This window comes from Stenotrophomonas sp. BIO128-Bstrain, from assembly GCF_030128875.1.
Classification (GTDB): domain Bacteria; phylum Pseudomonadota; class Gammaproteobacteria; order Xanthomonadales; family Xanthomonadaceae; genus Stenotrophomonas; species Stenotrophomonas bentonitica_A.
This window is the reverse complement of record NZ_CP124620.1, coordinates 4,238,177-4,353,519: the sequence shown is the minus strand read 5'-3', so window position 1 is coordinate 4,353,519 and position 115,343 is coordinate 4,238,177. Positions and strand designations below refer to the sequence as shown.

The 115,343-nt window shown below is 67.6% G+C and carries 91 protein-coding genes, 1 pseudogene and 2 riboswitches (2 of these 94 running past the window's edge); of the genes and pseudogenes, 50 read left to right on the top strand and 42 right to left on the bottom strand.

What is annotated here, in order from left to right:
- On the bottom strand, positions 1-854 hold the 5' portion of the coding sequence (gene fmt, locus POS15_RS19780) for a methionyl-tRNA formyltransferase (protein ID WP_284128728.1). 70 nt of this gene lie to the left of the window's left edge; 854 of the gene's 924 nt are visible here — the first part of the coding sequence; the start codon lies at positions 852-854; its stop codon lies beyond the left edge, outside the window.
- A gap of 99 nt (positions 855-953) precedes the next feature.
- The gene (gene def / locus POS15_RS19775; RefSeq protein WP_019183586.1) at positions 954-1,466 is read right to left on the bottom strand and encodes a peptide deformylase; all 513 of its coding nucleotides are present in this window, start codon (positions 1,464-1,466) and stop codon (positions 954-956) included.
- A gap of 126 nt (positions 1,467-1,592) precedes the next feature.
- Here def and POS15_RS19770 point away from each other — a divergent pair, with 126 nt between their 5' ends.
- From POS15_RS19770 to POS15_RS19730, 9 genes are all read left to right on the top strand, one after another.
- Complete coding sequence (locus POS15_RS19770; RefSeq protein WP_019183585.1) at positions 1,593-2,723, top strand: LysM peptidoglycan-binding domain-containing protein; 1,131 nt, start codon at positions 1,593-1,595, stop codon at positions 2,721-2,723.
- A 74-nt stretch (positions 2,724-2,797) separates the two neighbouring features.
- Positions 2,798-3,937, top strand: a complete 1,140-nt coding sequence (gene dprA / locus POS15_RS19765; protein ID WP_102788577.1) for a DNA-processing protein DprA — start codon at positions 2,798-2,800, stop codon at positions 3,935-3,937.
- Between the two features lie 42 nt (positions 3,938-3,979).
- Positions 3,980-4,453 carry a DUF494 family protein gene (locus tag POS15_RS19760; protein ID WP_019183583.1) on the top strand — a complete coding sequence of 158 codons (474 nt, stop codon included), beginning with the start codon at positions 3,980-3,982 and terminating at the stop codon, positions 4,451-4,453.
- 38 nt (positions 4,454-4,491) lie between these two features.
- Entirely contained in the window at positions 4,492-5,238 is a 747-nt protein-coding gene (locus tag POS15_RS19755) for a pilin (protein WP_102788578.1), read from the top strand.
- Between the two features lie 45 nt (positions 5,239-5,283).
- Positions 5,284-6,192 (top strand): RDD family protein, encoded by a 909-nt coding sequence (locus tag POS15_RS19750; protein ID WP_070472108.1) that lies wholly within the window; start codon positions 5,284-5,286, stop codon positions 6,190-6,192.
- A 194-nt stretch (positions 6,193-6,386) separates the two neighbouring features.
- Complete coding sequence (locus POS15_RS19745; protein WP_046272835.1) at positions 6,387-8,885, top strand: DNA topoisomerase I; 2,499 nt, start codon at positions 6,387-6,389, stop codon at positions 8,883-8,885.
- 102 nt (positions 8,886-8,987) lie between these two features.
- Positions 8,988-9,548 carry a Sua5/YciO/YrdC/YwlC family protein gene (locus tag POS15_RS19740; RefSeq protein ID WP_102788580.1) on the top strand — a complete coding sequence of 187 codons (561 nt, stop codon included), beginning with the start codon at positions 8,988-8,990 and terminating at the stop codon, positions 9,546-9,548.
- A 43-nt stretch (positions 9,549-9,591) separates the two neighbouring features.
- Positions 9,592-10,395, top strand: coding sequence for a DUF4124 domain-containing protein (locus tag POS15_RS19735; protein WP_070472111.1), 804 nt, complete (start codon positions 9,592-9,594; stop codon positions 10,393-10,395).
- A 25-nt stretch (positions 10,396-10,420) separates the two neighbouring features.
- The gene (locus POS15_RS19730) at positions 10,421-11,074 is read left to right on the top strand and encodes a DUF4124 domain-containing protein (protein WP_284128727.1); all 654 of its coding nucleotides are present in this window, start codon (positions 10,421-10,423) and stop codon (positions 11,072-11,074) included.
- 112 nt (positions 11,075-11,186) lie between these two features.
- Here the strand turns inward: POS15_RS19730 and POS15_RS19725 are convergent, their stop codons facing one another.
- Positions 11,187-11,963: an SDR family oxidoreductase gene (locus POS15_RS19725; RefSeq protein ID WP_019183576.1), complete on the bottom strand. Its 777-nt coding sequence runs from the start codon at positions 11,961-11,963 to the stop codon at positions 11,187-11,189.
- 154 nt (positions 11,964-12,117) lie between these two features.
- Here POS15_RS19725 and POS15_RS19720 point away from each other — a divergent pair, with 154 nt between their 5' ends.
- The gene (locus POS15_RS19720; protein WP_019183575.1) at positions 12,118-12,354 is read left to right on the top strand and encodes a hypothetical protein; all 237 of its coding nucleotides are present in this window, start codon (positions 12,118-12,120) and stop codon (positions 12,352-12,354) included.
- 73 nt (positions 12,355-12,427) lie between these two features.
- On the opposite strand, the gene sppA is transcribed toward POS15_RS19720, so the two are convergent.
- From sppA to POS15_RS19700, 4 genes are all read right to left on the bottom strand, one after another.
- A complete protein-coding gene (gene sppA / locus POS15_RS19715) occupies positions 12,428-14,335 on the bottom strand; it encodes a signal peptide peptidase SppA (RefSeq protein WP_284128726.1) in 1,908 nt (635 codons plus the stop codon).
- A gap of 75 nt (positions 14,336-14,410) precedes the next feature.
- Positions 14,411-15,775, bottom strand: coding sequence for an MATE family efflux transporter (locus POS15_RS19710; protein ID WP_019183573.1), 1,365 nt, complete (start codon positions 15,773-15,775; stop codon positions 14,411-14,413).
- Between the two features lie 119 nt (positions 15,776-15,894).
- Positions 15,895-16,458, bottom strand: a complete 564-nt coding sequence (locus POS15_RS19705) for a DUF3106 domain-containing protein (RefSeq protein WP_070472118.1) — start codon at positions 16,456-16,458, stop codon at positions 15,895-15,897.
- Entirely contained in the window at positions 16,451-17,455 is a 1,005-nt protein-coding gene (locus POS15_RS19700) for a hypothetical protein (RefSeq protein ID WP_102788584.1), read from the bottom strand. Before POS15_RS19700 ends, POS15_RS19705 begins: the two co-directional genes overlap by 8 nt.
- A 437-nt stretch (positions 17,456-17,892) precedes the next feature.
- Here POS15_RS19700 and POS15_RS19695 point away from each other — a divergent pair, with 437 nt between their 5' ends.
- Entirely contained in the window at positions 17,893-20,073 is a 2,181-nt protein-coding gene (locus tag POS15_RS19695; protein WP_102788736.1) for a primosomal protein N', read from the top strand.
- 61 nt (positions 20,074-20,134) lie between these two features.
- On the opposite strand, the gene POS15_RS19690 is transcribed toward POS15_RS19695, so the two are convergent.
- Together POS15_RS19690 and POS15_RS19685 are read right to left on the bottom strand one after the other, a co-directional pair.
- The gene (locus tag POS15_RS19690) at positions 20,135-20,755 is read right to left on the bottom strand and encodes a glutathione S-transferase (protein WP_070472123.1); all 621 of its coding nucleotides are present in this window, start codon (positions 20,753-20,755) and stop codon (positions 20,135-20,137) included.
- Between the two features lie 74 nt (positions 20,756-20,829).
- On the bottom strand, positions 20,830-21,591 hold the full coding sequence (locus POS15_RS19685) for an NYN domain-containing protein (RefSeq protein WP_102788585.1): 762 nt from the start codon (positions 21,589-21,591) through the stop codon (positions 20,830-20,832).
- A gap of 162 nt (positions 21,592-21,753) precedes the next feature.
- Between POS15_RS19685 and POS15_RS19680 the strand changes: the two genes are divergently transcribed.
- On the top strand, positions 21,754-23,046 hold the full coding sequence (locus POS15_RS19680) for an NAD(P)/FAD-dependent oxidoreductase (protein WP_102788586.1): 1,293 nt from the start codon (positions 21,754-21,756) through the stop codon (positions 23,044-23,046).
- On the opposite strand, the gene POS15_RS19675 is transcribed toward POS15_RS19680, so the two are convergent.
- Complete coding sequence (locus tag POS15_RS19675; RefSeq protein ID WP_070472132.1) at positions 23,047-23,391, bottom strand: ribonuclease E inhibitor RraB; 345 nt, start codon at positions 23,389-23,391, stop codon at positions 23,047-23,049.
- A gap of 86 nt (positions 23,392-23,477) precedes the next feature.
- Complete coding sequence (locus POS15_RS19670) at positions 23,478-23,747, bottom strand: GIY-YIG nuclease family protein (protein ID WP_070426048.1); 270 nt, start codon at positions 23,745-23,747, stop codon at positions 23,478-23,480.
- Between the two features lie 44 nt (positions 23,748-23,791).
- Positions 23,792-23,874, top strand: a riboswitch (glycine riboswitch).
- A 20-nt stretch (positions 23,875-23,894) separates the two neighbouring features.
- A riboswitch (glycine riboswitch) is annotated at positions 23,895-23,986 on the top strand.
- A 94-nt stretch (positions 23,987-24,080) separates the two neighbouring features.
- Here POS15_RS19670 and POS15_RS19665 point away from each other — a divergent pair.
- From POS15_RS19665 to POS15_RS19650, 4 genes are all read left to right on the top strand, one after another.
- Positions 24,081-24,698, top strand: coding sequence for a trimeric intracellular cation channel family protein (locus POS15_RS19665; RefSeq protein WP_070472135.1), 618 nt, complete (start codon positions 24,081-24,083; stop codon positions 24,696-24,698).
- Between the two features lie 203 nt (positions 24,699-24,901).
- Entirely contained in the window at positions 24,902-26,068 is a 1,167-nt protein-coding gene (locus POS15_RS19660) for an MdtA/MuxA family multidrug efflux RND transporter periplasmic adaptor subunit (protein ID WP_284128725.1), read from the top strand.
- The gene (locus POS15_RS19655; protein WP_284128724.1) at positions 26,065-29,172 is read left to right on the top strand and encodes an MdtB/MuxB family multidrug efflux RND transporter permease subunit; all 3,108 of its coding nucleotides are present in this window, start codon (positions 26,065-26,067) and stop codon (positions 29,170-29,172) included. The genes POS15_RS19660 and POS15_RS19655 overlap by 4 nt, the downstream gene beginning before the upstream one ends.
- A complete protein-coding gene (locus POS15_RS19650; RefSeq protein WP_284128723.1) occupies positions 29,169-32,234 on the top strand; it encodes an efflux RND transporter permease subunit in 3,066 nt (1,021 codons plus the stop codon). Before POS15_RS19655 ends, POS15_RS19650 begins: the two co-directional genes overlap by 4 nt.
- Positions 32,235-32,249: 15 nt before the next feature.
- Here the strand turns inward: POS15_RS19650 and POS15_RS19645 are convergent, their stop codons facing one another.
- From POS15_RS19645 to POS15_RS19620, 6 genes are all read right to left on the bottom strand, one after another.
- Positions 32,250-32,726, bottom strand: coding sequence for a GNAT family N-acetyltransferase (locus POS15_RS19645; RefSeq protein WP_284128722.1), 477 nt, complete (start codon positions 32,724-32,726; stop codon positions 32,250-32,252).
- Positions 32,727-32,729: 3 nt separating this feature from the next.
- Positions 32,730-32,999, bottom strand: a complete 270-nt coding sequence (locus POS15_RS19640) for a DUF1778 domain-containing protein (protein ID WP_070426052.1) — start codon at positions 32,997-32,999, stop codon at positions 32,730-32,732.
- Positions 33,000-33,178: 179 nt separating this feature from the next.
- Positions 33,179-34,252 carry a 3-deoxy-7-phosphoheptulonate synthase AroG gene (gene aroG / locus POS15_RS19635; RefSeq protein ID WP_070472152.1) on the bottom strand — a complete coding sequence of 358 codons (1,074 nt, stop codon included), beginning with the start codon at positions 34,250-34,252 and terminating at the stop codon, positions 33,179-33,181.
- Between the two features lie 272 nt (positions 34,253-34,524).
- Positions 34,525-34,872: a DUF6616 family protein gene (locus POS15_RS19630; protein WP_019183559.1), complete on the bottom strand. Its 348-nt coding sequence runs from the start codon at positions 34,870-34,872 to the stop codon at positions 34,525-34,527.
- 14 nt (positions 34,873-34,886) lie between these two features.
- Positions 34,887-35,627 (bottom strand): DNA alkylation repair protein, encoded by a 741-nt coding sequence (locus POS15_RS19625; protein ID WP_070472155.1) that lies wholly within the window; start codon positions 35,625-35,627, stop codon positions 34,887-34,889.
- A complete protein-coding gene (locus POS15_RS19620; RefSeq protein ID WP_070472158.1) occupies positions 35,624-36,118 on the bottom strand; it encodes a MarR family transcriptional regulator in 495 nt (164 codons plus the stop codon). Before POS15_RS19620 ends, POS15_RS19625 begins: the two co-directional genes overlap by 4 nt.
- Before the next feature lie 131 nt (positions 36,119-36,249).
- Here POS15_RS19620 and POS15_RS19615 point away from each other — a divergent pair, with 131 nt between their 5' ends.
- Complete coding sequence (locus POS15_RS19615) at positions 36,250-36,534, top strand: hypothetical protein (protein ID WP_102788593.1); 285 nt, start codon at positions 36,250-36,252, stop codon at positions 36,532-36,534.
- A gap of 41 nt (positions 36,535-36,575) precedes the next feature.
- Here POS15_RS19615 and POS15_RS19610 read toward each other — a convergent pair whose 3' ends face one another.
- Positions 36,576-37,625: an LLM class oxidoreductase gene (locus POS15_RS19610; RefSeq protein WP_217628704.1), complete on the bottom strand. Its 1,050-nt coding sequence runs from the start codon at positions 37,623-37,625 to the stop codon at positions 36,576-36,578.
- Between the two features lie 16 nt (positions 37,626-37,641).
- Positions 37,642-38,277: a glutathione S-transferase family protein gene (locus tag POS15_RS19605; RefSeq protein WP_284128721.1), complete on the bottom strand. Its 636-nt coding sequence runs from the start codon at positions 38,275-38,277 to the stop codon at positions 37,642-37,644.
- 220 nt (positions 38,278-38,497) lie between these two features.
- Between POS15_RS19605 and POS15_RS19600 the strand changes: the two genes are divergently transcribed.
- On the top strand, positions 38,498-39,397 hold the full coding sequence (locus POS15_RS19600; RefSeq protein WP_284128720.1) for a LysR substrate-binding domain-containing protein: 900 nt from the start codon (positions 38,498-38,500) through the stop codon (positions 39,395-39,397).
- Between the two features lie 131 nt (positions 39,398-39,528).
- On the opposite strand, the gene groL is transcribed toward POS15_RS19600, so the two are convergent.
- Together groL and POS15_RS19590 are read right to left on the bottom strand one after the other, a co-directional pair.
- Positions 39,529-41,178: a chaperonin GroEL gene (gene groL, locus POS15_RS19595; protein ID WP_019183552.1), complete on the bottom strand. Its 1,650-nt coding sequence runs from the start codon at positions 41,176-41,178 to the stop codon at positions 39,529-39,531.
- 91 nt (positions 41,179-41,269) lie between these two features.
- Positions 41,270-41,557: a co-chaperone GroES gene (locus POS15_RS19590; RefSeq protein WP_019183551.1), complete on the bottom strand. Its 288-nt coding sequence runs from the start codon at positions 41,555-41,557 to the stop codon at positions 41,270-41,272.
- A gap of 293 nt (positions 41,558-41,850) precedes the next feature.
- On the opposite strand from POS15_RS19590, the gene POS15_RS19585 reads away from it, so the two are divergent.
- The 5 genes and pseudogenes from POS15_RS19585 to POS15_RS19565 all read left to right on the top strand — a co-directional run bounded on the left by POS15_RS19585 (position 41,851) and on the right by POS15_RS19565 (position 49,626).
- Positions 41,851-43,638, top strand: coding sequence for an endonuclease (locus POS15_RS19585; RefSeq protein WP_284128719.1), 1,788 nt, complete (start codon positions 41,851-41,853; stop codon positions 43,636-43,638).
- A 72-nt stretch (positions 43,639-43,710) separates the two neighbouring features.
- Complete coding sequence (cutA, locus tag POS15_RS19580; protein WP_019183549.1) at positions 43,711-44,049, top strand: divalent-cation tolerance protein CutA; 339 nt, start codon at positions 43,711-43,713, stop codon at positions 44,047-44,049.
- Complete coding sequence (locus POS15_RS19575; RefSeq protein WP_019183548.1) at positions 44,049-46,409, top strand: protein-disulfide reductase DsbD domain-containing protein; 2,361 nt, start codon at positions 44,049-44,051, stop codon at positions 46,407-46,409. The genes cutA and POS15_RS19575 overlap by 1 nt, the downstream gene beginning before the upstream one ends.
- Positions 46,406-46,966, top strand: coding sequence for a TlpA disulfide reductase family protein (locus POS15_RS19570; protein ID WP_284128718.1), 561 nt, complete (start codon positions 46,406-46,408; stop codon positions 46,964-46,966). Before POS15_RS19575 ends, POS15_RS19570 begins: the two co-directional genes overlap by 4 nt.
- 145 nt (positions 46,967-47,111) lie before the next feature.
- A pseudogene (locus POS15_RS19565) lies at positions 47,112-49,626 on the top strand (sulfite reductase flavoprotein subunit alpha).
- Between the two features lie 15 nt (positions 49,627-49,641).
- Here the strand turns inward: POS15_RS19565 and POS15_RS19560 are convergent.
- Both POS15_RS19560 and POS15_RS19555 read right to left on the bottom strand, forming a co-directional pair.
- Positions 49,642-52,275 carry an excinuclease ABC subunit UvrA gene (locus POS15_RS19560; RefSeq protein ID WP_284128717.1) on the bottom strand — a complete coding sequence of 878 codons (2,634 nt, stop codon included), beginning with the start codon at positions 52,273-52,275 and terminating at the stop codon, positions 49,642-49,644.
- Positions 52,276-52,347: 72 nt separating this feature from the next.
- Entirely contained in the window at positions 52,348-54,909 is a 2,562-nt protein-coding gene (locus POS15_RS19555) for a methyl-accepting chemotaxis protein (RefSeq protein WP_284128716.1), read from the bottom strand.
- A 309-nt stretch (positions 54,910-55,218) separates the two neighbouring features.
- Here POS15_RS19555 and POS15_RS19550 point away from each other — a divergent pair, with 309 nt between their 5' ends.
- The 3 genes from POS15_RS19550 to POS15_RS19540 all read left to right on the top strand — a co-directional run bounded on the left by POS15_RS19550 (position 55,219) and on the right by POS15_RS19540 (position 56,225).
- Complete coding sequence (locus tag POS15_RS19550; protein ID WP_019183543.1) at positions 55,219-55,362, top strand: hypothetical protein; 144 nt, start codon at positions 55,219-55,221, stop codon at positions 55,360-55,362.
- Entirely contained in the window at positions 55,359-55,556 is a 198-nt protein-coding gene (locus tag POS15_RS19545) for a hypothetical protein (protein WP_070426068.1), read from the top strand. The genes POS15_RS19550 and POS15_RS19545 overlap by 4 nt, the downstream gene beginning before the upstream one ends.
- Positions 55,557-55,751: 195 nt before the next feature.
- A complete protein-coding gene (locus POS15_RS19540) occupies positions 55,752-56,225 on the top strand; it encodes a nuclear transport factor 2 family protein (protein ID WP_284128715.1) in 474 nt (157 codons plus the stop codon).
- 147 nt (positions 56,226-56,372) lie between these two features.
- Here the strand turns inward: POS15_RS19540 and POS15_RS19535 are convergent, their stop codons facing one another.
- Positions 56,373-56,753: a helix-turn-helix domain-containing protein gene (locus tag POS15_RS19535; RefSeq protein WP_070472191.1), complete on the bottom strand. Its 381-nt coding sequence runs from the start codon at positions 56,751-56,753 to the stop codon at positions 56,373-56,375.
- Between the two features lie 83 nt (positions 56,754-56,836).
- On the opposite strand from POS15_RS19535, the gene POS15_RS19530 reads away from it, so the two are divergent.
- The 6 genes from POS15_RS19530 to accC all read left to right on the top strand — a co-directional run bounded on the left by POS15_RS19530 (position 56,837) and on the right by accC (position 63,801).
- The gene (locus tag POS15_RS19530) at positions 56,837-57,904 is read left to right on the top strand and encodes an SDR family oxidoreductase (RefSeq protein WP_284129671.1); all 1,068 of its coding nucleotides are present in this window, start codon (positions 56,837-56,839) and stop codon (positions 57,902-57,904) included.
- A 169-nt stretch (positions 57,905-58,073) separates the two neighbouring features.
- Positions 58,074-60,869 carry a PAS domain-containing protein gene (locus POS15_RS19525; RefSeq protein ID WP_284128714.1) on the top strand — a complete coding sequence of 932 codons (2,796 nt, stop codon included), beginning with the start codon at positions 58,074-58,076 and terminating at the stop codon, positions 60,867-60,869.
- 139 nt (positions 60,870-61,008) lie between these two features.
- Positions 61,009-61,458, top strand: a complete 450-nt coding sequence (gene aroQ / locus POS15_RS19520) for a type II 3-dehydroquinate dehydratase (RefSeq protein ID WP_284128713.1) — start codon at positions 61,009-61,011, stop codon at positions 61,456-61,458.
- Positions 61,458-61,880, top strand: a complete 423-nt coding sequence (locus POS15_RS19515; protein ID WP_070426076.1) for a lysozyme inhibitor LprI family protein — start codon at positions 61,458-61,460, stop codon at positions 61,878-61,880. Before aroQ ends, POS15_RS19515 begins: the two co-directional genes overlap by 1 nt.
- Positions 61,881-61,934: 54 nt before the next feature.
- Positions 61,935-62,423 (top strand): acetyl-CoA carboxylase biotin carboxyl carrier protein, encoded by a 489-nt coding sequence (gene accB / locus POS15_RS19510; RefSeq protein WP_019183531.1) that lies wholly within the window; start codon positions 61,935-61,937, stop codon positions 62,421-62,423.
- Between the two features lie 10 nt (positions 62,424-62,433).
- Positions 62,434-63,801 carry an acetyl-CoA carboxylase biotin carboxylase subunit gene (gene accC, locus POS15_RS19505; RefSeq protein ID WP_019183530.1) on the top strand — a complete coding sequence of 456 codons (1,368 nt, stop codon included), beginning with the start codon at positions 62,434-62,436 and terminating at the stop codon, positions 63,799-63,801.
- Between the two features lie 172 nt (positions 63,802-63,973).
- On the opposite strand, the gene POS15_RS19500 is transcribed toward accC, so the two are convergent.
- Both POS15_RS19500 and POS15_RS19495 read right to left on the bottom strand, forming a co-directional pair.
- Entirely contained in the window at positions 63,974-64,348 is a 375-nt protein-coding gene (locus POS15_RS19500) for a hypothetical protein (RefSeq protein WP_284128712.1), read from the bottom strand.
- Positions 64,345-65,307: a hypothetical protein gene (locus POS15_RS19495; protein ID WP_019183528.1), complete on the bottom strand. Its 963-nt coding sequence runs from the start codon at positions 65,305-65,307 to the stop codon at positions 64,345-64,347. Before POS15_RS19495 ends, POS15_RS19500 begins: the two co-directional genes overlap by 4 nt.
- Positions 65,308-65,494: 187 nt before the next feature.
- Between POS15_RS19495 and prmA the strand changes: the two genes are divergently transcribed.
- From prmA to purD, 6 genes are all read left to right on the top strand, one after another.
- Positions 65,495-66,415 (top strand): 50S ribosomal protein L11 methyltransferase, encoded by a 921-nt coding sequence (gene prmA, locus POS15_RS19490; RefSeq protein ID WP_284128711.1) that lies wholly within the window; start codon positions 65,495-65,497, stop codon positions 66,413-66,415.
- A 30-nt stretch (positions 66,416-66,445) separates the two neighbouring features.
- Positions 66,446-67,363: a DUF3426 domain-containing protein gene (locus POS15_RS19485; RefSeq protein ID WP_284128710.1), complete on the top strand. Its 918-nt coding sequence runs from the start codon at positions 66,446-66,448 to the stop codon at positions 67,361-67,363.
- 113 nt (positions 67,364-67,476) lie between these two features.
- Entirely contained in the window at positions 67,477-67,752 is a 276-nt protein-coding gene (gene fis, locus POS15_RS19480; RefSeq protein ID WP_026069829.1) for a DNA-binding transcriptional regulator Fis, read from the top strand.
- Between the two features lie 175 nt (positions 67,753-67,927).
- Complete coding sequence (purH, locus tag POS15_RS19475) at positions 67,928-69,511, top strand: bifunctional phosphoribosylaminoimidazolecarboxamide formyltransferase/IMP cyclohydrolase (RefSeq protein WP_284128709.1); 1,584 nt, start codon at positions 67,928-67,930, stop codon at positions 69,509-69,511.
- 17 nt (positions 69,512-69,528) lie between these two features.
- Entirely contained in the window at positions 69,529-70,467 is a 939-nt protein-coding gene (locus tag POS15_RS19470) for a hypothetical protein (protein WP_284128708.1), read from the top strand.
- 93 nt (positions 70,468-70,560) lie between these two features.
- On the top strand, positions 70,561-71,847 hold the full coding sequence (gene purD / locus POS15_RS19465) for a phosphoribosylamine--glycine ligase (protein ID WP_284128707.1): 1,287 nt from the start codon (positions 70,561-70,563) through the stop codon (positions 71,845-71,847).
- A gap of 222 nt (positions 71,848-72,069) precedes the next feature.
- On the opposite strand, the gene rpoH is transcribed toward purD, so the two are convergent.
- The 6 genes from rpoH to rhlB all read right to left on the bottom strand — a co-directional run bounded on the left by rpoH (position 72,070) and on the right by rhlB (position 78,375).
- Positions 72,070-72,945 carry an RNA polymerase sigma factor RpoH gene (rpoH, locus tag POS15_RS19460; protein ID WP_019183519.1) on the bottom strand — a complete coding sequence of 292 codons (876 nt, stop codon included), beginning with the start codon at positions 72,943-72,945 and terminating at the stop codon, positions 72,070-72,072.
- 413 nt (positions 72,946-73,358) lie between these two features.
- Positions 73,359-74,078, bottom strand: coding sequence for a uracil-DNA glycosylase (gene ung, locus POS15_RS19455; protein ID WP_284128706.1), 720 nt, complete (start codon positions 74,076-74,078; stop codon positions 73,359-73,361).
- Positions 74,075-74,917 (bottom strand): response regulator, encoded by an 843-nt coding sequence (locus POS15_RS19450; protein ID WP_284128705.1) that lies wholly within the window; start codon positions 74,915-74,917, stop codon positions 74,075-74,077. The genes ung and POS15_RS19450 overlap by 4 nt, the downstream gene beginning before the upstream one ends.
- A 7-nt stretch (positions 74,918-74,924) precedes the next feature.
- Positions 74,925-75,875 (bottom strand): permease-like cell division protein FtsX, encoded by a 951-nt coding sequence (gene ftsX / locus POS15_RS19445; protein ID WP_284128704.1) that lies wholly within the window; start codon positions 75,873-75,875, stop codon positions 74,925-74,927.
- Positions 75,872-76,558, bottom strand: a complete 687-nt coding sequence (ftsE, locus tag POS15_RS19440; RefSeq protein WP_019183511.1) for a cell division ATP-binding protein FtsE — start codon at positions 76,556-76,558, stop codon at positions 75,872-75,874. Before ftsE ends, ftsX begins: the two co-directional genes overlap by 4 nt.
- 104 nt (positions 76,559-76,662) lie before the next feature.
- Positions 76,663-78,375, bottom strand: a complete 1,713-nt coding sequence (rhlB, locus tag POS15_RS19435; protein ID WP_102788611.1) for an ATP-dependent RNA helicase RhlB — start codon at positions 78,373-78,375, stop codon at positions 76,663-76,665.
- 558 nt (positions 78,376-78,933) lie between these two features.
- Here rhlB and trxA point away from each other — a divergent pair.
- Both trxA and rho read left to right on the top strand, forming a co-directional pair.
- A complete protein-coding gene (gene trxA, locus POS15_RS19430; protein ID WP_019183509.1) occupies positions 78,934-79,263 on the top strand; it encodes a thioredoxin TrxA in 330 nt (109 codons plus the stop codon).
- Positions 79,264-79,485: 222 nt separating this feature from the next.
- The gene (rho, locus tag POS15_RS19425) at positions 79,486-81,300 is read left to right on the top strand and encodes a transcription termination factor Rho (RefSeq protein ID WP_284128703.1); all 1,815 of its coding nucleotides are present in this window, start codon (positions 79,486-79,488) and stop codon (positions 81,298-81,300) included.
- A gap of 177 nt (positions 81,301-81,477) precedes the next feature.
- Here the strand turns inward: rho and POS15_RS19420 are convergent, their stop codons facing one another.
- The gene (locus POS15_RS19420; RefSeq protein ID WP_102788612.1) at positions 81,478-84,009 is read right to left on the bottom strand and encodes a glycoside hydrolase family 3 protein; all 2,532 of its coding nucleotides are present in this window, start codon (positions 84,007-84,009) and stop codon (positions 81,478-81,480) included.
- Positions 84,010-84,351: 342 nt separating this feature from the next.
- Here POS15_RS19420 and POS15_RS19415 point away from each other — a divergent pair, with 342 nt between their 5' ends.
- Entirely contained in the window at positions 84,352-85,359 is a 1,008-nt protein-coding gene (locus POS15_RS19415; protein WP_046273075.1) for a LacI family DNA-binding transcriptional regulator, read from the top strand.
- A gap of 9 nt (positions 85,360-85,368) precedes the next feature.
- Here the strand turns inward: POS15_RS19415 and POS15_RS19410 are convergent, their stop codons facing one another.
- Complete coding sequence (locus tag POS15_RS19410) at positions 85,369-86,646, bottom strand: sugar MFS transporter (protein WP_046273074.1); 1,278 nt, start codon at positions 86,644-86,646, stop codon at positions 85,369-85,371.
- Positions 86,647-87,067: 421 nt separating this feature from the next.
- Between POS15_RS19410 and POS15_RS19405 the strand changes: the two genes are divergently transcribed.
- The 3 genes from POS15_RS19405 (at position 87,068) to POS15_RS19395 (ending at position 93,010) form a co-directional block, all read left to right on the top strand.
- A complete protein-coding gene (locus tag POS15_RS19405; protein ID WP_019183504.1) occupies positions 87,068-90,079 on the top strand; it encodes a TonB-dependent receptor in 3,012 nt (1,003 codons plus the stop codon).
- 111 nt (positions 90,080-90,190) lie between these two features.
- Entirely contained in the window at positions 90,191-91,207 is a 1,017-nt protein-coding gene (locus tag POS15_RS19400) for a cupin-like domain-containing protein (RefSeq protein ID WP_284128702.1), read from the top strand.
- A 216-nt stretch (positions 91,208-91,423) separates the two neighbouring features.
- Positions 91,424-93,010, top strand: coding sequence for a sensor domain-containing diguanylate cyclase (locus POS15_RS19395; RefSeq protein WP_070472249.1), 1,587 nt, complete (start codon positions 91,424-91,426; stop codon positions 93,008-93,010).
- Between the two features lie 36 nt (positions 93,011-93,046).
- Here POS15_RS19395 and POS15_RS19390 read toward each other — a convergent pair whose 3' ends face one another.
- Together POS15_RS19390 and aceK are read right to left on the bottom strand one after the other, a co-directional pair.
- Positions 93,047-93,922 (bottom strand): energy transducer TonB, encoded by an 876-nt coding sequence (locus POS15_RS19390; RefSeq protein ID WP_284128701.1) that lies wholly within the window; start codon positions 93,920-93,922, stop codon positions 93,047-93,049.
- 57 nt (positions 93,923-93,979) lie between these two features.
- Positions 93,980-95,692 (bottom strand): bifunctional isocitrate dehydrogenase kinase/phosphatase, encoded by a 1,713-nt coding sequence (gene aceK, locus POS15_RS19385; RefSeq protein ID WP_284128700.1) that lies wholly within the window; start codon positions 95,690-95,692, stop codon positions 93,980-93,982.
- A 460-nt stretch (positions 95,693-96,152) separates the two neighbouring features.
- On the opposite strand from aceK, the gene POS15_RS19380 reads away from it, so the two are divergent.
- Complete coding sequence (locus POS15_RS19380; RefSeq protein ID WP_284128699.1) at positions 96,153-96,773, top strand: hypothetical protein; 621 nt, start codon at positions 96,153-96,155, stop codon at positions 96,771-96,773.
- Positions 96,774-96,864: 91 nt separating this feature from the next.
- Here POS15_RS19380 and POS15_RS19375 read toward each other — a convergent pair whose 3' ends face one another.
- The 6 genes from POS15_RS19375 to POS15_RS19350 all read right to left on the bottom strand — a co-directional run bounded on the left by POS15_RS19375 (position 96,865) and on the right by POS15_RS19350 (position 103,586).
- The gene (locus tag POS15_RS19375) at positions 96,865-99,090 is read right to left on the bottom strand and encodes an NADP-dependent isocitrate dehydrogenase (protein WP_284128698.1); all 2,226 of its coding nucleotides are present in this window, start codon (positions 99,088-99,090) and stop codon (positions 96,865-96,867) included.
- Positions 99,091-99,359: 269 nt separating this feature from the next.
- A complete protein-coding gene (locus POS15_RS19370; protein ID WP_284128697.1) occupies positions 99,360-99,788 on the bottom strand; it encodes a hypothetical protein in 429 nt (142 codons plus the stop codon).
- A 455-nt stretch (positions 99,789-100,243) separates the two neighbouring features.
- Positions 100,244-100,747, bottom strand: a complete 504-nt coding sequence (locus tag POS15_RS19365; RefSeq protein ID WP_019183498.1) for a hypothetical protein — start codon at positions 100,745-100,747, stop codon at positions 100,244-100,246.
- Between the two features lie 39 nt (positions 100,748-100,786).
- Complete coding sequence (locus tag POS15_RS19360) at positions 100,787-101,080, bottom strand: LysM peptidoglycan-binding domain-containing protein (protein WP_070426094.1); 294 nt, start codon at positions 101,078-101,080, stop codon at positions 100,787-100,789.
- A gap of 185 nt (positions 101,081-101,265) precedes the next feature.
- Positions 101,266-102,084, bottom strand: coding sequence for an NADPH-dependent 7-cyano-7-deazaguanine reductase QueF (gene queF, locus POS15_RS19355; protein ID WP_284128696.1), 819 nt, complete (start codon positions 102,082-102,084; stop codon positions 101,266-101,268).
- Between the two features lie 170 nt (positions 102,085-102,254).
- Positions 102,255-103,586, bottom strand: coding sequence for a M20 family metallopeptidase (locus POS15_RS19350; RefSeq protein WP_284128695.1), 1,332 nt, complete (start codon positions 103,584-103,586; stop codon positions 102,255-102,257).
- 231 nt (positions 103,587-103,817) lie between these two features.
- On the opposite strand from POS15_RS19350, the gene POS15_RS19345 reads away from it, so the two are divergent.
- The 5 genes from POS15_RS19345 to yccS all read left to right on the top strand — a co-directional run.
- Positions 103,818-105,056 carry an efflux RND transporter periplasmic adaptor subunit gene (locus POS15_RS19345; protein WP_284128694.1) on the top strand — a complete coding sequence of 413 codons (1,239 nt, stop codon included), beginning with the start codon at positions 103,818-103,820 and terminating at the stop codon, positions 105,054-105,056.
- Between the two features lie 88 nt (positions 105,057-105,144).
- A complete protein-coding gene (locus POS15_RS19340; protein ID WP_019183493.1) occupies positions 105,145-108,384 on the top strand; it encodes an efflux RND transporter permease subunit in 3,240 nt (1,079 codons plus the stop codon).
- A 34-nt stretch (positions 108,385-108,418) separates the two neighbouring features.
- Positions 108,419-111,544 (top strand): efflux RND transporter permease subunit, encoded by a 3,126-nt coding sequence (locus POS15_RS19335; RefSeq protein ID WP_019183492.1) that lies wholly within the window; start codon positions 108,419-108,421, stop codon positions 111,542-111,544.
- Positions 111,545-111,787: 243 nt separating this feature from the next.
- Positions 111,788-113,857: a TonB-dependent receptor gene (locus tag POS15_RS19330; RefSeq protein WP_284128693.1), complete on the top strand. Its 2,070-nt coding sequence runs from the start codon at positions 111,788-111,790 to the stop codon at positions 113,855-113,857.
- A gap of 183 nt (positions 113,858-114,040) precedes the next feature.
- Positions 114,041-115,343 carry the 5' portion of a YccS family putative transporter gene (gene yccS, locus POS15_RS19325; protein ID WP_284128692.1) on the top strand. 875 nt of this gene lie beyond the right edge of the window, so 1,303 of the gene's 2,178 nt are visible here — the first part of the coding sequence; its start codon is at positions 114,041-114,043; the stop codon falls past the right edge of the window.

Genomic DNA, 115,343 nt, shown 5'->3' with positions numbered 1-115,343 from the left:
CGCTGCAGCACGCGCAGGCGCAGCGCACCCTGGCCGCAGGCGATGTCGATGCCCTCGCGCGAGGCCGCCAGCAACGTACCCGGGGCCTTGCCCTGGTTGTCATCCAGCGCGATCGCACCATGGATGCGTACACGCTCGCCGACCAGCATCGCCTCGGCGACCGGCCACGGATTGAACGCACGCACGGTGCGCGCCAGCGCGTCGGCGTCCTGCGCCCAGTCCAGACGGGCTTCGGCCTTGTCGAGCTTGTGCGCATAGGTCACGCCAGCCTCGGGCTGCGGCTGGGCGATCGGCTTGATGCCCGCGCGCAGCAGGCCCAGGCCGTCGGAGAGCACCTGCGCGCCCAGCTCGGCCAGGCGGTCGTGCAACTGGCCGCCGGTATCGTTGGCACCGATCGCGATGTGCTGCTTGAGCAGCACCGGGCCGGTATCCAGTCCCGCCTCCATCTGCATCAGGCACACGCCGGTCTCGGCGTCGCCCGCCTGGATCGCACGCTGGATCGGCGCGGCACCGCGCCAGCGCGGCAGCAGCGAGGCGTGCACGTTCCAGCACCCGTGGGTCGGGATGGTCAGCACCGCCTTGGGCAGGATCAGCCCGTAGGCCACCACGACCATCAGGTCCGGCGCCAGATCGCGCAGCTGCTGCTGCGCTTCGGGGGTCTTCAGGCTTTCCGGCTGGAACACCGGGATGCCGCGCGCGATCGCTTCGAGCTTGACCGGCGACGGTGCCAAGCCACGGCCACGGCCGGCCGGGCGATCGGGCTGCGTGTACACCGCGACCACTTCATGGTGGCGGGCGGCAGCACGCAGCGAGGACACGGCGAACGCCGGCGTACCGGCAAAGACAATCTTCATGGCGACCCCACTAACAGAACGTAAAACGGCGCCGATGTCCGGCGCCGCGCGACAGCACACGTCGCGCGGTCAACCCGCGCGGCGGTCGCTGCAATCACCTCAGGCAACGTGCTTGCGCTGCTTGGCCAGCTTCTTGCGCACCATCTCGCGCTTGAGCGGGGAGAGGTAATCAATGAACAGCTTGCCATCCAGGTGGTCCATCTCGTGCTGCACGCACACGGCAAGCACGCCGTCGGTGGTCAGTTCCTGGGCCACGCCATGGCGGTCCAGGTAACGCACGGTGATCTGGTTGGCGCGGGTGACGTCGGCAAAGATGCCCGGCACGGACAGGCAGCCTTCCTGGTAGACCTGGCCGCCTTCGTTGGCGACGATTTCAGGATTGATGAACACCATCGGGGTGTCCTTCTCCTCACTGACATCGATCACCATGAAGCGCTTGTGCACGTCCACCTGGCTGGCGGCCAGGCCGATGCCCGGGGCGTCGTACATGGTCTGGAACATGTCGTCGATCAGGGTCTGGAACGCCGGCGTGGTCACGTCGGCGGCATCGATCAACGCAGCCTTGGTACGCAGGCGCGGATCGGGAAATTCGAGAATGGGCAGGAGGGCCATGGCAAATACCGGTAGGGGGCGCCGGTCGAAGCGGCGTACAGGGCGATTCTATCGCCAACGCTTGCCCCGCGCCCCGGTTTCTGGACTATAGTGCGCGAACCTGTTGGGGAATCAGGCACCACATCTATGTTTGAACGAACTCGTACGGTCGTCGCCGTGGCGATGCTGACCGTTGCTACCTATGCTACCGCAGTGGAAATGAATGGCGGGCACCCGGATACCTATGTCGTGCGCAAAGGGGACACGCTGTGGGATATCTCGGCGCGCTTCCTGCAGAAGCCCTGGCTATGGCCGGAGATCTGGCAGGCCAACCCGCAGGTCAAGAATCCACACCTGATCTACCCGGGTGACGTGCTCAGCCTGGCCTATCTGGACCGCGTCGTGGCCCAGCCCGGCCCGCGCCAGGAGGCCCCGATCAACGGCGTACCGCTGGAGCAGGTCGAGCCGTTCCTGAAGCAGCTGAGCGTGGTCGACGAGGTCAAGTCGCTGCCGTATGTGGTCAACCTGGAAGACAACCGCCTGCGTGCCACCACCGGGCAGACCGCCTATGTGCGGGGCCTGGAGAACGCCCAGGTCGGCCAGCGCTACGCGGTGGTCCGCCCGACCGTGCAGTACGCCCTGCCCAAGCCGACCGAAGACCTGAACGCCCGCGGCGACACCACGCCCGGCAGCGGCAATGTCTGGAAAGCCTTCATCGTGCCCAGCAAGCGCCACCAGACGCTGGGCTACGAACTGGCCCAGATCAACGTCGGCACGGTGAGCCGCGTGCAGAGCGGCGATGTCGAGGTGACCTCGCTGGTGCTGCAGGGCCAGGTCGACGGCCGCGAAGTGCGCGCCGGTGATCGCCTGGTGCCGGTCGAAGCCCGCCCGTACGATCTGCAGTTCGTGCCGCACGTGCCCGCCCCGCAGACCGCCGATCTGGATGTGCGCGTCCTGGCGGTGGCCGACACCTTCACCTCGGGCGGTCCGCGCGATGTGATCGCGATCTCCGCCGGCAGCGCCAACGGGGTCGACAACGGCACCGTGTTCTCGCTGTGGCGCCAGGGCCGTCACGTCGCCCACCGGATGGACTACCCGAACTCGTCGCGGATGGACGATTCGCTGACCAGCGGTGCCGGCCGGGTCACCCTGCCGGACGAGTACGCCGCCCACGCGATGGTGTTCCGCACCTTCGAGAACGTCAGCTACGCGCTGGTGATGGAAGGCGTGAAGCCGGTCCACGTCGGCTATTCGGCACTGCATCCCGATAAGCAGTAAGCGCGGCGGAATCCTACCCTGCCCTCCGACGGCGCCCTAGGGCGCCGTCGTCGTTTGCGCCTCAGGGTAAGCGGATGCCCATCTGCTGCCCTGCCTCCTCCACCGCCCTGCTCACCGTCGTCCTCGCCGGAGGCGCCCTGCCGCCCCGCCTGCGCCTGCTGCGCCAGTTCCCGGACGCGGCCGCGGCGCTGCGCGCCGGTCCGGGCGCCTGGCGCGCCGCCGGATGCAGCCCCGCGCAACGCGCCCGCTTGGCCTTGCCGGACGAAGGCTACCTGGCCCACGGCCTGGCCTGGCTGGCAGACGAACGCCACCACCTGCTGGCCCTCACCGATCCCGATTACCCGGCGCTGCTGGCCCAGATCGAGGAACCGCCCGTGGCGTTGTTCGTGGACGGAGACCCGACGCGCCTGTGGCATCCGGCGGTGGCGGTGGTCGGCAGCCGCTCGCCCTCCCCCGGCGGCCGCGAGCACGCGCACGCCTTCGCCACCGCGCTGGCCGGCGATGGCTGGTCGATCATCAGCGGCCTGGCGACCGGGGTCGATGCCCAGGCCCATGAGGGCGCCCTGCAGGTCGCCCGGGGCATGACCGTGGCCGTGGTGGCCACCGGTCTGGACCAGACCTACCCGCCCCGGCATGCCGCCCTGCATGAACGGATTGCCGCCACCGGCGCGGTGGTCAGCGAATACGCGCCCGGGATGCCGGCGAGCCAGGCGCACTTCCCCGCACGCAACCGCATCATCGCCGGCCTCAGCCTGGGCACCCTGGTCATCGAGGCCGCCCAGCGCTCGGGGGCCCTGATCACGGCCCGCTGCGCCGCCGAGGCGGGCCGCGAGGTGTTCGCCCTGCCCGGCTCGATCCGCAACCCACGGGCCCGCGGCTGCCACCGGCTGATCCGGCAGGGTGCGGCGCTGGTCGAGGAGCCGGCGGAGGTGACCGCCGGCCTGACCGCCCTGGCCCAGACCCTGGCCGGGGCCTTGCGAACCCGATTGGACGCCCCCACTGAACAGGCACGACCGGCGCCCGAGCGCGCCCCTTCCTACACCGACCCGGACTACCAGTGCTTGTGGAAAGCCCTGGATCACGACCCAACGGGTATGGATTCACTGATCCAGCGCAGCGGATTGACGGCGGCCCAGCTGTCGGCCATGCTGCTGGTCATGGAACTGGATGGAAAGGTAATGGCCGCCCATGGTCGCTACTGTCGAAAACCCTAGTTTCTTCACCTCCACAGCGTCGTTGACGCAGGCCGAGGGGCAATGAAAGAGAGCATTCTGGATGTCCTGCTGTACCTGTTCGAACACTATTTCAGCGAAGACGCGGACCTCATCCGCGACCGCGACTCCCTCCAGAACGGCCTGATCCAGGCCGGCTTCAGCCCCACCGAGATCAACAAAGCCTTCGATTGGCTGGACGCGCTCGCCGAGCAGCGCCCGGCCGTCGTGCTGGGCCGTGTCAACGGCCCGGTGCGGATCTTCCATGGCCCCGAGCTGGACAAGCTGGACGTGGAAAGCCGCGGTTTCCTGATGTTCCTGGAGCAGCACGGGATTCTCGACGCCAGCCAGCGCGAGCTGGTACTGGACCGTGCGATGGCGCTGGACCAGGACGAGCTGGACCTGGACGACCTCAAGTGGGTCGTGCTGATGGTGCTGTTCAACCAGCCCGGGGCAGAGGCTGCCTACGCCTGGATGGAAACCCAGATGTTCGTGGACGAGCCGGAACCGCTTCACTGACCTTACACTGAGCGCCTTGCGCATTCAGGAGCGGGCCGGTGGACCAGTGGTTCTTTGCAGAAGGAAACAGTCAGCAGCGCGGTCCGCTGCCTGCTGACGAGCTGATCGCGCTTTACCGTTCCAGCCGCATCGGGCGCGATACGCTGGTCTGGCGCGACGGCATGGTCCAGTGGCAGCCGCTGGAAACCGTGGCGGCCGAGATCGGCCTGGACATCGCCCCCGCCGTCGAGGTGGTGGCAGAGCCGGTTCCCGGCCCCGCCGTGCCACCGGCGCTGCCCGCCGCGCCCGGCGTTCCCGTCACCCCCGTGTCCCCCGCCAACCCCGCCGCCGTTCCCCCACCCCGCAAGGGATTGAGCGGGTGCGCGATCGTGGGCATCGTTGCGGCCGTGATCGTGGTGCTGGTGCTGATCGTCGGCGCGGTCCTCGCCTCGTTTGCGCTGCCCGCCTATCGGGACTATGTGGCGCGGGCCAAAACCAGTGAAGCACTGGTGACGCTGGCCCCGGTCAAGCTCGCGGTGGCCGGGTTCCACAGCGCACATGGCCGCTGCCCGGTCAACGATGACGAGGGCTTCCAGCCGGCCGAAGGCTATGCCGACGGTGCCATCAGCACCGTGCGGATCGGCCGTTTCAACAACGGCCACTGCGGCGTGGAAGCCCAGCTCACCGTGCCCGGCAACGCCGCGCTGGATGGGAAGCTGCTGTGGTTGGACTACAACGGCGCCGATCATTGGGAATGCAGCGGCGAGCCCGATGACAAGTACCTGCCGCAGGAATGCCGCGGCTGATAACGGACACACGTCCATGGATGCACCCAACAGGGGATTGAAGCAATGACTGAGTGGTATTTCGCCGATGGCCAGGACCGACAGGGTCCGTTGAGCGCAGACGACATGCGCCAGCGCTTCCAGCGCGGTGACATCACCCTGGCCACGCTGGTGTGGCGGGAAGGGTTCGCGCAGTGGGCGCCCCTGTCCGAGGCCGTCGATGAGCTGCAGCTGCAGAACCTGGCCGCTGCGGCCAGCGACCTCGGCAGCGGCATCGACCTGCGCGGGGATTACACCGCCATCGACAACGGCACCGCCCCGCTGCCCGGCACCGGCGGCGGCACGTACTCGCCGTACACCGCGCCGGCCGCGGCCACCGGCTACGCCAACGCCGCGGTGGTCAACGGCCAGGACGTGGTCTATGCCGGGTTCTGGAAACGCTACGCCGCCTACTTCATCGATTACATCCTGCTCACCGTGGTCACCCTGCCGCTGAGCATGATCATCAACCTGACGGGTGCCGGCTCGGGCAACGAAAGCGTGCAGGTCGCGCTGACCCTGGTGGTGATGCTGCTCAGCATGGTCATCAGCATCGGCTACTACGCCGGCTTCCACGCCTCGCGCGGCGGCGCCACGCTGGGCAAGATGGCCGTCGGCATCAAGGTCGTGCGCGGCAACGGCGAGCGGATCAGCTTCCTGCGCGCGTTCTGCCGCTACCTGGCGACCATCGTCAGCAGCCTGATCCTGATGATCGGTTTCATCATGGCGGCCTTCACCGAGCGCAAGCAGGCCCTGCACGACATGATGTGCGACACCCTGGTGGTCGACAAGTGGGCCTTCACCGAGCATCCCGAGCTGCAGCAGCGCGGCCTGGGCACGGTCACCATCGTGATCCTGGTGCTCGCCGCGCTGGCCATGGTGGCCCTGTTCGGCGTGATGATCGCCATGATCGGCGTGATCGCATCGATGTCCTGATCCGGGCAATCCTCACACCAGGCCGCTTGACATGAGCCGGCCCGGCGTGATTCCACTAATAGGCAGAAAGCTGAACGCCCGGCCCACCCCCGGGCGTTCGGTTTATGTATATCGCCCGCGCCGCTTCACTAATGCGGCCATTTGCTCCACCCTAGCGGCCCTCCCCGGGGCCCTGCCCATAGAATCCTGACGCCATGCCCAAGCACCTGCTCATCGTCGAATCGCCCGCCAAGGCCAAGACGATCAACAAATACCTCGGCAAGGACTTCACCGTCCTGGCCTCGTATGGGCATGTGCGCGACCTGGTGCCCAAGGAAGGTGCGGTCGACCCCGACAACAACTTCGCGATGCGCTACGACCTCATCGAGAAGAACGAAAAGCACGTCGATGCCATCGTCAAGGCCGCCAAGGGCGCCGACGACATCTTCCTGGCGACCGATCCGGATCGCGAGGGGGAAGCGATCAGCTGGCACATCGCTGAAATCCTGCGCGAGCGCGGCTTGGTCAAGGACAAGCCGATGCAGCGCGTGGTCTTCACCGAGATCACCCCGCGCGCCATCAAGGAAGCGATGGGCCACCCGCGCGAGATCGCCGGCGACCTGGTCGATGCGCAGCAGGCACGCCGCGCGCTGGACTATCTGGTCGGCTTCAACCTCTCCCCGGTGCTGTGGCGCAAGGTGCAGCGCGGCCTGTCCGCCGGCCGCGTGCAGAGCCCGGCGCTGCGCATGATCGTCGAGCGCGAAGAAGAGATCGAAGCCTTCATCGCCCGCGAGTACTGGAGCATCGACGCGCTGTGCGCGCATCCTTCGCAGCACTTCAATGCGCGCCTGATCAAGCTGGACGGCCAGAAGTTCGAACAGTTCACCGTGACCGACGGCGACACCGCCGAGGCCGCGCGCATGCGCATCCAGCAGGCCGCCCAGGGCGCCCTGCACGTCACCGACGTGGTCAGCAAGGAGCGCAAGCGCCGCCCGGCCCCGCCGTTCACCACCTCCACGCTGCAGCAGGAGGCCTCGCGCAAGCTCGGCTTCACCACGCGCAAGACCATGCAGGTCGCGCAGAAGCTGTATGAAGGCGTGGCGATCGGTGAGGAAGAAGGCACGGTCGGCCTGATCTCGTACATGCGTACCGACTCGGTGAACCTCTCCCAGGACGCGCTGGCCGAGATCCGCGACGTGATCGCGCGCGACTTCGGCATCGCCTCGCTGCCGGACCAGCCCAACACCTACCAGACCAAATCCAAGAACGCCCAGGAAGCGCACGAAGCCGTGCGTCCGACCTCGGCGCTGCGCACCCCTGCCCAGGTGGCACGCTTCCTCACCGACGACGAGCGCAAGCTGTACGAGCTGATCTGGAAGCGGGCCGTGGCCTGCCAGATGATCCCGGCCACGCTCAACACCGTGAGCGTGGACCTGTCGGCCGGCAGCGAGCACGTGTTCCGCGCCAGCGGCACCACCGTGGTCGTGCCCGGCTTCCTGGCCGTGTACGAGGAAGGCAAGGACAACAAGAGTGCAGAGGACGACGATGAAGGCCGCAAGCTGCCCGCGATGAAGCCCGGCGACCGCGTGCCACTCGAGCGCATCCTGGCCGAACAGCACTTCACCCAGCCGCCGCCGCGCTTCACCGAAGCGGCGCTGGTCAAGGCGCTCGAAGAATATGGCATCGGCCGCCCGTCGACCTACGCCTCGATCATCCAGACCCTGCTGTTCCGCAAGTACGTGGAGATGGAAGGCCGCAGCTTCCGCCCGTCCGACGTGGGCCGCGCGGTCTCCAAGTTCCTCTCCAGCCACTTCACCCAGTACGTGGATTACGACTTCACCGCCAAGCTCGAAGATGAGCTCGATGCGGTGTCGCGTGGCGAGGAAGACTGGATCCCGCTGATGGCGCGCTTCTGGGAACCGTTCCACAAGCTGGTCGGCGAGAAGAACGAATCGGTCGACCGCGCCGAGGCCAGTGGCGCGCGCGAGCTCGGCACCGACCCCAAGACCGGCAAGCCGGTCAGCGTGCGCCTGGGCCGCTTCGGGCCCTACGCGGCGATCGGCAGTACCGCCGAAGATGCCGAGGACAAGCCGAAGTTCGCCTCGCTGCGCCCCGGCCAGTCGATGCACACCATCTCCCTGGAAGACGCGCTGGAGCTGTTCCTGATGCCGCGTGCGCTCGGCCAGGACAAGGATGAGGACGTCAGCGTCGGCATCGGTCGCTTCGGTCCGTTCGCCAAGCGCGGCAGCACCTATGCCTCGCTGAAGAAGGAAGACGACCCGTACACGATCGACCTGGCCCGCGCCGTGTTCCTGATCGAAGAGAAGGAAGAGATCGCGCGCAACCGGATCATCAAGGAATTCGAGGGCAGCGAGATCCAGGTGCTGAACGGTCGCTTCGGCCCGTACATCAGCGACGGCAAGATGAACGGCAAGATCCCGAAGGATCGCGAGCCGGCCTCGCTGACCCTGGCCGAGGTGCAGAAGCTGATGGAAGAAACCGGCAAGCCGGTGCGCAAGGGCTTCGGCAAAAAGGCCGCCAAGAAGGTCGTGGCCAAGAAGGCACCGGCCAAGAAAGCCGCTGCCGGTGAAGCGACCAAGAAGACCGCCACCAAGAAGGCGGTGAAGAAGGTCGCCAAGAAGGCCACGGCGAAGAAGGCGACCAAGAAGGTGGCCAAGAAAGCCGTGAAGAAGGCGGTCAAAAAGGCCTCCTGACCCCCTGGTGCAGGTCACGTCACGTGAACCTGCCTGTGGCCGGGTTGACCCCTCCCGCCACGGCGGGAGGATAATGCGGGCCATGCATCCGGCCTGCCTGCCATGAACGAACTCACTGTGGACACTGCCCTGCCCGTGCTGCGCGCTGGCGGGGTGATCGCCTATCCCACCGAAGCGGTCTGGGGCCTGGGCTGCGACCCCGCGCACGAGGCGGCCGTAATGAAGCTGCTGCAGCTCAAGCAGCGGCCGGTCGAAAAAGGCATGATCCTCGTCGCCGCCGATCCGGCCCAGCTGGAAGGGTGGGTGCGGATGGACGTCCTGCCCCTGGAGCGCCAAAGCGCGGTGCTGGCCAGCTGGCCCGGCGCCAATACCTGGATCCTGCCCGCCGGCGTTCGCGCGCCGCGCTGGATCACCGGCGAACACAGCGGCATCGCCGTACGGATCAGCGCCCACCCGCTGGTCGCCGCGCTCTGCCGTGCCTGGGGCGGGCCGCTGGTCTCCACCAGTGCCAACCTTGCCGGCGAGCCGCCGGCACGCACGCGTGCCGAGCTGGACCCGCGCCTGCTGGCCCTGCTCGATGGCCTGATCGATGGCCAGACCGGTGGCCTGGCACAGCCCACGCCGATCCGCGATGCGCTCAGCGGCCAGGTGTTGCGCAGCTGAGCCGCCTTTTGCGCGCAGGCAGGCAAACCCGCACACTGGCTGCATGATCCTGCGCCCTGCCCTGTGGTTGGCCCTGCTCGCACTGGTGGGCCCTGTGCTGCCCGCTGCGGCGCAGAACGACAACGTACGCATCTATCGCTGCGTTGGCAGCAACGGCGCCGTCTCGCTGCAGGATGCCCCGTGCCGCGAGGGCCGACAGCAGGTCCGCGACCTGCAGCGCCCACGCGACCCGGCCCCGCAGGTCGTTCGCAGCGACCGCGCGCCCGAGCCGACGCCTGCGCCGCGCGCGCCCGAGCGCGAGGTGCGGTATGTGCACGTGCAGCCGCCGCAGCCGATGTACGAATGCACCACCAGCGAGGGCGACAGCTACGTCAGCGACAGCAATGAAGGCAATCCGCGCTGGGTGCCGATCTGGACCGAGGCCTATCTGCCGTATCCGCCTGGCCCGAGGCCGCCCTCGGGCAGCCATCCACCCTCACGGCCGTTGCCACCGATCATGCCGATGGGCAGCGGCTCGGTGCGCAGCAGTGGAGGCTCGCTCTCCGTCAGTGGCGGCGGCTCACGGGTCGGCGGCAGCATCAACATCGGTGGTGGCAGCTCGCAGTGGGAAGGCGGTGGCTATCCGTACCCGGGCGTGGGGAACAGCGTGGTGGTACCGGCCGGCAACGTGCTGGTGCGCGATGAATGTCATGCCCTGCCCGCGCAGGAGGTCTGCTCGCGGTTGAAAGACCGGCGCTGGGACCTGATCCGCCGCTACAACAGTGCGCTGCAGAGCGAGCGAGACGCGCTGACCCGCGAGCAGCGCGGGATCGATGCGCGCCTGGACCAGGATTGCGGCGGCCACTGAGCGCGCTGCGCTCTACACTGATGCGATGAAACGACGGTTCCTGCTGCCCCTGCTGTTCGTTTCCTTGCCCGCTGCGGCAGACGAGGCGGTGTTCTTCCGCTGCACCGATGCAGGCGGCAACCTCACCATCCAGAGCGTGGCCTGTCCCGCCGGCAGCGAACAGCGCATCCAGCGGATCAGCGCGCCGGTGCGTGGCGCCGCCGTGGCCGAGGCAGCGCCGTCCGTGCCCACCACCGCGCACACCATGCCACCGCTGCCGCAGGCGGGCGATGAGGACAGTGGCCTGCTCGACAGTGCAGCCCTGCGCCCGCAACCGCCGCCGGCCGAGCACGACGCTGCAGGGCCGCCCAAGCCGCCGCTGCCGGACATCTACCAATGCATCTCCGCAGAAGGTGTTCGTTACCTGCATGAGCGCGAACCGGCCCCGTCACGGTGCGAATCGCTGGCCCTGACCGGGCTGGGTGGCAGCCAGGCACCAGGCAATGCGGCCAGCTGCGAAGTGGTCCGCGATGCCTGCGAGCCGGTGGCCGAGGCGCAGCGCTGCAGCAGCTGGCAGCAGCGCTTCCGCGACGCGCGCGGCCGCGAGCGCTTTGCTGCGCCGGAGAATCAGGCCGCTGCAACCGCCGAACGCGCGCGCCTGGAAGCGGTGCTGGCCGACAGCGATTGCCCGGTCCCGTGACCCGGTTTGCCCGCGTCGTGACTGGATTGACCGTGCGCCATGACCGCGTGCTGCCGCGCACCCTGTGAGCTGCCACGCACTGTGTGATCGGTAGTGCCGGCCGCTGGCCGGCTCAGAACCCGTAGCGCAGGAACCCGCCATCCACCGCGATGCACTCACCGGTGACGTAGCTGGAGGCCGGCAGGCACAGGAAGCCGACGGCGGCAGCGACTTCTTCCGGCTCGCCGATGCGCCGCATCGGGGTGCGGTCGATCACCTGCTCGTAGTAATCCGGATCCGACAACGGCCCTGAGGTCCGCCGGGTGCGGATGTACCACGGCGCCACCGCGTTGACGCGGATGCCGTCCTCGGCCCACTCCACGGCCAGGTTGCGGGTCATCTGGTGCATGGCGGCCTTGGTCATACCGTACACCGCGCCGCTGCGTACGTGGGTCAGGCCGGAGACGCTGCCGACGTTGACGATGGCCGAAGCCGCATGCCGCGCCAGCAGCGGGTGCGCGTAGCGCGACAGCTCGAAGGCCGAGAACAGGTTGGTCTCGAAGATCCCGCGCCATTCGTCCTCGGTGTATTCGGTGGCCGGCTTGCTGATGTTGCCGCCGGCGTTGTTGACCAGGATGTGCAGCCCATCGCTGTGGTCTTCTACCCAGTCCAGGATCTCGCGGCGGTCTTCGTCATCGGAGACGTCGGCGGCCAGGCCGTGGATCTCACGGTCCGGGAAGGCATCGGCGAGCTCGTCGCGCGCCATCTCCAGCGCATCGGCATCACGGCCCACGATCAGCAGGTCCGCACCGAAGCCCAGCAGTTCGCGCGCGATCGCCAAGCCGATGCCGGCGCTGGCGCCGGTGATCAATGCGGTCTGTCCATCCAGTCGCCAACGTTGCGCGCTCACGTGCCTCTCCTGCGGTAATCCATGGAATGCGGCACCGGTCGTGCTGCCCGGATAGGATAACGCGCGATGGCCGGCACGCCGGGCGCAATCACGCGCGGGGCGCGAGGCGGTGGGACACTGGTCCTCTGCCACCGGCTCACCGAGGGAGGTTGCCATGACGATCCGTACTGCCCTGCCGCTGCTCGCGATGCTCGCGCTGAGCGCCTGCAACCGGCCGGTGCCCCCGGCACCGGACACCCCGCCGGAACCACAGGCGACCGCACTGCGCGATGCGATCCACGATCCGATCGACCGCGCCAAGGGCGTGGGCGATACGTTGCAGAAGACCGCCGACGCTCAAGCCGCCGAGGTGGACCGCGCTACCGGCGATGCGCCACCGCCCAGCCCCTGACCCCATCGGCCGGATGGCAGAACGCCCGGCACAGGCCGGGCGTTCGGGTGTCACACAGTACCGCTGAGGCCGCTTACAGACCGCAGAAGCAGTACACCAGCGTCTTGACCGGCGCGGCGTTGTTGCGCGGGTCGCGTGCGGCGTCTTCGACGAAGCGCAGCTGGGTGTCCAGCTCCGGCATCGAACGGGCCAGCATCAGACGGGCCATGCCCGACTCGCCCAGCATCCAGGCACCGGCATGGCTGCCGGCGAAGCCGCTGAGGAACTGCGCGAACGGCGTGGCCGCCTTCTCGATGTAACGCACGCGGAACTTGCCGGCCTCACCAAGCTTGGCGCGGCTGGCGGCATCCGCCACCGCGGCCTTCAGGCCACCGAAGTCATCGACCAGGCCACGTTCCTTGGCCTGCGCACCGCTCCACACACGACCGCGGGCGACTTCATCAACCGCTTCCACCGGCTTGTTGCGCGCGGCGGCGACCTTGCCGGTGAAATCGGCGTAGCCCTTGTTGATCACCGACTGGATGACCTGGCCCACGGCCGGGTCCATCGGGCGGGTGATGTCGAACGCACCGGCGAAGCGGGTGGTGCCCACGCCATCGGTATGCACGCCGATCTTGTCCAGCGAGCGGGCCACGTTCGGGATCATCCCGAAGATGCCGATCGAACCGGTGATCGTGGAGGGGTCAGCGTAGATGCGATCGGCGTTCATGCTGATCCAGTAACCGCCCGAGGCAGCCAGGTCGCCCATCGAGACCACCACCGGCTTGCCGGCTTCCTTCAGCGCGACCACTTCGCGGCGGATCTGTTCGGAGGCGAACACTTCACCACCCGGCGAGCTCACGCGCAGCACCACGGCCTTCACGTCCTTGTCGTCGCGCGCTTCGCGCAGCAGCGCCGAGGTCGACTCGCCACCGATGCGGCCGGCCGGCAGATCGCCACCGGAGATTTCACCGGACGCCACGATCACCGCCACCTGCGGACGCGAATCCACCGGCGAGCGACGGCCGTCCAGCACGCTCAGGTAGGCGTCGAGATTGACGTTGCGGTAGCCACCGTCGGCGTCATCGTCGGCGATGCCGCGCTCGGTCAGCAGGGTGTCCACTTCCTCGCGCGTCTTCAGACCGTCCACCAGCTTCTGCTGCAGGGCGAACTTGGCCAGGTCGCCACCGGCGGCAGCGATCCCTTCGGGCATGGTGTCGATGCCGGCGGCCAGCTGTGCCGGATCGAGCTTGCGTGCCTTGGCGATGTCGGACAGGTAGCGCTGCCACACATCGTTCATCCAGAACAGGTCGGCTTCCTTGGCCTGCGGCGATGCGGCGTCCAGCACGTACGGCTCGGCGGCCGACTTGTACTCGCCCACCTTGAACAGGTGCACGTCCACGCCCAGCTTGTCCTGCAGGCCGGTGCGGAAGTACTGGCGGTAGCGGCCCAGGCCCTCGAGCACCACGCCGCCCATCGGGTCCAGGTAGACCTCATCGGCCTGCGAAGCCAGCAGGTACTGCGACTGGCTCATGTTCTCGCTGAAAGCCACCACCTGCTTGCCGGCGGCGCGCAGCTCCTGCAGCGCAACGGTCACTTCGCGCATCGAGGCGAAGCCGCTCGGCTGCAGCTTGTCCAGCTCCAGCACCACACGCTCGATCTTCTTGTCGGTCTTGGCCGCCTCCAGCGCGCGGATCAGATCACGCAGCTGGATTTCTTCGGCGCCCTTGTCACCGACGGCCTTGCCCAGCGCGCGGCTGACCGGATCAGCGCTGAACTGCTCGACCAGCCGACCTTCCGGCGCGATGACCAGCGTGGTGCGGTCCTGCAGCGACGCCTTCGAGGTCGCGCTCTTGCCCATCGCGACGATGAACAGGATCAGGATCAGGAACAGCAGGCCGAAGAACACCAGGTTGAGGATGAGCCGGCGGGTAAAGTTCATCACATCCCACAGCCCGATGAAGAAGCTGGCGACGGGATTGCGACGCGCGGGTTGGTTCATGGGGGTAACTCCAGAGTGGCTTCTTGCCGTGGTGCCAGAATAGCCGTTGCCGGGCGCGCCGGCATCGGACACAAGTCAGGGGGTCGAAGGGAGACCGGCGCGGGCGCTGCTCACGCGCAGGCGCCAGCCCATCAGGATCGCGGCGGCGGTCAGGCCCAGGATGAGGCCCAGCCACATGCCCTGCGGGCCCATGCCCAGGCCGAGCCCCAGCCCGGCGCCAAGCGGCATGCCCAGGCCCCAGTACGAGAACATGGCGATGAACATCGGCACGCGGGTGTCCTTCAGCCCGCGCAATGCGCCGGCCGAGAGCACCTGGATGCCATCCGGGAACTGGAACGCCGCCGCGTACAGCAACAGCGTCGAGGCCAGTGCGGCCACGCCCATGTCGGCCGTGTAGACGCCGACGATGGCGTCATGGCCAAACAGCAGCACCAGCGCGGACAACGTCTGCGTGCCGAGGATGATCACGAGCCCGGCGATCGCCGCGCGGCGCACGCCCAGCCCGTTGCCGCTGCCGACCGCATGGCCGACCCGTACCGTGGTGGCCTCGGCCACGCCCATCGGGATCATGAAGCACAGCTGCGCGACGTTGATGGCGATCTGGTGCGAGGCGGCTTCGGTGGCGCCGAGACGACCGATCAGCAGCGCGGTGACGATGAACAACCCACCTTCCATCAGCACGGTGATGCCGATCGGCAGGCCGGTCCGCAGCAGGTCCCAGATCGCCGACCAGCGCGGCGCTTCGAGATGCGAAAACAGCTGCAGGTGGGCGAAACGCTTGGTCTTCCACAGATAACCGGCAAAGCACAGCGCCTGCAGCCACATCATGATCGCCGAGGCCATGCCCAGGCCTTCGGCGCCCAGCTCGGGGAAGCCGAGCTTGCCGTAACACAGCACATAGCCCAGCGGCGCGAGCACCAGCAGGCCGCCAAAGCCGAGCAGCATCGTCGGCAGCGTCCAGTGCATGCCTTCGCTGAGGTAGCGCATGCAGAAGTACAGGGTCAGCGCCGGCCCGCCCCAGCGCACCGCGTGCAGGAACGCGGTTGCGCCCGGCACGATGTCCGGCGCGATGCCGAACGCGGGAAGCAGCGGCGGCACCACCGTGAGGAAGGTGAACATGATCAGGCCCAGGCCGAGCGCCAGCCACAGGGCCTGGCGGAACAGCGGGCCGATCTCGCGCTCGCGGCCGGCGCCATGCAGCTGCGACACCGAAGCGGTCAGCGAAATCAGCGTGCCGATCGGGATCAGCATCGGCAGCCACAGCAGCGCCGTACCGATGGTGACGGCGGCGAGCGTGTGGGTGCCGTGGTGACCGGCGATCACGTTGTCGACGAAGGAAATCAGGCCGGTGGAGACGTGGCCCAGAACCAGCGGCAGCGCGAGCAGACCGGTGGCGCGCACTTCCCGGGAGAGGCGCGGCGTGGAGGAAGCGGTAGACATGGGAGTCACAGACGGCAACTACGGTCGCGCGCGGAGGGCACAGGCACCGGGTTGCGGCCCGCCATCTTACGCGCGCGGCCGGGGAAAAGCCGCGCTTTCAGGTAAACGGGCCGAAGCCGTCAGTGGCCCACGTTCTCGCGCAGCCAGCTGTCCCGTGCGGCCGGCGCCACGCCAAGGAATTCGGCGCGCACGCGGTCGCGGTCCTGCGGTGGAGTGCGCTGGGCGACCAGGGTCAGCTGGGTGAGCTGGGAGGGCGTGAGCTGGCGCAGCACCGCCAGCGCGGTGGGGCGCTGCTCGGCCGGCAGATACCCGAACAGGCCCTGCAGCTTGGTGAACTCATGCCCGAGCTGTGGGCCAAGCAGCCAGCCGTCGCGGAAGCGCTGGTCCTGTTCGGCGAAGCGCTGGCGAAGCGCCTGCTGCTGGGCCGGCGGCAGGGCCGCCACGCGCGCCGCCGCGGCGCGGACACGGGCACGCTCGCTTTCGGTCATGGCCTGCCAGGCGGCATAGCGGCTGCGCAGCTCGCGCAGCTGGGCCGGATCCAGCGCCGCAGGCGTGGCCGGGATCGCCGGGGCGGTGGCACTGGCAGGCGCGGGCACCGCCAGCGGCACTTCGACCCGGTTGGGGGCGGCGATGGCCGCACTGGACAGCCCAAGGGCGATCAGCAGGAAGGCAGGCTTACTCATCGGCGGCAGCCGTCTCCAGGCCGGCGGTGGCGGGTTCGGGGCGGCTCGGCTGGGCCTGCGATTCGTCGACCGGGACCGGGCCGCCGGCGGCGAACCAGGCGTACAGATCGGCATCGCGGGCGGTCGGCAGATCCGGATCGGCCAGCATCGCCGCATCGCTGGCGGCGTACGGCGAGGCAGCCGGGGCCACGCTCGGCAGATCGTCAGCCGGGAGCGCTTCAACCTTCACCGGGCCCGCATCGGCAACCGCGCCTTCGGGGGTATCCATCACGGGGTCGCCAGCCTGGCGGGCGTGTTTCCACCAGGTGGCACCGCCCAGCAGCACGCCGACGGTCACGGCCACGATCAGCACGCCCTTCCATGGGAAACGGCGGCCGCGTTGGCGCCTGACCGGGCGGCGCTGGGCGGGGGCATCGGACTTGGCCGGGGTGCGCCAGGACGCTGCGTCCGATGGCTGGCTGGCCGGGGCGGCCACGGGTTGCTGCAGCCGCTGCAGACGGCTGGCGGGCAGATCCCGGATGCGCAGCTGGACCTGCTCGGCCAGGGCGCGCCAGCCAGCGGCATCGGGATTGCCATGGGCATCGCGCGGGCAGGCATCGGCCAGGGCGTGCTGGTAGTCGGCCATCGGCAGATCCAGGACCTGTGCGGCAGCGGCTTCATCCAGCCCACCGCCGATCCGCAGCACGAACGCCAGCCGTGCCGGCGGGGCCAGCCCGGCCAGATGCGCCAGCGGCGCCGGCCACTGGCCTGCGGCCGGGTCCCGCAACGGTGCGCGGTGCACCAGCAGCGACCAGAACCGCTCTGGCCACTGGGCCATGGGCAGGTCGCTGGCGATCCCGGCAAAGGCGCGCATGACCGCGACCAGGGCCTGCTCGGCCACGGTCGGGTCGCCGCACTGCAGCTCGGCCACGACCAGGGCCCGGCGTTCAACGCCACGAAGAAATGCCGACAGCGCGCCGGCTGCGGTAGAGGAAACAGGGGCGGGCGCAGCCGTCATAGCAACTCCATCATTGTGGGGAAATGATAGCGATTGCGTCACTGCTGCGGCGCGCAGATGTTCATTTCCTGTGAGCGGCCACGGTCTGCAAAGCGTTCTGGTGGAAAAGGTTGTGCACAGCACCACGAAAAACCGGGGTAGAACCGCAGGTGAGGCCCACGTCAAGTCTGTTTCAACTTTGTTTCACAGCTATCTTGTTGTTTTTATTGATCATTGTTTCTTGGCTATTTTTTGACCAACCTAAGGAGAACATCGGAAGTTCCTGACGCAAGGCGGTCACATACGCAATGGCACACAGACTTATCCACAGAAGATGTGGATAAGCCTGAATCTCCAATCAAGTCGGATATTTAGGTGGGATTTATGATTCGGCGCGCACCTGGTTGAGACGGTGAATGGGCGTGATCCGGGTCCACCTGCCCCGCTACACTGGCCCGATGACCTCCTCGTCTTCGACCCTGCGCGTCGCCCTGCCGGTGCCGCTGCCGCAACTGTTCGACTACGCCCCGCCGCCCGGGCCGGTCCCGGACCCGGGAATGACCGGGCAACGGGTACGGGTGCCGTTCGGCTCCCGCGAGCTGGTGGGGGTGGTGGCCGGGATCGGCCAGGTGGAGGATCCCGGCAGCCTGCGCGCGGCGATCGAGTGGATCGACACCACGCCGCTGCTGACCGGCGAGCTGTGGCGCTCGCTGCAGTGGCTGGCGCGCTACACCCATGCGCCGCTGGGCGAGGTGATCAGCACGGGCCTGCCCGGCCCGCTGCGACGCGGTGAAGCAGTGCCGGACACCCATCAGTGGGGCTGGCAGCTCACCGACGCCGGGCACGACCCGCAGCCGAAGTTGCGCAACGGCACGCGCCCGCAGCGATTGGCCGAGTGCCTGGCCGAGGGTGTGGTGAACGAAGACCGCCTGGATACGTTGATGGACGACTGGCGCAGCGCCGCCCGCTCGCTGGCCAAGCGCGGGCTGGTTGAACGGATCGCGCTGGCCCATTCGCCGGCCGTGGCCTCGCCCGCGGGCGGCCCCGCGCCCAACGCCGAACAGGCCGACGCGATCGCCGCGATCACCGCCGCCGACGGCTTTGCCGCCTACCTGCTGGATGGCGTCACCGGCAGTGGCAAGACCGAGGTCTACCTGCAGGCGATCGTGGCGTGCCTTGCGCGTGGCAAGCAGGCGCTGGTGCTGGTGCCGGAGATCGGGCTGACCCCACAGACGCTGTCGCGCTTCCGCAACCGCCTGGGCATACCGGTGCATGTGCTGCACTCGGGCCTGAACGACAACGAGCGTGCCCGCGTGTGGGCGGCTGCCGCGCGGGGTGAAGCGCAGGTCATCGTCGGCACGCGCTCGGCGGTGTTCACCCCGCTGCCGAATGCGGGCCTGATCGTGATCGACGAAGAGCACGACGGCAGCTACAAGCAACAGGACGGCATCCGCTACCACGCGCGGGATTTCGCGCTGGTGCGCGCCAAGGCACTGGACGTGGCGGTGGTGCTCGGCAGTGCCACGCCGTCGCTGGAATCGCTGCACAACGCGCATGCCGGCCGTTACACCCACCTGCGCCTGAAGCAGCGCGCCGGCGCCGCGCGCCCGCCGGTGGTGCGCGTGCTCGATGTGCGCAAACGACCGTTGCGCGATGGGCTCTCGCCGGAAGTACTGGCCGGCATCACCCAGCATCTGCAGGCCGGGCACCAGGTGCTGGTGTTCAAGAACCGCCGCGGTTATGCGCCCGTGCTGCTCTGCCATGACTGTGGCTGGACCGCGCCGTGCCAGCGCTGCGATGCGCCGATGACCGTGCATGCCGGTGGCCGGCGCCTGCAATGCCACCATTGTGGTGCGCGCCAGTCCGCGCCGCTGGCGTGCCCGGACTGCGGCAGCCTGGCGCTGCAGCCGCAGGGCATCGGTACCGAACGGCTGGAAGAACATCTGGTCGAGGCCTTCCCGGAGTTCCCGGTGATCCGCATCGACCGCGGCACCACCGGCAAGCGCGATGCGCTGGAAACCCAGCTGGCCTTGCTGGGCGATCGCGCGGGGATTCTGGTCGGCACGCAGATCCTGGCCAAGGGTCACGACCTGCCGAAGCTGACCCTGGTGGTAGTGGTCGGCATCGATGAAGGTCTGTTCTCGGCCGACTTCCGCGCCAGTGAAAAGCTCGCCCAGCAGTTGATCCAGGTCGCCGGCCGCGCCGGGCGTGCGGTGGATGCCGGCGAGGTCTGGCTGCAGACCCACCACCCGGGGCATCCCCTGCTGGAGACGCTGGTCAACGGCGGCTACCACGCCTTTGCCGATGCGGAGCTTCAGCAGCGCGAGGCGGCCGGTTTCCCGCCGTTCGCGCACCTGGCGCTGCTGCGTGCCGAAGCGCAGCAGGTGGAGCATGCCAACGCGATGCTCAGTGCGGTGCGCGCGTTGATTCCCGACGATGCCGCGGTGGAACGCTACGGCCCGATGCCGGCACCGATGCCCCGCCGCGCCGGCTACCAGCGCACCCAGCTGCTGCTGTCCTCACCCGCGCGACGCCCACTGCATGGCGTGCTGGACCAGGTGACGCCGCAGATCTCCGCGCTGCCGCAGGCTCGCAGGGTGCGCTGGTCGCTGGATGTGGATCCGATGGATCTGTACTAGGCCGGCATGTGCTGACCGTTTGTCGGCACGAGGTAGTGCCGGCCGCTGGCCGGCACCCCGATCAGGTCAACGCCGTCATGACCCCACGCTGGTACGCCGGCCGCTGCTTCAGCCGTTCGTACCAGGCGGCCAGATGCGGCAGGTCCGGCCGCTGGATCGGCATCTCGAACCAGGCATAGATGAAGGCGCCCAGCGGGATATCGCCCATCGCGAACTGCTCACCGGACAGATACGGCTGCCGCGACAAGGCCTCATCGGCCATGGCCAGCAACTCGCCCGAGCGCACCAGTGCGGCAGCGATGCGCGCCTCATCCCGATCAGCGGGCGCGGTCCGCAACGTGCCCCAGAACAGATCGCGGAACACGCCGGCGAAGGTCGAGGTGGTCCAGTCCATCCACTTCTCCGACTGCGCGCGCGCCACCACGTCCTCCGGGTACAGCGTGCCCAGCGCGTAGCGCGCGCAGAGATAGCGCACGATCGTGTTGGATTCCCACAGCGGCAGGCCCTGGTCCTCGATCACCGGCACCAGCCCGTTCGGATTCATCGCGCGGTACGCCGGCGACTGCGTGCCACCGAATGCACCGCCGACTTCGATCGACTCGTAGGGCGCACCGATCTCCTCGGCACACCACAGCACTTTGCGCACGTTGCTGGAATTGCGACGGCCCCAGATTTTCAGCATGATCGGACTCTCGTATCGGGCGATGCGCGGCACGGGGCGCGCGGTGCGGATACGATACGCCCAACGGCGGGCTGTTACTTCGTCGCCTTCGCCGCACTCTTCTTCGGCAGCGCGCGCACATACGTCGATTTGCCGTCCTTCTTCATCTCGAACAGGCCGGTCGCGGCCAGCAGATCGCTGAGTTTGCCGTACCCGTAATTGCGCGAATCGAAGGAGGCCTGGTTGCCGATCTGGCTGCCGACCGGGCCCAGGTGTGACCAGCCATCCTCGGCTTCGGCCGAGGTCACCGCGCGGCGCAGCATCTGCACCAGGCGGGTGTCGTTGCGCAGCTCCGGGCCGCTCTTGCGCGGGCGGGTTTCCTCGTTGTCCTGCTCCACTTCCTGATCGGCCGCATGCGGCTGACCCAGGGCTTCGATGTAGGTGAACTTAGAGCAGGCGTTGACGAACGGCTCGGGCGTTTTCTTTTCGCCGAAGCCGTACACCTTCACCCCGTCGGTCAGCAGGCGCATCACCAGCGGGGTGAAATCCGCGTCGCTGGAGACGATCGCAAAACCGTCCAGATTGCGGGCGTACAGCATGTCCATCGCGTCGATCACCATGGCCATGTCCGAGGCGTTCTTGCCGCGGCTGTAGGCGAACTGCTGGATCGGGCGGATCGCGTATTCGTGCAGCACCGATTCCCACCCTTTCAAGCGCGGACTCTTCCAGTTGCCGTAGGCGCGGCGGACATTGGCCACGCCATAGCGGGCGACTTCGGCCAGCACCGCATCGATCTTGGACGAGGGCGCGTTGTCGGCATCGATTAACAGGGCGATGCGCTTTTCCGGTTCGGACATCTCGGTCTCCTGGGCGGGATCGGATCGGCCATCGGGCAAGTGCGATGGCCCCTGAACCCAGTATCGGCCATCGACGTGAACATCGCGCTTCACGTGCGACCATGGGCCGCATCACGAGACGACCTGCGCCGCCCCCCGCCGGCGCCCGCCAAGGAGTGAAGCATGACCCGCGATCCCACGCCCCACCTGCTCATCATCGGTGGCGGTTTTGCCGGCCTCTGGGCCACCCGTGCCCTCGCCTCGGCGCACGTGCGCATCACCCTGGTGGACCGTCGCAACCACCATCTGTTCCAGCCGCTGCTCTACCAGGTGGCCACCGCCGGCCTGTCCGCGCCGGATATCGCCGCACCGCTGCGCCACATCCTCGGCGACCAGCGCAACGTTGAAGTGCGGCTGGGCGAAGTGACCGACATCGACAAGGCAGCGCGCACCGCGACGCTGGCCGATGGCACGCAGATTACGTACGACACCCTGATGCTGTGCACCGGCGCCACCCATGCGTATTTCGGCCACGACGAATGGGCCGCCGATGCGCCGGGCCTGAAGACGCTGGACGATGCCATCGCGCTGCGCCGCAAGCTGCTGCTCGCCTTCGAGCGTGCCGAGGCCGAACCCGATCCCGCGCGCAAAGCGGCGTGGCTGAGTTTCGCCGTGGTCGGTGGGGGCCCCACCGGCGTGGAACTGGCCGGCACCCTGGCCGAGATCGCGCGGCACACGCTGCGCAATGAGTTCCGCCATATCGATCCCGCCTCGGCCAAGGTCCGCCTGGTCGAAGCCGGCCCGCGCGTGCTGTCGACCTTCCCCGAGGTGCTCTCGCTCAAGGCACGGCGGCAGCTGGAAAAGCTGGGCGTGGAAGTGCTCACCGGCACCCCCGTCAGCGACATCACTGCCGAAGGCTTCCAGCTCGGCGAGCGCTTCGTCGAGGCCCGCACCGTGGTCTGGGCCGCCGGTGTCGCCGCCTCACCGCTGGCACGTACGTTGGACGTGCCACTGGACCGCGCCGGCCGCGTGCCGGTGCAGCCTGACCTCACCCTGGAGGGCCACCCGGAGATCTTCGTTGCCGGTGACCTGGCGGCACTGACCCAGGCCGACGGCAAGCCGGTGCCCGGCGTCGCGCCGGCGGCCAAGCAGATGGGCAAGCACGTGGCCACCACCGTCCAGGCACGCCTGGCCGGCAAGCCCGCGCCGGGTGCGTTCAAATACCAGGACTTCGGCAACCTGGCGACCATCGGCCGCATGGCGGCGATCGTCCACCTCGGCCGGCTGCAGCTCTCCGGCGTGCTGGCCTGGTGGTTCTGGCTGGCCGCGCACGTGTTCTTCCTGATCGGCTTCCGCAACCGCGTGGTGGTGCTGTTGAACTGGGCGGTGGCGTACTGGAGCTACCAGCGCAGCGCACGGATCATCTTCGGTGATGCACAGGACGATCGCCGGCCGAAACGACCGCCCACGCCCTGATCATCCCTGCGACAGACATCCCCAGCCATCCACCTGGCCGCTGTAGGAGACCGCCTCGCTGGCCAGCAGACCTTCGAAGCCGGCGATGTTCTGGTGGGTCGGCAGCATCAGCGGATGCACCACCACCTGCCAGGGGTAGTCGTCGTTGCCCTCGTAGGCGGCGAAGGACACCTTCTGGTCGTTCTTGAGCAGGTGCACGGCGAAGGCGATCGCCACATCCTGGGTCGGAAAGATCAGCGCGAAATCCACCTCGCGCGGAATCGACAGATCGTCGCCATCCTGCAGCATGTTCCAGAGCACATCGCCATTCTCATCTTCCGGGTACAACGACAGATCGCGGGACATGGCACTCCAGGGCTTGGGCAAGCGGATCAACGAACGAGGGTCGATGGTATGCCGCCAACGAAGACCCGAACAACCAGCACGCGGGGCTACATGGGATCGGGCAGCGCCAACCACGCCAGCTTGCGCTCGCGCGGTTGCCGCTTGAGCTGCCACTCGGCCTTCGACGCCGCGGCCCGGTCCGGGTAGGCGCGCATCGCCAGCACTCTCACCGGTGGGTGGGCACGGGTGTATTTGGCCCCTTTGCCGGCGAGGTGGGCCTGGAAGCGCGCCTCCACGTCGTTGCTGATGCCGGCGTAATAGCTGCCGTTGCGGCATTCAAGCAGGTACAGGTACCAGAGGGCGGGTTCAGCGGGCATACCGGGATTATCCCCCGGCGCGGGCCCGGCGGCTGCTAGAATCCGCCCCGGATGCAGGAGAGAGGCGCCGCGCTGGCGCCCGCCGAAGGCGCAGGCTCCCATAATCGCTCAGGCCGGTGGCTCGATACGCCACCAACCATGCATCCGACACGCCGATCTGGAGAGAGGTCTTCAATGACCCGCCGAAGGGGCACGTGGCCTTGGCCACCGAACTCTCAGGCAAAAGGACAGCGGGAGCGGCAACGGAATCCCACCCCCACGACAGTGCAGCGGCGCTGGCGTGATGCGTGTGCGTTTCCGTCCCCGCCTGACGTGTTTTCCGGAGCCACCCCCATGCTGCTCTCCCTGATCTACCTCATCGCCATCTCGGCCGAAGCCATGACCGGCGCGCTGTCGGCCGGCCGCCGCCGCATGGACCTGTTCGGCGTGGTCATCATCGCCTGCGTCACCGCGCTCGGCGGCGGCTCACTGCGCGACATCGTGCTCGGGCATTACCCGCTGGGCTGGGTGAAGCACCCGGAGTACCTGGGCTTCACCATCTGCGCGGCACTGATCGCGACCTGGGTGGCGCGCTGGATGCACCACTTCCGGCGTACCTTCCTGGTGCTCGATGGCCTGGGCCTGATCGCGTTCACCCTGATCGGTTGCGCGGTCGCACGCGAGAGCGGGCACACCGTGCCGATCATCCTGATCGCCGGCATGCTGACCGGTGCGTTCGGTGGCGTGCTGCGCGACGTGCTGTGCAACGAGGTGCCGCTGATCTTCCAGAAAGAACTGTATGCCGTGATCACCCTGCTCACCGGCGCGGCCTACCTGACCCTGCTGGAACTCGGCGTGTCGCTCAACGCGGCCACGCTGTGGTGCCTGGGCGGCGGCTTCCTGTTCCGCCTGCTGGCGATCCACTTCAAATGGGAAATGCCGAAGTTCGTGTACCGCGACGAGGTACATTGACGCACGCGCAGGCATGACCAAGGTCACGGGAGCTTGAGCGGCCTGGCCCTGTATCATGGCGCTCCCGTTCCAATCGAACGGCATCCAGCCACGCGGCGGTGTTCCACCCGCTGCCCCGCCAGACACCCTCTCCCCCGTTGACCTGCCGCACTCGGCCGGTCCCCATGGACGCACTGCTCCGGTGGAGGGTGCGCAGGATGCGTATGTCCGCTTCAACGCCCGCCTCGTCTCGCCGTCGTTTCGCCAAACCGCTGTTGATCGCTGCCGCCGTCGGCCTGGCCGCGATCGCCGCAGGGAAGCTGCTCTCGCCCGCGCCTGCCGCCAGCCCCGCCGGTGGCCCACAGCCGACCCCGGTGCGCGTGGCCACTGCGACGCAGGAAGACCTGGTGGTGCGCCTGAAGGCGCTCGGCACGGTGACCCCGCTGCATACGGTGAGCCTGCGCAGCCGCGTGGATGGCGAACTGCTGCGGCTGGCGTTCTCGGAAGGCCAGCACGTCAAGGCCGGCGAGCTGCTGGCCGAGATCGACCCGCGCCCGTTCCAGGTACAGCTGTCGCGTGCGCTGGGCACCCAGCAGCAGAACCTGGCCGAGCTGGACAACGCCGAGAGCCAGCTCAGGCGCTTCACCGAACTGCAGACCAAGCACTTCGTCTCCGCGCAGGACCTGAGTGATCAGCAGAGCAAGGTGCGCCAGCTGCAGGGCCGTCGCCAGACCGACCAGGCGGCCGTGGATGAAGCGCGCCTGCAGCTGCAGTACACCCGCATTACCGCGCCGGTGGCCGGACGCATGGGCCTGCGCAATGTGGATGTCGGCAACCTGGTGCGCAGTGGCGATACCGAACCGCTGGCCACGATCACCCAGACCACGCCGATCAGCGTGCTGTTCACCGTGCCCGAGCCGGACCTGCCGGCGGTGGTCGCCGCCGCCCGTGCCAATCCACAGCTTACCGTGGAAGCCTGGGACCGCGAGGAGCGCACCGCGCTGGGCGACGGCGTGCTCTCCAGCCTGGACAATCGCATCGATACCGCCACCGGCACGCTCAAGCTGCGCGCGCAGTTCGCCAACGCCGATGAGTCGTTGTTCCCCAACCAGTTCGTCAACGTGCGCCTGCAGGTCAGCAGCAGCGATTCGGTGGTGATCCCCAATGCCGCCGTGCAGTTCGGCAGCAAGGGCAGCTACGTCTACGTGATCGCGGCCGATGCCACCTCGCACCTGCGCAACGTGGTGCTCGGCCCGGCCGATGGCGAACGGGTTTCGATGCGCGAAGGGCTCAAGGCCGGCGAGCGCGTGGTGGTGGAAGGCATCGACGGCCTGCGCGAAGGCGCCAAGGTCGAGGTGGTGGAGCAGGACCCGCCGCGGACCGGCGCATGAACCTCTCGCGCCCCTTCATCGAGCGCCCGGTCGCGACCACGCTGCTGATGGTGGCGCTGCTGCTGTCCGGCGTGATGGCCTACCGCCTGCTGCCGGTCGCGGCACTGCCGCAGGTCGATTACCCGATCATCCAGATCACCACGCTGTATCCCGGTGCCAGCCCGGATGTCACCACCAGCGCGGTCACTGCACCGCTGGAACGGCAGCTGGGGCAGATCCCCGGCCTGAAGCAGATGTCCTCGACCAGTTCGGGCGGCGCTTCGGTCATCACGCTGCAGTTCTCGCTGGAGGTCGCGCTCGGCGTGGCCGAGCAGGAAGTGCAGGCCGCGATCAACGCCGCCGACAGCTTCCTGCCCGATGACCTGCCGGTGCCGCCGGTGTACCGCAAGGTCAACCCGGCCGATACCCCGATCCTGACCCTGGCGGTGACCTCGCAGGGGCTGTCGCTGCCGCAGGTGCACGATCTGGTCGATACCCGCATGGCGCAGCGGCTCTCGCAGCTGCCTGGGGTCGGGCTGGTCAGCCTCGCTGGTGGGCAGCGCCCGGCGGTGCGCATCCAGGTCAATCCTTCGGCGCTGGCCGCCAACGGCCTGAGCATGGCCAGCATCCGCACCGCGATCGGCACGGCCAACGTCAACATGCCCAAGGGCAGCTTCGACGGACCGACCCGCGCGATCATGCTCGATGCCAACGATCAGATGCGCTCGGTGGCCGAGTATCGCGCCCTGATCCTGGCCTGGAAGGACGGCGCACCGCTGCGCCTGGGCGACGTGGCCACCATCGAGGATGGCGCCGAGAACCGCCAGCTGGCCGCGTGGTCGGGCACCACCCCGGCGGTGCTGATCAACATCCAGCGTCAGGCCGGCGCGAACGTGATCGCCGTGGTCGACCAGGTGCGTGCGCTGCTGCCGCAGCTGCAGGCCTCGCTGCCGGCCGGGGTGGATGTGACCATCCTGAGCGATCGCACCGAATCGATCCGCGCGTCCATCCGCGGCGTGCAGCACGAGCTGCTCATCGCGATCGCGCTGGTGGTGATGGTCACCTTCGTGTTCCTGCGCAACATCCCGGCCACGATCATTCCCAGCATCGCGGTCCCGCTGTCGCTGGTGGGCACCTTCGGGGTGATGCTGCTGGCCGGCTTCTCGCTCAACAATCTCACCCTGATGGCGCTGACCATCGCCACCGGCTTCGTGGTGGACGATGCGATTGTCATGCTGGAGAACATCGCCCGCCACCTGGAGCGCGGTGCCACGCCGATGCAGGCAGCACTGAAGGGCGCCAGGCAGATCGGCTTCACCCTGATCTCGCTGACGCTGTCGTTGATCGCGGTGTTGATCCCGCTGCTGTTCATGGCCGATGTGGTCGGCAAGCTGTTCCACGAGTTTGCGATCACGCTCGCGGTGGCGATCGGCATCTCGCTGCTGGTCTCGCTGACGCTGACGCCGATGATGTGCGCGCGCCTGCTCAAGGCCGGTCATGCCACCCGCCGCGATGCGGATGGGCAGGAATCGGCGCAGCAGGGTGACCCGTTCGATCGCGTCGTGGCGGTCTACGATCGCCAGCTGCACTGGGTGCTGCAGCGCCAGCCGCTGATGCTGGCCGCCACCGTCGCCACCCTCGTACTGACGGCACTGCTGTACGTGTGGGTGCCCAAAGGCTTCTTCCCGGTGCAGGATGCCGGGCTGATCCAGGGCATCAGCGAGGCGCCACAGTCGATCTCCTTCCAGGCGATGGCGCAGCGCCAGCAGGCGTTGTCGGCGGCGTTGCTGGAGGATGAGGACGTGGCCAGCCTGTCCTCGTTCATCGGCGTGGACGGCAACAACGCCACGCTCAACAGCGGGCGCCTGCTGATCGAATTGAAACCGCACGCACAGCGCGCTGCCGATGCGCAGGCGATCATCGCGCGGCTGCAGCAGCGCGTGGCGCATGTCCCGGGCATCAGGCTGTACCTGCAGCCGGTGCAGGAGCTGGGCATCGAAGACCGGATCAGCCGGACCCAGTACCAGTTCACCCTGACCAGCCCGGATATCGCGCAGCTGGAGACGTGGACGCCGCGCCTGCTCGAGCATCTGCAGCAGGCACCGGCACTGGCCGACGTCGCCAGCGATCTGCAGAACCAAGGGCTGCAGGCACACGTGGTGATCGACCGGGTCGCCGCCGCGCGCCTGGGGATCAGCGTGGAGACCATCGCCGATGCGCTGTACGACGCGTTCGGGCAGCGCCAGATCTCGACCATCTTCACCCAGGCCAACCAGTACCGCGTGGTGCTGGAAGCGCGCCCGGACGTGGCCTTCGGCCCGGATGCGATCGCACGCCTGCACGTCACCGGTCCGGACGGACGGCAGGTGCCGCTGGGCGGCATCGCACGGATCGAACAGCGCCCCGCGCAGCTGCTGATCAACCATGTCGGCCAGTTCCCGGCGGTGACGTTCTCCTTCAACCTCGCCCCGGAGGCATCGCTGGGCGAAGCGGTGGAGGCGATCGAAGGTGCACGCGCCGCGATCGGGCTGCCGGCCAGCGTCGAACTGCGCCTGCAGGGCGCGGCCGATGCGTTCCGCGCGTCGCTGTCGAGCACCTTGTGGCTGGTGCTGGCCGCGGTGGTGGTGATGTACCTGGTGCTGGGCGTGCTCTATGAGAGCTTCATCCATCCGATCACCATCCTCTCCACCCTGCCCTCGGCCACGGTGGGTGCGTTGCTGGCGTTGCTGGTCAGCGGGCGCAGCCTGGACCTGATCGCGGTGATCGGCATCGTGCTGCTGATCGGGCTGGTCAAGAAGAACGCGATCATGATGATCGACTTCGCGCTGGAGGCCGAGCGCGAGCACGGCATGGCGCCGCGCCAGGCGATCCACCAGGCCGCGCTGCTGCGCTTCCGGCCGATCCTGATGACCACGCTGGCCGCGCTGTTCGGCGCGATCCCGCTGATGTTCGCCAGTGGCTCGGGCGCGGAGCTGCGCCAGCCGCTGGGCCTGGTGATGGTCGGTGGGCTGATCGTCAGCCAGGTGCTGACCCTGTTCACCACGCCGGTGATCTACCTGTTCTTCGACCGCTTCCGCCAGCGCCCGGCGCCGGTGACCGACGGGGCTGACGAGGCGCTGGCGTGAGTCCGCTGTCGCGGGCGATCGGCTGGTTCGTCCGGCATCCCGTCGCCACCGTGCTGCTCGCGGTCGCGGTGGTGCTGGCCGGCCTGCTCGGGCTGCGCCTGCTGCCGGTCGCGCCGTTGCCGCAGGTCGACTACCCGGCCATCAACGTCAGTGCCAGCCTGCCGGGCGCGAGTCCGGAATCGATGGCGGCCAACGTCGCCACGCCGCTGGAGCGTGCCCTGGGCACCATCCCGGGATTGACCGGGATCGACTCGGCCAGCACCCAGGGCTCGACCCAGGTCGAGCTCAAGTTCGCGCTCGGCCGCAACGTGGACGATGCCGCGCGCGACGTGCAGGCGGCGATCAATGCCGCGCGCGCGCAGCTGCCCAGCGGCATGCCGGGCATGCCCCAGTACCGCAAGGTGAATCCCTCGCAGGCGCCGATCATGGCGCTGGCGCTGAGCTCGGACAGCCTCGCGCCGGGCCAGATCTACGACGTGGCCTCCACCGTGATCGCACAGAAGCTGGCGCAGATTCCCGGCGTCGGCGAGGTGCAGGTGGGCGGCAGCTCACTGCCCGCGGTGCGCGTCTCGCTGGATCCCAATGCACTCAACCATCACCGCATCGCGCTGGACGACATCGCCGCGGCGATCCGCAATGCCAACGCACTCAAGCCACTGGGCACCGTCGCCAGCCAGGCCCAGCAGTGGCAGCTGGAAGCGACGCTGCAGCTGCGCACCGCCGCCGAGTACCGCCGCCTGATCGTGGCGATGCGCGATGGCCGCCCGGTGTACCTGGAGGACGTGGCCGGGATCAGCGAAGGGGTTGAAGACCGCTACGCCAGCGGCTTCCACAACGAGCGCCCGGCGGTGCTGCTGATCGTCAGCCGCCAGCCGGAGGCCAACATCATCGAGACCGTCGACGCCATCCAGGCACAGATGGACACGCTGCAGGCGCTGCTGCCGGCCAACATCGACATGCAGGTGGTGATGGACCGTTCGCCGGTGATCCGCGCCACCCTGCGCGAGGCCGAGCTGACGTTGCTGCTGGCGATCGCCCTGGTGGTGCTGGTGGTGCTGGCCTTCCTCGGCCACTGGCGCGCGGCGCTGGTGCCGACCGTTGCCATCCCGGTCTCGCTGCTGGGCGCGCTGGCGATCATCGCCCTGCTCGGGTTCTCGCTCAACACGCTCTCGCTGATGGCGCTGATCGTGGCCGCGGTGCTGGTGGTGGACGATGCCATCGTGGTGCTGGAGAACATCGCCCGCCATCGCGAAGAAGGCGCCTCACCGATGACCGCCGCGCTGCGGGGCGCGGGGGAAGTCGGTGCCACGCTGCTGTCGATGAACATCGCGCTGGCCGTGGTGTTCATCTCGATCCTGTTCCTGGATGACTTCGTCGAGAAGCTGTTCCGCGAGTTCTCGCTGACCCTGGTGGCGGCGATGGGTGTCTCGCTGCTGGTTTCGCTGAGCCTGACCCCGATGCTGTGCGCGCGCCTGCTCGGGCAGGCACGGCCCGGCCCCGGCAATGGCCTGCAGCGCGCCGGCACCGCGCTGTTCGAGCGTCTGCGCGGCGCCTATGTGGGCAGCCTGCAGACAATGCTGCGCTGGCTCGCGCTGCCGCTGCTGCTGTTCGCCGGTGTGATCGCACTGAACGTGTGGCTGTTCCAACAGGTGCCCAAGGGCATCGTGCCCAAGCAGGACACCGCGCAGCTGCGTGGCTTCGCGCGCGGCGACGACGGCCTCTCGTTCCAGGTGATGCAGCCCAAGATCGAGGCCTACCGCAAGCTGCTGCTGGCCGACCCGGCGATCAGCGACATCATCGGGTACATCGGCGGCCGCAGCGGGGTCAACAACGCCTTCATCATGATCAAGATGAAGCCGCTGGCCGAGCGCAAGGTCTCCAGCCAGCAGGTGATCGACCGCCTGCGCGCCAACATGCCGAAGATTCCGGGCGGCGGCATGTTCCTGTGGGTGGACCAGGACATCAAGCTGGAAGGCAGCGGCGACAGCGGCCAGTACGAGTTCCAGCTGCTCTCCGGCGAGCTGGAACCGCTGCGGCAGTGGACGCCCAGGGTGGCCGATGCGCTGCGCGCCCTGCCCGAGCTGGTCGACGTGGAATCCAAGGGCGATGAAGGCATGCGGCAGGTGGTGCTCGACATCGACCGCGATGCCGCCGCCCGCCTGGGCGTGGACATGCGCATGATCGCTTCCGTGCTCAACAATGCCTTCAGCCAACGCCAGGTTGCCACGCTGTACGACACGCTCAACCAGTACCGCGTGGTGATGGAGCTGGACCCGCGCTACACCCAGGATCCTTCCACGCTGGAGCAGATCCATGTGATCGGCAAGGACGGCCAGCGCCTGCCGTTGTCGTCCATCGCGCGGTGGGAGTACGGCATGGCGCCGGACCGGATCTATCACAGCCAGCAGTTCGCCTCGGTCTGGATCGAGTTCGCGCTGGCGCCCGGCGTCACTCTGGACCAGGCGGTGAAAGCGGTGGACCAGGCCATGGCCAGGATCATGCTGCCCACCCATGTGCAGGCGCGGCTCAGCGGCGAGGCCGGTGGCTTCGAGAAACTGCGCGAGCGCCAGCTGTGGCTGATCCTCGGCGCGATGCTGGCGGTGTATCTGGTGCTGGGCGTGCTGTACGAAAGTTTCGTGCAGCCGCTGGCGATCCTCTCCACCCTGCCCTCGGCCGGCGTAGGCGCGTTGCTGGCGCTGATGGCCTTCGGCAACGAGCTGAACCTGATCTCGCTGCTCGGCCTGTTCCTGCTGGTGGGCGTGGTGATGAAGAACACCATCCTGATCATCGACTTCGCGCTGTCGGCCGAACGCGAGCGCGGCCTGTCGTCCTACGAGGCGATCTGCGAGGCGGCACGACTGCGGTTCCGCCCGATCCTGATGACCAGCGTGGCCGCGTTGCTGGGCACGTTGCCGCTGATGCTGGCCACCGGCGAAGGCTGGGAGATGCGCCAGCCGTTGGGCATTGCCATTGTCGGTGGCCTGCTGGTCAGCCAGTGGCTGACCCTGTACACCACGCCGGCGATCTATCTGGCGTCGGCGAAGCTGCGGCGCGCCGCGTGATCATCAACGGGCGCGCTATGCAACAGGCAACATCATCGTCCTGCCATCCATCGGCGACGCGATGAAGCCATGCTTGAGATAGAACGCTTTGGCAGTGTCGTCGAACGCATGACACAACAAGGCGCGCGCGCCGATGTGCCCGCAGACCTGCATCGTGCGTTGCACAGCGTCTTTCAGCAGTCCCGCGCCGACACCCTGGCCGACCCAGTCGGCATGGACGGCCAACCTGCACAGCACGATGACCGGAATGGGGTGCGGCATGTTCCGGCGAAGGCGACCGGGAACCAGCTGGTGCGAAACGCCGCCGGCAGCGAGCGCGTAATAGCCCACCACATTGTGTTGCGCATCACATACAACAAAACACCGCAATGCCCCCGATGCCTGGTTCTGGTGGGCACGCTCCATCAACCACGAGGTCAGCTCCGCCGCGCTGCATCGAAACTGCTCCAACCGATGCGCTTGAGCCAGCGCATGCGGCACAGACAACCGCAACGCTCAGCGCTCCCAGGGTGCAGGCGTGCTCAACAGTTTCCTGATGGCCGCGTTGTTTTCCAGCGGTGCATCCAGCAACGCATTAAAGCGTCGCAGCTGCTGAGGATCCAGGGAGAACTGTGTCTGGTCCGCGAGTACCTCCCGCGCCTTCTCACAGGCAGCATCCAGAATGAACTCGGTTCGGCTCACCCCGGTAACCTCAACGGCGCGGTCGATCAGCGCCTGCTTGTCGGCGGGCGCCCGGAAGTTGATGACTTTGCTGGCGAGGGCCACGGGAGGCGCTCCGGAGGTCTGTGCATACAATGTACACACAACTGGATGATCGCTCAACGGCTCCCCCCTCTTCTCAGATCGTAAGGCAAGGGTAATCCGTTGGCTCTCCATGGAAAATCGGGAGTTTCCCCGGAAAACCGTAGGCCTGAGCGCCCCGCGAATGGGGGCGCCTCCACCCGTTACGCCGCCTCGCTGATCCGCGCCGCCCGCCGTGCCCGCACTGCCTCGGCAAGGCTCTCCAGCACCGCCAGCGAGCTGTCCCAGCCGATGCAGCCATCGGTGATGCTCTGGCCGTAGGTCAGCGGCTGGCCGTCCACCAGGTCCTGCCGGCCGGCCACCAGATGACTCTCCACCATGACGCCGACGATGCGCTCTTCGCCATTGGCCAGCTGCGCGTTGATGTCGGCGATGACCTTGGGCTGGTTCTCCGGATTCTTGCTGCTGTTGGCGTGGCTGGCATCGATCATGATGCGTGCGGCCAGGTGCGACTTGGCCAGCGTCTGGCTGGTCGCTTCCACGTGGTCGGCATCGTAGTTCGGCGTCTTGCCGCCGCGCAGGATCACGTGACAGTCCGGGTTGCCGGCGGTGGCCACGATGGCGGTGCCGCCTTCCTTGGTCACCGACAGGAAGTGATGCGGGTTGGAGGCCGCACCAATCGCATCGGCAGCGATCTTGATGTTGCCGTCGGTGCCGTTCTTGAACCCGACCGGGCACGACAATCCCGATGCCAGTTCGCGATGCACCTGGCTTTCGGTGGTCCGCGCGCCGATCGCGCCCCAGGCGACCAGGTCGGCGATGTACTGCGGCGAGATCACGTCGAGGAATTCAACGCCGGCCGGCAGGCCGAGCTTGTTGATGTCGCGCAGCAGACCGCGCGCCACGCGCAGGCCCTTGTTGATGTTGAAGCTGCCGTCCAGGTCCGGATCGTTGATCAGGCCCTTCCAGCCCACCGTGGTGCGGGGCTTCTCGAAGTACACGCGCATGACGATTTCCAGCTCGTCGGCGTAGGCATCGCGCAGCGGCTTGAGGCGCTGAGCGTATTCGATGGCGGCCACCGGGTCATGGATCGAGCACGGGCCGATCACTACCGCCAGGCGGTCATCGCGGCCGTGCAGGATCTCGTGCAGGGCCGTGCGCGAGGCGCTGACCGTATCGGAGGCTTCATCGTCGCAGGGCAGCATGGCCAGCAGCTGGGCCGGCGGGGTCAACGGTTCGATCTTGCGGATGCGCAGGTCATCGGTGTGCGGGGGCATGGGGGAAAACTCCTTGGAAGTGGGGGTCCCCAGCGCGGCGGCAACAAAAAAGCCGCCAGGTGCGCTGGCGGCTTTCGGGAATGCGTCTGAAGGTTTCTTCAGGGTGAGCGCATGCCTTCCTCCGCCGGTGGCTTCGGAAAGTAATACCAAAAGTAGGAATTGGCGGGGCGTGCGTTCATTGGGGAGTATTGATAACACAGGGGTTTGGAGGTGCCAACTGTTTCATTCGCAACTGCGGCATCGGTTCAGGCCCCTCCCCGCGAGCGGTGCGCTCACCCCCGCGGCAACGCCGCCAGCTCGGCCAGGTGCTGCTGCAGCGTGCCTGCTGCCCCCACCGCGTGCGTCGTGGTGAAGTACTCGTGCCACCCGGTAGCGCCGATCGCGGCCAGCAAGGCATCGGCATCGAGCCGTTCGGCGCACTGCCACACCGCATAGAACTGCTCGGCCGTGGTGTGCGGAACGTCCTGTTCGATGCGGCCCATCGCCACCGGCGTGATGCGGGCCGGATCCACGTGCTGCATGCCGGCGCCGATGCGGGCGAAGAACGCCCCGCGCGACACCGGGTCCAGCGCGGTCCAGGCGGGGGTGGCGGTGTAGAGCTCGATCAACATGTGCGACATGGCATTCCTTGAGGTCAGAGCGAGCGCAGTGCGCGCTTGCGGATATAGGTGTTGGCCGGATCATCGGCGTGGTGCTGCTGCCATTCGCTGCACAGCGCGCGGACCCAGTCAGGCTGGCTTTTGCCCGCATCGTTCAGCCAGTTGCCGACCGAATCCTGCACGTAGCGCGAGGCATCGCAGCACAGCGCCTGCAGCAGCGGCAGGGCGTGCTGTGGTTCCTGCTTGAACAGCGCGATGTGGGCTGCCCAAACACCCCGCGGTCGCAGCGCTTCGCAGGCGAAGCGGCGCACGTTGGGCGAGGCGTCGGTGGTCCAGCCGTGCACGTGCGTGAGCACCCGCAGCGGTTCGGACACGATATGCGGACGCACGGCCAGCCACGCCCACTCGCGCACGCCGAAGTGTGCGTCATCGGCCAGCGCGCGCAGCGCATCCAGCTTGTGCTCCAGTGACAACCCCGGGTCGCTACCAATCAGATAGCAGGCCCAGCCACGTACCGTGTCACTGGCATGGCGCGACCACCGCGCGTGATCGCCGTGTCCGTGCACGCGCAGCAGCGTGGCGGCGCCCTGCATGCGCAGGGTGATGCCGCGCTTGGCAGCGTTGCGCATCGGGGTGATCGCCGACGCGGGCAAATCAGGGGCGACATTGGCCATCAGCTTGGCGAAATCGACGGCCAGCACTTCGGTCAGATGCGTGGCTTCGGCTTCACCGCGATCCAGCTGTCCGCGTCGCTCGCGGGTGACGGGCGGTTTCATGCGGCACGTCCTGCGTCAGTGCGCGACCACACGCGTTGCAACAGCGTGCTAAGCGTGCGCCGTTCCCTGGGGCTGATGTCGGCGAACAGCGAGGCGATCCAGTCGGTCTGCTGGTCGAACAGTTGCGCAGCGAGTGCCTGACCCGCCGGGGTCAGCCGTACATGGATGCGGCGTTTGTCATCCGGATCACTGTGGCGGCTCACCAGGTGTTCGCGCTCCAGGCCATCCAGCAGGCCGGTAACGGTGGCACGGGTGACGCCGGCGCGCTCGGCCAATTGGTGGGGCGACAAGGCCGTATCCGCACCGCGCAGCAGGAACAGGAGCACGAAACGCCCTTCGCTCAGGCCCAGCGGTGCCAGACGACTCGCGCAGTCCTGGTCGATCGCGCTGGCCAGCGACAGCACCTGGAAACACAGCGCCAATTCCCCCGTATCCGGCTGGCCACGTCGCGCCAGTTCGGTCAGGAAAGCCTGGTGTTTGATTTCCAGCATGCAGGCGGATCCGGAATAGTACGGCGGCTAATTATACCGCTCCTGCGACTTGTCTGACACCCCGCCGCGCTTTTACCTCGCCCCGATGACAGGCGAAGATCCGGGCCAGGATCAACCACAAGGATGCGTAGATGACCCCTTCCCAAGCTGACGCGATCGCCGAGGCCATCCTGCGGCCGGACGACAAGCGCGAGGCCGTCCAGCAACGTCAGCGTGCGCAGGCGCAGCACCTGGCGCGGCAACGCGTTGCCGCCGCCGTCAGCCTGGTCGGCATGGCGCTCGGCGCGGCGGCAGCGATATGGCTGCCCATGGCGTACGCGCAGGGAATGTTGGTGGGCGGCGCACTGTCCTTCCTGCTTGCGCATCTCGGCCTCGCTTGGCGCGAGCGTCGGCGCGCGGGGCGTTCTCCGGCCTGACACATGCCGCGCCGCCCCGCATGGCGGAGCGGAGGGCATGCCTACCAGCGCGTGCCAGCCGGCAGCGCCCCGTCATGCGAAGGAAACAACGGCAGTACGTACTCGGCCAGTTCCTGCAGCACCTCGCCCGCCGGGCGCTGCGAGAACTGGATGCCCAGCGCAGCATGGTTCACGCCGGCACGCTGCCACTCGCCCAGCAGATCGATCAATCCGTTGCGGCCGGTTCTCAGCGTGTAGCCGCTATTGAGCGGCGTGCGGGGATGGTTCGGGTCCTCGACCAGATCCAGCCATTCGTTGGTGACATGCGGGCGGAAGCCACCGTCGGGGATGAGACGGCGCCATGCCTGGATCTTGTCGGCCAGGCGCCGCGGTCCGCCCGCGTGATGGGTTGCCTCGGGATAGGTCAGCCAACCATCGGCATGCTGCCCGACCCAGTCCAGTGTCTGGCGCGAGGTGCCGGTCACCAGCAGGGGAATCGCCCCGGCCACCGGCTTGGGCAACAGCTCTACGCCCTGCAGCGCGCCCAGTGGCGAGTCGATATGCAAGGGACCGTGCTGCATCAGCTGCCTGACGTACAGCACCGAATCGGCGAAGCGGTGGCCGCGGTCGGCATGCTCCAGACCGTACGCGGGGAACTCGACCGGACGATCGCCGGAGGCGATGCCCAGCACCAGGCGCCCACCGGACAGCTGGTCGATGGTGGTGGCCGACTTGGCCAGATCGATCGGGTGGCGCAGCGAGAAGATCGCACTGCCTGTGGCCAGCGCCAGCCGCTTCGTGCGTGCCGCCAGGAAGGCCAGATAGGTAAACGGATCGAACACCTGCCCGGCATCGCCGAACAGAGGATCGAACAGCGGCACATCGCGCACCCAGGCCGCAGCGAAGCCGTCACGGTCGAGCTGGCTCACCAGATCCGCCTGCCCGGCCAGCACCTGCATGTCGCCTTGATAGAAGCGCAGGGGCAGGAACACACCCAGCGTCAGCGCCCCCTCGCGGAACATGCGCTGGTAACCGGCATGGCGGGCGAACGTCGGTGCGGATGCGCCGGTCAGTGGCGCCTGCATCGGGGTGATATCAGTCAACAGGGTCATCGTGGTCGTTCCTGGGTCAGGGGCCGGTGGCCGGTTCGGGGAGCAGCACCCCACGCTGTACGGCGGGCCGCTGCGACATGCGCGCGTGCCACGCACTCAGGTGCGGGTAGGCGCTGAAATCGAAGCCGATGAGCCGGGCGATATGGGTCCAGCCATAGCCGGCGATATCGGCGATGGAGTACGCCTCGCCTGCCAGCCATGAGCGGCCTGTGAGGCGCTGGTCCAGGGTGGCGAAGAACTCGGCGCTCAGGCGCCGGTAGCGTTCGATGGCGGGTGCGTAGGGCGCGTCGGCGAACATCTCGAAGTGCACGCGCTGCCCAAGGATCGGCCCGACGCTGGCCGAGTGGAACATCAACCAGGTGATGGCCTCCGAGCGCGAGCGTGGCGCGTCGGGCAACAGCCGTCCGCTCTGCTCGGCCAGATACAGCAGGATGGCGGCGGATTCGAACACCGTGACACCGGTTGCCTCGTCGACCAGCACCGGAATGCGGCCGTGTGGATGCAGCCGAAGGAAATCGGGATGGCGGTGCTCACCGGCGTCGATGCGCACGTGATGCAGCACGTAAGGGATGCCGAGCTCTTCCAGCGCGATGGTGATCTTGAAGCCGTTGGGCGAGCTGTCGGTGTACAGGTGCAGCGACGCTGGGGACATGCGGGTCTCCTTGGCAGGGGATGGATGGCGGAGGGAGGTCACGTCACGTCACGACGCCACGCCGCGATGGCAGCGCATGCCGGCTGCGGGCGCATTGGTGGAGTTCATGCAATGCAGCTGGACTAAACCGTCGTGAATCAACATGATCACGATGCTACGCAGTCCGTTGCCTGCTGTAGAACGATTTATCGTGCTTGCTCAAGAGAGAAAATCTAACGTCATGGGCGCTGTCCTTCCCCTCCTCGCGCTGCGCGCCTTCGTCGAAACCGGACGACATGGCAGCCTCAAGGCGGCCGCCGCGGTCATGGGCGTCACCCCGGGTGCGATCAGCCAGCAGCTCAAGCTGTTGCAGGCGCGCACCGGCGTGGAGCTCTTCACCCGCACGCGGCACGGCGTCGCCCTCACCGCCGCCGGCGCGCAGGTGCACCCTGCGCTGCTGCGTGCGTTCGATCAGATCCAGGACGGCATGGCGACGCTGGACGCCATCCATGCGCGGCAGACGCTGACGATCAGCACCGTGCCCAGCTTTGCCGCCGCCTGGCTGGTGCCGCGGCTGGGCCGCTTCACCGCGCGGCATCCGGAGATCGAGGTGCGCGTGGAAGCCTCGTCGGCCTTGGCGGATCTGCGCCGCGATCGCATCGACATCGCGATCCGCCACGGTCTCGGCGAGTATCCCGGGCTGGTCTCGCGCCCGCTGGCGGCACCGGTGCTGTTGCCGGTGGCCTGCCCGACGCTGCTCGCCGAGGGACCGCCGATCCACTCCCCCGTGGACTGCCTGCAGTACCCGCTGCTGCAGGATTCCGATCGCAGTGACTGGTCGCTATGGTTCCGCGCGCTTGGTCTGCCCGCCGATCCGCGCATCGAGCGTGGCCCGGCCTTCGATGATGACGTGCTGCTGATCCGCGCGGCGGAAGCGGGCCAGGGCATCGCGCTGGTGCGCGATCTGTATGTGGACGCCGAAGTGGCCAGCGGTCGGCTGGCGGTGGTGCTGGATCAGCCCTGGCCGACGCGGTTTGCGTACTACGCCGTCACCCTGCCCGGCGCCGAGGAGACACCGTCCATCGCAGCCTTCCTGGGTTGGCTGCAGGACGAGGTCGAGGCCCCCACCAGCGCGCTGTGAGTCGGTACTCCGCGCACAAAAAAACCCCGCGTTCCGGCGGGGTTTTTCGTACTGCCGTGGCGGATGGTGGTACCGACCAACGGTGGGTACCTACCGCTCCGATGTGTGCCGACCGAGGGCCGGCAGCGACATCAGAAGTCCATGCCGCCCATGCCACCCATACCGCCCATGCCGCCGCCGGCTGCGCCAGCGCCGTCATCCTTCTTCGGGGCTTCGGCAACCATGGCTTCGGTGGTGATCATCAGGCCAGCGATCGAGGCCGCGTTCTGCAGCGCCGAACGGGTCACCTTGGTCGGGTCCAGGATGCCGAATTCCAGCATGTCGCCGAACTCGCCGGTGGCGGCGTTGTAGCCGAAGCTGCCGGTGCCTTCCTTGACCTTGTTGACGATCACGGACGGCTCTTCGCCGGCGTTGGCCACGATTTCGCGCAGCGGGGCTTCCATCGCGCGCAGGGCGATCTGGATGCCGTGGTTCTGGTCTTCGTTGGCACCCTTCAGGCCGCTCAGCGCGGTGACCGCACGGACCAGGGCAACGCCGCCGCCCGGGACCACGCCTTCTTCAACGGCTGCACGGGTCGCGTGCAGGGCGTCGTCGACGCGATCCTTCTTTTCCTTCATTTCGATCTCGGTCGAGGCACCGACCTTGATCACGGCAACGCCGCCGGCCAGCTTGGCCACGCGTTCCTGCAGCTTTTCACGGTCGTAATCGGACGAGGTGTCTTCGATCTGGGTCTTGATCTGGGTGACACGCGCTTCGATGTTGGCCTTCTCGCCGGCGCCATCGATGATCGTGGTGTTTTCCTTGGATACCTGCACCTTCTTGGCGCGGCCCAGGTCCTTGATCGTCGCCTTTTCCAGCGACAGACCGATTTCCTCGGAGATCACGGTGCCGCCGGTCAGCACGGCCATGTCTTCCAGCATCGCCTTGCGACGATCGCCGAAGCCCGGTGCCTTGACGGCCACGACCTTGACGATGCCACGGATGGTGTTGACCACCAGGGTCGCCAGCGCTTCGCCTTCGATGTCTTCGGCGATGATCAGCAGCGGCTTGCCGGCCTTGGCGACGCCTTCCAGCACGGGCAGCAGGTCGCGCACGTTGGAGATCTTCTTGTCGTGCAGCAGCACGTACGGATCATCCAGGTCAGCGGTCTGCGACTGCTGGTTGTTGATGAAGTACGGGGACAGGTAGCCACGGTCGAACTGCATGCCTTCGACGACGTCCAGCTCGTTGTCCAGGCCCGAGCCTTCTTCAACGGTGATGACGCCTTCCTTGGTCACGCGGCGCATCGCTTCGGCGATGATGTTGCCGATCGACTCGTCCGAGTTGGCCGAGATCGTGCCGACCTGGGCAATGGCCTTGTCGTCAGCGGTCGGCTTGGAGATGTTCTTCAGCTCGGCGACGGCGGCGATCACGGCCTTGTCGATACCGCGCTTGAGGTCCATCGGGTTCATGCCGGCAGCAACGGCCTTGGCGCCTTCGCGGATCAGGGCCTGGGCCAGCACGGTGGCGGTGGTGGTGCCGTCGCCGGCGTCATCGTTGGTGCGCGACGCGACTTCCTTCACCATCTGCGCGCCCATGTTCTCGAACTTGTCAGCCAGTTCGATTTCCTTGGCGACGGAGACGCCGTCCTTGGTGATGGTCGGCGCGCCGAAGCTCTTTTCGAGCACGACGTTGCGGCCCTTCGGGCCCAGGGTAGCCTTGACGGCATTGGCGAGAACGTTGACGCCGCGAACCATGCGGGCGCGGGCGTCTTCACCGAAACGAATATCTTTGGCAGCCATTGCGATTACCTTTTTATGTAGAGCCGGGCCATGCCCGGCTGCTTGAACGGGAGGAAGTGCGGAAGCGCCGGCACGGGGCCGGCCGCATCACTCAGCCGACGATGGCGAGGATGTCGTCTTCGCGCAGGACCTTGAACTCGACGCCTTCGGACTTGTAGCTGCTGCCGGCGTACTGGCCGTAGATGACCTTGTCACCGACCTTCAGCGACGGCGCGCGCACGCTGCCGTTGTCCAGGGGCTTGCCCGGGCCGACGGCCACGACTTCACCCTTGGTCGACTTTTCCTTGGCGGAATCCGGAATCACGATGCCGCCGGACGAGATTTCGTCGGCTTCGATCGGCTTGACTACGACGCGGTCATGAAGCGGCTTGATGCTCATGTGAGACCCTTTTAAGTTGTTGATTGGTCTAGGAAAGTCTGGCGATGTTAGCACTCGCACAGGGCGACTGCCAGCCACGCTCACGAAAAAACCCGACGGTGCGGGACAGAGCAGAGATGGTGCTGGCCCCTGCCCTTTCAAGGGCAGCCGATCGGATTTTTTTGCCGGCCGGTCGTCGGACGTGAATGTTTGACGCAGTTCTCAGTGCGAAAGGTCGAATCCGACAGGGTGGCGGATGTGTCATCTGGATTGCGTAGATTCGAGCGGCACTGACCAATCACAAGGAGCCGTAGATGAGGTTGCTGACGCCGCTGTCCCTGGCCTGCCTGCTGGTACTGGCCACCAGCCCGGCCCGGGCCGATGTATTCATCAATGAACTGCATTACGACGACAGCACCCCGGCCGGGGATGTCGGCGAGGCGATCGAGGTGGTCGCCACCGCCGGTGAGGACCTGTCCGGCTACCGGCTCTACCTCTACAACGGCAGCAATCCCTCGGCCGCCGCGGTCTACGCCAATAACGCGGTCCCGGCCGGCACCGCCAGCTGCGGCAGCGCGCGGCTGGCCACGGTCAGCTACCCGACCAACGGCCTCCAGAACGGGCCCAACGATGGCATCGCCCTGGTCGATGCCAGCGGCAAGGTGGTCCAGTTCCTCAGCTACGAGGGCACCATCACCGCGGCCGGGGGACCCGCGGCGGGCCTGACCAGCCAGAACCTCCCGGTCAGCGAGACCAACAGCACCGCCCCGGGCACCTCCCTGCAGCTGACCGGCACCGGCAGCCAGTACGCGCATTTCACCTGGGCCGAATCGGCCGGGCAGACCTTCGGCGCCTGCAACCACGGCCAGAGCTTCAGCGGCGGCGGCGGCCCGACCGGCCCGAATACCGCGCCCTCGGTCACGGCGACCACCCCCGAACAGGGCGCCAGCACGTTCCCGGCCGCGGCCGACCTGGGCGTCACCTTCAGTGAGCCGGTCACCCTCTCCAGCGGCGCGTTCGCGCTGAGCTGCGGCCAGTCCGGCACGGTCGCGCTGAGCCATCCGACCACCGGTACCCGCTTCACGCTGGCCACCCACACCGCGCTGGTGGCGGGGGAAGCCTGCCGCTTCGATATCCGCGCCACCCGCGTGAAGGATGCCCAGGGCGCGCGCCCGGCCGCCGATACCCGCATCGCGTTCACCGTGGCCACCGCCACCACGCCCGACCCGGGCAATCCGGGCAACCCCGGCGAGTACTACGCGAAGGTGAACACCTCCAGCCCCAGCCAGCTGCGCTGCTCGCTGCACGAGACCATCAAGGGGCACACCGCGTATCCGTACAGCGGCTCGGGCACCAGCACCTGGACGATCCTGGAGATCGCCGACGAAGATCCCAACAACAGCGGCAACATCCTCGATGCCTACCGCAACCGCAGCTACACCAAGGTCAGCGGGCGCGCCGGCACCGGCAGTGGGCTGACCTACAACCGCGAGCACACCTGGCCCAACTCACTGGGCTTTGCCAGCACCAACGGCGACAAGGGCCTGCCCTACGCGCCGTATACCGACACCCACATGCTGTACCTGACCGATGCGCAGTGGAATGCGGACCGCGGCAACAAGCCCTATGCCAAATGCGACAGCAACTGCGGTGAGCGTGCGACCGAATCCAACAACGGGTCCGGCGGCGGCAGCGGCGGCTACCCGGGCACCTCCAACTGGGTGCGCACGCCCGATGGCAATGGCGGCTCGTTCGAAGTGTGGGGCCATCGCAAGGGCGATATGGCGCGTGCGGTGATGTACATGGCGATCCGTTATGAAGGCGGTAAAGATGCGAAAACCGGCCAGTCCGAGCCCGATCTGGAGCTGACCGACGACCGCAGCAAGATCGTCAAAACGTCGGCCTCGCCGGCCTACATGGGCCTGCTCTCGACCCTGATCGACTGGCACCTTGCCGACCCGCCGGACGCGGCAGAACGCGCTCGCAACGAGGTGATCTTCAGTTTCCAGGGCAACCGCAATCCGTTCATCGACCACCCCGAATGGGCCACCCCGGCCCTGTTCACCTCGGCCAGGCCGGCCACCTGCCAGCTGGCCAACTGAGCCCGGCCGACCGGCGCCCCCTCGTGGCGCCGGTCGGACCATTGGCCTCCAGCGGTCCTATACTCGGCGGTCATGTCGATTGCCGATCCCGTCTTCCTGCTGTTCACCACTTGCCCCGACGTGGCCTGCGCCACGCGGCTGGCACATGCGCTGGTGGACGAACGCCTGGCCGCGTGCGTGACGCGCCTGGACGGGGCGCACTCGACCTACCGTTGGCAGGGCGAGGTCACCGAGGACCACGAGGTCCAACTGTTGATCAAGACCACCGGCAGCCGCCTGGATGCCGCGATCGCGCGCGTGCAGGCCCTGCATCCGTATGAACTCCCCGAGTGCATCGCGGTCGAAACCCGCGCCGGCCTGCCGGCGTACCTGGATTGGATTCGGGCGCAGACCCGTGAGGAAAGTGATTGATGACGCTGTTTCGTCGTGTTGCCGCGCTGTGCGCGTTGCTCGTGGTCTCCCTGCCGGCCTGGGCCGTCAGTGAAAAAGACCTGCTCCCGGTCGATGAGGCCTTCGGGCTTACTGCGCAGGCGCGTGACCGCGATCGCGTGGAGATCAGCTGGAAGATCGCCCCGGGCTATTACCTGTACCGCCACCGCACCACGGTCAAGGCCGAGGCCGGCTTCGATGCCGAGGCGCTGCAGCTGCCGGCCGGCAAGAAGCACCACGATGACTTCTTCGGCGAGGTGGAAACCTACCGCGAGCGCCTGACCGGTGTCCTGCCCGGCAAGGCCGCCGACGGCGCCGACACCGTCACGCTGGAAGTGCGCTACCAGGGCTGCGCCGATGCTGGCGTGTGCTACCCGCCGCAGAAGCGCACGCTGCAGGTGAAACTGCCGGGCGGTGGCAGCGGCGCGGCCAGCACCGCCCCGGCTGCCGCCAGCGCTGCCGCCTCCCCGTTCAACAACCCGCTGGCCGGCAACAGCGGCACCGGCCTGCGCCTGCCCGGCACCAGCACCACCCAGGCGCTGCCGCTGCCCTCCGAGCGCGCGTTCGGCTTCGATGCGATCGTCGGCGATGGCAATACCGTGCTGCTGCGTTTCACCCCGGCGCCGGGCTACTACCTATATCGCGACCGCACCTCGCTGGCGCTCGAAGGTGCCCCGGGCATCCGCGCGGACAAGCCCACGTGGCCGGCTGCCAAATCGCACCGCGATGAACACTTCGGCGATGTCGCCGTGTATTTCGACCAGATCGATGTGCCGCTGCCCCTGCGCCGCAGCACCGCCGGTGCGACCGACGCCACGCTGGTGATCACCTTCCAGGGCTGCCAGACCGATGGCATCTGCTACCCGCCGATGACGCGCCGGGTGAAGCTGGCGCTGCCGGCCGGCACGATCAACGCCAAGGCCGATGAGGTCGCGCAGAAGACCGAGGTCATCGCCCCCCTGCCCAATCGCGACAAGCGCGACCAGGCCCGCAGCGACGCCGGCAGCCAGCCGATGCTGATCCGCCCGAACGAACCGGCGCTGGCCGTGCCCGGCGATACCGCCACCCCGCCCGATGCCAGTGCCGACAACGCGCAGCGCACCCCGCCGCCGGTGGCACCGGCCGCCGCACCCGGCAACCTGCTGGTGCTGCTGCTGTTCGCCGTCGCCGGTGGCCTGATCCTCAACCTGATGCCGTGCGTGCTGCCGATCCTGTCGCTGAAGGTGCTGGGCGTGGCGCAGAGTGGCGAGAGCCGCCAGCGCGCGCGCAGCCATGCGCTCTGGTACACCGCCGGCGTGCTGGTGGCGTTCGCTGCCATTGGCGCCCTGGTGATCGCGCTGCGGGCGGCCGGCCAGGCCGCGGGATGGGGCTTCCAGTTGCAGCACCCGTGGTTCATCGCCGCGCTGGTGTACCTGATGTTCGCCGTGGGCCTGAGCCTGTCGGGCGTGTTCACCCTCGGCGGCAGCCTGGGTGGCATGGGCCAGTCGCTGGCCTCGCGCAGCGGTCCGGTCGGCGATTTCTTCACCGGCGTGCTCGCCTGCGTGGTGGCCAGCCCGTGCGTGGCTCCGTTCATGGGGCCGGCCCTGGCCTACGCCTTCGCGGCACCCGGCCTGCAGGCGATGCTGGTGTTCCTGGCGCTCGGCCTGGGCCTGGCGCTGCCATTCCTGCTGATCGGCTTCGTGCCCTCGCTGGCGCGCCGCCTGCCGCGCCCCGGTGCGTGGATGGAAACCCTCAAGCTGGTGCTGGCCTTCCCGATGTACGGCACCGCGATCTGGCTGCTGTGGGTGCTGGGCAAGCAGCGCGGCGTGGACGCCATGGCGCTGGTGCTGGGCGGCCTGGTGATCCTGTCGCTGGCCCTGTGGTGGTTCGAGCGCAGCCGCTGGCGCAGCCAGCGCGTGGGCGGCCTGCTGGCCCTGCTGTTGGTGCTCGGCGCGCTGTACCCGATCTGGGGCGTGACCCGCCTGGATCCGCCGGCCAAGGCCGCACAGTCGGCCAGCGACAACGTGGTGGAGTACTCGCCGCAGATGCTGGACCGCCTGCGCCAGGACAACCGCGTGGTGTTCGTCAACATGACCGCCGACTGGTGCGTGACCTGCAAGGCCAACGAGCGCGCGGTGCTGGGCACCGACGCCTTCCGCGATACGTTGCGGCGGACCAACGCGGTCTACATGCGCGGCGACTACACCAATGTCGACCCGCAGATCACCGCCTTCCTGGATGAGCACAAGGCCGTCGGCGTGCCGCTGTACGTGGTCTACGGCCCGGGCGCCCCGCCGACCGTGCTGCCGACCGTGCTGACCCAGGCGCTGGTCGAAGAAGCGCTGCTGCGGACCGCGCGATGAGCCTGCGGCCACCACGGCGGACGGTCGTGGTGGCCGTGATCGCGGCCGTGCTGGGCATCGGCGTCGGCGTCTGGTTCGCCGGGCATGACGAGCGCCCGGCCACTGCCCCGCCACCGCCACGGCCGGCGGTGGTCGCGGCCCAACCGGGGGATCCGATGCCGGCGATCACCCTGCCGGACCTCCAAGGGAAACCGCAGGACCTGGCCAGCTTCCACGGGCGTCCGCTGCTGATCAATGTCTGGGCCAGCTGGTGCGGCCCCTGCGTGGAGGAAATGCCCGGGCTGACCGCCTTTGCCGATGCCCAGGGCGCTACGGGCGTGCAGGTGCTCGGGCTGGCGCTGGATACGCCCGAGGGCGTGCGCGATTTCCTGACCCGCGTCCCGGTCGCCTATCCGATCGTGCTCGATACCCCCGGGCCGGCCGATGCGAGCGTGCGCTTGGGCAATGCGCAGGGGCTGCTGCCGTACTCCGTGCTGATCGACGCGCAGGGGCGCATCGTGAAACAGAAGCTGGGGCCGTTTGCGGCCGGCGAAATCGAGGCCTGGGCAACGCCCTGACGCGCTTGGGCGAAGTGGCTGTTTGATCGGGGGGCCGTACGGGCCTGACCTGGGCTATTGACCGCCTCCGGCCTGCACCCAACAATGACGAGATCCATTCTCATCCACCGCCGGGCGCGCTTCGCCTTGCCGCCGGACCGCCCCCATGTTGAAGACCATCATTTTCCAGCTGCACTGGCTGCTGGGCATTACCGCCGGCACCGTGTTGGCGGTGATGGGCCTGAGCGGGGCCACGCTGGCCTTTGAAGACGAGATCATGCGCGCGGCCAACCCGGCCCTGGCGCAGGTGGTGCAGCGGCACGCGGCGGGCGAGCAGCCACTGGCCCTGACAGAGCTGCTGCCACGGCTGCAGCAGGACATGCCACAGCCGCTGCAGCGGCTGCGCGTGGACGCCACCGGGCAGCGCCTGTCGGTGGCGCGTTTCGAAGGCGGCCAGGCGAATTGGCGCTATTTCGATCCGTACACCGGCACCGTGCTCACCGGGCTGAAGGGGCTGGCCTTCTTCGCCTTCGTCGAGGATCTGCATCGCCACCTGGTCAGCGGTGAGCGCGGCAGCCTGATCACCGGTAGCTGCGCGATCGCGCTGGTGTTCTTCTGCCTGTCCGGCCTGTACCTGCGCTGGCCGCGGCGCTGGTGGCACTGGCGCACCTGGCTGGCGGTGGAGTGGGCACGCAGCGGGCGCAGTTTCCTGTGGAGCCTGCACTCGGTGGTCGGCACCTGGGTGCTGCTGGTCTACCTGATAATCGCGCTGACCGGGCTGTGGTGGTCGTTCGACTGGTACCGCAAGGGCGCAACCGCATTGCTTGGCGGCCCAACCGTCGAGCAGACCGCGCCGCGCACCCGTGGCGGCCCACTGGACCTGCACAAGGTGCAGACCACGCTGTACGCCTTGGAAGGCGTGCGGCGCGGGTACATCGACCTTCGTTTCCCGGCCAAGCCAGGCCGTGCGCTCACCAGCCGCGTGCAGGGAAGCAACACCGCGCACGACCGCGCGCAGGACATCCTCCAGCTCGATCCGTCCACGGGTGCCCTGCTCTCCTACGAGCCTTACCGCAGCAAGAACGTTGGCGGCAAGATCATCGTCAGTGTGTTCGCGCTGCACTCGGGCAGCTTCTTCGGGCTACCGGGTCGGATCATCGTGATGCTCTCCAGCCTGGGCATGCTGGTGTTCTTCATCACCGGCTGGATGCTGTACCTGGACCGCCGCCGCAAGAAACGCGACGTGCGCGCCTCGCGCCTGCCGCTGGCAACGGCCGTCGGCACCGGGCAGCCGTGGCTGGTGGCATTCGCCAGCCAGAGTGGCTTTGCCGAACAGCTGGCCTGGCGCACGGCTGCACAGCTGCAGGCGGCCGGCCTGCCGGTGCACGTCCGCCCGCTGTCGCAGGTGGATGCCGCAGTCCTGGCAGACACGGAGACCGCGTTGTTCGTCATCAGTACCTTCGGCGATGGCGAAGCACCGGACGCCGCGCGTGCCTTCGAGCGACGCGTACTGGCGCACGCCGCTGCGCTGCAGGGAATGAGGTATGCCGTGCTCGGGCTCGGCGATCGCGAGTACGGCCGCTTCTGTGGTTTCTCGCGCCAGGTGGATGGCTGGCTGGCGGCGCAGGGCGCGCAGCGGCTGTTCGCCAGCATCGAGGTGGATCGCACCGATGCGGTGCCACTGGCGCAGTGGCAGCAGCAGCTGGCCCTGCTGACCGGCGTTGAGGACCACACGCCGCTGCCGGCGCCGGTCGCGCTGCAGCCGTGGGCACTCGGTGCGCGAACCGTGCTCAATCCGGGCAGCGCCGCCCGGGCGATCTGGCAGGTGGCACTGCACCCGCCGGCCCACGCGCACTGGCAGGCCGGTGACATCCTGGAGATGGCGCCCCGCCACGCGCGTGCCCACGTGCTGGCGGCACTGGCCCGCAACGGCCTGGATCCGCAGGCACCGGTGACGGTCGATGGACGGATCACGACGCTGCTCGAAGCGGCTGCCGCGCGCGTGCTGCCGGAGGCTGTGGAGCCACGTGATCCCGCCGCCGCAGCCGATGCCGCGCTGGCTGGCGCGGCTGCCGGCGCTGCCCCATCGCGAGTACTCGATCGCCTCGGTACCGGCCGATGGGGCCGTGCAGCTGGTGATCCGCCTGACCGCGCTGCCCGACGGCCGCCATGGGCTGGGCTCTGGCTGGCTGTGCGTGCATGCCACCGAGGCGGAGAGCATCGCGGCCCGGGTACGTCGCAACACCGGCTTCCATCGCCATCCCGAGCATGCCCCGATGCTGCTGATCGGCAACGGCACCGGTATCGCCGGCCTGCGCAGCCTGCTGCGCGAAGCGGACACACAGGGCGACCGCGGGCACTGGCTGGTGTTCGGCGAGCGCACCCGCGCGCACGATTTCCTCTATCGCGAGGAGATCGAGGCCTGGCAGGCGAAGGGCCATCTGAGCCGCGTGGACCTGGCGTTCTCGCGCGATGCCGAGGGTGGCGGCTATGTGCAGGATCGTCTGCGCGCCGCACCGGAGGCACTGCGCGCATGGGTGGATCTGGGTGGCAGCATCTATGTGTGCGGCTCGCTGCACGGCATGGCCGAAGGCGTCGATGCGGTGCTGCGCGAGGTACTGGGCAACGATCCGGTCGATGCCCCGCTCAACGACGGACGCTACCGTCGCGATGTGTACTGAGCAACGCCCGGCCGCTCAGGGGAACCAGCGGCGCAGATAGCGCGCCGTCGCCCCCTGCCTGGCCCGGCTGACCTGTGCCGGCGTGCCCTCGGCCACGATCCGTCCGCCCTCTTCGCCAGCCCCCGGCCCCACGTCGATCACCCAGTCCGCATCGGCCACCACGCGCAGGTCGTGCTCGACGACCATCACCGTGTTGCCGGCATCCACCAGACCGTGCAGCTGCGCCATCAGCTTGTCCACGTCGGCCGGATGCAGGCCGGTGGTCGGCTCGTCCAGCACGTACAGGCTGCTGCCGTGCTGGCTGCGCTGCAGCTCGGTGGCCAGCTTGATCCGCTGCGCTTCGCCGCCGGACAGCTCGGTGGCGGGCTGGCCCAGGCGCAGATAGCCCAGCCCGATATCCCGCAGCAGCTGCAGCGGCCGCTGCACCGGTGGCTCGTCGGCGAAGAACGCCAACGCCTCCTCCACCGTCATCGCCAGCACCTGCGCGATGTTGCGCCCGTTCCACTGCACCTCCAGCGTCTTGGCGTTGTAACGCTGCCCGTGGCAGGTAGGGCACGGCGCATAGACGCTGGGCATGAACAGCAGTTCGACGTGGACGAAGCCCTCGCCTTCGCAGGTCTCGCAGCGGCCGGCGGCGACGTTGAAGGAGAAGCGGCCGACGCTGTAGCGCCGCGCCTTGGCCGAGCGTGTACCGGCGAACAGCCGGCGCACATGATCGAACAGGCCGGTATAGGTCGCCAGATTCGAGCGCGGCGTGCGCCCGATCGGCTTCTGATCCACATTGACCAGGCGCTTGATCGCCTTGGCCCCGTTCAAGCGGCCACGCGTGCGTTCGATGCGGCTGGGCTGCGGCAACTCGCTGTCGGTTTCCTCGGTCAGCGGCTCCTGGCCCAGGTGTTCGCCCACCAGCTCCACCAGTGCCTGGCTGACCAGACTGGACTTGCCCGAGCCGGAGACGCCGGTGACTGCGGTGAACGCACCAAGCGGAAAGCGCGCCTCCACGCCATGCAGATTGTTGCGGTGGACGCCCTGCAGGCCCAGCCAGCCGGACGGCGCGCGCGGCGTGCGGCGCGTGCCGGTGGCGTCCTGGAACAGATACGGCGCAGTGACCGAGGCTTTGACCGTGCGCAGGCCGTCCGGCGGCCCGCTGTAGAGCACCTGGCCGCCATGCTGCCCTGCGCCGGGGCCGACATCCACCAGCCAGTCCGCGCGGCGCAGCATCTCCAGATCATGCTCGACCACGAACAAGGTATTGCCGCCGGCCTTGAGCTGGGCCAGCGCGTCGTACAGGGCCTCGCCATCGGCCGGATGCAGGCCGGCGGTGGGTTCATCCAGCACGTACACCACGCCGAACAGGCTGGAACGGATCTGCGTCGCCAGGCGCAGGCGCTGCAGTTCGCCCGGCGACAGCGTCGGGGTCGCGCGGTCCATCGACAGATAACCCAGGCCCAGCGACTGCAGCGTGCCGATCCGCTCGACCAGATCGTGCGCGATGCGCTGTGCCGCGATGCGTTTCTCTTCGGACAGATCCGGCGTGCGGCGTACGTCGCTGCCGCCGGCATGCGCATTGCCACCGGCGGCGACGCGCTTGGCGGTGGCCTGCCGGCCTGCGCTGCGGCTGCGTGTGGCCGTAGCGGCCGGTGCATCGAAGTGGCCTTCGGCCGCAGGACGCAGCGCCTGCGCCATCGCACTGAGCGGCAGCTGCGACAGCGTGCCGATGTCCATGCCGGCGAATGTCACCGACAGCGCCTCGCGCTTCAACCGGCGGCCATCACAGACCGGGCACTGGGCGCCGATCATGTAGCGGGCCACGCGCTTTTTCATCATCGCGCTCTGCGTGGTCGCAAAGGTGTGCAGCACATAGCGGCGCGCACCGCTGAAGGTGCCCATGTAGCTGGGTTCTTCCTTGCGCCGCAGCGCGGCGCGGGTTTCGGCCGGGGTGAAGCCGGCGTAGACCGGCACCACCGGTTGTTCCTCGGTGAACAGGATCCAGTCACGCTGTTTCTTGGGCAGATCGCGCCAGGGAACATCCACGTCGTAGCCCAGCGTGACCAGGATGTCGCGCTGGTTCTGCCCGTGCCACGCCGGCGGCCACGCGGCGATGGCGCGCTCGCGGATGCTCAGCGACGGATCGGGCACCATCGATTGCTCGGTCACCTCATACACGTAGCCCAGGCCGTGGCAGTTCGGGCAGGCGCCCTGCGGCGTGTTCGGCGAGAAGTCTTCGGCGTACAGCATGGGTTGCCTGGCCGGATAGGTACCGGCGCGCGAGTACAGCATCCGCAGCAGACTCGACAACGTGGTCACGCTGCCGACGCTGGAGCGCACGCTGGCGGTGCCGCGCTGCTGCTGCAGGGCCACGGCCGGTGGCAGCCCTTCGATCGCATCCACATCCGGCACGCCGACCTGGTCGATCAGCCGGCGCGCATACGGCGACAGTGATTCCAGGTAGCGGCGCTGTGCCTCGGCGTAGAGCGTGCCGAACGCCAGCGACGACTTGCCCGAGCCGGAGATGCCGGAGAACACCACCAGCGCATCGCGCGGGATCTCGACATCCACGTTCTTCAGGTTGTGTTCGCGTGCACCCCGGACGCGCACGAAGGCATCCGGGGCAGTGGGAGGCGACGGCCGGCGCGTGGATTTCTTCATACGTGGACAATAGCGAACCACAGCGCCGGCTCACCGCCGGTGAAGAACGGTGAGCGCGGCCTTGACGCAGCCTCAGGCCGTCGCCCGCACACGCGCCGGCGGCGGTGGCGTCACGACGAAGGCATCCACCGCTTCGCCCAGCAGCGAGGCCTGGCGGTCCAGGGCGCGCGCCGAGGCCGAAGCCTCTTCCACCAGCGCCGCATTCTGCTGCGTGCTGCCATCCATCTGCAGCAACGTCTGGCTCACCTGCTCGATGCCCGCCGTCTGCTGCTGCGACGCGGCTGAAATGCTGGCCATGATCGATGTCACCCGCTGCACGCTGCCGACGATCTCACCCATGGTCGCACCCGCGTCATCGACCTGGCGCGTGCCGGCATCGACCTTCTCTACCGAGGCTTCGATCAGCTGCTTGATCTGGCGCGCAGCGTCGGCACTGCGCTGTGCCAACAGGCGTACTTCGCTGGCCACCACCGCGAAGCTGCGCCCCTGCTCGCCGGCCCGCGCCGCTTCCACGGCGGCGTTCAGGGCCAGGATGTTGGTCTGGAACGCGATCCCGTCGATCACCCCGGTGATCTCCCCGATCCGCCGCGAGGACAGGGCGATATCGGCCATGGTGGTGACCACCTGCGCCACCGATTCGCCACCGCGGGCCGCAACTTCGGCCGCGCGTATCGCCAGTTGGTTGGCCTGCTGCGCTGAATCCGCGTTCTGCCGGACGGTGGCCGAGAGCGCCTCCATCGACGAGGCCGTCTCTTCCAGGTGCGCCGCCTGGCGCTCGGTGCGATCGGAGAGGTCGTGGTTGCCGGCGACGATCTCCCCGGCGGCATGGTTGATCGCCAGCGACGCCTGCTGGATGCGCGCGACGATGTCGGTCAGCTGCATCACCGTGGCATTGGCATCGTCGCGCAGGCGGGCGAACACGCCGTGGAAGTCACCGTGCATGCGGACGCGCAGATCGCCCTGCGACAGCGCCGAGAGCAGCCCCTGCAGCCCGGACAGATTGCTCTGGAAGGTATCGAGCAGGTGGTTGATGCTCAGGGCCAGGGTTTTGACGAAGCCCTGCTTGTCGTCCACCGAGATGCGCCCGTGCAGTTCCCCCCGTGCGGCGGCGTCCACCAGTGCGGCGACTTCGTTTTCCACCGTGGTTTCCAGCGCGCGGCTGCGCCACTCCACCGCTGCGCCCAGCAGCTGGCCGTGGTCCACGATCGGGGTGATCACCAGCTGGTAGCGGATGCCCGCGTGCTCGATCTCGCGGCTGGCGCGCTGGCCGGCCTGCAGCGTCGGCACCAGGGTGGCGAAGGCCGGATGCAGGGCGGCAGCCGGTTGGCCGCTCCAGTCCGCGTGCGTGAGCTGCAGTTCGGCCAGCAGCGCCTGGTTGAGGAAACCGATCTGCCCCTCACCGTCGAGCACCATCACCCCGGTCTGTGCGCAGTCCAGCGCCTGGCGGGCACGGGTGTTGTCGCGCGCCACCGCGCGCTCGGCGTCGATCCGCTCACGCAGGCGGTGCTGCATGTGGCGCAGGCGCGCGGCCAGCTGGCCGATTTCATCGTGCGGATTATGCAGGGGCAGGACGGTGTCGAGCCGATCCTCGGCGATGTCCTCGGCAAAGCGCAACGTATCGGTGATCGGATGGCGGACCGCGCGCAGCACCAGCAGCAGCGTGGCGATCAACACCACCGCGACCAGCAGCAGCGTGAGCGCGAATACGATCCCCATGGTGCTGGCCCGCGCGGCCTGTCGCTCGCGTGCCGCCGCCAAGGCCCGCGTCTGCGCCTGTTGCAGCGCCTGCAGCCCCGGGCCGATCTGGGCCGCGGTCTCGGCCAGTGACTGCGCTTCCACGTCCAGCCCGATGCGGGCAGCGGTGTAGGCCAACAGCGCGCCCTGGTAGTCGTCCATCTGCGTCCGCAGTGCCTCCTGCATCTCCGGCCCCAGGCGCGCCTGGCCCAGTGCGAGATCGAAGGGCAGCTTCTGTTCGCTGGCGCGATCGGTGTGCGCCGAATCGCCGGTGAGCAGCAGCAGGCTCTCCTCGCGGCGCATCTTCTGCAGCTGGGCCATCAGCGCCGGGCGCGCGCTGGCCTCGACGCTGGCCTCCAGCGTGGCAGCCGCTGCCTCCAGCTGTGCACGCAGGCCGGCATAGCCGCGTCCCATCTCGTCCACGCGGGCGTTCAATGCGGTGATGCCCTCGGCAAAGTCGGCTGCCCGCGTCGCCAACTCACGCAGCGCACCGGCACTGCCGGCATCGTGCGGATCGCGCTGCAGCTGGGCCAGCGTGGCCTGCAAGCGCTGGTGCGCCGCCTGCAGGGCGTCGCGATCGACATCATCGAAGGTGCTGGCATACCGTGTCTGCAGGCGTCTCGCCTCGGCGACCTCGGTTGCCAGCGTGGCGGCCAGCGCGGCCTCCTGCTGGTGGGCGGCGAAGGTCTCGGCCGCCCGCTCGGTATCATGCCGCGTCCAGCCGTACACCACGGCCACCGCGAACAGGCCCAGGCCGCAGATCAGCAGGCTGGCCCTGAGTTTCTGTGCCACGCTGAGACGACCGAGCCCGGCCAACCGGGACGGCGGGGCCAGACGGAAGCGGAACCGGTCGCCCAGGCGGGCGACGAACAACGACAGGCGGCGGGGGACGGCCGACATCACGTACTCCAGGCGGAAGGACGCATCGATATCGGCGGGTTTTGGATGAACTTTAGGGCCCATCTCAACCAGCGGCCATGGCGTCGCCAGCGGCTCCCGTTGTAAGCGAGCCAGACGACGGAGTGATGACGGTCCGGCGACGAGCGCCCTGCGGCTCGGGGTATCCCTCGCAGGGACAGCGCCTTCACGGCGATTGCGCTGAACTAGCGCTGGGGTCGCGGCCGGGGCCGCTGCAGGCGCCGGTGCGCGCCACCGCACCTCGGGCCGATCACGACGCACCAACGCCATACCGCACGGAGAGAGACCGCCATGAATGCCGCCTTCAAGATCTTTCTGCTCGCCGGTGCACTGCTGTACGGCCTGCCGGGGCTGGTGTGGTGGGTGAACCATCGGCGGGCCAAGCGCGCACGGCTGGCCCAGGGCGCGATCAGCGTCGAGGTGCGCGCGCCATGAGCGGAAGCGAAAGCACCCGGGCGCCCCTCACTGAAGAACAGCGGCAGATCCTTCGCGATATCAACGCTACGCGTCCGGTCAGCGATGAGGCGGCCAACTGGGCCGTCAAGGCCGGCTACGCCGCGCAGGCCGAAGATGGTGACATCGACCTCACCCAGGCCGGTCGCCAGCGGGTGGACTCCAGCACGCTGTAGGGGGCCACTGCCCTCGCCCGTCATTCCGTGCGCCGGAGGTCATCCGTCCGAATGACACTTGAAGGGCGTTCCGGCCCGTGCGAAAAGTGACGCCCGCTCTGGTCCGATTGAAGCAGGCACTGCCGATGAAACGCTTCCCCGCTGTTGTCGCCGCCGTGCTCGTAGCCGCCGGCCGCCGTGCTCGTAGCCGCCGGCATGCTCGCGCCCCTGGCGGCATTCGCTGGCGAGGAGGCCGAAGATGCCGCTGCCCTCACGCGCACCATCACCGGATTGGATGACCAGGTCTTCGACGCTTACAACCGCTGCGACCTGGAGACCTTTACCCGCTACTTTTCGCCTACCGTCGAGTTCTATCACGACAGCGGCGGGGCCACGTTCGATCGCGACACGGTGGTCTCCAACACGCGCAAGTACATTTGCCACAAGGTCCGCCGCGAACGGGTTCCCGGGACGCTCAAGGTCTACCCGATCAAGAACTTCGGCGCGATCGAGGAAGGCGAGCACCGCTTCTGCGAGGTGGCCACCGGCAAGTGCGAAGGCAGCGCGAAGTTCGTGATGGTCTGGCAGCACAAGGACGGGCAATGGCAGATGACCCGGGTGCTGAGCTACGGCCATCGCGCGTTGACCGTGGCTGAAAAGGCGGCGCTGGAGACGACAGGACAAAAGTGAGGCCTGGCAGGGTCGGTCCGCACTGTCACCGTGCGCCTGAGGGATTGCCGGTACCACACCGCACTGACCGCTGATCCTGTCAGGCCGCCACGGCATCGATCCGCTGGAGGGGAGCCGTACCCTACCGATCCGGCAGGCACGTCCCGCTCAGCGCCGACGTGAGGTCGCGCGCGGCTGCAACGCGTCCAGGGCGCCAGCATTGCGGCGCGCCCAGTCGTAGATCAGTTCGATCGGTTCGACCAGTTGCCGCCCCAGCGGGGTCAATGTGTACTCCACCGAGGGCGGCACGGTGGGGTACTCGGTGCGCAGCACGATCCCCGCATGCTCCATGTCACGCAGTGTCTGGATCAGCATCTTCCTGGAGACGGCCGGCAGGCTGCGGTGCAGCGCGTTGCTGCGGGCGGTACCGTCATGCCGCACGGCCAGGGTGTGCAGCACCATCGAGGTCCACTTGGTGCTGAACAGCTCCAGCACCCGCCGGGGGGCGCAATCCTCTCGCCAGTGCTCTTCGGGAGTACCCGTTTTCATGTGTGGTTACCGTTTGGTGCCTTCTTTCGAGGCGTACCTCGATATCCTAAGGTGTGCGCCTGTAAAGCAATGAAAGAGGCGACATCGTGAGGCAGAAAGCGTTGGTGGTCGGTGCAACCGGCATCGTGGGCAGTGCACTGATACAACGGCTGCTTCAGGAGGGCTGGGAAGTTCACGGCCTGGCCCGTCGGCCCGATTCGCTGCCCGCCGGCGCCCACGGCGTCTGCGCCGACCTGCACGATGCGCAGGCCACGCGCGCTGCGCTGTCCGGACTGGCACCCACGCACGTGTTCATCACCACCTGGTCCCGGCAGGCCAACGAGACCGAGAACATCCGGGTGAACGGCGCGATGGTGCGTCACCTGCTGCAGGCCCTGGCGCCGGCTGGCACGGTGCAGCACGTAGCGCTGGTGACGGGCCTGAAACACTACCTCGGCCCGTTCGAGGCGTACGCGCAGGGCAACCTGCCGCAGACGCCCTTCCGTGAAGAACAACCGCGCCTGCCCGTGGACAACTTCTACTACGCACAGGAAGACGAGGTGTTTGCCGCCTCCGCCCGCGATGGCTTCCACTGGAGCGTGCACCGTCCGCACACGGTGATCGGCGCGGCGGTGGGCAATGCCATGAACATGGGCACGACCCTGGCCGTGCACGCGAGCCTGTGCAGGCACACCGGGCGCCCGTTCCAGTTCCCCGGTTCGCTCGCCCAATGGGAGGGGCTGACCGACATGACCGATGCCGGGCTGCTGGCGCGTCATCTGCTGTGGGCCACGCAGACACCGGCCGCCGCCAACCAGGCCTTCAACGTGGTCAACGGCGACGTGTTCCGGTGGCGCTCGATGTGGGGCCGGATCGCGGCGTGGTTCGATATCGAGGCCGTGCCCTTCAGTGGCCACGTGCGGCCGCTGGCGGCGCAGATGGCCGACGATGCCGCGCCCTGGTCCGCACTGGCCGCCACGCACGGTCTGGCAGAGCCGGATATCCATCGGCTGATCTCGCCCTGGCACACCGATGCCGATCTCGGGCGCCCGCTGGAGGTGATCACGGACATGTCCAAAAGCCGCCGGATGGGCTTCCTGGACTACCAGCCCAGCGACGATGCGTTCTTCGACCTGTTCGCCCGCCTGCGGGCGGCGCGCCTGATCCCCTGATCGAGCCGGAGCCACGGGCGACCGACGGGCTCCAGCCCCGGCAGCGGGGGCGAACGGGGGGTGTTCCAAAGCGGCGCCCGGCAGCGATACCCTATCGTTGCCGCCCCGTGTCGCCTGCAGTACGGGCCACCGGGTTCCGGAGCCGCCCCCCGCCGATCGCAGGTACCGCTTGAGTTCTTCACCTTCCCCCGGCTCCCACCGCGAGCGGGATTCCGAGCGCGTCAAGATGGCGCTGGCCGCCGGCGCGATCATCGGCACCTGGTTCTGGGACGTGGCCCGGGACAACCTCACGGTGGATGATGCCCTCGCCCTGGCCCATGGCCTGGACCCTGCCCTGGCGCGCACCGAACTGCGGCTGGAACAGGTGGTCGCCGCCGTTCATCCCGACGACCGCGCCGGCCTGGCCGATGCGATCGCCGAGGCGGTCCGCCGGGGCGGTCGCTATGCGCACCAGTACCGTACCCGCGGCCCGGACGGCGCGTACCGCTGGATCGAAGCGATCGGCCGGGTGGATCTCGATGCGCAGGGAGAGGCCATCGGCTTCCCCGGCGTGCTCATCGATATCGACGAACGCCGCCGAATCGAAGCCGAGCGGGACCAGGCACAGACCCTGCTGCGCTCCTTCGTCGAGGCAGCCCCCGGCGTGGTGTATGCCAAGGACCGCCAGGGCCGGATCCTGATCGGCAACCGCGGCACCACCGACCTCATCGGCCTGCCGCCGGAGGTGTACGTGGGCCGCACCGATGCCGAACTGCTGAACGACCCAGCCCAGGCCGCCACGGTCATGGCCACCGACGAGCGGGTCATGGCCAGCGGGCAGACCGAGCAGCTCGAAGAGGAAGTGAGCTTCCCCGATGGCCGGCGCGCCTACTGGCTGTCGACCAAGTCACCGTTGCGTGACGCCGACGGCACCGTGGTCGGCCTGGTCGGCACCTCGCTGGACATCACCGACCGCAAGGCCGCCGAGGCGCGCCACCTGGAAGTGGAGGAGCGCTATCGGCTGGCCGCCCAGGCCACCAACGATGCGATCTGGGACTGGCGGATCTCCGATGGCCATGTGATCTGGAACGAGGCGCTCACCACCCTGTTCGGCCATCCTCTGGCCGAGACCACGGCGCAATGGTGGCTGGACCACATCCATCCCGATGACCGTGCGCGCGTCGATGCCGACATCCATGCGGTGATCGAAGGCGGCGGGACGAGCTGGAACAGCGAATACCGGTTCCGGCGCGCCGATGGCAGCTTTGCGCCGGTGCTCGACCGCGGCACCGTATTGCGTGGCGGCGTGGGTGAGCCGCTGCGGATGATCGGCGCGATGCTCGACCTGACCGTCCGCAATACCGCCGAAGCTGCGCTGGCCAAGAGCGAGGAACGCCTGCGCTTTGCCACCGAGGCCGGTGACATGGGCTTCTGGGATGTCGACCTGGTCCGCGATGAACTGATCTGGCCGGCACGGACCAAGGCGATGTTCGGCATCTCGCCCGGGGTGGCAGTGACGTTGCGCGACTTCTACGACGGCATCCATCCCGATGACAGCGAGGCAACCTTCGCGGCCTTCGCCGCCGCGGCCGACCCGGCCCGGCGCGCGCTCTACGACGTGGAGTACCGCACCGTCGGCAAGGAAGACGGTGTCGTGCGCTGGGTGGCGGCAAAGGGGCGTGGCCATTTCGAAGGCGACCGCTGCGTGCGGGTGGTCGGCGTGGCGATCGAGATCACGGCGCGCAAGCTCGCCGACGCACGCCTGCAGGAATTGAACGAACACCTCGAGAGCCGCGTGCTCGAAGAGGTCGCCGAACGCACGCGCGTGGAAGATGCCCTGCGCCAAAGCCAGAAGATGGAGGCGGTGGGCCAGTTGACCGGCGGCATCGCGCACGACTTCAACAACATGCTCGCCACCGTGATCGGCCCGCTGGACCTGCTTGCGATGCGCATGGGCGACAGCGATCCGCGCGCCAAGCGCTATATCGACATGGCCATCGACGGCGCGACCCGGGCCGCGCAGCTGACCCAGCGCCTGCTGGCGTTTTCCCGGCAACAGCCCGTGCAGCCGGTGCCCTTGGACGTGAACCACCTGGTGGCGGGCATGTCCGACCTGCTGGTGCATTCGCTGGGCAGCAGCATCCGCCTGGAGACCGTGTTGGCCGCGCAGGTGTGGTGCACCTTCGCCGATGCCAATCAGCTGGAGAACGTGATCCTCAACCTGGCCGTCAACGCGCGCGACGCGCTGCCGGGCGGCGGGCGGCTGGTGGTGGAAACGGCCAACTGCCGGATCGCCTCTGCCGCAGACGCCATGCGTGCCGACGTGCCCACCGGTGAGTACGTGCTGATCACCGTGGCCGACAACGGCGGCGGCATGCCACCGGAGGTGATCGCCAAGGCCTTCGATCCGTTCTTCACCACCAAGAAGGTCGGCCAGGGCACCGGGCTGGGCCTGTCACAGGTGTACGGCTTCGTCCGCCAATCGGCCGGGCACGTGAAGATCCATTCCTCGCTCGGCAAGGGAACGACGGTGGCGCTGTATCTCCCGCGCCGGGAGGGGGAGATCGACGCGGGTCCTTCGACAGCACCCGCGGACAGTCGCCCGCTGAGCGGTGGCCGCGAGCTGGTCCTGGTCGTGGAAGACGAACCGGGCGTGCGACAGTTTTCCATCGAGGCGCTGAGCGAACTGGGCTACCCGGTCCTTGCCGCCGACGGTGCGGCCGGCGCGCTGGCGCTGCTCGAGCAGCATCCGGACATCGCGCTGCTGTTCACCGATGTGGTGATGCCGGAGGTCAACGGCCGGCAACTGGCCGACGAAGCCCTCAAACGGCGGCCCGACCTGAAAGTGCTGTTCACCACCGGCTACAGCCGCAATGCGCTGGAACACGATGGGGTGCTGGACCCCGCAGTCCACGTGATCGGCAAGCCCTTCACGCTGGAAGATCTGGCGCTGCGGGTGCGCGCGGTGCTGGCAGAGGTGCGGTGATCCCGGCGCCGGCATGCCGTGCTGGGACAGGGGCCGCACGCGAATTTCAAACAACCGTTTGAAACACGCGTAACTTCGCCGAACTGGACACGATCCACCAGTTCCGCCAGACTCCGCCCTTTCCTGTTGTTCGACACCCATGGCGAAACTGCTGGTCCTGCATGGCCCCAACCTCAACCTGCTCGGCACGCGCGAGCCGGGGGTCTATGGGCACACCACGCTGGCGCAGATCGACCAGGCCCTGCTGGCCCAGGCGCAGGCCGCGGGCCATGCCCTGGAGAACCTGCAGTCCAACGCCGAGCACGTGCTGGTGGACCGCGTGCAGGCCGCCCGGGACGACGGCACCGCCTTCATCCTGATCAACCCGGCGGCGTTCACCCACACCTCGGTGGCCCTGCGCGATGCGCTGGCCGCGGTGGACCTGCCCTTCATCGAGATCCATCTGTCCAACCCGCATGCACGCGAGCCCTTCCGCCAGCACAGTTATTTCAGCGACAAGGCGGTCGGGGTGATCTGTGGGTTCGGTGCGGACAGCTATCGCTACGCGATGGATGCAGCGCTGACCCGGCTGGCGGCCGCTTCGGCGTGATGACGCTGCCGCGGGTCCTGGCCAGCGTCGCGCTGTGGGGCTGCCTGTGCGGCGCCGCCATCGCCGCTGATCGCAGCGCGGAAGGCATCGACTGCGCGCAGCCGAGCGGCACCATGGAATCAGACCTGTGCGCCTCGGATGTGGCCAGCGAGGCCGATACCGAATTGAACGCGGTGTACGCCCAGGCGCGCCAGCAGTTGCGCAGCCAGGCTGCCGAAGGCGCCTGCACGCACTGCGCCGATGCCGAGAAGCAGCTGGTCCTGGCCCAGCGCGCGTGGATGCAGCTGCGCGACCACGACTGCGACGCGGTCTACGCCTTCAACGCCGATGGCACCTCGCGCAATGGCGCGCAGATGCATTGCCTGACCACCCTCGCGCGCGACCGTACGCGGCAGCTGCGCGATTTCTACGAACTGCTTTGACCCGAGCGCACCGCGCTTTCCCTCTCCACTGACATCAAGACCACAGAGGCCCCTATGGATCTCCGCAAAATCAAGAAGCTGATCGACCTGCTGGAAGAGTCGAACCTCGCCGAAATCGAAATCAAGGAAGGCGAAGAGTCCGTGCGCCTGTCGCGCGCGCCCGTCTCCGGCTACGGCATGGTGCAGGCCCAGCCGCAGATGATGATGGCCCCGGCACCGGCCCAGGCCGCTGCCCCGGCGATGCCGATGCAGTCGCCGACCGAAGCCTCCACCGGTGGCACCGCCAAGGCCGGCAACGCCCTGCCGGACGGCCACGTGCTGCGCGCGCCGATGGTCGGCACGTTCTACGCCTCGTCCTCGCCGGACAAGCCGGCCTTCGTGTCGGTCGGCCAGGCCGTCAAGGCCGGTGAAACGCTGGCGATCATCGAAGCGATGAAGATGTTCAACCCGATCGAAGCCGATGTTTCCGGCACCATCGTCGCCATCCTGGGCGAAAACGGCCAGCCGGTCGAATTCGACCAGCCGCTGTTCGTGATCGGCTAAGGATTAGTCCATGCTCGACAAAGTCGTTATTGCCAACCGAGGGGAGATCGCGCTGCGCATCCTGCGCGCGTGCCATACCCTGGGCATCCGCACGGTGGCTGTGCATTCCACGGTCGACCGCAACCTCAAGCACGTGGCCATGGCCGACGAGTCGGTCTGCATCGGTCCGGCACCGTCCTCGGAGAGCTACCTCAACATCCCGGCCCTGATCGCTGCGGCGGAAGTCACCGACGCGCAGGCCATCCACCCGGGGTACGGCTTCCTCTCGGAGAACGCCGACTTCGCCGAGCGCGTGGAAGAATCCGGTTTCATCTTCATCGGCCCCAAGGCCGACACCATCCGCCTGATGGGCGACAAGGTGGAAGCGATCCGCGCGATGAAGGCGGCCGGCGTGCCGTGCGTGCCCGGCTCGGGCGGCCCGCTGACCGACGACATCGTGGCCAACACCAAGATCGCCCGTGAAATCGGCTACCCGGTCATCATCAAGGCCTCCGGTGGCGGTGGCGGTCGTGGCATGCGCGTGGTGCATGCCGAGGCCTCGCTGAAGGCGGCGATCGAGACCACCAAGTCCGAAGCCAAGGCCGCTTTCAGCAACGATCAGGTCTACATGGAGAAGTTCCTGGAGAATCCGCGCCACGTGGAGATCCAGGTGCTTGCCGACGGCCAGGGCAACGCCATCCACCTCGGTGAACGCGACTGCTCCATGCAGCGCCGCCACCAGAAAGTGGTGGAAGAAGCGCCGGCACCGGGCATCACCGCCGAGCTGCGCGACGAGATCGGCAAGGTCTGCGTGGAAGCCTGCATCCGCATCGGCTACCGCGGCGCGGGTACCTTCGAGTTCCTGTTCGAAGACGGTCGCTTCTACTTCATCGAAATGAACACCCGCGTGCAGGTGGAACATCCGGTGACGGAGATGGTGACCGGCATCGACCTGGTCTGCGAGCAGCTGCGCATCGCCGCCGGCCAGAAGCTGAGCATCAAGCAGAGCGACGTGGTGCTGACCGGCCACGCGATCGAATGCCGCATCAACGCCGAAGATGCCGAAACCTTCGTGCCGAGCCCGGGCCAGATCACCGCGTTCCATCCGCCGGGTGGCCCCGGTGTGCGCGTGGATACCCACATCTACAGTGGTTACCGCGTGCCGCCGAACTACGACTCGATGATCGGCAAGCTGATCGTGCACGGCCCGGATCGCGAGACCGCGATCGCGCGCATGCGCGTGGCGCTGAGCGAACTGGTCGTGGACGGCATCAAGACCAACGTCGCGCTGCAGCAGCGCATCATGCGCGACAAGGGCTTCCAGGCCGGTGGACAGAACATCCACTACCTGGAAAAGCGCCTGGCCGAACGCAAGAACAAGTCGATCGCGTTGACCTGATCGCTTGCGCGGGACGCTGGACAGCAGAAAGGCGGGGATTTCCCCGCCTTTTTGTTTGCGCGAACCGAGCTGCCATGGCCCGCGATGCCGGTGGCGCCAAGCCGGGGTTGGTTGACCCGAGCCATGGCGAAGGCACGCCGCGGCCCCGCAGGACGGGGCATGCCGCGCGTGCTTACCGCTTGGCGGTATCGGCCGCGGTGACCTGCGAATTCTTCACCGGCTCCACGCCCAGCGACGAGGTCGGATCGACGATCACCATCGTCTCGGTGGAACCATCCGGCCACACCACCTGGAAGGTGCTACCGGTCGGCAACGAAGCGAACGGCATGCCACTCTGCGCGCGATACACCGCAGCGACCTGACTGGCACCGGCACGACGCACTTCGGCATCGGCCTTGACCGAGGTCAACTGCACCTTGGACAGGCTTCGGTAACGATCATCGTAGGTATCGATCATCACCAGGCCCACTGCTCCGGCCGAGTACGCGAGGAACAACGCCACCCAGAACCAGAATTTCGCACCGTGCAGGATTCGACGGTAATTCATCGCCCATTCCTCTGCTTGACCAGCTCTTCGACCAACACGTTCATTTTCCCCGCACCTTGCCGCGATACCGCGGCGTCATACACAAAAGTGGCAAAGTCCTGCCCACCGTTCTGCGAACAGATCCCTCCGTTCGCGCAGAAATTGTTCATCAGCACACTGTCCGGGCCGCAGGCCATACCCAGTTCGCAGGCCGCCAGCCGCCAGGCCAGTTCGCTGAACTGATCGCCGGCCACCAGGCCGCTCATCGCGCTGTCCCCGCTGGCGCGCTGACCCATGCCTGGCGCGAGCGCCATGAAGGCTTCCGGATCGCGCGAATCCATCACGCGCTCGACCAGGCCGCGACGATAGGCCGGGGCGGTTTCCAGCGGATGACCTTCGGCGAACAGCGACGCCTCCGCAGCCAGGTTGCCGGCCTTGGCAGCCTCCAGACGCTGGGTCAGGATCAACGGGCGGCCGAGATTATCGCTGCTGACGAAGCCCGCGCAGCGGCGCGACACGCGCTCGCGCGCGGCGACCATCGGTGCCGACGCGCTCATGCCCATGCCGGTGAGCAGGGTGTTGTCGAGCTGGTAACCGCCCGGGTCCATCGCGTACATGGCGCAGTAGTCGTACACCCGGCTCACCATCCACCCGGCCTCGGCGTTGCCATTGGCGGCCTGGAACTGCAGCCGCTGCGCGTAGGCGAACAGGTCGGTGTCGCCTTCGATATCCGCGCGCAGGTCCAGCGGAAGGCCCGAGGCCACCGCGGTGCCGCGCTCGCTGCCGAGCAGACGCCGGGCCAGCTGCCGCGCTTCGGCCGGAACCGCGCTGGTGGCCTCGCCGGCCTGCGGCCCATCCACCTGCGAGGTGGCCGGTTCGGCGTGCAGCACCCGATCGCCCGCGCGATAGCCCACCACCCCCAGCAACGCCAAGGCCGGTACGACCAGCAACCAGGTTTTCAGGGTCGGCACGAGCGCCATGGGCAGGACGTCACAGGCTGTCAGCGGTTGACAGCAGAACGCCGAGTTTAGCAAGCAGCCGCGAGGCTGTCTGAACCGGCTGTCAGGCCAATCTTACCGGCCGGCGAGACGCCCGCGCCGCGCGGCCGCCGGGACCATCGGCCCGCACTGGTCTAACATGCACGGTTTTCCGCCGGTCCCCTGCCCCATGCCCTTCCTGGAACTCACCCTGCACTGCACCGAAGCCACCCAGCCGCGCTATGAGAATGCGCTGGACGACGTGGGCGCGCTGGCGGTGACCCTGCTCGATGCCGATGCCGACACCAGCAACGAGCGCGCGATCCTGGAGCCGGGCGTGGGCGAGACGCCACTGTGGAACGACCTGGTGCTGACCGCGCTGTTCCCGGGCGACACCAATGCGCTGGCCCTGCTGGCCGCGCTGGACGCCTTCGATCCGGGCCTGGACTGGGCCAATGCCAGCTTCCGCGCCGTGGCCGACGAAGACTGGGAACGCGCCTGGATCGACCAGTTCCAGCCGATGGCCTTCGGCGACCGCACCTGGATCGTGCCGTGGAACCACGACCTGCCGGAGGCCGCGCAGGCCGAGGATGCCGCCGTGGTCCGCCTGGACCCGGGCCTGGCGTTCGGCTCGGGCACCCACCCCACCACCGCGCTGTGCCTGCGTTGGCTGGACGGGCTGGCCACCGAAGGCGCGCTGGCCGGCAACACCGTGCTCGATTTCGGCTGCGGCTCGGGCATCCTTGCCCTGGCGGCGCTGAAGCTCGGGGCTGCCCGCGCGGTGGGCGTGGACAACGACCCGCAGGCGGTGATCGCCACCGGTGACAACGCCGAGCGCAATGGTCTTCAGGACCGGGTGCAGGTCTATCTGCCGGAGGACGAACCGCAGGCCACGTACCCGGTGGTGGTGGCGAACATCCTCGCCTCGGCCCTGGATGCACTGGCCGAAGTGCTGGCCGCGCGCGTCGCCCCGGGCGGTCGCATCGCGCTGTCGGGCATCCTGCACGGGCAGGAAGGTGAACTGCTGGAGCGCTATGCCCCGGCCTTCGAGCAGCTGGCCGTGGCACAGGATGGCGACTGGATGCGCATCACCGGCGTCCGCCGTGCTTGAATAGCCCGTCCCCTGCCCGGTCCCTTGCCCATGTCCGAGCCTCCGATGCCGCCGCGACGCCCGCTCGCCACGTTCCTGCGTCCGTCTGCGCCGGCCCCGGCCGAACCGGCGGATCGTCCGGCCGTACCCGATGACACGCCGCCTGCGCCGTCGATGACATCCGTGGGCGATCGCATCGCGCCGCTGGCGGTGGAACAGGTGATCGATGCACAGCCGCTGCATGCGCCGCAGCGGTCCGCGCCGGCACCTGGCATCGGGGTCGACTCCGACGCTGATGCCGCATACCGGTTCGTCGCCGACGCGGCGCCCGCAGCCGCGCCGGTCGGGCAGGCGCAGGCGCCAGCGCCATCGCCTTCGACAGCGCTGTCCGATGACGGGCGCGCCTTGGGCGGGGACGCACCCACCCCGGCCACGGCTGCCCTGCCGCAAGCCGACGCGATCACCACGCCGAGTTTCCTGCGCCTGCCCGGTGCGCGCCTGCGCACGCCACGCTGGCAGTGGGGCATGGTTGCCGGGCTGGCCGCGCTGCTGCTGGTGCAGATCGCGGTGGCCGACCGCGCCCGGCTGGCTGCCGATGCCGGCACGCGGCCCTGGATTACCGGGCTGTGCAGCGTGCTGCGCTGCGCCTTGCCGGCCTGGCGCGAGCCGACCGCTTTCAGCATGCTCAGCCGCGATGTACGCCCCGTTGCCGGCGTGGCCGGCGCGCTGCAGGTGCAGGCGAGCATCCGCAACGATGCACGCTGGGCCCAGGCCTGGCCGTCGCTGCGGCTGTCCCTGTCCGATGCCGATGGCCGCGTGATCGGCACCAATGTGTTCGCGCCGGCCGACTATCTGGATCGCGCGACGGACCCGGCCGCTACGCTGGAACCGGGCCAGAGCGCACAGATCGCCTTCCGCGTGCGGGAGCCTGCGGCGTCTACGGTCGCATTCACCTTTGAGTTCCTCTGAGGCACCGCCGGGCTGCCAGAGCGTGGCAGGCGGCCCACGCACGCGCTAGACTGACCCCATCATCATTCCGCCGTGGGCTGTTGTCCGCCCCGGCTCTTGCACCGGGAAACTCCTTGAACGCTGTCCTTTCTCGTCCTGACAACAGTCGTGGCGCGCCCAAGCCACCCCTGCGCGAACACGTGGCCCAGTCGGTCAGGCGCTACCTGCGGGACCTGGATGGCTGCGATGCGGACGATGTCTACGAGATCGTGCTGCGCGAGATGGAAATCCCGCTGTTCGTGGAAGTGCTCAACCATTGCGAAGGCAACCAGAGCCGCGCCGCTTCGATGCTCGGCATCCACCGCGCCACCCTGCGCAAGAAGCTGAAGGAATACGGCATCACCACCTGATGCCGGGCCGGGCGCGCGCATCGTGCCCGAGGAAAAGAAGGCCGGATCGAGCACGCCTCGGTACCGGCCTTCGTCGTTTCAGGGGCCCGCAGGCCGTCGTGGTGACCACCAACGCGGCCATGCCAGCGCCACTGGCCTACAATATGGCCCCGCTCCGCTTCGATCTCCTGCCCCCATGAGTTCCGATCTGCTGCCCGTGCGCCGGGCCCTGCTGTCCGTTTCCGACAAAACCGGTCTGATCGACCTGGCCCGCGCCCTCGCTGCGCGCAACGTGGAGCTGCTCTCCACCGGCGGGACCGCCAAGGCGATCCGCGAGGCTGGCCTGGCAGTGAAAGATGTCGCCGACGTCACCGGCTTCCCGGAAATGATGGATGGCCGGGTCAAGACCCTGCACCCGATGGTGCACGGCGGCCTGCTCGGCCGCGCCGGGCTGGATGACGCCGTCATGGCCGAACACGGCATCGGCGCGATCGATCTGCTGGTGCTGAACCTGTATCCGTTCGAGTCGGTCACCGCCAAGGCGGACTGCACCCTCGAAGACGCCGTGGAGAACATCGACATCGGTGGCCCGGCGATGCTGCGTTCGGCCGCGAAGAATTTCGCCCGCGTGGCGGTGGCGACCGATCCGTCGCAGTACGCCGAACTGCTGGCCGAACTGGACGCCAACGACGGCAAGCTTTCTGCCGCCAAGCGCTTCGCCTTCTCGGTCGCCGCGTTCAACCGCGTAGCCCAGTACGACGCGGCGATCAGCAACTACCTCTCGGCCGTGACCACCACCGACACCGCCGTGCCGGTGCGCGCGGAGTTTCCGGCCCAGATGAATTCGAACTTCGTGAAGGTGATGGATCTGCGCTACGGCGAGAACCCGCACCAGAGCGGCGCGTTCTATCGCGACCTGTACCCGGTGCCGGGCACGCTGGCCACCTTCCAGCAGCTGCAGGGCAAGGAACTGAGCTACAACAACCTGGCCGACGCCGATGCCGCGTGGGAATGCGTGCGTCAGTTCGACGTTCCGGCCTGCGTGATCGTCAAGCACGCCAACCCGTGCGGCGTGGCCGTGGGCGCCGGCAACGGCGATGCCTACGAGCTGGCCTATGCGACCGACCCGACCAGTGCCTTCGGCGGCATCATCGCCTTCAACCAGCCGCTGGACGCGGCCACCGCCAAGGTGATCCTGGACCGCCAGTTCGTCGAAGTGCTGATCGCTCCGGATTACGAGCCGGCCGCGCTGGAATACGCGACCAAAAAGGCCAACGTGCGCGTGCTGCGCATTCCGCATGGCGAAGGCCGCAACAACTACGACACCAAGCGGATCGGCTCGGGCCTGCTGATGCAGAGCGCCGACAACCGCGGCATGAGCCGCGACGAACTGACCGTGGTGAGCAAGCTGGCGCCGACCGACAAGCAGTTCGCCGATCTGCTGTTCGCCTGGAAGGTCGCCAAGTTCGTCAAATCCAACGCCATCGTGTACGCCAAGGACAACCGCACCATCGGTGTCGGCGCCGGCCAGATGAGCCGCGTCTACTCGGCGCGCATCGCGGGCATCAAGGCCGCCGATGCGAACCTGGTGGTGGAAGGCTCGGTGATGGCCTCCGATGCGTTCTTCCCGTTCCGCGATGGCATCGATGCCGCCGCTGCGGCCGGCATCAAGGCGGTGATCCAGCCGGGTGGCTCGATGCGCGACAACGAAGTGATCGCCGCGGCCGACGAACATGGCCTGGCGATGGTCTTCACCGGCGTGCGTCACTTCCGCCACTGATGGGGGGATCGACACGGATGTCGTCCTCGCTCCGCAATCGCCTCGCAGCGGTGGTCATCGCCACTGCTGCGGGGGTGCTGGGCTGCACGCCTGCCAGTGAACCGGGGGCGTCTTCCGAACCGGCCAAACCACACCGCGTGCTCGACACCACGGCGCAGCCGGAAGACACCGTCCGGGTCCGGGGCGATCACACCCAGCGCCTGCTGGCCTTCCTTCGCACGCGCTATGGCGACAAGGCCGTCCTGGATGCGCCGTGGAAGGATGCGTGGGAGGACACCGAGGTCGAGGCACTACGCCCGGTCACCCGCAGCGTGTGCGCGCGTGACACGGTCACGGCCGACGGTCATGAGCAGACCCTGCTCGCGGTGTGCCAGACCCTGGACGACGCAGCCACGGTCGAGCCGGGCCGGGTCGATCTGTATGTGCTGCGCGTGGGCACAGACGACGGAGAGGCCAACCGCGGCGGCATGTTCGCCCCACTGCCTGCCAAGAAGGATCCGCTGCTGGTGATGGCCCAGCGCCTGCAGGGCCCATACGGGCGCCACGGCGCACCCGGTACGGTCCAGATCGCGCAGCTTGGCCCGCAGCGCCATGCCTTCCAGATCACCCACGAAGAACACCGGCGCGGCCATCGGCGCGTCTGGCGCAGTTACATCGCCGAACACAATCATCGTCTGCGCGATGTCGCCCGGTACCGCGATCACCTCGACAATCTTGCCCTGCACCGCTGTGACGGCCATCCGGCCGACTGCGGCGAGGGCGTGTTCTCGGTCGACTTCAGCACGACGGTGGGCGACAGCAACGCCGTGGATGGCTACTGGCCGCTGACGGTGCGTGCCAGCGGCCACGACTGCACGGGCCCGGCGACCGCGTTCTACCACCTCATCTTCGATGCCCGGCAGCGCGCGTATCCGGTGCCGGACGACCTCCAGCGCGACGGCTGCGCCGACAGCTGAGGCCGTGGGTTGCCACGGCCACCGACCGCCCCAATGCACCCGCCGCCCGCACCGCGTAAAATCACGTTCCTGCCCTCTTACGCGAGAACTGCATTGAAGATCCTGGTCATCGGCGCTGGCGGCCGCGAACACGCCCTGGCCTGGAAGCTGGCCCAGTCCGCGAAGGTCCGTGAGGTCATCGTCGCCCCCGGCAATGCAGGCACCGCCACCGAGCCCAAGTGCCGCAACGTGGACGTCAAGGTCACCGATCTGGACGGTCTGTTGGCGCTGGTCGGCACCGAAGGCATCGGCCTGACCGTGGTCGGCCCGGAAGTGCCGCTGGTGGCTGGTGTGGTCGATCGCTTCCGCGCCGCCGGGCACCGCATCTTCGGGCCCACCGCCGCCGCCGCGCAGTTGGAAGGCAGCAAGGCGTACGCGAAGGATTTCCTGGCCCGCCACGGGATCCCGACCGCGTTCTATGCCGTGCATACCGACATCGAACCGGCGCTGGCCTACCTGCGCGAGAAGGGCGCCCCGATCGTGGTCAAGGCCGATGGCCTGGCCGCCGGCAAGGGCGTGATCGTGGCGATGACGCTGGCCGAGGCCGAGGACGCGGTGCGCGACATGCTCTCCGGCAATGCGTTCGGTGATGCCGGCGCCCGCGTGGTGATCGAAGAATTCCTGGACGGCGAAGAAGCCAGCTTCATCTCGATGGTGGACGGCAGGACCGCGCTGCCGATGGCGACCTCGCAGGACCACAAGCGTGTCGGCGACGGCGACACCGGCCCCAACACCGGCGGCATGGGCGCCTACTCGCCAGCCCCGGTGGTGACCGATGAAGTACATGCGCGCGTGATGCGCGAGGTGGTCAACCCGACCGTGCAGGGCATGCTCGCCGACGGCATTCCGTTCACCGGCTTCCTCTATGCCGGCCTGATGATCGATGCCAATGGCGCGCCGAAGGTGATCGAATTCAACGTGCGCTTTGGCGATCCGGAAACCCAGCCGGTGATGCTGCGCCTGCAGTCGGACCTGGTGGATCTGGTCGAAGCGGCGATCGACGAGCGCCTGGATACCGTGGAGGCGCAGTGGGACCCGCGCCCGTCGCTGGGCGTGGTGATGGCGGCCTCGCCGTATCCGGAGACCCCGATCACCGGTGACGTGATCCACGGCCTGGACGCTGTCGCCGCGACGGCCAAGGTGTTCCATGCCGGCACCACGCTGGACGCGCAGGGCCAGGTGCTCAGCGCCGGCGGCCGTGTGCTGTGCGTGGCTGCACTGGGCGGCACGGTGGGCGAAGCACAGCGCAACGCCTACGCCGGCGTCGGTGCGATCCACTGGGCGCATGAGTTCCACCGCGGTGATATCGGCTGGCGGGCGATCGCGCGCGAGCAGGGCTGAGGCGGGTCAAGGGCAGCGACGGCTGCCGTACAGCGCAACGGCCCGGCATTGCCGGGCCGTTGTTCTAGAGGACGGCGTCGAGGCCTTTCCGGTCGTTTCATCAGCACGTGGCGTGCCCGGCTGTCGGAAAGATCAGTGGGCAAACACGGGTGCAGTGCTGCCAGAACAGAAAAGGCCCGGCATCAAACCGGGCCTTTTCGCGTGACCACGCCAGTCACTGCATCACGCAGTAAACAGCGCCTTCATCTTCTTCAGGGCATTCGCTTCGACCTGGCGGATGCGTTCGGCGGACACGCCGTACTCATCGGCCAGCTCCTGCAGCGTCACCTTGCTGTCCGCATCCAACCAGCGACGGCGGATGATGTCGCGCGAACGCGCATCCAGTTCGGCCATGCCTTCGCGCAGCAGCTGCAGCTGATTGTCTTCGCTGTCCATCCGCTCGTACGCCATCGAAGGATCTTCTTCGTTGGCGCGCAGGTAGGCAGCCGGCGACGGCGGCGCATGATCGTCATCGTCATCGCTGGAGAGATCGAAACCGATATCGCGACCCGACAGGCGCGACTCCATCTCGAGCACTTCACGCTCGGACACGTTCAGGTCCTTGGCCACCGCGCTGACTTCGGCCGCGTTCATCCAGCCCAGGCGGGTCTTGGACTTGCGCAGGTTGAAGAACAGCTTGCGCTGCGCCTTGGTCGTGGCGACCTTGACGATGCGCCAGTTCTTGAGGATGAACTCGTGCATTTCCGCACGGATCCAGTGCACCGCGAACGACACCAGGCGAACGCCCATGTCCGGGTCGAAGCGCTTCACCGCCTTCATCAGGCCGATGTTGCCTTCCTGGATCAGGTCGCCCAGCGCCAGGCCGTAGCCGTTGTAGCCACGGGCGACGTGCACCACGAAGCGCAGGTGGGAATGGACCAGCTCGCGCGCGGCGTCCAGATCCAGCTCGTCGCGGAAGCGGCGGGCCAGATCCTGCTCGTCATCGACCGACAGCACCGGGATCTGGTGCACGGCACCGATGTAGGCGTCCAGCGAACCGAGCGCACTGGGAATCGGGAGATTGTTTGCCACAAGGGCAGTAGAGGTGTTCTGGCTCATAGCACTCATCTTAGCAGTCCCGGAATTGGACTGCTAAAGGGGAAAGAAGTTCCAGCGTTCTGTTCATGGGACGCTGGCACCGAAGACACCCCTAACGTACCGCGAAATGATGACAGTGGCGAGAGGCTGGAAACAAACCATCAAACTCCATGAAATCAACAAGATAGACGGATGAATTGGGCGCTGGCGCGTGTTTTCTGGCTGAACAGGCTGCCGGATGCGCCCATTCAGCCCGGAAAGGTTGTCGGCAGTTCAGCCAGGCATGGCCTGGCTCTACCCCCTGCGCCACCGCTACGCGTGGCAGGCCCAAACCCACCGACGCCTGGTAATAGCCCGCCATGTTCAACCCGCAAGCGGCAGGTGGCGCACTCCATCATCGCGATGCTGGCCGTCCAGATGACGACCGCCAGTGATTACGCCGCCGGCTCCAGCGCGGCACGCGGCGGCAGCGACCAGTCGATGCGCGCGTTGCCGCGGCGCTGCAGGTAGTCATTGGCCATCGAAAAATGACGGCAGCCCAGGAAGCCGCGATGCGCCGACAACGGCGAAGGATGCGGCGCCTTGAGCACGCGGTGCCGGCCGGTATCGATGACCTTGCCCTTCTGCTGGGCGTAACTGCCCCACAACAGGAACACCAGGCCCTCGCGCTCGCGGTTGAGCGTGTCCACCACATGGTCGGTGAAGCCCTCCCAGCCACGCCGCTGGTGAGAGCCGGCGTTGCCCGCCTCCACGGTCAGCACCGCATTGAGCAGCAGCACCCCACGGTGCGCCCACGGCAGCAGGCAGCCGTGGTCCGGGCGCGGGATGCCCAGATCGGCCTCGATCTCTTTGTAGATGTTCAGTAGCGATGGCGGCACCGGTACGCCCGGCATCACCGAGAAACTCAGGCCGTGGGCCTGGCCATGCCCGTGATACGGATCCTGGCCGAGGATGACCACCTTGACCTGGTCGAAGGGCGTGGCGTCGAACGCGGCGAAGATCTGCGGGCCAGGCGGGAACACCTGCGCCCCGGCTGCTTTGCGCTGGCGCAGGAACGCGGAGAGTTCGCGCATGTCCGGGCGCAGCAGGTAATCACCGATACGCGTCTTCCAGCTCGGTTCGAGCTGGATGCTGGGCACTACATCGTCATTCATCGCACTGCAGGCTTGTCGTTGAGGCGGGACAGACGCAGCTGGAACAGCACCTTGGTGATGAGCAGCCGCTCTTCGATCGGCTTCTGCACCAGATCGTTGGCACCGGCCTGGAGCAGACCGGATTGATTGTGCGGGTTGCCGTCGCCGGTCATCACCAGCACCGGCAGGCGGCGCTTGCCGTAGCCGAAGTCCACGCGCACGCGCTGCACCACATCGCGGCCACTGAGTTCGCCCTTGAGCGTGACATCGGTGAGCACCAGATCGATGCGGTGACTGCTGCGGCCGAGCGACTCGGCGGTGAGCAGCGCGAAGGCGTCTTCGGCCGTCAGCACGTGCAGCACGTTCAAGCCCTGCCGTTCGAGCATGCGCTTGGTCGCCTCGGCCACCACGCGGCTGTCCTCGACATACAGGATCGTCGCGCCCGGAATCGTCTCCGGCTGGACATAGCCGCGGATGAAGGTGGCCAGCGCTTCGTGGCCGAGCGCCTTGTCGAAGTAGTCGGTGACGTACTCGGTGAAGCGACGCTGCTCCAGATGCTGCTGCGCGTCGCCGGACACCACGATGACCGGCACATAGGCCTGGCCCGCCGCGTCGCGCACGATGCGCGCCAGGTCGAGCCCGTCGCCGTCGCTCAGGGTGAGCGAGGTGGTGACCAGACTGACCGGCCCGGCGTCGAGTGCCGCACGCGCCTCGGCGATGCTCGCGCAGCCCACCACCTCCACCGTCGGCAGTTCGCGTTGCAGCACATCGGCAATCAACTTGCGGACCAGCTTGGAGCCGTCGACGACCATCACGCGCGGTGCGTCGTCGACGAGGTGCTTGAGGGCTTGCGGGCGCATGCGGGGCTCAGGTTTCGGTGGGACGGGTCTGGCGCAGGAAATGTCCCGTCACCAGCCAGGCGCCCAGCCAGCCCAGCACTACGGTGCCGAGCAGCACGAACGAGGAATGCAGCAGGTCCAGACCATGCAGCACGAACGGGCTGCCATAACTCTGCGAGAGCGCCGCCAGCGGCGGGCGCAGCGCCAGCCCGGCGGCACCGATCAGGGCCAGCGCCACCGCGCCGGCGCCCAGGCCGTACCACGCGCCCAGGTACAGGAACGGGCGACGGATGAAGCCATCGCTGGCACCGAGCAGCTGCAGCACACCGATCTCATCGCGGCGGGCCTGGATGTCCAGGCGCACGGTATTCCCGACCACCAGTGCGGCGCCGAGGCCGAGCAGGACCGACAGCACCTGCACCAGGCGCGTGCCGAATCCGAGCCAGCCATCCAGGCGCTTGCGCCACAGCGCATCGTGCTGCACCAGATCGGCCTGCGGCAGGCCTTCCAGCGACTGTGCCAGGCGCGTGTCATCAGCGCCCTCGCCCGGGGTCACGATCAGCAGGGTCGGCAGCGGGTTGTCATGCAGCGCATCGATCGCTTCGCCCAGCCCGGCGCTCTCGCGCAGCTCGGCCAAGCCCTGCTCGGGTGTCTGCACGGTGACGTTGGCCACATCGGCGCGGCCGCGCAGGGTCTCGGCGACCTGGCCGGCCGCATCGGCACCGGCATCGGTCTTGAGGAACAGGTTGATGTCGCGCGATTGCTGCACGCTGCCAGCGAAGTGCTTGAGGTTGTCCAGCGCGATCGACAGGCCCAGCGGCAGGGCCAGCGCCAGTGCCATGACCATCACGGTCAGCAGGGTCGCCCACGGCTTGCGCCACGCGCGGCCGAGGCTGAAGACCACGCTGTGGCCGTGGTGGTGCAGCCACACGCCAAGGCGCGATGGCGCGGCGGTTTCCTTGGTCACCGGGGTATTCATTCGGCCAGGTCCTGCGGCGAGATGTCATCGACCAGGCGGCCGTGGTCCAGGATCAGCACGCGCTTGCGCATGCGCCGCAGCAGGGCCAGATCGTGGCTGACCACCAGCACGCTGGTGCCGCGGTCGGGCAGTTCGGCGAACAACGCCATGATTTCTGCCGCCAGGGTCGGATCAAGATTGCCGGTTGGTTCATCGGCGACCAGCAGCTTGGGCTCGCCGACAATCGCACGGGCGATGCCGACGCGCTGCTGCTCGCCGGCCGACAACTGCGAGGGCAGCGCTTTTTCGCGATGGCCCAGGCCCATCCGTTCGAGCACCGAGCGCACGCGCTTGCCGATCTCGTTGCGACGGGTGCCACGCAGGATCAGCGGCAGGGCGACATTCTCGGCGATGCTGCGGTCCATCAGCAGGCGGTGGTCCTGGTAGACCGCACCGACCTCGCGCCGATGCCGCGGAATACTGCCGCCGCGTACCTTCAGCAGGTTGCGCTCATCGAAGATCACCGCGCCGCGGCTGGGCCGCTCGTCGAGATGGATCAACTTGAGCAGGGTGCTCTTGCCCGCACCGGAATGACCGGTAACGAACAGCATTTCCCCGGGGGCGACATCGAAGCTGACGTCCACCAGTGCCTGGTGGCCGCCGGCATATTGTTTGCTGACATTGTCAAAACGCAGGACGCTCATCCCCTGATTATGCAGGACGAGGGTGGCGCGTAGGTAACGGCAACCTGATGGGGGGCTGATCGGTAGCGCCGGCCAGCGGCCGGCACTACCTCAGCCGTCAGGTCTTACGAACCGGAGAGCATCCGGCGGATCTTGCGGCCCAGGCGGGTCAGGAACGAGGCGCCCGGATCGGCGGCCGGCGTGCCGCGCATCGGCTTGGCGGTCACCTGCACCGGGGTCACCGGGCCGGTGGCTGCCGCGCCTTCGGCACCTTCGACCGGACGGCCGTGGCGACGGCGACGACGCTTGCGCGGGGCGCGCTCGCCTTCCACGGCCGGGCTGCCTTCGGCGGACGGGGCGGCGATCGGTGCGAGCTGCGGCTTGGCCACGGCATCGGCGGCGGCAGCCACCGGCTGCTCGCCTTCCACGCGCGGCTTGCGCTCACGGCGCGGCTTGCCATCGGCACTGCGCTCACCCGGGGCGCGGCGCTCGCCACGACCGCCGGACGGCTTGCCGCCGCGGCTGCTGCCACCGCCACGACGCTGCTCTTCCGCCGCACGCGCTTCGCGCGCTTCACGGAAGATCTGGCCGACGCTCTCGTTCTCGTCGCCCTCGGCATCACCCTCGCCTTCGGGCGACGGTGCACGCGGCGCGCGCGGAATCGGGGTCAGGATTTCGCTGGTGACCGGCTCGACCGGAATCTTCTGGTCGATGTAGGCCTCGATATCCGGCAGGCCCATCGCGTAGCGCTCGCAGGCGAAGCTGATCGCATCACCCTCTTCGCCCAGCCGCGCGGTGCGGCCGATGCGGTGCACGTAGTCTTCCGCATCGAACGGCAGGTCGTAGTTGTAGACGTACTTGATGCCGTCGATGTGCAGGCCGCGGGCGGCCACATCGGTGGCCACCAGGATTTCCAGCTGGCCCTTCTGGAAGCGGTTGAGCAGGCTTTCGCGCTTCTTCTGCGGCACATCCCCGGACAGCACGCCGACGCGGTAGCCGGCCTTCTCCAGCGAACGCGCGACGCGCTCGACGAACACCTTGGTATTGACGAACACCATGGTGCGGGCGCCTTCGCTGCGCGAGAGCAGGCCCAGCAGCAGCGGGATCTTCTCTTCGTCGGCCGGGAAGTAGATGCGCTGGCGCACGCGGGCGGCGGTGATCGATTCGCTCTCCACCACCAGCTTCTGCGGCTCGTTCATGTGCTCATAGGCCAGCTCCAGCACGCGGTGGCTGAGCGTGGCGCTGAACAGCAGCGTCTGGCGCGTGGTGCGCTCGGGCATGCGGCGCAGCAGGAAGCGGATGTCCTTGATGAAGCCCAGGTCGAACATGCGGTCGGCTTCGTCGAGCACGCAGATCTCGCAGGCATGCAGCGAGACCACCTTGTGCTGCTTGACGTAGTCGATCAGGCGGCCCGGGGTGGCGATGATCACGTCCACGCCCTGCTGCAGGATCTCGCGCTGCTTGTCGTAATCCACGCCACCGTAGACCAGCGCGAAGCGCAGGCCGAGGTCGGAGCCGAACTTCACGGCGTCCTTGTGGATCTGGATGGCCAGCTCGCGGGTCGGCGCCAGGATCAGCGCGCGCGGGTCTTCCGGCTTGCGGTCGGCCAGCGCCGGGCGGGTCAGCAGGCGGTTCACCACGGCGACCAGGAAGGCCAGGGTCTTGCCGGTACCGGTCTGGGCCTGGCCGGCGACGTCGCCGCCGGGCAGCGCGACCGGCAGGGTCAGCGCCTGGATGGGCGTGCAACGGGTGAATCCGGCTCCTTCAAGGCCGGCCTGCAGGGCCGGATGCAGCTCGAAGGAGGAGAAGGTCAAATCGGTCAGCGGTTTGTCGCTCATGAGTCCGTCTTGGTAAGGCCATCCCGGCAGAGGTGCGGGGTGGCTTGCAATCTTGGGGGGCACCGTCGCAAACGGCCCCTGCGCCGGGATTGGCAGGGCCGGACTCCAGGTCCAGGGCGCCGCACAATGCCCCAGTTTAGCGCAATGTCGGCGTCAAACCGGGATCACCCGTCGCGCAGCGCCATGAGAATGTCCGCCCGGCGTGCTTTTGCGGCAGGTTTCAGGCCCTGGAAGGCTCTCCACCTCGCATTCACCGGCCCTGCCGCCGGTTGAACGGGGCGGCGGAAGGGGCTGGAAGCGTCGTGCCAGCCCCCGCATATCAACCAGGATCGTCGCGATAACGCAGGTGGGCGATCACGGGACGCTTCTTTCCAACCAGCGTCTGTCCGGTCACGGCGATAGCGGTACACTGCGCCCCGTGAGCGTCCAGGCATCCGCCGAACGCACCGCTGGCCGCCCGCGGCCACGAGGCACCAGACGAGGGTGACGCCCGGTTGGCGTTGCCCAAATTCAACTTCCTCCGGCCCTGCCGGGTGCATTACCAGACGAGAAACCAAGATGAGCGACAAGGTTGTACATGTCGGCGACGCCGACTTTGATAGCGCAGTGCTGAATTCCAAGGAACCGGTACTGGTCGATTTCTGGGCCGAATGGTGTGGTCCCTGCAAGATGATCGCCCCGGCCCTGGACGAACTGGCTGACGCCTACAACGGCCGCGCCAAGATCGCCAAGGTCAACGTGGACCAGAACCGTGCCCTGGCCGCCAAGTACCACGTGCGCTCGATCCCGATGCTGCTGGTGTTCAAGGACGGCGAAGTCCAGGCCCAGCAGATCGGTGCCGTCGGCAAGGCCCAGCTGGCCGGCATGCTCGACAAGGCCCTGGCCTGATCGCTGCAGGCAGCCGGCCCCGTCCGGCTGCCACGCGGGCCCATCGCCCGCATGAATGACCCTGCCCCACCCGGCTTGCGCGCTGCCGCGAGCCGGTGTTAGTGTCGGCATATCCGGCCGCATTCGCGCGCCGCATCTTCTGGACGCAGTTTCCTTCCAGATCCTTTCCCAACGTTCGCCGCCCTGCCGGGCGCTCGCACCTTCTAGCGAGGAATCCAGCACTTGTCCGATATCACTACTTCCGAACCCGGGAGCGCCGACGCGCCCGCCGAGAAGCGCGTGCGCAAGCCGCGCGTCGCCAAGGCCGCCGCCAACACCGCTGCCGAGGCAGGTTCCCCCCCCTCACAACCCGCTCTGCCTCTGGCTGCCGCGTCTGACGCGCCGGCGCCGGCTGCTGCTCCTTCGGCAGCCCCGCAGGCATCGGCGCCGGCAGCTCCTGCCGGTGGAGACGCATCGCCCTCGCAGGGCGGTGGTCAGCAGGACACCGGCGACGGTGGCCAGCGCAACCAGAATGGCCGGCACCAGAACCAAAACCAAAACCAAAACCAGAACCAGCAGGGCGGGCAGAACCCGTACCAGCAGGGTCAGGGTCAGGGCCAGAACCAGGGCCAAGGCCAGGGTCAGGGCCAAGGCAACCGCCGCGACCGTTTCCGCAATCGCCGTGACCGCAACCGCGGTGGCGATCGCTACAACGACGACGGCATGCCGCAGGACAACGGCGAACAGCAGCCGTTCGTGCGCAGCCAGCAGGCCAACGTGCCCGAAGGCTTCCCGGTCTATTCGCTGAGTGACCTCAAGCGCATGCCGGCACAGAAGCTGCTGGAAATCGCCGAACAGCTGCAGATCTCCGAAGGCGTGGCCCGTGCCCGCAAGCAGGACGTGATCTTCGCCCTGCTCAAGGTGCTGACCCGTCATGGCGACGGCGTTGCCGCCGACGGCGTGCTGGAAATCCTGCCGGACGGCTTCGGCTTCCTGCGCGCGGCCGAAGCCAGCTACCTGGCCGGCCCGGACGATACCTACATTTCGCCCAGCCAGATCCGCCGCTTCAACCTGCGCACCGGCGACCACCTGTCCGGCCGCATCCGCTTCCCGAAGGACGGCGAGCGCTACTTCGCGCTGTCGATCGTGGACACCATCAACGGTGAGCCGCTGGAAGCATCCAAGAACAAGGTGCTGTTCGAGAACCTGACCCCGCTGTTCCCGCGCAAGCGCTTCACCCTGGAACGCGGCAACGGTTCGTCCGAAGACATCACCGGCCGCATCCTCGATCTGATGGCACCGCAGGGCAAGGGTCAGCGTTCGCTGATCGTCTCCCAGCCCAAGGCCGGCAAGACGATGATGATGCAGCAGGTGGCCACGGCGATCACCACCAATCATCCGGACGTGCACCTGATCGTGCTGCTGATCGATGAGCGCCCGGAAGAAGTGACGGAAATGCAGCGCACCGTGCGCGGCGAAGTCATCAGCTCCACCTTCGACGAACCGGCTGCGCGCCACGTGCAGGTCGCCGAAATGGTAATCGAGCGGGCCAAGCGCCTGGTCGAGCACAAGAAGGACGTGGTGATCCTGCTCGACTCGATCACCCGCCTGGCGCGTGCCTACAACAACGTGGTGCCCAGCTCCGGCAAGGTGCTCACCGGTGGTGTGGACGCCAACGCCCTGCACCGTCCGAAGCGCTTCTTCGGCGCCGCGCGCAACGTGGAGGAAGGCGGCAGCCTGACCATCATCGCCACCGCGCTGGTCGATACCGGCAGCAAGATGGACGAGGTGATCTACGAAGAGTTCAAGGGCACCGGCAACAGCGAAGTGCACCTGAGCCGCCGCATCTCTGAAAAGCGCGTGTTCCCGGCGATCGACATCAACCGCTCGGGCACCCGTCGCGAAGACCTGCTGATCGAACCGGAACTGCTGCAGAAGATCTGGATCCTGCGCAAGCTGCTGCATCCGATGGATGAAATGGCCGCGATGGAATTCCTGCTCGACAAGATGAAGAACACCAAGTCCAACGACGAGTTCTTCGGTTCGATGAAGCGCTGATAGGCGCATCTTCCGGACAGAGAAAGGCCCCGCATCGCGGGGCCTTTTTCGTTGAGGGGTGCCCGGGTAGTGCCGGCCGTTGGCCGGCTCCACGCATCCCCACACCACGCAGGTAGTGCCGGCCGCTGGCCGGCTCCACACATCCTCCGCCGAACGCCGGCCGGACAGAGCCCGGCGCTACGGGCAGCGCACCCCGCCCGCCGCATTGTCTGCATCCACCGATACGCGCACCTGGGTGAACGCCGCCGCGAACGGCTTGTCGGCGCTCACCACGAACGGTGCTTCCACCGCACCCAGGTCCACGCCCTGCTTGGCAAAGCACGCCAGCGGTACGGTCACGGTCTGCTTCTGCCCCGGCGAAAGGGTGGCCAGGACCGGCGCGATATCCACGCCGCCCTCGCAGCCGGTACCGCACTGCATGGTCACCTTCACCGGCGACACCGGGCGCTGCACCAGCTGCACGTCAAACTGCAGCGCGCCGTGATTACGGGCCAGCGCACCCAGGTTGCGCCGCGAGGAACTGCGTGCGATCAACTGCGCCGGCGCCAGCCAGGTCACTTCCTTGGCATCCTGCTGGGTATTGATCTGCACGGTGCGTACCTGCACTACCGGCGCGGCGGCCGGCCAGCGCAACGTGGCGTTGAGGTCGTTGCCCAGCGGCTGGGTGGCACCAGCGGCCGCCACATGCAGCGCGAACGGCGGCGTGTCGGCCCGGTTGAAGATCGGCACCGTGGTGACCTCGCCGCAGTTGTCCGGGTTGGCTTCGGGCAGGCGGTCGACCTTGCCCGGGGTGCGGTAACTCAGGCCGTGGCCAAGCGCGAACAGCGGCGGCTGCTTCGGATCCGGGCGGTCGATCGGCGCCGGGCACGGCACGCCCGGCCACGGGAAGCTCAGCCGCCCGCGGAAATCATGCGCGGGCTTGCCGTCCTTGCCAGCCACCAGCACGTCGGTGATGCCCTTGCCTTCGGTACCCGGCAACCACGCCGCCACGAAGGCCTGGGAGTGGTTGAGCAGATCGTTGGTGTACATCGGGCGCCCGGAGAAGTACACGGTCACCACCGGTTTGCCACTGGCCTGGGCCGCGCGCAGCACGGCCAGATCCTGCGGATAGGCACGGCTGTGGCTGACCGGATCGGACGCGAGGATGTCGCCGTTGGTTTCGGCATATGGCGTCTCGCCGATCACGGCCACCACGACGTCGAACTGCGCGGGATCCAGCGCCGTCGCATCGGCGCTGTAGGCAACCTTCTGTGCGCCAAGTTCGGCACGCAGCGCACCCAGCACCGAATCGGCAGTGGGGAAATCGGCATTGCGGTTCTCGGTGCCCTGCCAGGTCAGCGACCAGCCACCGGACTGATCGGACAGGTTGTCGGCACTCTTGCCGACCACCATCACCCGCGCATCGCGGCGCAGTGGCAACACCTTGGCCTCGTTCTTGAGCAGCACCAGCGACTCACGCACGGCCTGGCGCGCCAGCTCACGGTGCTGCACGGCGGCGACGTCACCGGCATGGCGGCTGTCGGACGGCTTGTGATCGAACAGGCCCGCGCGCAGCTTCACGCGCAGGATGCGGGTGACCGCATCATCGATGCGCGCCATCGGGATCTCCCCGCTCTCCACCTGGGCGATGGTATTGGCGATGAAGGCCTTCCAGTCGTCGGGCACCATCACCATGTCGATGCCGGCGTTGATCGCCTGCGCACAGCTGTCGTTGCGGCAGCCCGGCACCTGGGCGATGCCGTTCCAGTCGGAGACGACGAAACCGTCGAAGCCCATCTTCTCCTTCAGCGCGCCGGTCAGCAGCGCTTTGTTGCCGTGCATCTTGCCGTAGTCGACGCCACCGCTGCGGTCGTTCCAGCTGTTGAACGAGGCCATCACCGTCTGCACGCCTTCGCCAAGCGCACCGTAGTAGCCCTGCCCGTGCACGTTGATCATGGTGGCCTTGTCGACCAGCGCTTCGCCCTGGTCGCGGCCGCTGTCGGTCGCGCCATCGCCGATGTAGTGCTTGGCGGTGGCAACGACATTGCCGTCGTCGCCGAAGCGCCCCTGCGCACCCTTGACGTAGGCCTGGGCGAATTCCCGTACCACGTGCGGGTCGGAGGAATAGCTTTCGTAGGTGCGCCCCCAACGTGGATCGTGCGCTACTGCCAGCGTCGGCGCGAACACCCAGTCGATGCCGGTGGCACGCACCGCGTGTGCGGTGGCCCGGCCGATCCGCTCGATCAGCGCGGCGTCGCCGGCCGCGCCCAGCCCGATGTTGTGCGGGAACAGCGTGGCACGGTAGACGTTGTTGTGGCCGTGCACTGCATCGGTACCCCAGATCACCGGGATCGGTGTGCGCGCATCGGTGGCCAGCGAGGCCGCCCGATACGCATCGGCCAACTGCAGCCACTGCGCGACCGTGGCGTGCTTGTCCATGCCCGGCCAGGAGCCGCCGCCATTGAGGACCGAGCCGATGTAGTACTGGCGGACCTGGTCGGGCGTGATCATCTTGATCTCGGGCTGGGTCATCTGGCCCACCTTCTGCGCCAGCGTCATCTGCGCCACGATCTCCTGCACCCGCGCCTCCAGCGCAGCATCCGGCCCGATCGCGCTGGTCACATGGGGCCAGTCCTTGAGGCGTTCACCGGTGGCCGGTGCGGCACCGGCCGTCGAGGCCAGCGCAGCCAGCAGGCAGGTAGCGAGAATCGTCTTGTTGGAGCTGGTCACTGGACATCTTCCTCTGATGAAATACGCGCGAACGGAACGGGCGGGACCGCAGCCGGGCAGCGGTCAGCGCCCCTCTCTGACAGCGCTGTCATATAAGCCCATGGCAACGCTGTCAACCGCCCGCGGCCCCGCTTGCGAACGGCGTCCCGCTGCAGCGGGGATCACCACCGGAGATGATGTCCAGGCCGTGCTTGAACTGCTGCATCGCGGCATGGAAAACCCGAACCCGCCACGCACGTCGCCGGCATGGCAACATCCGCCTGCATCGGCAACATCGATGTGACACACGCGCACTACCATCGGCACCTGGCCGCCCGCCCCTCCGAGAGGAACCCCCGCACCATGCGTAGTCGTATCGAGGATGTCGCCGCCGTTGCGGGTGTATCGATCAAGACGGTCTCCCGCGTGCTCAACAACGAGCCCAACGTGCGCGCGGAAACCCGCGAGCGGGTGCTGGCCGCCGTGACGCGGCTGGGCTACAAGCCCAACCTCTCCGCGCGCAGCCTGGCCGGGCAGCGCTCGTATGCACTGGCGCTGGTCTACAACAATCCCTCGCGCAACTACCTCATGGAAATCCAGAACGGGATGCTGGAGGCGTGCCATGCCCACCACTACAACCTGATCCTGGGCCCGGTCGGCACGGCGCGCCGCACCCTGCCCGACCTGGCTGCGCTGTTCGAGAATTCGCGCCCGGACGGGGTGGTGCTGATCCCGCCGCTGACCGATGACGCGGTGGTGCTGGCCTACCTGGAAGAGCATGAGATTCCGTATGCGTCCATCGCACCGCGGCATCCGGACGGCTGCATCGGCGTGCGCATGGATGAGACCACCGCAGTGGTTGAACTGATCGGTCATCTGGTCGCGCAGGGGCATCGCCGCATCGGCCATATCAAGGGCCCGCGCGCGCACGGGGCCTGCCAGTGGCGTCTGGCCGGCTACCGCCAGGCATTGCGCCAGTACGGCATCGCCTACGATCCGGCGCTGGTGGTCAACGGGCAGTTCTCGTTCGAATCCGGCATCGAGGCGGCCAATGCACTGCTGGACCTGCCAGAGCCGCCGAGCGCGATCTTCGCCGCCAACGATGACATGGCCGCCGCGGTGTTCCGCGTCGCCGGGCAGCGCGGCCTGCGCATTCCCCGCGACCTGTCGGTCTGCGGCTTCGATGACACGCCGATCGCCGGGCACATCTACCCGGCGCTGACCACCGTGCGCCAGCCGACCGCCTCCATGGGCAGGCTGGCCACCGAGCAGTTGATCGACCGCATCCGCTCCCCGGAGGCCGGGGTCATGGTCACCGTCGACCATGCGGTGCTGGTGCGCGAATCCACGCACCCCCCGCGTCGCCGCTGAGCGCCTGCCTCAGTGGCTGTGGCGTGAACCGCGCCAGGCGTAGAAGGCAATGAACAGGTAGCACAGCATCGGCAGCAGGAAGGACACCTGCAGCCCGTGATGGTCGGCCAGCCAGCCCATCGCCAGCGGGATCACCGCGCCGCCCACGATCGCCATCACCAGCAGGCTGGAGGCCTGCCCGGTCAACGTGCCCAGGCGGGCGATGGCCAGCGCGAAGATGGTCGGGAACATGATCGAGTTGAACAGGCCGATGCTGACCACGCTCCACTTGGCCAGGTTGCCGCTGCCGAGCATCGTCACCGTCAGCAGGGCGATCACGATCAACGCGAAGACCCCCAGCATGCGGCGCGGGTCCAGCCGGGTCAGCAATGCCGCACCCAGCAGACGGCCGACCAGCGCCCCCCCCCAATACAGCGACACGTAGCGCGTGGCTTCCTGCTCGGTCAGCCCCTCACCGATACCGGGCATCGAAAGGAAATTGACCAGCACGCTGCCGATCGAGACCTCCGCGCCCACGTAGAAGAAGATGGCCAGCACGCCATAGCGCAGGTGGCGATGGCGCAGCGCATCGCGCAGGCGGCCACTGCCGGTGGCGGCCGCGCCTTCCACGCCGGGAATGGCCGGCAGGCGGAACATCCAGATCGCCACCGCCAGCACGAACAGCGCGACGGCCAGGCCGAAGTACGGCAGCTGCACCGATTGCGCTTCGGCGGCGCGGTAAGCCAGTGCCTCGGCCTGCGGCAGCAGGGCCAGTTCATCGGCGGTGCGCGGCGCGGCCGAGAGAATCAGCAGGCCGCCGAACAACGGCGCGATCGTGGTGCCCAGCGCGTTCATCGACTGCGCCAGGGTCAGCCGGCTGGAACTGGTCTGCTCCGGACCGAGCAGCGCAACATAGGGATTGGCAGCGACCTGCAGCACGGTGATGCCGGTGGCCAGCACGAACAGCGCGCCGAGGAACAGGCCATACACATGCGCCTGTGCCGCCGGCCAGAACAACAGCGCGCCCACACCGGCGATGGCCAGGCCGGCAACGATGCCGCGCTTGTAGCCCACCGCCGCGACAAGGCGACCGGCGGGCAGCGACATCAGGAAGTACGCGCCGAAGAAGGTGAACTGGACCAGCATCGCCTGCACCCAGGTGAGCGCGAACGCCGCCTTCAGGTGCGGAATCAGGATGTCGTTGAGGCAGGTGAGGAAACCCCACATGAAAAAGATGGCGGTGACCACGGCCAGTGCAACGCCATTGCTTTGCACATGTTGTCCGCGGACGGCAGCAGGAGTGTCCATTGCATGTCCTTCCAGATTGGGAGAGCCGGCCAGTCGGCGGCCAGACATGGAACCTGCTTGGACCGCGATTGTCCAGCGCTGTCAGCCATCCGCTGTCCGTGGCCCGCGATGCTGCGGTGCGTGCACGCGATTCACTTCGCGCAGTTTCGTTCTGCACTGCACAACGCGTGTGCATCCTCCTTCCGGCGGCCGACGTCCCGGTGAAATCGGGCCACAACGCCTGCGTTGCAGTGCTTCCGCCGCGCAGGTGCCGGATGTGCAGGCAACGTGGAACGCGTGACGATGGCCAGGCAAAGCGCAGCGGGGACGTCGTTTGTTGACAACGCTGTCAACCATGGCTCCAATCCGGGCCGTGCGCACTGGAACCCGCGCCGACACAACGCAGAACCGCCACGATCGAATTCCCTGGGGAGGGATCATCATGAAGACGTACAAGGCCGTACCCCGCAAGGCGATGCTCACCTCCGCACTTCTCGCTGTCCTGGCCGGCCCGGCCTGGGCGCAGGATCCCGCGGCCCGGGAAACCTCCACGACAGCCCCGAATGGCGTCGACCCCACCACGCTGGATGCGGTGCAGGTCACCGGCATCCGTGGCAGCCTCACCTCGTCGATGAACCTCAAGCGCGACAGCCAGGGCGTGGTCGACGGCATCGTTGCCGAGGACATCGGCAAGTTCCCGGATACCAACCTGGCCGAATCGCTGCAGCGCATCAGCGGCGTGTCGATCGACCGTACCTCCAGCGGCGAGGGCTCCAAGGTGACCGTCCGCGGCATCGGCCCGGACTACAACCTGGTGCTCCTGAACGGCCGGCAGATGCCGGCGTCCAACCTCGGCAACGGCGGTGCCGGCCTGAACGGCTCGCGATCGTTCGACTTTGCGAACATCGCCTCCGAATCGATTTCGGCCGTGGAGGTCTACAAGACCACCCGCGCCGACAATCCGACCGGCGGCATCGGTGCCACCATCAACATCAAGACGCTGCGTCCACTGGAGGCGGCGCCGGTCGTCAGCCTGGGCCTGAAGGCGGTGCACGACACCTCCAACGACAACGTGCCGCGCACGCTGCAAGGGTCCAACATCACCGGTGAGCTGTCGGGCATCTTCAGCCAGACCTACGCCGACGGACGCTTCGGCGTTGCACTCAGTGCCAGCCACCAGGAACGCGATTCCGGCTTCAACCAGGCGACCGTTGCCGAAGGCTGGGCGACGCTTCGTGGCAGCGACACCACCGACTGGCGGGCATTGCCACAACCCGGCACGGGCTATGCCGACCGGATCACCAACCGCCCGGGCCCCGATGATATCTATGGCCGCCCGCAGAACTCGGCCTACAACGTCAATGCGGTACAGCGCCAGCGCACCAACGGGCAGGCCACGTTCCAGTGGAAGCCGCTGGACAACGTGACCACCACGCTGGACTACACCTATGTCGAGAACAAGGTCCAGCAGCAGCGCAGCGAACTGTCGGTGTGGTTCAACTACGGCCCCGGCGACAGCACCTGGACCAACGGCCCGGTTGCCGCGCCGATCGTCTACAGCGAAGACGTGGTCAACGGCGACGTGGCCATGGGCGGCATGAAGCTGGCGACCAAGAACAACATGGAAGCGGTAGGCTTCAACGTCGAGTGGGAGGTCAACGACGCGCTGGACATGACCTTCGACTACAACCGCGCCAGTGCCGAATCGCAGCCCGATGGCCCCTACGGCTCGGCGGGCGTGCTTGGCGTCGCCGCTTACGTGCGTGGCAAGACCACGGTCGATTACAGCGGCGACCTCCCCATCATCAACATCGCACTGCCTCCTGGCGGCATCCAGGCATCGGATGCCCTGGTGACCGGCTCGGTCTTCCAGAACAGCTACAACAAGTCTGAAGTGGAGCAGCTGCAGGCCAAGGGCGTGTTCCGCTTTGCCGACTACTCCGCGCTGGATTTCGGCGTGGGCCACACCAAGGTGGACAACCGCTCGGCGGCGGCCATCATGCAGCGAGACAGCTGGGGCGGCGTCGGTACGCCTGCGGACTACGATGACAGCATCTGGTACGCCGATGACATGGCCAAGTACTTCAAGGCGTTCTCCGGCCACAACGATCCGCGCCTGACGGGCCAGTTCCTGGTGTTCGATTTCGACCGCCTGCGCGATCGTGCCGCCCAGGTGGCCAATGGCGTGGAACCGGCCTGCCCCACCTGCTATGTCGCCCCGACGGAATACTCCGAGGACATCCGCACCACGGAAACGTCCAAGAGCGCCTACCTGCAATACCGCACTACCTTTGACTGGAACATGCCGCTGCATATTGCCGCGGGTGTGCGCTACGAAGAAACCGAGGTGGAATCGCAGGCGCTGGTGCGCGTCCCGACCTCCATCAGCTGGAATTCGCTCAACGAGTTCAACATCACCTACGCCGACGAAGGCGCCTTCGTGGGTGGCAAGGGCAAGTACGACTACATCCTGCCCAATCTCGACCTGAAGCTGGACCTGAGCGAATCGTTGGCGCTGCGCGGCAGCTACAGCCGCAGTCTCGGCCGTCCAGGCTGGACGCAGATCGAAAGCGGGCAGCGTCTGGACAACATCGTGCGCACCCAGGGCGGCACCGGCTCGCGTGGCAACCCGGCACTGGAGCCGTTGCTCTCGGACAACTTCGATCTCTCGCTGGAGTGGTACTACGGAGAGGCCAGCTACGCCTCGGTCGGCTTCTTCCGCAAGAACATCAAGAACTTCATCAGCAATACGATCGCGCGTGAGGATGCAGGCAGCCTGCACACCCCCGTGGGCGGCGCCTACTGGAACGAGGCACTGGCATCGGGCTGCGTGGCCACCGATACGGTGTGCATCCGCAACTACATCTTCACCAACCATGCCGGCGACCCGGGCGTGACCTCCACCGGCGTCAATTCCGCAGGGCAGCAGACCGGCAGCATCGTCGGCCAGCCGGGTGATCCGATTGCCGGGTTTGACGTCACCCTGCCGGCCAACCAGCGTTCGGACCACCTCCAGGGTTGGGAAGTGGCCGTGCAGCATCTGTTCGGCCAGTCCGGCTTTGGCGTCGCGGCGAACTACACCAAGGTGAAGTCCGGCCTGACCTTCGACAACCTCAGCCTGGGCGACCAGTATCCGATGATCGGCCTCAGCGATTCTGCCAACGCGGTGCTGTTCTACGACAAGAACGCCTGGCAGGTGCGTGCGGCCTACAACTGGCGCGACAAGTTCCTCAACGGCATCGGCGGCCAGGGCCCCAACCCGAACTACACCGAAGCCTACGGCCAGCTTGATCTCAACATCAGCTACGCGGTCAGCGAGCAGCTGACCCTGAGCCTGGAAGCGATCAACCTGACCGACGAGACCATGCGCACCTACTCGCGCCACACCAACATGCTGCGCTACGCCACCCAGACCGGCCCGCGGTACATGTTCGGCGTCCGTTACAAGTTCTGAGTCGGCACTGCCGAGCTGCAGCACCGGAAGGCCGCGCTCATCCCGCGGCCTTCCGCTTCCCTCACCTGCGCGCTACCGTGGGCGCCACCCGCCCCTGCCATCAGGATGCCGATGTCCGCCATGCCCGGCCCGATCGAGGAACTGCATGATCTGGATCCGGCGCAGCTGCACGCGCAGTTGCCCGGCTGGACCACGCCGAAGGTGATCCGCGGGCTGGTGGCCGGGTGGCCGCTGGTCGCCGCAGCGACCCGGTCCGCGCAGGCGGCGGTTGACCATCTCAAGCAGTTCGATCACGGCGCGCTGCCGGTCACTGCCACCACGGCGCCACCGGAGGCCCGGGGACGGGTGTTCTACAACGCGGACATGAGCGGCTTCAATTTCCGCCGCGAGCAGATCCCGTTGAAGGTCGTGCTCGATACCCTGCTCAAGTACGCGCCGGCACTGGCACCGCCGTCGATCTATGTGGCATCGACCACGCTGGACAGCTTCCTGCCTGGCTTCCGCCAGACCAATGCGCTGGAACTGGGGGTGGACGATCCGCTGGCCAGCATCTGGATCGGCAACCGCTCGCGCATCGCCGCCCACCAGGACGTGCCGGACAACCTGGCCTGCGTAGCCGCCGGCCGCCGCCGCGTCACCCTGTTCCCCCCATCGCAGGTGGGCAATCTGTATATCGGGCCACTGGATTTCACGCCGGCCGGGCAGGCGGTCAGCCTGGTCGATTTCGCCGCACCGGACCTGGTGCGGTTTCCACGCTTCAGCGCGGCACTGGCGCACGCACAGGTGGCCGAGCTGGGGCCGGGCGATGCCGTGTTCATTCCATCGCTGTGGTGGCACCACATGGAAGGGCTGGAGGCGTTCAACGTGCTGGTCAATTACTGGTGGCGGCCGGTGCCGGCGTGGATGGATGCGCCGATGAACGCATTGATGCTCTCGCTGCTGGCGCTCCGCGATCTGCCGCCGGCGCAGCGCGCGCATTGGCAGGCGATTTTCCAGCATTACGTCTTCCAGGCCGATGAACACACCACCGCGCACATCCCCGAGGCCGTACGCGGTGTGCTCGGACCACTGGACCAGGCCGGCGCCGATCACCTGCGCGGCGTACTGCGCAGGCGCCTGGAACGCTGAAGGCCGCCACCGCGGTGCCCACTTCACCCACGTGGGGGTATAATCCGCAATAATCGCCGCCCAAAGAGTTGTTGACCGCCCGGGGGCGGGGTCGTCGAAAGGCGGGCGCGGCACGCGCACCGGTTCGGCACTGTGTCGTGCGCTCCTGACTGCTTCGCTGCTGCCGTTCCATCCGCGTGTTCCGGTTGGTGCTGCACCCTGCTGCCCGTGAACCGCATGCGCCCGTTGTCCGCCCGCCTCAACCTCGGCACGTTGATCCTTGCCCTGGCCCTGCTCAGCGCGATCATCGCCCTGGCCAACACCCTGCATGCCAGCTACCGCGTGCAGCGCGAACAGTTGATCGGCAACACGCTGGAAGCCAACCGCGTGTACGCCAGCAAGCTCGCCGAATCGACCCAGAACTTCGTGCTCTCCGCTCAGCAGCAGGTGGCCTACAGCGCCACCGTGCTCGGCCAGCGCCAGCATGATCGCCAGGCGCTGGAGGCCGAGGCCGCCCGCCTGCAACTGCAGACCAACAGCTTCAACTCGGTGTTGATCGTCGATGCCGGGGGCACCGTGCTGGCCACCTCACCGCAGAGTCTTGCCCTGCAGGGCGTGCTGCTCAACAGTGCTGGCAACCGCGACGCCCTCGCCCGGCGTGCGCCGTTCATCAGCGATCCGTACCAGTCGGCCACCGGCCGGCTGCTGGTGGCGATCTCGCACCCGATCTTCTCCGCGCAGGGCCAGTACCAGGGCTACGTCAGCGGCACCATCTACCTGCGCCAGCGCAGCATCCTGCAGTCGTTGCTGGGCAAGCACTACTACCGCGATGGTTCCTACCTGTACGTGGTCGACCGCAATGGCCGCATCCTGTACCACATCGAGCAGGACCGGGTCGGCCAGTTCGCGCTGCAGAACCCGGCCGTGCAGGCAGTCACCCAGGGCCACTCGGGCGCCCAGCAGGTGCGCAATACCCATGGCGTGCAGATGCTGGCCGGGTACGCGCCGGTGCCGAGCGTTGGCTGGGGGGTGGTGGCCCAGCGGCCGACCACCGCCACGCTGGCCTCACTGTCCAAGCTGATGTCGGCGGTGATCTGGAATGCGATTCCGCTGGGCATCCTGTCGCTGCTGATCACCTGGTGGTTTGCGCGGCGCATCTCGCTGCCGCTATGGCAGCTGGCGCGCAACGTGCAGAACCGCGACACCGGCATCGCGATCCGCCACGTCACCGGTATCCGGGCCTGGTACTACGAAGTCGCCCAGCTCAAAGCCGCCCTGCTGTACAGCTTCAACCTGCTGCAGGACCGCATCGGCAAGCTCAACCGCGCCAGCATGACCGATCCCCTTACCGGCCTGCAGAACCGGCGCGGCCTGCAGCAGGGGCTGGAAGACTGGCAGGCACGCGGCCAGCCGTTCGGGATCATCGCGCTGGACATCGACCGCTTCAAAAGCATCAACGACCGCTTCGGTCATGCGGTCGGCGACGCCGTGATCCTGCGCATCGCGCAATTGATGCGCGATGGCTCACGCGACACCGATCTGCTCTGCCGCAACGGCGGCGAGGAGTTCCTGATCCTGTTGCCGGGCATCGATGCCCTCCATGCCGCGCAGGTGGCCGAGCGCCTGCGTATCCAGGTGGCCGCCGAAGTGTTCGAGCAGGTCGGCACGGTCACCGTGTCGCTGGGCGTGGCCCACTACCCGACCTATCACGATGATCCGCAGCAGGCGCTGCGGCTGGCCGACAAGGCGCTGTACATGGCCAAGGAACAGGGCCGCAATCGCACCGTGGTGTACCCGCAGCCCGGCAGTCCGGGCGTTGGTTGAGGGACCGCGGGCGCGACGCCCGCGCTCCTGTCAGCCTCAGCCGCCGAGCGGCGTCAGCAGCTTCGGCGCCTTGCTGGCGGCGTCGGCCATGAACACGCCGCCGGCGGGCAGCAGGTCGGCATTGGCATCGGCGCTCAGTGCCTTGTCGCTGCGCCACGGGGCCTGCTGGTGCGGGCCGGGAATGTAGGCATCCCAGCGGCCGTAGCGCTCCACCTCATCGCTGAACGAAAATCGCACCGGCACCCGGATGGTCCAGCTCGCCTCGTCCTTCTGATCTCCGGTAGAGGGCGCCTTGAAGGTCCACTTACGTGCGGCGCCCATCGACACGCGGGCCAGCTTGTCGCGCATTTTCCGCATGTTCGCCTCGTTGGCGATCACACGAAGATTGACCTGCTCGGTGGCCACATCCAGCACCTTCCCGTCGCGCCCGACCTGTATCAGCAGCAATACATCGCCACGCCCGCGCGCATTGAAGACATCCTCGGGATACACCGGCGGCGTCATCTTCACCTTGGTGACGTTGTCGGTCGAGGTTTCGTCGTACGTTTCGAAATTCGCTGCCAGCAGCGTGATCAGGCCGGTGCCATCGGGGTTGTTCTTCGCACCCAGGCGGATGGTGGCCGGGGTACGTGCCTTGACGGTCTGGCCATTCACAAGCACCGGGGCGAAACGCCACGTCTTGACGGCATTTTCGACGAAGGTGACGATGGTCTCGTCGACCTGCGCGCGCTTGTCCAGACGGAACGCCTCGACCTGCCCTTCGGTGCCGATATCGATCTCGCCGGTAAGCACCATGCTGGCTTCGGCCTGCTCGCGCACCTCGCGCTTGGTCTGTGCGTCCGCATCAGGGACCACGACCATGCCCACGCCGCTGAAGGCCAATGCCAGGGCAAGAATAGGGGAACAACGCATCGCACTCTCTCCTTGTGGATGCCTGACAGCGTAGCGCAGTGGGAATCGGGTGGACAATCAGGCCAGCCGCAGCGCCCCGGCGTACGGCGGGGTATCCGGAAAATCACCGGCCGCGAAACCGGCCTGCAGCCGCTGCCACCAGGCCGGATCAAACAGATGCCCGAAGTGCTCGCGCACCGCGGCCAGCTCGGGCGGCGGCAGCCCCATGAACATCCAGAAGCGCTCGGGAAACACGTCCTGGGGGCCGATCTGGAACCATGGCTCGTCGGCCAGCGCTTCCTCTTCGTTGCGCGGCGCCGGCCAGGCGCGGAAGGCACACTCGGTGATCAGGCACAGCTCATCGTAGTCGTAGAACACGGCACGCCCATGCCGCGACACGCCGAAGTTCTTCGGCAGCATGTCGCCGGGAAAGATGTTGTTGCGCGCCATGTCGGTGATCGCCTGCGCGTAGTCGAGCGCGGCAATGCGACGCGCCTCGGCGGTCTGCTCGCGCAGGTACAGATTGAGCGGACGGAAGCGTCGCTGCACGTAGCACAGCGCGATCACCAGTTCCTCGCCCTCCTCATGCACGCTGCCGGCGCACTGGGTCAGCAGTTCCTCGCGCAGCGCCGCGGAGAAACGCGACCGCGGGAAGCGCAGGTGCCGATAGGGCTGTGCGTCGAGCAGCCGGCCGACACGGTCCAGGTTGAATACCAGCGCATACTTCTCTTCGACCTGGTGCCGGGTCATGGTCTTGGGCCAGGCGAAACGGTCGCGGATCAGCTTGAACACCAGCGGATAGCTGGGCAGGGTGAACACCGCCATGACCATGCCGGGCGTGCCATCGGCGTGCACCAGCTGCTCGCCGGGCTGGTCCTGGAAGTGACGGAAGAACGTGCGATAGCGCTCGGTCTTGCCCTGCTTGGCGCGCCCGAGCACGGTGTAGATCTCATCGACCGGCTTGCCCGGCAGCAGGCTGCGCAGGAACACCACCGCATCGCCAACGGTCGCCAGGTCGGCCTGGAAGTAGCTGCGCGAGACACCGAACAGATGCGCGAGATCGCGGCGCCGGCTCAGCACCGCATCGACGCGCAGGCCGCGCTCGTCATGGACCAGTGCGATCACGCAGGGCGAGAAGCAATGCTCGCCGAAGACGCGCCCGACCAGATAGGCGCGGCGCTCACGATAGAACACCGTATCGAGCAGTTCGATGCTGCGCACCGGGTAATCGCCCCAATGTGCCAGATCGTCCTGCAGGCGCACGGCCACCGCCGCGGCGCAGCGCAGCTGGTGTGCATACGGCACATCGAACCGATAGTCGCCGAGCACGCGCATGAACGCGTCCGCCGGACGCGTGGGAGAGAGCGTGTAGCTGTGTCGCGCGACCGGATGGGTGATGGCATCGGACGGCTCCACATCCATCGCCATGAACTCGATCGCCCCGTCCACACCGCGGGTGGCGAACAACCGCCGCGCCAGTGTGTTGTAGAAGGTCTTGTAGAGCTCGGCGTCGATCAACCCGGCCAGCAGCGCAGCGTAGGCGGGGCGTATGCGCAGCCACAGCGCGCGCTCACCGATGTCCGCGCCCGCTGCGCGGCGCAGGGCATCGACGGTCCCGGCGATGCACTGGTCATACAGCGCGATGCGCTCCACGGCGTCCTGCCGCGCACCCGCCCAGTCGCGCTGTTCGAAGCGCCGCCGCGCACGCCGGCTGATCGCCGCGAAGCGCGCATGGTAGTCCTCGAAGCCATCGCGGATCAGCCGCGCCAGCGCATCCGCTGCCGGGTTCATGCGGCACCCCGGACGGCGCAGTGAGAGAACCGGCAGGAACAGCGAGCGCGCATGCAGCCACTTCCAGAGGACCTGCCGCCACCATACGGCAGCGACTGGGCGGTTGCCCAGTCGGCGCAGGTGTGCACCCGGGTTCCGGGGTAGAGTCGCCCCATCAACCATCAACTATCGAACAGGGGCAGTGATGACGACAGGCCGTCGCAGGACAGTGTGGGCGAGCGCCTTGTTGCTGGCGGCAATACTGATAGCCGTGTTCTGGGGCCAACGTGACCCGTCACGGGCATCGCAGACCATGGCAGGACCTTCTTCGACACCTGCGCTGTCCGCGGAGGCTGTCGCTCCAGCCCCTCATGCGCTTAAGTCTGGACCACTCGCGGCCGGCTTCGAAGATGCCACCCGCAGAGAGTTCGAACGTGTCAGCGCTGCGGCCGGAGGCGGTGATGTCCACGCGCAGCGTCGGTTGGCCGAGCTGTACGAGAAGTGTTTTCTGGTGAACCTCCGGCGTGCGTCCTATCTCGAGGGCGTCGAAAGCGCGGCCAGGGTGCATCCGGATCCAGATGCCGCGCAGCAGATGCGCCTGACCGGCGAACGTGTTTTCGCGCAATGTGGCGGTGTGGATGGCGGGCAGGTGATTCCACTTGACGCCATGCTGGCTTGGCGCGAGCAGGCCGCACGCCAGGGTGATTTTGCTTCGCAGCTTTGGTTGCGTCTTCGCCATACCGCTACGGCACCTCTCACGCCGGCGGAGTATGGCCAGTTGATGGAGCAGGTCATTGCGGGCGACGACGCGACGGCGATGGTGTATCTGGGGGCCCTTGCTCAGGGAGCCGCTGCGACGGGAGCCGCGGGTGGAGATCCGCTCATCACCGGATTGGCGTGGCAGATCACCGCCTGCCAACGTGGACTTGCCTGCGGGGTGGGAAGTGAATTGATGGATGCGCTGTGCTTCAACACGGGTGCCTGCACGGAGACAGATGGCACCGTCGTCCTGCGTTTGATGGCCGCAGAGCAGCAGGCTGCGCTGGATGCGGAGATCGCCCTCCTCTCGACCCAGTTTGGCCGCCGTCCCGGCCGCCAGTGAACTGCCGCCCGATCAGAAGCAATCACCCATAAAAAAACCCGCGCCGGAGCGCGGGTTCTTCATCGATCACCGCAGTGGCGGGACCGTTGCCTTACAGCGCAGCCAGCGCGCTGTTGAAGGTGCTGCTGGGGCGCATCGCGGCGCTGGCCTTGGCCACGTCCGGGCGGTAGTAGCCACCGATATCGACCGCCTTGCCCTGCACCGCGGCCAGCTCACCGACGATGGCCTGCTCGTTGTCGGCCAGTGCCTTGGCCAGTGGCGCGAAACGGGCCTTCAGCGCGGCATCGTCGTCCTGCGCGGCCAGGGCCTGGGCCCAGTACAGCGCGATGTAGAAGTGGCTGCCGCGGTTGTCGATGCCACCGAGCTTGCGCGACGGCGACTTGTCGTTGTCCAGGAACTGGCCGTTGGCCTGGTCCAGGGTCTTGGCCAGCACGGTGGCACCGGCGTTGTCGTAACGGTTGCCCAGGTGTTCCAGCGAAGCGGCCAGGGCGAGGAACTCACCGAGCGAATCCCAGCGCAGGTAATCCTCTTCCACGAACTGCTGCACGTGCTTGGGGGCCGAACCACCGGCACCGGTCTCGAACAGGCCACCACCGGCCATCAACGGCACGATGGAGAGCATCTTGGCGCTGGTGCCCAGCTCCATGATCGGGAACAGATCGGTCAGGTAGTCGCGCAGCACGTTGCCGGTCACCGAGATGGTGTCCTCACCCTTGCGGATGCGGTCCAGCGAGAAGGCGGTCGCCTCCACCGGCGCCAGGATGCGGATGTCCAGACCGTTGGTGTCGTGGTCCTTCAGATAGGTCTCGACCTTGGCGATCACCTGTGCGTCGTGCGCGCGGTTGGCATCCAGCCAGAACACCGCAGGGGTGTTGCTCAGGCGGGCGCGGTTGACGGCCAGCTTCACCCAGTCCTGGATCGGCGCATCCTTGGTCTGGCACATGCGCCAGATGTCACCGGTCTGCACGGCGTGCTCGAACACCACCTTGCCGGCCTCGTCGGTGAGGCGCACGGTGCCGTCAGCCGGGATCTGGAAGGTCTTGTCGTGCGAGCCGTATTCCTCGGCCTTCTGCGCCATCAGGCCCACGTTGGGCACCGAGCCCATGGTGGCCGGGTCGAAGGCACCGTGGGTGCGGCAATCGTCGATTACCGCTTGGTACACGCCGGCGTAGCAACGGTCCGGAATGACGGCCTTGGTGTCCTGCAGCTTGCCGTCGGCGTTCCACATGCCACCGGAGTCGCGGATCATCGCCGGCATCGAGGCGTCGACGATCACGTCGCTGGGCACGTGCAGGTTGGTGATGCCCTTGTCCGAATTGACCATGGCCAGGCCCGGGCGCTTGCCGTACTCGGCAGCCAGGTCGGCCTTGATCGCTTCCTGGGTCGCTTCGGGCAGCTGCGGCAGGCGCGCGAACAGATCGCCAATGCCGTTGTTCGGATCGAAACCGGCCTGCTTGAGCACGTCGGCGTGCTTGGCCAGCACGTCCTTGTAGAACTCCTCGACGACGACGCCGAACATGATCGGGTCGGAGACCTTCATCATGGTCGCCTTCAGGTGCAGCGAGAACAGCACGCCCTTGGCCTTGGCATCGGCGATCTGCGCCTGCACGAACGAGGCCAGCGCATTGCGGCTCATCACGGCGGCATCGACGATTTCACCGGCCTTGACCGCGGTCTTTTCCTTGAGCACGACGCTGCTGCCGTCGGCCTTGAACAGTTCGATCTTCAGGCTGCCGGCGTTGGCCAACGTGGCCGACTTCTCGCTGCCGTAGAAGTCACCGCCATCCATGTGCGCAACGTGCGACTTGGAGTCCTTGGACCACTTGCCCATGCGGTGCGGGTGCTTGCGGGCGTAGTTCTTGACCGACAGCGGCGCGCGGCGATCGGAGTTGCCTTCGCGCAGCACCGGATTCACCGCACTGCCCTTGACCTTGTCGTAGCGCGCCTTGATGTCGCGCGAGACGTCGTCGGTCGGCACGTCCGGGTAGTTCGGCAGCGCGAAGCCCTGGTCCTGCAGTTCCTTGATCGCGGCCTTCAGCTGCGGGACCGAGGCGCTGATGTTGGGCAGCTTGATGATGTTCGCATCCGGGGTGGTCGCCAGCTGGCCCAGTTCGGCCAGGTGGTCGGCCTCTTTCTGGTCATCCTTCAGGTAATCCGGGAACAGGGCCAGGATGCGGCCGGACAACGAGATGTCGCGGGTTTCCACGGCGATGCCGGCGGTGGCGGTGTAGGCCTCGACGATCGGCAGCAGCGACTGCGTGGCCAGGAACGGGGCTTCATCGGTGAGCGTGTAGAGAATCTTGGGCGTGTTCGACATGGGGGATCAGGGCTCTCTTGCAGATCTCGTGAATGATGGCCGACGGCAATGCCGGGCCGCGTGCAACCGTGTCGCGTGCAGGGCCTGGCACAGCGGGCCCGCACTTTCCCTGGGGACCGCGCCGACCAACGGCGCGCACGGCGGGAAACCCCCGCATTGTCGCGTTTTCAGCCCCCCGGAGCAAAGCCATCCCATACGCAAACGTACTGGAACGGTGTGATGCATCAGCGCCAACCGGCAGCTCAGGCGCCCTCCGGGTGCAGATCCGCTCATTCGGAAACTGCTGCGGCCTCTGGGAGACCGTCCACCCATTCCGCAAGGGGCTTTCCCCACACGCTTTGGCGAGGACACGTGAGTGTCTGGCTGCTGTGGTTGCGCTTGAAACTACATACCCGGAAGCCGCCAACTGCCGCTGCCAGGTCCTTTCGCTGTGAGGCGCCGGTCGCCGTGCCGATCAGATGCAGCGGCATGACACCCGATCGGTCAGGCTTGACGAAGATGTCGTATCGGGTCGAATCGCCCTCGGCCGTTCTGTAGCCTGAAAGCTGATAGCCAGGAAGGGTTAATTTCAGATCGATAGACGATCCCGGACTGGGCGGTTGCGGTGCGTCACCTTCATAGACCAGCAACACGCTCCGCTGATCTTTCAGAACGTCATGAATCCCGAAATCCGCAGGTGATTCGTAGCTGATCGACATCCCGGCGGGGACCCGCAGGCACGCGCCATAGAGGAGGTGATCGCAACTGTGGCCCCATATTGCTGCTTCCTGTCCACATGCGTATCCAGGAACAAACGCCATAGCAGGCGCAAAGAAACACCACATCCCCGTTTTGCTCATTGCCGCTCCTTGGATCCCAGCGCCGCGCCACGCCCCATCCTCCGACTATACGAGTTCCGCCATCCGCGGATAGTGTGGATCGGGTGATGCCACCGCTGGAGCCTGCTGCGAGCCTGAAACCGAGTCCTTCCGTGAGGCGGCAATCATCTGGCTACGCGGGCCGCGCTGCGCTCGACCCACACCGGCGGATGTGCGCGCAATGGCATCAAGCACTTCTGCTTGCCACGCCGATGGAAAAAGAACAATAAAAAAGACGCAGCCTCGCGGCTGCGTCCATCGTGAGCCTGTTGCCGGGAGAGAGTCGGCGTCTAGGCTTACTTGACCTCAAACTCCTGCGGCGATCCAGCCGCCTTACCATCTACCGTGACTTCCGCGCGGTACTTGCCCGCCGGCCAGCCATTGGCATTCTTGAAGGAGATGTTGGTGGTCTCGGCACCGGTGGTATTGACCACCTGGTTCTGCTCACCGGCAACCTGCCCGTTCTGGAAGGTCAGCTTGGCCGCGACGTTGGCGTTGTTGGCGCTGCCGTCCGTGCGGATCGAGACGATGATGTCGTCCTTCGGCGCGAACAATGCGGCCGAGGTGACGGTCTTGTCCGCCGCAGCGGTCTTGCCGACGGTGACGGTCGAAACGGTCACGCCGGTGGCAGCGGTCATCGGCTGCGGCGCGGCTTCGGTCATCGGAGCCGGCGCGGCAGGCGCGGTCGCCGCCGGCTGTGCGTTGTTATCGGCGGTGTCTTCTTTCTTCTTGCAGCCAGCCAGGGCTACGGTGGCCAGAAGCGCAGCGAGAACGGCAGTACTGATGGACGACTTCTTCATGGAGATTGCTCCCTGTGTGATGGTGGGCAGTAAAGTGGATCAGGCTTTGGGCGGCAGTTTCAGGGTCTGGCCGGGCTGGATCTTGTCTGGATCGTCCAGCACGTCGCGGTTGGCCTCGAAGATGCGCTTCCACGCATTGGCATCGCCCAGTTCCTGCTTGGCGATCTTCGAGAGCGAATCGCCCTTCTGCACCGTGTAGGTGCCTCCTACCTTCTCCGCGGTGGTATCCACCGAGGCGGTCACACCCGAGAAATCGACCTGATCGACTTTCTGCGCGGTGGTGTCAACGCTGGCGCTGACACCGGAAAAGTCGACTTTCTTATCGGTACTCATCCATACACTCCCGTCTTGATTGACGACATGGGAGGCACGGTGTCACAGCCCTTGTTAATGGGGCATGGCGTGGATGTGAAGACGTGCGGAACGGCTACCGGCGGCCACGTTGCCCGGGGGTAGAGCCACCCCATAGGTGGCTGCGCGTGGTGCCGGGTTCCGGGGCAGCGACCCGTGGGGTCGCTCTACTGGCGCAGGTCGCGGACGGTACGTGCCGGGGCGGCGATGCCCGGGCTAGCCCGCCACGGGTTGATGTCCAGCCCGCCGCGCCGGGTGTAGCGCGCTTCCACTTCCAGCCACTGTGGCTGGCAGCGCTGGGTGATCTCGCTGAAGATCCGCTCAACGCACTGCTCATGGAACTCGGCGTGTTCGCGGTAGCTGATCAGGTACTTCAGCAAGCCGTCGCGGTCGATCTTCGGGCCGCGGTAGCGCACGCTGACACTGGCCCAGTCCGGCTGGCCGGTGACCGGGCAGTTGGACTTGAGCAGCGCCGAACTCAATGTCTCGGTGACCACGTCATCGGCATAGGCGAACAGGAATTCCGGCGCCGGTGGGCCGTAGCGCTCGATGGCCACGTCGCGCTCGTCCAGCGATTCGCCCTCGGCGTCTTCCACCAGCGGTGGCACCCCGAACACGACCGTCACCACCGCCCCCGCACAGGCCGACAGATCGCGCGTGATGCACAGGCGCGCAGCCGCGTCATCGTCGAAGCGCGTGCTGTTGAGCGAATTGAGGTACAGCTTGAATGACTTGGATTCGATCAGGTTCGGCGAGGTGCACGGCACGCTGACCGTGGCCACCGCCACGCGCGGCTTGCCGCGCCCGTCCAGCCAGCTCAGCTCATAGGCCTGCCAGCGGTCATGGCCGACGAACGGCAGCGCCGCCTCGTCCAGGCCGATCTCTTCGCGGGCGCCGCGGCGCGGGATGGGGAAAAGCAGGCCGGGATCGTACTGCGACGGGTAAGCCACCTCGCGACCGAGGCTGGAGTCCTGGGGGGTATTCATGCCGCCATTTTACGCCGGTAGGCGCGCGGCGTCCGCCGGCGAAAACGAACGGACCCGGCGGCCGGGTGGTTGCATCCCCAGTCGGGGGGAGGATCGGAACCCTCCCGCCCGTGCCGGTTTTCGCCCCGGCCAGCGGCCGGGACCTGCCGTCTACCAGCCGTCCGCTGGCTTCAGCCCGCGCCAGGCGCCGCAGCCGGCGTCCCATTGAGGTAATCCAGGCTCACCTGCAGCAGCGCGCGCAGGCCCACATCGAGCGCCTTCTCATCGAGCAGGAACTTCGGCGAATGGTTGGCCGGCGCCGTGGCCGGATCGATCCCCTCGCCGGTCGAGCCGACGAAGAAGAACATGCCCGGCACCTGCTGGGCATACAGCGAGAAGTCCTCGGCGCCCATCTGCAGCGGCGGCTCGTAGACATTGCCTTCGCCCACCACGGCCTGCAGGCTCGGCAGCATCCGCGCGGTCAGGGCCGGGTCGTTGACCGTGGCCGGGTTGCCTTCGGATTCGTAGATCTCGGTTTCCGCCTTGGCCCCGTGCGCGGCCGCGGTGTGCTCGGCCACGTTGCGCAGGTCGGCGAAGATCTGCTGGCGCATGCCCTCGTCGAAGGTACGGATGGTGCCGACCATCTCCACTTCATCGGGGATGATGTTGTAGCGGATGCCGCCCTTGATCGCGCCGAAGGTCACCACCGCCGGCTGCTTGGAGAGGTTGGCGCGGCGGCTGACGATGGTCTGCGCGGTGCCGACCAGGTCGGCCGTGGCCACGATCGGGTCCACCCCGTTCCACGGCGCCGAGCCATGGGTCTGGCGGCCGATCACCTTGATCCCGAACCGGTCCGAGGCCGCCATCAGCGGGCCGCCGCGCACCGCGATCTGGCCCGCGGGCACGCTGGAGAACACGTGCAGGCCGAACACCGCCTCGGGCTTGAAGTCCTTGAACAGCCCTTCCTTGAGCATCAGCGCCGCACCGCCCTCTTCCGGCGGCGGCGCGCCCTCTTCGGCGGGCTGGAAGATCAGCATCACTTCGCCAGGCAGGTTCGCGCGCATCTTCACCAGCGCGTCGGCCACGCCCAGCAGGATGGCGGTGTGGGCATCGTGGCCGCAGGCGTGCATCACCCCGACGGTCTCGCCGCGGTAGGTGCTGGTGGCCTTGGAGGTGAACGGCAGGCCGGTCTGTTCGGTCACCGGCAGGGCGTCCATGTCCGCGCGCAGGGCGATCCGCGGGCCGGGCTTGCCGCCCTTGATGATGGCCACCACGCCATGGTGGGCGATACCGGTCTGCGGCTTCAGGCCCATCGCGCGCAGGCGCTCGGCGACCTTGGCCGAGGTGCGTTCCTCGCGGTTGGACAGCTCCGGGTGCTGGTGGAAATCGCGGCGCCAGTCGATGACCTGGGCCTTGAGGCGGGTCGCGGCGGCCGCCACTTCGGGGCGTTCGGCGGGGGCGGCGGCGGCCAGGCCGGGGGTGGCCAACAGCAGGGCGGACATCAGCAGCGACAGACGGGGCATTGCAGGTCTCCACGGGGCAGGACAACGGTCGAACCTGAATGTAGGGCATCCGGAACCGCCGCGGTGTAACTTTCTGCCCCGGCGAACGTTCATGGGGGAACCTCACCCGTCACATCCGGTCTGATCGCCCGTCCCATCCGTCATGCATGAAAGGCCACGGGCGACGAGTATGCTTTGCGCCTAGCCAACCGGGGCCCCCCGCCCTCCGCCAGCCCCCTCAGGAGTTATTGAATGTCGCGTTTCTGGAAGATCGTGCTGCTGGTGGTCGCAGTGCTGGTGGTTGCCGTCATGGGTGTGCGCCTGATGGGCGGCAAGAAGGGAGACGCGGCAGGTCCGGCAGCCGAAGGGCGCCAGGGCGGTGATCCGGCCAATGCAGGCCCGGTGCCGGTCACGGTGATCGAGGCGGCGCGCCAGGACGTGCCGGTCTATGCAAGCGCACTGGGTACGGTCGCGGCGATGAACACCGTCACCGTGAGCCCGCAGGTCGGCGGCCAGCTGATCAGCCTGAACTTCAAGGAAGGCCAGGAAGTGAAGAAGGGCGACCTGCTCGCCCAGATCGATCCGCGCACCCTGCAGGCCAGCTACGACGAGGCCGCGGCGGCCAAGCGCCAGAACCAGGCCCAGCTCGCCACCGCCCGCTCCAACTACCAGCGCTCGAACTCGGCCGAGTACCGCCAGTACGTAGCCAAGACCGACCTGGATACCCAGCGCAACCAGGTGGCCCAGTTTGAAAGTGCCGTGGCGGCCAACGAAGCCAGCATGCGCGCCGCCCAGGTGCAGCTGCAGTACACCCGCGTGACGGCGCCGATCTCGGGCATCGCCGGTATCCGTGCAGTCGATGCCGGCAACATCGTCAGCGCCGGCACCGCGCTGGTGACCCTGACCCAGATCCACCCGATCCACGTCGTGTTCAATCTGCCCGAGCGTCAGCTGCCCGCCGTCCGCCAGGCCCAGGCCGCCGGCGCGGTGGCCATCGCCGCGCTGGACCGCAACGATGCGCACGTACTGACCGATGGCGGCAAGCTGGACGTGGTCGACAACCAGATCAGCAGCGACAGCGGCACCTTCCGCGCGCGCGCCCTGTTCGACAACGAAGACAATTCGCTGTGGCCGGGCCAGTTCGTCAACGTCCGCATGCAGCTGCGCACCATCGCCGGCGGCGTCGTCATCCCGACCCAGGCCGTGATGCGTGGCCCGGACGGCGAGTACGTCTATATCGTCAAGCCGGACAGCACCGTGGCCATGCAGACGGTCAAGAGCGGCGTGGAAGTCGGCGACAGCCAGGTGCAGATCACCGAGGGCCTGAAGGGCGGCGAACGGGTCGTGAGCGAAGGCCAGTTCCGGCTCAAGCCGGGCGCCAAGGTCACCGCGCTCAAGCCCGGCGAAACCCCGGCCGCACCGACCGAAGCCGAGCTCAAGGCCGCCCAGCAGCAGGGTGGCGGTGGACGCCGCGGTGGCGGTCCGCGCTGATCGCGCCCGCCCTGTGTACCTGACGCCGGCCCAAGCGCCGGCGTTCGCCTGATCCAACGCAGCACGACGCACCAGCAAGGACCCGCCCGTGGGCTTTTCGACGATTTTCATCCGCCGCCCGATCGCCACCTCGCTGCTGATGGCAGGCCTGCTGCTGCTCGGCATCCTCGGTTACCGCCAGCTGCCGGTGTCGGCGCTGCCCGAGATCGATGCGCCCAGCCTGGTGGTGACCACCCAGTACCCCGGCGCCAACGCGGTCACCATGGCCTCGCTGGTGACCACGCCGCTGGAGCGCCAGTTCGGGCAGATTTCCGGGCTGGAGATCATGACCTCCGATTCGTCGGCGGGGCTGTCCACGATCATCCTGCAGTTCTCGATGGACCGCGACATCGACATCGCCGCGCAGGACGTGCAGGCCGCGATCCGCCAGGCCACGCTGCCGTCTTCGCTGCCCTACCAGCCGGTCTACAACCGGGTGAACCCGGCCGATGCGGCGATCGTCACCCTCAAGCTCACCTCCGACACGCGCCCGCTGCGCGACGTCAACAACTACGCCGACTCCATCCTCGCCCAGCGCCTGTCGCAGGTGCAGGGCGTGGGCCTGGTCTCCATCGCCGGCAACGTGCGCCCGGCCGTGCGCATCCAGGTCAACCCGGCGCAGCTGTCCAACATGGGCCTGACCCTGGAAGACCTGCGCAGCGCGCTGACCCAGGCCAACGTCAACGCGCCCAAGGGCTCGCTCAACGGCAAGACCCAGTCCTACTCGATCGGCACCAATGACCAGCTGACCAGCGCCGCCGAGTACCGCGACACCATCATCAGCTACAAGAACGGCCGCCCGGTGCGCCTGTCCGATGTCGCCAACGTGGTCGATGGCGTGGAGAACGACCAGCTGGCCGCGTGGGCCGATGGCAAGCCGGCGGTGCTGCTGGAAGTGCGCCGCCAGCCCGGTGCCAACATCGTGCAGACCGTCGAGCGCATCCGTACGCTGCTGCCGCAGCTGCAGAACGTGCTGCCGGCCGACGTGCACCTGGAGATCTTCAACGACCGGACCGAGACCATCCGCGCCTCGGTGCATGAAGTGCAGTTCACCCTGATCCTGACCATCGGCCTGGTGGTGGCGGTGATCTTCGTGTTCCTGCGCCGCCTGTGGGCCACCATCATTCCCTCGGTGGCGGTGCCGCTGTCGCTGGCCGGCACCTTCGGGGTGATGGCGTTCGCCGGCATGTCGCTGGACAACCTCTCACTGATGGCGCTGGTGGTGGCCACCGGCTTCGTGGTCGACGATGCGATCGTGATGATCGAGAACATCGTGCGTTACATCGAACAGGGCAAGAGCGGCCCCGAAGCAGCCGAGATCGGCGCGCAGCAGATCGGCTTCACGGTGCTCTCGCTGACCATCTCGCTGGTGGCGGTGTTCCTGCCGCTGCTGCTGATGCCCGGCGTCACCGGCCGCCTGTTCCATGAGTTCGCCTGGGTGCTGAGCATCGCGGTGACGCTGTCGATGCTGATCTCGCTGACGCTCACCCCGATGATGTGCGCCTACCTGCTCAAGCCGGACGCGCTGCCCGAAGGCGAAGACGCGCACGAGCGTGCCGCCGCGGCCGGCAAGACCACCGTGTGGTCGCGCACCGTCGGCCTGTACGAGCGCAGCCTGGACTGGGTGCTCGATCACCAGCCGCTGACCCTGGCCGTCGCCGCCGGTGCGCTGGTGCTGACCGTGGTGCTGTACATCGTGATCCCCAAGGGTCTGCTGCCCGAACAGGACACCGGCCTGATCACCGGCGTGGTCCAGGCCGACCAGAACATCGCCTTCCCGCAGATGGAGCAGCGCACCAAGGCCGTGGCCGAAGCCCTGCGCAGCGATCCGGCGGTGACCGGCGTGTCCGCCTTCATCGGCGCCGGCACCATGAACCCCACGCTCAACCAGGGCCAGTTGTCGATCGTGCTCAAGGAGCGCGGCGACCGCGATGGCCTGGATGAGATCCTGCCGCGCCTGCAGAAGGCCGTGGCCGGCATCCCCGGCGTGGCGCTGTATCTCAAGCCGGTGCAGGACGTCACCCTGGATACCCGCGTGGCGGCCACCGAGTACCAGTACTCGCTGTCGGACGTGGACAGCGCGCAGGTCGCGCTGCAGGCCACCCGGCTGACCGAAGCGCTGCGCCAGCGCCCGGAACTGGCCGACGTGGACAACAACCTGTCCAACCAGGGCCGCGCGCTGGAACTGACCATCGACCGCGACAAGGCCAGCGTGCTCGGCGTGCCGATGCAGACCATCGACGACACCCTGTACGACGCCTTCGGCCAGCGCCAGATCTCCACCATCTTCACCGAGCTCAACCAGTACCGCGTGGTGCTGGAAGTGGCGCCGGAATTCCGCACCAGCACCGCGCTGATGAACCAGCTGGCGGTGGCCTCCAACGGGGCCGGTGCATTGACCGGCAGCAACGCCACCAACTTCGGCCAGGTCACCTCGTCCAACTCGTCCACGGCCACCGGCATCGGCGCGCAGAACACCGGTATCCCGGTCGGTGCGGGCAACATCATTCCGCTGGCCGCGCTGGCCGAAGGCAAGGTCACCAGCACCCCGCTGGTGGTCAGCCACCAGCAACAGCTGCCGGCGGTCACGGTGTCGTTCAACATCGCGCCGGGCTACTCGCTGTCCGATGCGGTCAAGGCGATCGAGGAAACCAAGGCCGGCCTGGACATGCCCTCGCAGGTGCATGCGCAGTTCATCGGCAAGGCGGCCGAGTTCACCGGCAGCCAGACCGACGTGGTGTGGCTGCTGCTGGCCTCGCTGGTGCTGATCTACATCGTGCTGGGCGTGCTGTATGAAAGCTACATCCACCCCTTCACCATCATCTCCACCCTGCCGCCGGCCGGTGTCGGCGCACTGCTGGCACTGATGGTGTGCGGGTTGCCGCTGTCGGTGGATGGCATCGTCGGCATCGTGCTGCTGATCGGCATCGTCAAGAAGAACGGCATCATGATGGTCGACTTCGCGATCGAGGCACGCCGCACCGGGGCCAACGCGCATGAAGCGATCCGCCGCGCCTGCCTGCTGCGCTTCCGCCCGATCATGATGACGACCGCCGCGGCCATGCTCGGCGCGCTGCCGCTGGCGCTGGGCACCGGCATCGGCTCGGAGCTGCGCCGCCCGCTGGGCATCGCCATCGTCGGCGGCCTGCTGCTGTCGCAGCTGGTCACGCTGTACACCACGCCGGTGATCTACCTGTACATGGAGCGCTTCTCCGAGCGCCTGCGCCAGCGCCGCGAACAGCGCGCGCTGCGTCACGGCCATGGCCCGGTGCAGGAGCCGCAGGCGTGATGATGAGCACCGCAGACCGCTGCGGAGGCGTTCGATGAACATCTCCGGCCCGTTCATCCGCCGCCCGATCGGCACCGCTCTGCTGGCCATCGGCCTGTTCGTGGTGGGCGTGATCTGCTACCTGCAGCTGGGCGTGTCGGCACTGCCGAACATCCAGATCCCGGTGATCTTCGTGCACGCCAACCAGGCCGGCGCGGACGCCACGACGATGGCCTCCACGGTGACCGCGCCGCTGGAGCGCCACCTCGGCCAGCTGCCCGGCATCGACCGCATGCGCTCGTCCAGCTCCGAAGGCAGCTCGCTGGTCTTCATGATCTTCCAGAGCGACCGCGATATCGACTCGGCCGCGCTGGACGTGCAGACCGCGATCAACTCCGCCCAGTCCGACCTGCCCGCCGGGCTGGGCACGCCGATGTTCCAGAAGGCGAACCCGAACGACGACCCGGTCATCGCGATCGCCCTGACCTCCGAAACGCAGTCGGCCGACGACCTCTACAACGTGGCCGATTCGCTGCTGGCCCAGCGCCTGCGCCAGATCACCGGGGTCTCCTCGGTGGATATCGCCGGCGCCTCCACGCCGGCGGTGCGGGTGGACGTCAACCTGCGCCTGATGAATGCCCTCGGCCTGACCGCCGATGACCTGCGCAATGCGGTACGCGCAGCCAACGTGACCTCGCCGACCGGCTTCCTCACCGATGGCAACACCACCACCGCGATCATCGCCAACGATTCGGTCGCGCGCGCCGCCGATTTCGCCCAGCTGGTGATCAAGACCGCCGACGATGGCCGCGTGATCCGCCTGCAGGACATCGCCAACGTCTACGACGGGCAGCAGGACGCTTACCAGGCCGCGTGGTTCAACCACAAACCGGCGGTGGTGATGTACGTGTTCACCCGCGCCGGCGCCAACATCGTGGAAACCGTGGACCGGGTGAAGGCGCAGATCCCGACCCTGCGCGACTACCTCGAACCGGGTACCACGCTCACCCCGTATTTCGACCGCACCCCGACCATCCGCTCGTCGCTGCATGAAGTGCAGATCACCCTGCTGATCGCGCTGGCCATGGTGGTGCTGACCATGGCGCTGTTCCTGCGCCGGCTGGCCCCGACCCTGATCGCGGCGGTGACCGTGCCGCTGTCACTGGCCGGCGCGGCGCTGGTGATGTACGTGCTGGGCTTCACCCTGAACAACCTGAGCCTGCTGGCGCTGGTGATCGCGATCGGCTTCGTGGTCGACGATGCGATCGTGGTGATCGAGAACATCATGCGCCACCTCGACGAGGGCATGCCGCGCATGCAGGCCGCCCTCACCGGCGCGCGCGAGATCGGCTTCACCATCGTCTCGATCACCGCCTCACTGGTGGCGGTGTTCATTCCGCTGCTGTTCGCCGAAGGCATGATGGGCGCGTTCTTCCGCGAGTTCACCGTCACCCTGGTGGCGGCCATCGTGGTCTCGATGATCATCTCGCTGACGCTGACCCCGGCGCTGTGCAGCCGCTTCCTGAGCGCGCATGCCGACGCCGGTGCGCCGAGCCGTTTCGGCCGCCTGCTCGATGCCGGCCACGACCGCATGCTGCGGATCTACGTGAAGCTGCTGGATTTCTCGCTGCGCCACGCGCTGCTGCTGTCGCTGACGCCGCTGCTGCTGATCGGCGCGACGGTGTTCCTGTTCGGTGCGGTCAAGAAGGGCGCGTTCCCGCCGCAGGACACCGGGCTGATCTGGGGCCGCGCGAATTCCAGCGCCACGGTCTCGTTCGAAGACATGGTCAACCGCCAGCGCCGCATCACCGACATGCTGATGGCCGACCCGGCGGTGAAGACCGTGGGTGTGCGCCTGGGCAGTGGCCGCCAGGGCTCGAGCGCGCAGTTCAATGTTGAGCTGAAGTCGCGCAAGGACGGCCGCCGCGAGACCACCGCGCAGGCCCTGGCCCGCCTGAGCGCCAAGGCCGATCGTTACCCCGACCTGCAGCTGCGCCTGCGCGCCATCCAGGATCTGCCCAGCAATGACGGCGGTGGTGCCAGCCAGGGCGCGCAGTACCGTGTCTCGCTGCAGGGCAACGACCTGGCCCAGCTGCAGGAGTGGCTGCCCAAGCTGCAGGCCGCGCTGAAGAAGAACCCGAAGCTGGCCGATGTCGGCACCGACGTGGACGCCGCCGGCCTGCGCCAGAACATCGTGATCGACCGGGCCAAGGCCGCCCGCCTGGGCGTGTCGGTCGGTGCCATCGACGGCGCGCTGTACGGCGCCTTCGGCCAGCGCCAGATCTCCACGATCTACTCGGACATCAACCAGTACAGCGTGGTGGTCAACGCCCTGCCGGAGCAGACCGCGACACCGGGCGCGCTGGACCAGATCTACGTGCGCGCCGGCAATGGCGAGATGGTGCCGATCACCGCGGTGGCCGAGCAGGTACCGGGTCTGGCACCGTCGCAGATCACCCACGAGAACCAGTACACCACGATGGACCTGAGCTACAACCTCGCCCCCGGCACCAGCATGGGCGAGGCCAAGGCGATCATCGACAGCACCGTCAACGGCATGCGCATGCCCGGCGACATCCGCCTGGCCGACGACGCCGGGTTCGGCTTCGATTCGGACCCGATGGCGATGCTGATCCTGGTGATGGCGGCGATCATCACCGTCTACCTGGTGCTGGGCATGCTGTACGAGAGCCTGATCCACCCGGTCACCATCCTCTCCACGCTGCCGGCGGCAGGCGTCGGCGCGCTGCTGGCGCTGTACGGCACCAACACCGAGCTGTCGGTGATCTCGATGATCGCGCTGGTGCTGCTGATCGGCATCGTCAAGAAGAACGCGATCATGATGATCGACTTCGCGGTGGTCGCGCAGCGCGAGCATGGCAAGACGCCGCTGGAGGCCGCCCGCGAAGCCAGCATCGTGCGCTTCCGCCCGATCATGATGACCAGCATGGTGGCGATCCTGGCCGCGGTACCGCTGGCCATCGGCCTGGGCGAAGGCTCCGAACTGCGCCGCCCGCTCGGCATCGCGATGATCGGCGGCCTGCTGTTCTCGCAGAGCCTGACCCTGCTCAGCACGCCCGCGCTGTACGTGATCTTCTCGTGCCTGCGCGAGCGCTGGGTGGCCCGCCGGGCGCGGCGCCGAGAGAAGCGCGCGTTGAAGCGGGCCGCCGCCGCGCGGTAGGCATTGCATCGGTAGGTACCGACCGTTGGTCGGTACGCCCCTGTCGGTACCCCCGGCCGGTGCGCACCGGTTTGACGCCACGTAACAAAACGACAACAATTCTCATCCAGCCACGGTCCTGCATCGCCCTCTGCGATGCCCCCGCTGCCGGTTCCCGGCCAGCCTGCGCGATCCAGCCATCGACCCTCCCCCGCCCTCTGTAGATCGCGGACGGCATTGTGCTGTCCGCCAAGGAACCCATCGATGCTGTCGTCCTCCCTGCCCCGCCTGGCCACGTTGGCCGTCGCACTGTCGCTGGCCTGCGCCGCCCATGCCCAGTCCGTACCGGACGGCACCGCGCGGGCGCGCTCGGCCACCGACCTGGATGCGATCAAGGTCACCGCCGAACGTACCCACACCGATACCGGCGCCCTGGGCGACCGCGCCGTGCGCGATACCCCGTTTGCGATCTCGGTGGTCGGCCGCGAGGACATCGAAAAGCGCCAGGTGGTCTCGCTGGGCGAAGCCTTCCTGACCGATCCTTCGGTGGTCACCCAGGTCAGCGCCTACGCCAGCGGCTGGAGTTCGCCGATCCGCAACCGCGGCATCGATCTCAGCTACGACAGCTACCGCGTCAACGGCCTGCAGGTGTCCTCGTGGGGCACCGAGTGGCCGCTGGAAGTGATGGAACAGGTGGAACTGCTCAAAGGTCCCGGCGGCTTCATGTACGGCTTCGGCCAGCCCGGCGGCATCGTCAACTACGTCACCAAGAAGCCGACCGAGGTCACCACGCTGTCGGCACAGCTCGGCTGGCGCGAGGCAGGCATCGTCAGCGGCCAGATCGATGTGGGCGGACGCTTCGGCAACGAGGACATGTTCGGCTACCGCTTCAACGCGTACCAGGAGAAAGGTGAAACGTTCAACGGCGGGGAGGTGAACCGCAAGGTCGGCGCCCTGTCGCTGGATGCACGCCTGACCGACCGGCTGACCTGGACCTTCGATGGCGTGTTCCAGTCGCGCGATCTCAGCAACGAGTCGCCGCAGTATTACTTCATCGGCCTGACCGAGCTGCCGCGCCCGCTCGCGGGCGACATCGACAACAGCATCGATGGCAGCTACTACGACACCCGTTCCAGCCTGCTCTCCACGGCGTTGAACTGGCAGATCAACAGTGACTGGAAGGCCAGCCTGAGCTATGGCGTGACCACCTCATGGAACGACGTCAACAAGATCTTCGCCTATATCGATGACGTCAACGGCGATTACAACGTCAACACCTACGAGCTCGGCGGCAAGAGCGAGTGGAAGCTGGCCCAGGCGATCGTGCAGGGCCGCTTCCAGACCGGCCCGCTGTCGCACCAGGTGGTCGCCGGCGTCTCCCACCAGATCGGGCTGGGCTGGGACCGTCCCTACGAGTGGAACACCATCGGCCGCGGCAACCTCTACCAGCGCCCGACACTGCGTCATGATGCGGTCGGCTCGCGCGTGCTCAGCCGCGGCAGCGAAACGGTGCAGCAGGCTGCGTTTGTCAGCGATACCGTCAGCTTCGCCGATGGCTGGTCGCTGCTGGCCGGCGCGCGCTACAACGACTTCGAGAACAAGGGTGCGTACCACACCTATCCGGTCACCCCGACCTACGCCCTGATGTACAAGCCGGCCGATGCAGTGACGCTGTATGCCAGCTACGTGGAATCGCTGGAAGCCGGCAGCCGCGTGGGCAGCGATTACATCAATGCCGGTGACGTGCTCGACCCGACCATCAGCAAGCAGTACGAGATCGGCGCCAAGATCGAGTACCCGCGCTGGAGCGCCAATGCCGCCGCCTTCCGGCTGGAGCGTGGCGCGAACATCGACCTGCTCACGCCCGCCGGCAAGCTGCTGGTGCAGGACGGCATCACGCTGTACGAAGGCGTGGAAGTCAGCGGCGACGTGCGCCTGACCGATGCCTTCACGCTCGGTGGCGGCGTGACCTGGCTGGACCCCACCTACGACAAGCTCTCCCCCGACAGCGTCGCCCAGGAAGGCAACCGCACCGCCGGCGCCGCCCGCTGGCAGGGCGTCCTGCACGCCGACTACAGCGTCCCGCAGGTTGAGGGCCTGAGCGTGTATGCACTGGCCCGTTACTACGGTGACGTCTATTACGACGCCGACAACACGCTCAAGCTGCCCGACTACACGCTGGTCAACGCCGGTGTCGGCTACCGGATGCAGGCCGCCGGCCATCCCGTCACCTGGCGCGCCGGCGTGGAGAACCTGGCCAACAAGAAGTACTGGTTCAACGCAGGCGTCGGCCTGCCGCGCACCTTCGCGGTAAGCGTGCGCTGGGACATGTAACCGGAAGCACACAGGTAGTGCCGGCCGCTGGCCGGCTCCTCCACACAGCGCGTAGTGCCGGCCGCTGGCCGGCTCCTCGGCATTGTCGGGAGCCGGCCAGCGGCCGGCACTACCGTCGGCGGTAGAGGTGTCCCCTTCACTCCGCACCGGCAATAATGGCGGCCTCTCTTCCGCCGAGTCGCCATGCCCTCGTTCGAAACCCGCGTCAGCCGCCTCTGGGCACATGAAAAGGCCAGCTATGGCCTGCGGGTATTCATCGCGTTGTCGGCGGCCATGGGGCTGTGCTGGTACCTGGACCAGCTGCCCGCCCTGCCCGGCGTGTTCCTGGGCATCATCGCCAGCGCGATCGCCGAGACCGACGACAACTGGTGGGGCCGGATCAAATCGGTGGCGCTGTCGCTGCTGTGCTTCGTGGCGGCCGCCGCGGCGGTGGTGGTGCTGTTCCCGCATCCGTGGTGGTTCATCACCGCCTTGGCCGCGGCCACCTTCGGGCTGACCCTGCTCGGCGCGCTCGGCGAGCGCTATGCCTCGATCGCGCAGGCCACGGTAACCCTGGCCATCTACACGATGATCGGGCTGGAACAGCACGGTGCCGCCGATCTGTCCCAGGCGGTCAACGCCGTGAGCCACCTGCTGGCCGGTGCGGTCTGGTATGCGTTGCTCTCGATCCTGTGGACCGCCCTGTTCGCCAACCGCCCGGTGCGCGAGCGGGTTGCCCGCCTGTATCTGGAGCTGGGCCGCTACCTCAAGCTCAAGGCCGATCTGTTCGAACCGGTCCGCGATGCGGACGTGCAGAAGCGCCAGCTCGCCCTGGCCGAGCAGAACCGGCGCGTGGTTGAAGCCCTCAACATCGCCAAGACCGCGATCCTGGCGCGCTTTGGCCGCTCCGGCCGGCCCGGCGTGCAGTCCGGCCTGTACCTGCGCCTGTACTACATGGCCCAGGACTTCCACGAGCGCGCCAGCTCCTCGCACTACCCCTATGGCGCCCTGACCGAAGCGTTCTTCCACAGCGACGTGCTGTACCGCTGCCAGCGCCTGCTCGCGCTGCAGGGCGAAGCCTGCGCCAATCTCGGCCAGGCGATCCGCCTGCGCCAGCCCTTCCAGTACGGCGAGCGCACCAAGCAGGCCACCGCCGACCTGACCGATTCGCTGGCCTGGCTGCGCGCCCAGCACAACCCCCAGTGGCAGCGCCTGCTGGCCTCGCTGGAACTGCTGGGCCACAACCTGCAGAGCATCGAACGCCGCCTGTCCGAAGCCGAGAAGTCCGAGTCCACGCTGGACAACGTGGACACCCGCCTGCGCGATACCAACCCGCACACCCTGCGCGAGATGGGCGTGCGTATCCGCCAGCAGCTCACCCCCGGCTCGGTGCTGTTCCGGCACGGCCTGCGCATGGCGCTGGCGCTGATCGTCGGCTTCGCGGCGATCCGCCTGTTCAACGCCCAGAACGGCTCCTGGGTGCTGCTGACCATCGTGTTCGTCTGCC

What these genes read in the sequence shown, in the direction of transcription:
- def (WP_019183586.1), bottom strand. Translation starts at nt 1,466, where the DNA reads ATGGCCCTCCTGCCCATTCTCGAATTTCCCGATCCGCGCCTGCGTACC.
- POS15_RS19770 (WP_019183585.1), top strand. Translation starts at nt 1,593, where the DNA reads ATGTTTGAACGAACTCGTACGGTCGTCGCCGTGGCGATGCTGACCGTT.
- dprA (WP_102788577.1), top strand. Translation starts at nt 2,798, where the DNA reads ATGCCCATCTGCTGCCCTGCCTCCTCCACCGCCCTGCTCACCGTCGTC.
- POS15_RS19760 (WP_019183583.1), top strand. Translation starts at nt 3,980, where the DNA reads ATGAAAGAGAGCATTCTGGATGTCCTGCTGTACCTGTTCGAACACTAT.
- POS15_RS19750 (WP_070472108.1), top strand. Translation starts at nt 5,284, where the DNA reads ATGACTGAGTGGTATTTCGCCGATGGCCAGGACCGACAGGGTCCGTTG.
- POS15_RS19745 (WP_046272835.1), top strand. Translation starts at nt 6,387, where the DNA reads ATGCCCAAGCACCTGCTCATCGTCGAATCGCCCGCCAAGGCCAAGACG.
- POS15_RS19740 (WP_102788580.1), top strand. Translation starts at nt 8,988, where the DNA reads ATGAACGAACTCACTGTGGACACTGCCCTGCCCGTGCTGCGCGCTGGC.
- POS15_RS19735 (WP_070472111.1), top strand. Translation starts at nt 9,592, where the DNA reads ATGATCCTGCGCCCTGCCCTGTGGTTGGCCCTGCTCGCACTGGTGGGC.
- POS15_RS19730 (WP_284128727.1), top strand. Translation starts at nt 10,421, where the DNA reads ATGAAACGACGGTTCCTGCTGCCCCTGCTGTTCGTTTCCTTGCCCGCT.
- POS15_RS19720 (WP_019183575.1), top strand. Translation starts at nt 12,118, where the DNA reads ATGACGATCCGTACTGCCCTGCCGCTGCTCGCGATGCTCGCGCTGAGC.
- sppA (WP_284128726.1), bottom strand. Translation starts at nt 14,335, where the DNA reads ATGAACCAACCCGCGCGTCGCAATCCCGTCGCCAGCTTCTTCATCGGG.
- POS15_RS19710 (WP_019183573.1), bottom strand. Translation starts at nt 15,775, where the DNA reads ATGTCTACCGCTTCCTCCACGCCGCGCCTCTCCCGGGAAGTGCGCGCC.
- POS15_RS19705 (WP_070472118.1), bottom strand. Translation starts at nt 16,458, where the DNA reads ATGAGTAAGCCTGCCTTCCTGCTGATCGCCCTTGGGCTGTCCAGTGCG.
- POS15_RS19700 (WP_102788584.1), bottom strand. Translation starts at nt 17,455, where the DNA reads ATGACGGCTGCGCCCGCCCCTGTTTCCTCTACCGCAGCCGGCGCGCTG.
- POS15_RS19695 (WP_102788736.1), top strand. Translation starts at nt 17,893, where the DNA reads ATGACCTCCTCGTCTTCGACCCTGCGCGTCGCCCTGCCGGTGCCGCTG.
- POS15_RS19690 (WP_070472123.1), bottom strand. Translation starts at nt 20,755, where the DNA reads ATGCTGAAAATCTGGGGCCGTCGCAATTCCAGCAACGTGCGCAAAGTG.
- POS15_RS19685 (WP_102788585.1), bottom strand. Translation starts at nt 21,591, where the DNA reads ATGTCCGAACCGGAAAAGCGCATCGCCCTGTTAATCGATGCCGACAAC.
- POS15_RS19680 (WP_102788586.1), top strand. Translation starts at nt 21,754, where the DNA reads ATGACCCGCGATCCCACGCCCCACCTGCTCATCATCGGTGGCGGTTTT.
- POS15_RS19675 (WP_070472132.1), bottom strand. Translation starts at nt 23,391, where the DNA reads ATGTCCCGCGATCTGTCGTTGTACCCGGAAGATGAGAATGGCGATGTG.
- POS15_RS19670 (WP_070426048.1), bottom strand. Translation starts at nt 23,747, where the DNA reads ATGCCCGCTGAACCCGCCCTCTGGTACCTGTACCTGCTTGAATGCCGC.
- POS15_RS19665 (WP_070472135.1), top strand. Translation starts at nt 24,081, where the DNA reads ATGCTGCTCTCCCTGATCTACCTCATCGCCATCTCGGCCGAAGCCATG.
- POS15_RS19660 (WP_284128725.1), top strand. Translation starts at nt 24,902, where the DNA reads ATGTCCGCTTCAACGCCCGCCTCGTCTCGCCGTCGTTTCGCCAAACCG.
- POS15_RS19655 (WP_284128724.1), top strand. Translation starts at nt 26,065, where the DNA reads ATGAACCTCTCGCGCCCCTTCATCGAGCGCCCGGTCGCGACCACGCTG.
- aroG (WP_070472152.1), bottom strand. Translation starts at nt 34,252, where the DNA reads ATGCCCCCGCACACCGATGACCTGCGCATCCGCAAGATCGAACCGTTG.
- POS15_RS19630 (WP_019183559.1), bottom strand. Translation starts at nt 34,872, where the DNA reads ATGTCGCACATGTTGATCGAGCTCTACACCGCCACCCCCGCCTGGACC.
- POS15_RS19625 (WP_070472155.1), bottom strand. Translation starts at nt 35,627, where the DNA reads ATGAAACCGCCCGTCACCCGCGAGCGACGCGGACAGCTGGATCGCGGT.
- POS15_RS19620 (WP_070472158.1), bottom strand. Translation starts at nt 36,118, where the DNA reads ATGCTGGAAATCAAACACCAGGCTTTCCTGACCGAACTGGCGCGACGT.
- POS15_RS19615 (WP_102788593.1), top strand. Translation starts at nt 36,250, where the DNA reads ATGACCCCTTCCCAAGCTGACGCGATCGCCGAGGCCATCCTGCGGCCG.
- POS15_RS19610 (WP_217628704.1), bottom strand. Translation starts at nt 37,625, where the DNA reads ATGACCCTGTTGACTGATATCACCCCGATGCAGGCGCCACTGACCGGC.
- POS15_RS19605 (WP_284128721.1), bottom strand. Translation starts at nt 38,277, where the DNA reads ATGTCCCCAGCGTCGCTGCACCTGTACACCGACAGCTCGCCCAACGGC.
- POS15_RS19600 (WP_284128720.1), top strand. Translation starts at nt 38,498, where the DNA reads ATGGGCGCTGTCCTTCCCCTCCTCGCGCTGCGCGCCTTCGTCGAAACC.
- groL (WP_019183552.1), bottom strand. Translation starts at nt 41,178, where the DNA reads ATGGCTGCCAAAGATATTCGTTTCGGTGAAGACGCCCGCGCCCGCATG.
- POS15_RS19590 (WP_019183551.1), bottom strand. Translation starts at nt 41,557, where the DNA reads ATGAGCATCAAGCCGCTTCATGACCGCGTCGTAGTCAAGCCGATCGAA.
- POS15_RS19585 (WP_284128719.1), top strand. Translation starts at nt 41,851, where the DNA reads ATGAGGTTGCTGACGCCGCTGTCCCTGGCCTGCCTGCTGGTACTGGCC.
- cutA (WP_019183549.1), top strand. Translation starts at nt 43,711, where the DNA reads ATGTCGATTGCCGATCCCGTCTTCCTGCTGTTCACCACTTGCCCCGAC.
- POS15_RS19575 (WP_019183548.1), top strand. Translation starts at nt 44,049, where the DNA reads ATGACGCTGTTTCGTCGTGTTGCCGCGCTGTGCGCGTTGCTCGTGGTC.
- POS15_RS19570 (WP_284128718.1), top strand. Translation starts at nt 46,406, where the DNA reads ATGAGCCTGCGGCCACCACGGCGGACGGTCGTGGTGGCCGTGATCGCG.
- POS15_RS19560 (WP_284128717.1), bottom strand. Translation starts at nt 52,275, where the DNA reads ATGAAGAAATCCACGCGCCGGCCGTCGCCTCCCACTGCCCCGGATGCC.
- POS15_RS19555 (WP_284128716.1), bottom strand. Translation starts at nt 54,909, where the DNA reads ATGTCGGCCGTCCCCCGCCGCCTGTCGTTGTTCGTCGCCCGCCTGGGC.
- POS15_RS19550 (WP_019183543.1), top strand. Translation starts at nt 55,219, where the DNA reads ATGAATGCCGCCTTCAAGATCTTTCTGCTCGCCGGTGCACTGCTGTAC.
- POS15_RS19545 (WP_070426068.1), top strand. Translation starts at nt 55,359, where the DNA reads ATGAGCGGAAGCGAAAGCACCCGGGCGCCCCTCACTGAAGAACAGCGG.
- POS15_RS19540 (WP_284128715.1), top strand. Translation starts at nt 55,752, where the DNA reads ATGCTCGCGCCCCTGGCGGCATTCGCTGGCGAGGAGGCCGAAGATGCC.
- POS15_RS19535 (WP_070472191.1), bottom strand. Translation starts at nt 56,753, where the DNA reads ATGAAAACGGGTACTCCCGAAGAGCACTGGCGAGAGGATTGCGCCCCC.
- aroQ (WP_284128713.1), top strand. Translation starts at nt 61,009, where the DNA reads ATGGCGAAACTGCTGGTCCTGCATGGCCCCAACCTCAACCTGCTCGGC.
- POS15_RS19515 (WP_070426076.1), top strand. Translation starts at nt 61,458, where the DNA reads ATGACGCTGCCGCGGGTCCTGGCCAGCGTCGCGCTGTGGGGCTGCCTG.
- accB (WP_019183531.1), top strand. Translation starts at nt 61,935, where the DNA reads ATGGATCTCCGCAAAATCAAGAAGCTGATCGACCTGCTGGAAGAGTCG.
- accC (WP_019183530.1), top strand. Translation starts at nt 62,434, where the DNA reads ATGCTCGACAAAGTCGTTATTGCCAACCGAGGGGAGATCGCGCTGCGC.
- POS15_RS19500 (WP_284128712.1), bottom strand. Translation starts at nt 64,348, where the DNA reads ATGAATTACCGTCGAATCCTGCACGGTGCGAAATTCTGGTTCTGGGTG.
- POS15_RS19495 (WP_019183528.1), bottom strand. Translation starts at nt 65,307, where the DNA reads ATGGCGCTCGTGCCGACCCTGAAAACCTGGTTGCTGGTCGTACCGGCC.
- prmA (WP_284128711.1), top strand. Translation starts at nt 65,495, where the DNA reads ATGCCCTTCCTGGAACTCACCCTGCACTGCACCGAAGCCACCCAGCCG.
- POS15_RS19485 (WP_284128710.1), top strand. Translation starts at nt 66,446, where the DNA reads ATGTCCGAGCCTCCGATGCCGCCGCGACGCCCGCTCGCCACGTTCCTG.
- purH (WP_284128709.1), top strand. Translation starts at nt 67,928, where the DNA reads ATGAGTTCCGATCTGCTGCCCGTGCGCCGGGCCCTGCTGTCCGTTTCC.
- POS15_RS19470 (WP_284128708.1), top strand. Translation starts at nt 69,529, where the DNA reads ATGTCGTCCTCGCTCCGCAATCGCCTCGCAGCGGTGGTCATCGCCACT.
- rpoH (WP_019183519.1), bottom strand. Translation starts at nt 72,945, where the DNA reads ATGAGCCAGAACACCTCTACTGCCCTTGTGGCAAACAATCTCCCGATT.
- ung (WP_284128706.1), bottom strand. Translation starts at nt 74,078, where the DNA reads ATGAATGACGATGTAGTGCCCAGCATCCAGCTCGAACCGAGCTGGAAG.
- POS15_RS19450 (WP_284128705.1), bottom strand. Translation starts at nt 74,917, where the DNA reads ATGCGCCCGCAAGCCCTCAAGCACCTCGTCGACGACGCACCGCGCGTG.
- ftsX (WP_284128704.1), bottom strand. Translation starts at nt 75,875, where the DNA reads ATGAATACCCCGGTGACCAAGGAAACCGCCGCGCCATCGCGCCTTGGC.
- ftsE (WP_019183511.1), bottom strand. Translation starts at nt 76,558, where the DNA reads ATGAGCGTCCTGCGTTTTGACAATGTCAGCAAACAATATGCCGGCGGC.
- rhlB (WP_102788611.1), bottom strand. Translation starts at nt 78,375, where the DNA reads ATGAGCGACAAACCGCTGACCGATTTGACCTTCTCCTCCTTCGAGCTG.
- trxA (WP_019183509.1), top strand. Translation starts at nt 78,934, where the DNA reads ATGAGCGACAAGGTTGTACATGTCGGCGACGCCGACTTTGATAGCGCA.
- POS15_RS19415 (WP_046273075.1), top strand. Translation starts at nt 84,352, where the DNA reads ATGCGTAGTCGTATCGAGGATGTCGCCGCCGTTGCGGGTGTATCGATC.
- POS15_RS19410 (WP_046273074.1), bottom strand. Translation starts at nt 86,646, where the DNA reads ATGGACACTCCTGCTGCCGTCCGCGGACAACATGTGCAAAGCAATGGC.
- POS15_RS19405 (WP_019183504.1), top strand. Translation starts at nt 87,068, where the DNA reads ATGAAGACGTACAAGGCCGTACCCCGCAAGGCGATGCTCACCTCCGCA.
- POS15_RS19400 (WP_284128702.1), top strand. Translation starts at nt 90,191, where the DNA reads ATGTCCGCCATGCCCGGCCCGATCGAGGAACTGCATGATCTGGATCCG.
- POS15_RS19395 (WP_070472249.1), top strand. Translation starts at nt 91,424, where the DNA reads ATGCGCCCGTTGTCCGCCCGCCTCAACCTCGGCACGTTGATCCTTGCC.
- POS15_RS19390 (WP_284128701.1), bottom strand. Translation starts at nt 93,922, where the DNA reads ATGCGTTGTTCCCCTATTCTTGCCCTGGCATTGGCCTTCAGCGGCGTG.
- aceK (WP_284128700.1), bottom strand. Translation starts at nt 95,692, where the DNA reads ATGAACCCGGCAGCGGATGCGCTGGCGCGGCTGATCCGCGATGGCTTC.
- POS15_RS19375 (WP_284128698.1), bottom strand. Translation starts at nt 99,090, where the DNA reads ATGTCGAACACGCCCAAGATTCTCTACACGCTCACCGATGAAGCCCCG.
- POS15_RS19370 (WP_284128697.1), bottom strand. Translation starts at nt 99,788, where the DNA reads ATGTCGATCAGCTACGAATCACCTGCGGATTTCGGGATTCATGACGTT.
- POS15_RS19365 (WP_019183498.1), bottom strand. Translation starts at nt 100,747, where the DNA reads ATGAAGAAGTCGTCCATCAGTACTGCCGTTCTCGCTGCGCTTCTGGCC.
- POS15_RS19360 (WP_070426094.1), bottom strand. Translation starts at nt 101,080, where the DNA reads ATGAGTACCGATAAGAAAGTCGACTTTTCCGGTGTCAGCGCCAGCGTT.
- queF (WP_284128696.1), bottom strand. Translation starts at nt 102,084, where the DNA reads ATGAATACCCCCCAGGACTCCAGCCTCGGTCGCGAGGTGGCTTACCCG.
- POS15_RS19350 (WP_284128695.1), bottom strand. Translation starts at nt 103,586, where the DNA reads ATGCCCCGTCTGTCGCTGCTGATGTCCGCCCTGCTGTTGGCCACCCCC.
- POS15_RS19345 (WP_284128694.1), top strand. Translation starts at nt 103,818, where the DNA reads ATGTCGCGTTTCTGGAAGATCGTGCTGCTGGTGGTCGCAGTGCTGGTG.
- POS15_RS19335 (WP_019183492.1), top strand. Translation starts at nt 108,419, where the DNA reads ATGAACATCTCCGGCCCGTTCATCCGCCGCCCGATCGGCACCGCTCTG.
- POS15_RS19330 (WP_284128693.1), top strand. Translation starts at nt 111,788, where the DNA reads ATGCTGTCGTCCTCCCTGCCCCGCCTGGCCACGTTGGCCGTCGCACTG.